This is a genomic window from Photobacterium sp. NCIMB 13483 (assembly GCF_003025475.1).
In the GTDB taxonomy this organism is placed as follows: domain Bacteria; phylum Pseudomonadota; class Gammaproteobacteria; order Enterobacterales; family Vibrionaceae; genus Photobacterium; species Photobacterium piscicola.
This window is the reverse complement of record NZ_PYLV01000017.1, coordinates 1-93,506: the sequence shown is the minus strand read 5'-3', so window position 1 is coordinate 93,506 and position 93,506 is coordinate 1. Positions and strand designations below refer to the sequence as shown.

Below are 93,506 nucleotides of genomic sequence, written 5' to 3'. Positions count from 1 at the left end.
TATATATTGCAGCATTACAACACTAAGCGGGGCCATAGTTATAACAACTATTTACCGCCAGTGGTGATGGAAACAGCCGCTTAATTTAAACACCTATAAAGGTGTACAGTTTTACTTGACCACTTCAATCTTCAAATGCCAATTCCATGCTTCTTCTGTTGAGAGTAGATAAGTGATACTCCAAAACTGAACGATCTAACCTTCCAACTTCTTTTATCACCGAATCAGAAAAACGTTCTGGCCTTCTAGATTTAAGGAATAATTTGGGTGACATTTTAGATTCTGTTTTTTCAGTCATATAACATCCATTTTTTCATGATACCTTTACGTATGCTGAGCCAGTGATCTCAACGAATCTATCATAGTACTATCATGCCATATGAGCGCCAATGCATTAATTTCCAGTTTTTTGATGTTAACTCTCACAACAGTCTTTTAATTAGGGTATACCCCAGCGAAACCAATCTACATTACCCCTCAACCCGCATTGTAGTATTTAAGAAACCATCTATAACAAACCAATCAACGTAACCAACTTAAATTGAACCAAGAGGTGATAACAATGCCCATCACTTACACGAAGCTATGTCTAACAAAAGTACTTTAAAACGTCATAATTATGTCATTTTATTTTCATTTAATTACAAGAAGATAAGTTAACTTATTTAATGGATATGTAATTACTCATGAAAAATCACATTGCGCTTATTAGTCTGCTACTTAGTTGTTCATCAGCGTTTGCTGACTCAAACTTTTCAAAAGTTGATACTTATACAATTAAAGCCGATCAAGATTATTTGTCAGCAACGCCCGCGAGAAATAACAATGGAACAATTAATGCCATCATTGAAATTCCTACTGGAAGCAATGAAAAATGGGAAGTGAGTAAAGTTGATGGCTCAGTGATTAATTGGGAGTTTAAAAATGGCCAACCACGGATTGTGCATTATCTTGGTTACCCAAGTAACTATGGCACGATTCCTAATACAGCATTACCTAAATCTTTAGGTGGCGATGGTGATCCTTTAGATGTGTTAGTGCTTGGCTCGGCAATGGTGCAAGGAAGTGTCGCACAAGTTCGCTTAATTGGTGGTCTTAAAATGCTAGATGGCGGTGAACAAGATGATAAATTAATTGCGGTTCCTGTAACTGAGCAATCACCATTTAAGAATGTTCATTCTATAAAGCAATTACAGCAGCAATATCCTGGCGTGTTAACAATCATTGATACATGGTTTTCTAACTACAAAGGTGCTGGTGCAAAGGTTGATATTCAAGGTGTACTATCTAAGCAACAGGCATTAGATGTGCTTGATAAAGCCGTTAAATATTATAAAGAAATTTAGAATAGAAAAGATGATTTTTTGATTTAAAAACGATTGTCAGCGCAGCCTTATCTTAACTATTTTGGCTGACTGTCATATTGTGATTATAGAGTGTGGAGCTTGTATTATTTATTGGTGAATTTAAATGAAGAAATGATTCCCATTTGTGATGGGAATCATTTTTTATTATGGGGCTAATTAAGAGTATTGAATAACCGCCATGATTAACACAACCACCATACTGCTTAACATCGGAACACTGGTACGCTTAATAACATCAATCGGTGTTAGGCCAGCCATGCCTGAAACGGTAATAATGACCCCAGCAACTGGTGACATTGTTCTGCCAATGCCCGCTGCAAATAAAATAGGCAGTAATGGAAGTAGGGGATTAACACCAAAGTTAGTTGCAATTTGAGGTACGATAGGAATAAAAGCCATTACAGGGGCATTGCCTGAACCAGTAATAAATGCGGTTAATAAAATAAAGCCAGAAAAGACAATAACAATACCGCTTGGACCAAGATCAAATGATTTTGCGGTATCAATTAGTGTGTTGATGGCGCCAATATTAGTTAAACCCGCAGAGAAATATTCAGCCGCAATCATTAACGTTAATACGCTCGCAAATATCATTCCGGTGCCTTTTAGCCACGCTTCAAAATTATCAAAGGCACGTTGAATTGAACGAAATCTTATTGCTTCTATTACGATACAAATACTGATTGTTGACATCATCGCAATTGGAATTGTCATGGTAATAGATTGCATTACCATACTTGAGAATCCAAATAAAAAGATAAAAGGCAAGACGGGAAGCAATGCGTAAAATTTAGGTACTATATCATTGTCATCATGTTGTTTTTCTAGCGTTTCTAAATATTTACCTCTATCTTCTGATGGGTTATAACCGTCAATACGATCACAATGACGTTGCCATACAATGTTAACCAAAGGAATTAAAATAAGTAGCATAGCTTGAAATATGGTTTGATGGTTTACCACAAAATCCATGATTTCAACATTGATTGTATTGGCACCAATAACCGCATTAATTTGCCCTGGGCCATATTCCCATGCTGTTGGAATAACGATAGTAGCAACGGCTGTTTTCGCACTAATACCCGCATTACGTAATACTGGGTAAAGTGTGCCCATTAAGAGTAATGATAACGATGTTGCACCAGTAATAAATACGTACATTAGAGATACAAATATTAAAACGAGTATCAACAGGATATAAGGATTTTTTACCGCCATAACTGGGCGAGATGTGGCTTTCACCAATGCCTGAGATGCGCCAATGTGGTTTAGATAGGTTGAAACACCAGCAATAGAGACAAGTGTTAGACCGACACTGCCTAAACGGGTATTGGTGATTTCTGTAAAACGTTGCCAGAGGTCAAAAAATAGTGCGCCTTGCGTCTTCCCATCGGCAAGTACAGGTGCAATTCCTGATATGGATGCGTAAGCCAGCAACAATAAGCCTGCGGTAATTAATGTTGCTTGGGGATTGAATTTTTTTAACATTGAGTAGGCGACAAGCCCAACTATACATAGTGTAAAAATATATTCCATGTTGTTCTCATTGATAAAGACAGATGGAATAATTATTTATTAATTGAAGTAAAAAAACGCTGATGATTATCTTATAAATAACTAACAAAAATTACTTTAATAATAAGTTAGATCTTAATCGCATTGTTGTGTTTTAAATGTTATTTGATTGTTTATCAGTAATCATTAATAGTTGTTATTATGTTAACCGTTTGAAATAAAAAGATGCCGTGAATATCAATTTATTATGTTATATCTATTTTGAGACTTATATTGATGATGATGAAATCGAGATAATTAAAAACATAGCTTCATTATTTATAGAATATGTGATTACACGATGAAAATAAAAGAGACGCGTTACCTTTGCCGCCATATTATTGATATATATAGCAGGAATATGTCATCTCTTTTATGTGTTTTTTAGCGCATCACAAATAATTCTTCGTGGTAATTTTTCTCAATATCAAAGGAGCGTGCACCGAGCTCTTTTTTTAATGTTTTTGAAAAGATTTCTGGCCCGCAAAAGTAAAAATCATAATCATTTACGTTATCGCATTGAGTTGCGATGTCGTCGATATTTAATCGCGGTGAATGGAGGGTATCTATTACGTTTAACCTTACGCCAGCTTGCTGTGTCAGAGAGTACAACTCATCAGCTAAGTTATTATCAATACCTCGACAACAATAAAATAAATCTATTTGAGGATTGTTCGTTTTTCCTTTAAGTGTTTCTAAGGTAGCGAAAAAAGCAGCGATACCAACACCACCAGTAATCCATATTTGTGGCTTGCTAAGGTCGAAATTAACACGGCCATAGGGACCTTCAACCATTACTGCATCACCTATTTTTACCCGTTCGTACAATCCCGTAGTGAAGTCCCCCAAGGCTTTAATTAAAAAACGTATTTCAGGGTCGGTAGTGCCTGAAACAATGGTAAATGGATGTGGATCTTCATTACCAAACCGTAAATATGCAAACTGTCCTGCTGTATGTCCTTGCCAAGCACTCTTTGGTTTTAATATTAATTCCATTGTTTCAGCTTGTGGAAAATAACGCGTCGAGACAATAACAGCAGCGTGGCGGTTACTGCGTCCGACAAAACCCAATAAACTATATATTGCCGCAATAGAGCCAATAAAAGCAAAGCCGAATGTGAGGTAATAAATAGGTTCTCCCCAATAAGCATGCTTGAGTAGTAATACTGAGTGAACAACGATAAGTAAATAGGCAACTGACATTAGGCGGTGTGATAATTTAAAGGGTTTATATTTTACCGTGGCCCATAGCGAGATCATCAGTAAGGCCAATAGTAAATAAAATCCCCACTCCCCAATATTTTCAGCAAAGCCATGTAAATTATTGACCCACGCATTCCAACTAAACTCAGTTGCCGCTGGTTTTGAATTATGCTGACGAACCGGTCTTGTTAATACGCCAGACATTACCAGCCATTTAGGAACTTGGCACCATAACCAGTGTGAGATACCGAGTGCGATGCTACTGATACCCAACCATTTGTGTACTCGATAAGCTTTATCCATGCCATTAAGCCAGTTCTCAACCATAGATAAACGCATGGCTAATATCATAGTGATGGACATTAATATCAAAGATAAAATGCCGGAGTATTGAATAATGGAAGATCGCCATTCAAAGAGATTGGTTGAAGTAAAGAAGTGCGGTTCCATCGCAAACCAAAAGGCTGATATTGTGGCAATCATTGCCCAGATAAAATTGCGAGTTGTTGTCATGACTTTGTGCCTATATAAACGATAGCTTTATGTTACCTATTGCGATGTAAAGCGACGTCAATATACGTATATCTATGCAAAGTTTGATTGTTTTTATTTTACTTATTTTAAAGGAGCCATTATGACGCCTTTAAAATAGTATTATGGTCATTGATATTAATAAATAGATTACTCTTTGATAACCCCTCCGTTAATAACATGCTTTATTTGGAATGATTAGCTGTTTCCTGATTACGTCGCTGAATTTCATCTTGGAAACGTGTGATTGTAAAATCAATAAATGCACGTAACCGTCGAGGCATTAAATCGCGTTCTGGATAAATAAAACTGATGGGAATAGGAACTTGTGAGGCATAAAGGCAGGGTAAAATATGGACCAATTTTCCTTCAGTAATAAGATTACGGCACAAAAATTCTGGAATGTAGGTAATTCCAAAACCATCTAAACAGAGATCTAACGCGGCGCTTAATGTATTGACCTTAAAACGATAAGGTAGTCCTTCTAATACATTTTTATTCCCCGTACGAACACTACTGATCATTTTAATTTGTTGATGAGGCGCTTTTAGATCGGCCAAACTTTGGGGTAAGCCGTACTGTTCTATGTATTGAGGGCTTGCTACTAATACTCGTGTTGAATGATGGAACGTTCTGACGATCAGCGATGAATCTTCAATTTCGCCAACTTGTATCATAACGTCAAAGCCTTCTTTAATAAGGTCAACTTTACGGTTTGATAATTCAAGATGTATTTTTAAGTTAGGATGTAAAGCCATAAATGCTTTTATACAATCGCCAAAAAAGCCTTTTCCTACCTCTACGGGCATGACCATTTTTAAGGTGCCGCAGACTAGGTCGTGACTCGCGGTGACTTCAAGTTCAGATTGTTCTAAGACGTCTAGAATCTGTGAACAAGAACGGTAAAAAGTATCTCCCTCAGCTGTTAACACTAATTGGCGTGTTGAGCGAGTTAATAATCTAATTCCTAAATAACGTTCTAATTCTGCAATTTTTCGGCTTACTGTTGATTTTGTTAATTCTAATTCAGTCGCCGCTAGCGTAAAACTTTGGCGTTCAACTACGCGTGCGAATATTGCGATCGTGTTTAAATCAAAGCCAATTTTATTGTTTTTTGTCTGCAACAGTCTTTTCCTTTGTAGTGTATATAACAACAATCGATTCCACTTTATACTTTATACCATAAAGTAATTTAGGACGAAAAATGAAAGCATTTTATATCACTCGCACCGCATCTTCTTTGGCGGCGGTGTTGCTATTATCGGCATGTAGTATGATTCCACCCTCTGAACCACAACATCATTCACTACTAACCGCCCAACAAGTTCATTTATATCAGCGTGATCTTAGCGACATAAAAACGGATTGGTGGACTCAATTTAATGATCCGCAATTAAACCAATTAATTACATTAGGGTTAACGAATAACTTAACCTTACAGCAAGCCCAACAGCGTATTGAATTAGCCACTCAGCAGGTTGCTTTAGCTCAAGCGGGTGATAAACCAAGCGTAAATCTCAATATTAGTGGTGGGGCAATAGGGGCAAATTTAGATTCTTTATCCCCTCATAATGCAGAATATTCAGCATTAGGAATGTTGCTGCCTTCTTTTTCTTACCAATTTGATTTTTGGGGTAAAAATAAGGCAATCATTGCTGCTGCAACCAATCAAAAATTATCATTAGAAGCGCAAGCGGTACAAGCGAAGTTACTGTTGTCTGCGGCTATTAGCAGCAGTTATTTTACTTTACAGAATAATTACCGCTTAGAGCAAAATCTTCAGCTGTTGTTGCGTGAAACGAATAAGCAAAAAGCCGTTATTAGCGATCAAATTAAACGTGGTCTCGCAAGCAAAGCTGAATTATTTCAACAGCAAGGCGATCTTGATAAGTTATCAGCACAGCTTTCAATGACGGTTACTCAACAGCAATTAGCAAAAAACCAATTAGCGTTATATTTAGCTAAAACGCCAGAGCAACTGGGAACGCTATTAACGCCAAATGCACACCCAATAAATCAATTGAATACCATGACGACGATTCCAATGAATTTATTGGGGCGTCGCGCGGATATTATTGCGAATAAATGGTTGGTTGAAGCGAATCAACAAGGAATAAAACAAGCTAAAGCAGCTTATTATCCTGATATGAATTTAATGGTCATGGGCGTTTTTCAAAAATTATCTTCGATGAACCCAGCCGATCTGTTTTTAAGTGGTGCAACCATTGCCACAACCTTACCGCTCTATGACGGTGGCGTACGTGATGCTAATTATGCGTCGGCAAATATTCATTATGATCAAGCAGTGACGGTTTATAACCAATCTGTTCTTACGGCTGTAAAACAAGCTTCTGATGCGATTGTTAATTTACAAGAAGCATTACAACAACAAGCGCTTACCGTGGCATCAACCACGCAATATCAGCAAGCCTATATGATTTTTAAGCATCGCTATCAACGTGGATTAGCCAGCTTTTCAGAAATGAATAATGCACAAATAAAATGGCATCAGCAGGTTATTCAAACCACGAATGCTGATAACGCCACGTTACAAAATCAATTACAACTTATTGTTGCCCTCGGTGGTGGTTATCACGCTTAACAATAAACTACCGTCACCTAGCACAATAAATAAGATGAGATTCAATATGACAAATCAACCGCTTAATTCTACTTCTAAAAAAAAGCGCAATACTATTATGAGTGTTTTTGTGCTTATTGCAGCCGCAGGCGCTGCGTATTTATTAATGCCGACTACCTCACAAAGTACAGATGATGCTTATGTTGCAGGCCAGCGAATAATGATCACGGCACAAGAGGCTGGCACGGTTAATGCCATCAACGTTGATGATACTCAACAAGTTAAGCAAGGTGCGCAGCTTGTCACCTTGAATCGTAATCCATTGTTATTAAAGCAACAACAAGCGGAAGCTAACCTTAAAAATACGGTTCGCGATGTACAAAGTAATTATTTGAAAATAGCGCAGTTAAAAGCACAAATAGCAGCAGAAAAAGTTATGTTAGCCCAAGCGAAGCAAGATTATAAGCGTCGAATTGGGGGCGATAAAGATGGCTCAGTATTAGCTGAAGTGTTATCGCATGCTAAAAATACGGTCATGATTAAAGAGCAAAACTTAATTGCATTAAATAAACAATTACAAGCGCTACAAACATTATTGCCGCAAGAAAACATTTTAGATAATCCTCAAGTTCAAATGGCGATTGCGCAATTACGTCATGTTTACCTTGATCAACAAAATGCCACTATCTATGCGCCTAAAGGCGGTATGGTTGTTAATCGTAGTGTGCAAGTGGGTCAACAAATTCAAGCAGGCCAAGCACTAATGACTATCGTGCCATTAGATAATGTTTGGGTTGAAGCTAATTTTAAAGAAACACAGTTACATAATATGCAGCCAGGACAACCCGTTACTATTAAGTCTGATCTTTATGGTGATAAATATACCTATAGCGGTGTTGTAGCGGGTATTGGCGCTGGCACGGGTAGTGCATTTTCAGCAATTCCTGCTCAAAATGCGACAGGTAACTGGATTAAAATTATTCAACGTGTACCTGTCCGTATCTACATTGATTCACAACAAATTAAACAACATCCATTACGTGTTGGTATGTCAATGACAGTGACCGTTGACACCAAAACGACAGTGACGAAACCGTTTGATTATGCTGTGTTTACCGCCAATGAAAGTGCACAGAAGACCACGAACGAACGCTTGGCTGTTGTTGATAAAAAAGTAGAGACATTTGTTAACCGCCTTATTAAAGCTTAGGTGATGTAATGAATGAATCTGTGCCACTAAAAGGCGTTAAACTGCTATTGATTACCTTAGCGACATCAATGGCAACCTTCATGATGATTTTAGATACATCAATTGCCAATGTCGCGATTCCAACTATTGCGGGTAATCTTGGTGTATCAACCGATCAAGGTATTTGGGTGATCACCGCGTTTGGTGCTGCAAATGCGATATCAATGCCAATGACGGGGTTTTTAAGTCGTCGTTTTGGTGAAGTAAAATTATTTATCTTTGCTACTATGGGGTTTGTTATTGCATCGATGCTATGTGGCATGTCGAGCAGTATTGAAATGTTGATTTTTTTCCGCGTGATTCAAGGGGCTATTTCTGGATCGATAGCACCGTTATCACAAAGTATTTTATTGCGAAATTTCCCCAGAGAAAAACACGGTTTAGCGATGTCGTTATGGTCAATGACGGTTGTTGTTGCGCCTATTATGGGGCCAATTTTAGGTGGTGTGCTAACTGATAATTACTCGTGGTCATGGATATTTTTCATTAATGCCCCCATCGGTATTATTGCGAGTGCGTTAGTGTTTTTTCTACTCAAAGGTAAAGAAACAAAAATCCAACGTGAAAGCGTCGATTATATGGGAATTGGGCTATTAGTAGTGGCGGCGGGTAGCCTACAAATGATGCTTGATTTAGGTAAAGATCATGACTGGTTCCAATCTAATTTAATTCTAGGATTAACATTTGTCGCTGTTCTCTCTTGGGGCTGTATGATCATTTGGGAATGGTATCATGATAACCCGGTGGTAAATTTTCGCTTCTTTACCCAACGAAATTTCACGATTGCGGTCATTGTGATGAGCTTAGGGTATATGGTTTACTTTGGCTCTACAGTATTGTTACCGCTGTGGTTACAAGGGGTGATGGGATATACCGCGTCATGGTCAGGTTATGCGACAGCACCCGTCGGTATTTTAGCGGTTGTGAGTGCGCCTATTATTGGTAAATTAGTTCAAAAAATAGATATTCGTTATATTTTAACTTATGCATTTTTGATTTTTTCTGTGGTTGGATTTTGGCGAAGCACTTATAATTTAGCGGCTTCATTTGATTATATTATGATGCCACAATTGATTCAGGGTGCGGCAACGTTGGCTTTTTTTGTGCCACTGCAAAATTTAATTGTAAATAGTGTTAAACCTGATCAAATAGCTAATGCGGTCGCGTTATCAACATTCTTCCGGACTTTATTTGGTAGTTTTTCATCATCAATTGTTACTACGATGTGGGATCAACGAATGGAATTTCACCATTCACGTATTGCAGAAGGATTTACGGTTGCTAATCATCAAGTCAGTCAGTTTATTCATTCAATGGGCAATAACCTTGATGCGGTGAATAATGTCATTACTCGGCAATCCTATATGATGTCAACGGTCGATTTATTTTGGTTGTCAGGGATCTTATGTTTATTACTGATTCCATTAGTATGGCTAGCAAAACCGGTGCGTCATTAATTATTTAGGGTAACCGTTATACGAAGATCCTATAAAAAAGAGTAATCATTTATTATGGTTACTCTTTTTATTGTTGGCGTTTATACATTTTATAATGATAAAAAACATCGCAATATAGATCTATTTTTGGTGATAAACCTCTAGTTGTGTTAAAAATAAACAGATTGAATAAAAATAGAACCAGAAAGAATATTTATACTGATAATCGGGTTTATTTGTGAATATATTGGCATTGATAACAATAATATTTTTAAAATTCAATTAATTAACAAAACATAATATAGATACAATTATTATTTTTAGTATTAAAATTTTGCTTATTACTAAATTTTAAAGCTATTTTATAGTGCGTTTTATAGAATATATGTTTGCATATCTTTTTTTGCTAGAATTATGAGCGTAATATTTTTTTACTCTCAAATATTTCAATGTGTAAATACCAATGAATATCAAAAAAATAGCAACAGTTAGTATTCTTAGCGCTCTAACATTACTTGTTACAGGTTGTTCACCATCAGCTGATTCATCGCATTCATTTACATTTGATATTGCGAATTCAACCATTAATCATAATCTTTCTTCAGGTTCTGGCATGGTTGTGAATAATGGTAAAATCATGGTTGTAGGTGATGATTCACCTTGGCTATTTAGTGTTAATAACGATTTTAAAATTAATAACAAAACATTGATTGAGCATTTTCCTGTTAATGAACAAAATCGTATTAATTACAAAATAAAGCCTGATTTTGAATCAATGACAATGGTTAATTACCTTAATAAGCCTTATTACTTAGTGATGGGTTCTGGTAGTAAAGCCGTGTTACGTGAGCAAGCTTATTTGATGCCTGTCAATGGCGGTGAAAATCAAAAACTGTCACTGTCTAACTTATATGCTCAACTGCATAAAGCAGCAAACTTTACTCAACAAGAAAAAATCAATATTGAAGGTATTGCGAGCACTGGTAATGAAATCTTTATCTTTAATAGAGGTAATGAGGGTAAAAATGCCATTTTCACAATGGATAAAAATGAATTAATGTCTTATTTAGAAGGTAAAACGCAAGCATTGCCTTCTTTAAAAGTATATCAAGTTCAATTGCCTAAAATTAATGGTGTACAGGCTTGCTTCTCTGGTGCCGATTATTGGAAAGATGCTGATAGCATGCTGTTTACTGCATCCGTTGAAGGTAATAATAATAGCAGCATCAGCGATGGCGCGATTCAGGGGAGCTTTGTTGGTGTATTACCATTGAAAGCCTTAGCAAATAAATCATCAATTGATTTAACTGGCTATACTAAAGAGCTGAAAAATAACGGTAAAGCGATTATTACAAAAGCGGAATCTATTGCGATTGAAACCCAAACAAATAAAAAAGCGAGTGGTTACATCGTGAGTGACAATGATAATGGCACCAGTCAATTCTTTACTTTTACTATTGATAAATAAGCCATTGATGGATTAAATAAAAAAGCAGTAATAGTTTATTATTACTGCTTTTTATTTAAGAGATTGTCTGATTAATTCGTTGATAGCGGAAGACATTTCACTGAGCCCCGATCAATAATAGTAGGCTCAAAAGCAGCACATATGCGGGTTGGATTAATTAATAATTTTGTTGCCATGGTTGCCATTTCTGCAATAGGAAAATGAAGGCTGGTTAATTTGGGTGAAACAAATGCTGCTCGTTCGCCACTGTCATAGCAAATTAATGAAATATCATCAGGAATGCGTAACCCATATTCAGATATCGCCAATAATGCCCCCAACGCCATTTCTTCGTTACAACAATAAATCGCACTTGGCCGTAGAGGCTGTTGAAGCAATTGATTGCACGCATCATAGCCACTAGGTAAATCATATTGACCGGAAATACAGGCGATAGGTGTTAGTTTTGCAGCCGCCATAGTATCGATAAATCCTTGATAGCGTAATCGACTGGAGGTGCGAGTTTGTGATCCACTAATGCAAGCAATATGACGATGACCATGTTGGATAAGAAATTGGGTAGCGAGTGTGCTAGCTAAGTGATGATCAAAGCTAATACAGCGAGCTTCTAGGCCCATTACGAGTCGATCTAATAAAATAAAAGCATGTGTTTGCGATAAATCGATAAGTTGCTGATCAGTCATACAACGCACATGTAATATTAAACCATCACAGCGCATGTTATATAATTTAGTGATCGCTTTGAGCTCATTGGCTGCGGTTCCTCCCCCTTGTGTGACAAGTAATTGTTTATGGCTTTTATCGGCTTCTGTTTGGACATTATTCATTAACATACCAAAGAAGCCACCAAGATAGGAGGTAGTGACTAAGCCTAAGGTTTGGCTTTGACTGGATGCTAACGCACGAGCGGCAGGGTTAGGGCTGTAGCCAAGATCGCTAATTGCTTGTTCTATTCGTTGGCGAGTAGCAAGTTTAACGTTACTGTCACCATTTACTACTCGCGATACTGTTGCGCGAGAAACGCCTGCGTGGGCTGCAACATTTTCTAATGTAACCATAAATTATCTCTTTTAAATAGGAATGACTCATAATAAGCCATTCCTATACATATCGTTAGTGAGAAAATTGAGGTAGGTATTGAGCATTAATGCGAAGTATGTCGTCTAAGATAGGTTGTGCTAATTGCGCATCGCCAATCAAAGGGTTGGTGACTAATGCTAATAATGCCGCTTTTTTATTGCCATGAACGGCGGCTTCAATAGTTAACCGTTCAAACGCTTTTATTTGTTGGGTTAATCCATGCATTGAATCAGGTAAATGTCCAAAGGCTAAGGGATGAGCGCCTTGGCTATCGATAATACAATCTGTTTCGATGGCGGCGTCATCAGGTAAGCCGATAATTGCACCATTATTGGTGGTATTTACCACTAATCGTGTGCCTAAGTTATTGTGGATAGCACAAACAAGTTCAATCGCAACTTCTGAATAAAATGAACCACCACGGAAGCTTAGTTGCTCTGGTTTATGATCAAGATTAGGATCTTGATATAACTCAAATAGCTCTTGTTCCACTTTCATGACTTGTTCGGCTCGTGTGCCTTCATTAGCTGCTTGTTTTATTTCATCTTGTAACATAGTTTGTGTTTGATAAAAATAACGATGGTAAGGGCATGGAATTGCTCCTAATGCGCGTAAAAACTCAGGCGACCAAGGTTCTTCTTTAATATTATTCATGGTAAGTGCAGCACCATCACAAAGCATTTCAATCACTTTGTTGGTGACATTCTCACCTTTTAATATGACTTCGTGTGCCCAGACCATATGGTTAAGACCCGCAAAACGCAGCTGTACATCGTTATAATCAGCGTTCAGCATGGTCGCAATCATATGGTGCATAGTGACGGGAACATTACACAGTCCAATAATTTTTGCATTGCTATAACGTGAGACTGCTTCGGTAACAATACCTGCTGGATTAGTAAAATTAATGATCCATGCATTTGGCGCGAGTAGTTCCACTTTTTTAGCAATATCAAGCATAACCGGAATAGTACGTAAGGCTTTAGCAAAGCCGCCGACGCCTGTAGTCTCTTGTCCTAGTAATCCATATTTCAGCCCTAACCGTTCGTCAGCGGCACGTGCAGGTAGTTGACCGACTCTAAATTGGGTTAGAACATAATCAGCACCTTTGATGGCTTCATCTGGGGAAAAATGCACGCTGACGGTAACATCTGAGAGCCCATTATGATCTAACATTCGACGTGTTAATGCGGAAATGATCTCTACTTTATTGTGGCCTTTTTCAACATCAACTAATGCGATCTCATGCAATGGGATTTGTTGCCAACGTTGAATAATACCTTCAATAAGTTCAGGTGAATAACTGCTGCCGCCACCAATAATGGCAATTTTTGCTGTGTTCATGTTGTTATTCCTTATCTTATAAAGCAGAAGTACGACGGTACAATTCAATAAAATCTTGTGCTAAATCTTGAATCACCATGGCATTCATTAAATGATCCTGAGCATGGACGACGATTAAGGTCACTTTTAATTTGCCTTCGCCTTCATCAAGACCAATTAAATTTGTTTGAATTTTATGGGCTTGATTAATGGCTGCTTTGGCTTCATCGATGAAATGTTGTGCTTGTTCAAAATCATTTTTTCTTGCGGCTTGAATGGCCATTAATGATGCACTTCGAGCACTGCCTGCTGTGACCAATAATTCCATAATAGTTTGTTCGATATCCATGATATTTCCTTTAATAACAATGTAATACTTAGGCATTAGCCATAGCAGGCGTCGTGTCGATTTCTTGTTCAACTAATTGTTTTTCATATGCTTTGAAGAATGGATACCAAATAACGGTATCAATCACCATCAGTACAATAACTAAGATAAATGCGCGGTAATCCCAAGCAGTTGAAATCATTGCGCCAATAGGAGCAGGCGTTGTCCATGGTGCCATTGCAATCATTTTTTGAACGAGATTTAAATGCAGAGCAAAATAAGCCAAAGTTGCATTGATCATCGGAACAATAATTAATGGGAAGAAAAGTAATGGGTTCATTACTACTGGGGAACCAAAAATTAGCGGTTCATTGATATTAAAGATGGCAGGGATAACACTAAGTTTACCAATGGTACGTAAATGAATGGAGCGGCTACGAAGATAAAGAAATGCTAAGACTAATGTTGAACCAGACCCGCCAACACAAATATAAAATGACCAATAAGGGGCGGTTAATATTTGCGTGGTATCCATGCCTTTTGACATTAAAGCAGCGTTAGTGGCAAGGTTTGCCATAAATATAGGGTTAAGAAGGCCGGTTACAATATTGTCACCGTGAATCCCTGCAAACCATAATAAGTTAGCAATTAATAAAGCGATTAAGATTGCGGGTAGGGTGTCACCGAGGGCGACTAACGGTTGGAACAGTTGCATGATTGCCGCTGGAAGTAATAACCCATATTGGCTTTGTAAGAATAAGCTAATAGGGTACACCGTGATCATAATACCAATAACGGGATACAATAATTCAAATGAACGTGCAATCGCTGGTGGTACTTGCTCTGGCATTTTGATAGTGATGTTGTATTTTTTTAATAAATGAATTAACTCAACAGACCATAATGCACAAATTATTGCGGTAAATACCCCTTCACCACCAAGAAAGTCCATCGACATTTTATTTTGAATTTGTGGTGCGGCAGCCAATAAGAAAGCGGTTAATGATAACATCGCTGCGGTTAGGCCATCTAATTTATATGATTTAGCTAAACTATATGCGGTCCCTAAACTGACAAAAATGCCCATGAGCCCCATTGTCATAAAATAGGGCATAGTAATTATGTCCCAATTACTTTTTGCGAAATGGAGCCACCATTGACCAAAAGATGATTGAGTATCAGCATCAAAAGGTGGGTTAGCAACAATTAACATAATGCTGCCAATAATTAAAAAAGGCATGGCTGAAATAAAACCATCACGAATGGCTATAATATGACGTTGACCGCCAATTTTAGCTGCAATGGGTGCTATTTTATTTTCAACGATGTTCATCATCGAAACATAAAGGCCCATAGTGAACTCCTTTCAATAATAAATCCTACAAGCACGGTATAAGCCGTGCTGTATTGATACTAAAATAATAAAAATAAAGAAGAGGTATAAATTAACCAATTAAAGCTAAGGCTGTATCTAATACTTTATCGCCCCGCATGGTGCCGTAATCCATCATATTAATAACAGCAACGGGTGTATTTAATGGTGTTGCAAGTTCTGTAATTCGAGCCAGTTCATATTTAACTTGAGGGCCAAGTAATACCACATCATATTGTGGTAAATGATCTTCAATATCAGCAATCGAAATAGCATTAATCATCGTTGCTAATGAACGTTCTTCTGCAGCTTGTTGCATTTTCTTAACTAACATGCTGGTTGACATACCTGCTGCACAACAAAGTAAAATCTTTTTCATTTCAATGCCTTTTGTGATTTGATTGGTTGTGAGAGCGCTCTCATTTGCGATTACAATAAGGTTTATAAGGAATACGTTTTGTGATTAAAATCACCATTTTATAAATAAATACCTTTTGGGTATTTATTTGTGTGATAAAGGTTTAATTTTGATGTTGGTGAATTTTAAATAAGATAGCTTATATTTAATCTATTAATTAACGGTGGTAAAAAGCATGAGATTAGATAACTCATTGGCCTTGAATGAGTATTTGTGAGCGTCAGGGAATAATATGTATTATCAAAACACATATTATTTAGGATTTTAAATAGTCATATTTTTGATACACCTCTAATTTTATAGTGAATGCATGTTGAAAGTGACATTAGTGTATTTTTTTTACTTATAACTATTGGTCACTAAAGTTAATATTATTATAAATTTAACTATGGTGATGAGTATGATGACATCTAAAATATCAACGTCGCAGTTAGCAAAAGCAAAGGGGTTGGTTGCTAAGAATTTATTTAGTGAGTTAGCTGAAGCTGGTTATATTATTCGTGATAATAAAGAATGGTTGTTAACAGATATTGGTAAAGCCGCACAAGGGGAATATAAACAATCATCTCAGTTTGGACAGTATATCGTTTGGCCTGAAGCATTAGAAATTATTACTACGCCATTGTTTGATGGGAAAAAACTATCAGCAACTCAAATAAGTACCCATTTTAAATTATCATCACAGAAGATAAACCAAATACTTGATGAATTAGGCTGGATCAATAAAGCGGTAAAAGGTTGGAAAGTCAGTCAATCTGGCTCTCGATTAGGTGGTGTTCAAAAAGAAGACTCACGTACGGGTATCCCCTATGTAATATGGGATGAAACAGTACTAAAAAATAGCAGTTTACTGCATTCTGTTAATGAAATTACAGGCATAAATGCAGAGGTTAAAAGTACCGATAATTCCGTATCTAACTTTAGACAAAAATTTGAAGCGAAACACCGTGCCGCTGATGGTCATTATGTTCGCTCTAAAGCTGAAATGCTGATTGATAATTGGCTATATATGGCGGGTATAGTACATGCCTATGAGCGAAAATTACCGATTGAAGAAGATTTATATTGTGATTTTTATCTTCCAACTGGCAAGGTATATATCGAATTTTGGGGATTAGAAGATGATCCTAAATATGCTAGTCGTAAGAAAATAAAACAAAATCTGTATACAAAGTATGGATTCAATCTCATTGAATTAAATGATAATGATGTGCAAAACCTTGATGATGTGTTACCTCGAATGCTATTAAAATTTGATATAAAAGCTTATTAAAGGAAAGAGTAAAAGAGAATAACCGTTATAATATTAATTGTTATCGTTTTACTCAATAGCTGATTAATCACTTAATTTCGTTAGGTGATTAATCAGATATTTATTGTCTATCTAAGCGAAGGTTTGGCTAAGAAATAAAAACACACTAATGATAGTTGGTATTGCTGTGTACTTACCTACTTGTTTTAGTGTTAATTTTGTTAGCCTTGGTGCAAGGATATTAACTAATATACTGATATTACAAAAAATGAAAACACCATAGGTTTTTATATCAATTTCGTGGTCTTTGAGTAATTTTATTTGAGCAAGAATTAGAATGACATTAAATGTAATACTCAGTACTCGAGCAATTTGAAATTGGGGAGTATTAAATTCATTTTGTAAGTTATTTTCACTTGCTTTGATGAGGTCATTGTCTTGTTGACTCATAAAGGTTAATTCCTGCTGTAAAGGGGATCACAGCTGCTCTACCCATCAATAATAATAGACGTTGGTAGAGTAGCGATATCTCAAATCGATAATATTATGATCGCACAGCAACGTAGGTTGTGCAATTTTTCACGTAGTGAACTTAACTTGCATTAACTGAGGTTAATCTTGGCCTCGTTGTTCTTTTTTTCGAGCCAACTTTTCTGTACGTCGAAGTGTTTTATGGTAGCTACTTTCAGCACCAATATGTTGCTCACCGCGTGCTATTGCTAAAGCGATCTGTTTTTCTCGTTCTCTAAATCGTGCCAGTTGTTGCAAAGAGTGGTGGCCATGGCATTTAGGACAGCTTACACCTTGTTCATATAAATTCGATTGTTTGTCTGCGACGGTAATAGGCAATCGACACGCGTTACAAATATCATAATCAGCTTGTTCTAATTGATGATTTACAGCGACGCGGCCATCAAATACATAGCAGTCACCTTGCCATAAGCTATCTTGTGGTGAAACTTCTTCAAGGTATTTTAAAATGCCACCTTCAAGGTGATAAACGTCCTCAAAGCCCTGTTGTTTCATATATGCAGTGGATTTTTCACAACGGATCCCCCCAGTACAAAACATCGCGACTTTTTTATGTTTAGTCGGATCCATGTTTTTTTTAACATAATCAGGAAATTCTCTGAATGTGTTGGTATTGGGGTTAACTGCGCCTTTAAATGTTCCGATTTTAACTTCATAATCATTACGAGTATCTACAACCAATACGTTAGGATCGGCAATAAGATCATTCCATGCACTGGGTTTTACGTAAGTGCCTACAACATGGCGAGGATCAATCCCTTCAATGCCTAGCGTTACGATCTCTTTTTTGATCTTTACTTTAGAACGATTAAACGGCTGAGAATTCGAAAGTGACTCTTTATAAACAATACCTGCGAGGGAGGCATCAGCATTTAACCATGCTAATAATGTATCAATGCCTTTACGATCAGCGGCAACAGTACCGTTAATGCCTTCACTTGCCAGTAATAAGGTGCCTCGAATGTGATGCTTTTCCATCAGATCCTGCATGGGTTGACGCAATGTAAGATAATGCTTTAGATCGACAAATTTATACAGAGCACAAATAACATACTGACTCATGATATTTCCTTGTTTTTATTGGGCGTAATAATCGATAACGTTTATGAAAAACAGTATACCCGACTAAATTGGTCAGGTATATATGAGCCGCGATTTTATAATACGTAACAGGGATAACGTCAGCCAAGAAAGGGGGATTATTGATGGGTTGCCAGTGCTAATTAGGACTGCTGTGGTAGCATTTTCAAAAATAAATTATGTTTGCTAAAATAAGCGTGTTTATTTATAGCATTGTCAGCGTAGTCATTAGCTGTTAGTGTCGCAGCCCTTATGCATGTGTTATAGCGTGCAACCTTATATTAAACAGCATATCGACACCTCTTTTTACGGTGAGATGGGTATGTTGACGTTTACAGGACATCATTTTGAGTCAGACGGCATTTTCTACCTTAAATCTTCATTCTGATCTATTGAGTAACTTAGACTCTTTAGGTTATGAAGCAATGACACCTATTCAAGCTCAGAGTCTTCCACTTATTATTGATGGCAAGGATGTCATTGCTCAAGGTAAAACAGGATCAGGTAAAACCGCAGCGTTTGGCTTAGGATTATTAAATAACCTTAATGTAAAACGTTTCCGTGTACAGACGTTAGTATTATGTCCAACACGTGAACTTGCCGATCAAGTGGCTAAAGAGATTCGTCGTTTAGCGCGTGCTATTCATAACATTAAAGTGCTGACTTTATGTGGTGGTATGCCATTTGGACCTCAAATTGGTTCATTAGAACACGGTGCGCACATTATTGTGGGTACGCCTGGTCGTATTGAAGAGCATGTTCAAAAAGGTTTCTTATGCCTTGATGAGCTAAACACGTTAGTGCTTGATGAAGCTGACCGTATGCTAGAAATGGGTTTTCAAGACTCATTAGACGTGATTATTGATGCTGCTCCAAGTGATCGCCAAACATTGTTATTCAGTGCAACTTACCCAGATCAAATTGCTTCTATTGCAAAGCGCATCATGAAAAACCCAGTGCAAGTAAAAGTAGAATCTAGCCATGACGATAGCAGTATCTCACAGCACTTTTACAAAGTAAGTGGTAATGAAGCGCGTTTAGATGCTGTGCGTTTATTATTGAATCAGCATCGTCCAGAATCATGTGTGATCTTCTGTAACACCAAACGTGAAGCACAAGAGATGTCTGATGACTTAGAAGACTTTGGCTTCAGTTCTATTGCATTGCACGGTGACTTAGAACAACGTGAGCGTGATCGTACTTTAGTTCTGTTCTCTAATAAAAGTAAATCAATCCTAGTGGCGACTGACGTTGCAGCTCGTGGCTTAGATATTGATAATCTTGATATGGTAATTAACTACCATTTAGCACGTGATACAGAAGTGCACGTTCACCGTATTGGCCGTACTGGTCGTGCGGGTAGTAAAGGTATTGCATGTTCATTATTTAGCGATAAAGAGCATTACAAAGTTAAATTACTTGAAGATTACCTTGATCGTGACATTGAAGGCGAAGCTTTACCTGCCGGTAATTTATTAGATCAACCGACTTTCCGTCCTGAAATGATCACGTTAATGATCGATGGCGGTAAGAAGCAAAAAGTACGTCCGGGTGATATTTTAGGCGCATTAACGGGTGATAAAGGTATTGCGGGCGCAGCTGTGGGTAAGATCAATGTATTTGATCACTGTGCTTATGTTGCAGTTAAACGTGAGGTCGCTCGTGAGGCTTTACAAAAATTAGAAAAAGGTCGTATTAAAGGTCGTAACTTCCGTTCACGTCAACTACGTTAACTGACATACCAGCCCTTATAACCATTATAATTATGCCGATGTTGTGCTTTGTAAATAAAGCCACCATCGGCTTTTTTGTTATTGTAAAACAGAATAATCATAATGGTTGCTAGTTTATTGTGTCTGTATTGTGATTTAATTGTAGCGTATGTGCATACATTGTCTCTAAATTAGCATTCTCAAGCTAATGATTTAAGGGGATGACATCGTGCTGCTATTTGTGTTGTATTTTTTAAAGAGTATCCATTTATGCATCAAGAAATGATTGGATTGACGATTGCAGGCCTTGGGGTACTAGGGCTTGGATGTCAATGGCTTGCATGGCGTATGAAATTACCCGCGATTTTATTATTGCTTATTGCTGGTTTATTAATTGGCCCTGTGACAGGCATATTTAACCCTAATATTCTGTTTGGTGATTTACTGTTTCCACTGATTTCATTAGCCGTGGCCGTAATTTTGTTTGAGGGGAGCCTAACCTTAAACTTTGCTGAAATAAAAACGGTGCGAAAAAACGTAAAAAGTATTGTTACTATTGGTGCGATTATTACATGGGTTATTACCAGTATTGTAACGCACTATTTATTAGATTTCAGTTGGTCATTGGCGTTCTTGTTTGGCTCTATGACTGTTGTAACGGGGCCAACAGTGATAGTGCCTTTATTACGGACAGTAAGACCACAAGCTAAACTTGCCAATATTTTACGTTGGGAAGGAATATTGATTGACCCTATTGGGGCGATCTTTGTGGTGATCGTATACGAGTTTATTGTTTCTAGTAGCCAAATGCACAGCCTTGAAGTCTTTGGTTTAATGCTGTTGGTTGGACTCGTCATTGGTGCTGTAGCGGGGTGGTTTATCGCTTATGTGCTGCGTAATCATCTTTTACCAGAATATTTACAACCGTTTGCTGTATTGGCCGTTGTGTTGGGCGTGTTTGCTGGCGCGAATGTGCTTGAATCTGAAGCTGGATTATTAGCTGTTACCGTTATGGGTATGTGGCTTGCTAATGCAAAAGATGTTGATATTCGTCATATTCTTCACTTTAAAGAAAACCTGACTATTTTATTAATCTCAGGGTTATTTTTAATTCTAGCATCCCGTATTCAATTGGCTGATTTCCATGCATTAGGTTGGGGAGCTATTACGTTATTTGTGGTGATTCAATTAGTTGCAAGACCTGCATCTATTTTTATTTCGACAATGTTTAGTCAGTTAGCATTTAAAGAAAAATTATTTTTAGCTTGGGTTGCACCTAGAGGTATTGTTGCCGCAGCAATTTCAGCTTTATTTGCATTGAAATTAATCGATGATGGTGTTGCTGGAGCTCAACTGTTAGTACCACTGACTTTCATGGTGATTATCGGCACGGTGGTACTACAAAGTTTAACTGCTCGTCCTATTGCTCGTTTATTAGGGGTTGCTGAACCATCACCAAAGGGCTTCTTAATTGTTGGCGCTAATGATGTTGCGCGAGAAATTGGATTAGCGCTTAAAAAATACGACTGTCGAGTGGTGATGACGGATTCTAACTGGGATTATATTCGCGCAGCTCGAATGGCCGGTTTAGAAACCTATTATGGTAATGCGGTCTCTAGTCATGCTGATGAATATTTGGATTTAATTGGGGTGGGCCATTTGTTAGCACTTACTCCAGATAAACACTTTAATGCAGTTGCCGCCAGCCATTATGAAACATATTTTGGACAACGTAATATTTTTCGTTTAAATGGTCGTCGGCATAATAGTGGCCTAGAGAAGCACTCTGCGACTCAAGCTCACAGCGGATCGGTTCTATTTGGCGATGATATCAGTTATAAAAAATTGGCGAGTTTAATTAACCAAGGTGGAGAAATTAAACACACTAAATTAAGTGATAACTTTACACTGGAAGATTATTTTCAGCAGTATAAAGGTTCATCACTTATTCCATTGTTTGCGATTGATTTAAAGCAAAATATTGTTCCGTTTACCGTCACTTCAACGCAAGAAGCAAAAGCGGGATGGACGATTGTCGCTTTAGTTAAAGAGTCGGCATAGCAGTTATTTTTTACGATAAAATAAAAAAAGCACCGAAATGGTGCTTTTTTATTGTTTGTAATTAACTACTTAATGTTTAATTTTTCCATTTGTTGTTGCAGCTTATCTAATTGCTGCATTTTCGCTTTTAATCCAAGTGACTCAGCGTTGATGGCAGCAGGATTCATTTGGGTACTTACCTGCATTGGGTAATTAGGCAGGGTCTCAAAGAATTGGCCTAATACGTCTTGCATGGGTACGAATAACCACATGTTGTCAGCCATCCAACGTAGATACATTCCAGATTCATGAGGCGCTTTTTCAAATGGGTCTGCACGTAGATGGATAATCTGAGGCCAGTTTGGTGATTGACGAACGGCATTTGAGATATTGCCATCCATTACGGCGAAATTCAGTTTCCAATCTTTCCAGCGCACTGCATTTAACTCACCATTAGCCGTGAAATAAAGCAGTGATTCACGTGGTCCTTTATCTACTTTGCCTTCAAATAGTGGTTTGAAATCGTAACCATCAATATGAACTTTAAATTCTTTGCCATTGGCTTTATAGCCTTTAGCCAGTTTTTCTTTTACATCTGGAACACCAGCAGCATCAAGTAAGGTTGGAAGCCAATCTTGGTGTGCCATCATTTCATTAATTTTAGTTCCAGGTTTGATTGTGCCCGGCCAACGTACTAACTGAGGCACACGCATACCGCCTTCCCATGTTGTGCCTTTTTCGCCATAAAATGGTGTAGCACCGCCATCAGGCCACGTTACTGTTTCAGCGCCATTATCGGTGGAATAAATAACGATAGTATTATCAGTAATGCCGAGCTCATCAAGTTTATCCAATAAAATACCCACTTGATCATCATGTTCCATCATGCCATCTGCATAAATGCTGACACCTGATGCGCCACGGTATTTTTCTTGCAATCGTGTCCAAACGTGCATACGTGTAGTGTTATGCCAGATAAAGAATGGTTTATTAGCTTTAACGGCTTTTTCCATAAAGGCCAAAGAAGAACTTAGGAATTCTTCATCGGCATGCTCCATACGTTTACGTGTCATTGGTCCGGTATCTTCGATTTTACCGTCAGCATAGGATTTGATTACACCACGAGGGCCATAGTTTTTATGAAATTCTGGATCTTTAGGGTAGTAATAGGTCTCAGGTTCTTCCTCGGCATTTAAGTGATAAAGATTACCAAAAAATTCGTCAAAGCCATGGTTGGTTGGTAAATGTTTATCTTGATCGCCTAAATGGTTTTTACCAAATTGTGCCGTCATATAACCCTGATCTTTTAATAGATCAGCGATAGTTGGTGCCCAATCAGGAATGCCATGCTCCGATCCAGGCATACCGATAGTTAACAAACCGGTACGGAAAGGTTCTTGACCTGTAATAAAGGCGGCACGTCCAGCGGTACAAGATTGTTGTCCATAGTGATCGGTAAACAGTGCCCCTTCATTAGCTATTCTGTCAATATTGGGGGTTTTATATCCCATCATGCCTTGGTTATAAGCACTGATATTCCAATAACCGACATCATCACCAAAAATGGCAAGTATATTCGGTTGAGATGCAGCCATTGCTGATCCTGACGCGGCAAGTAGTCCAATACTAAGTGCAATTTTATTAAGGTGATTCGCCATGCATAAGTCCCATTAGTTGCGATTAATTTTAGGTACTCTAAGTGAGTAATAAAAATGCGTCGCTTTATAGGCGTTATAACCAAAAGTTATTATTTCTATTAACATATTGATTTTTATTAGTTTTATGTGTTTTTACGATGAGCGTGATATTGCTGAAAAGTGAGAGCTTTATCTCATGTTTTGGTGATATAAGTTTATTTTTAATAAGTACTTAGGATATTGCTAATCTATTTTGTTGATATTAATAAGATTGTCAGTAATGGCGTTATTTGTTGCATTTTTTCGCTGTTAAATGTGAGCAGTGTGTTAATTTATGTTAGCTAAAATGTACTCTCTGAGCTATACATTTAAAGGTGTTTTTTACTCGTGTATACAGGAGTTTATATGACAGTTAGAAAGGGAACTCAACGCCGATTAAGTATTTTAGCGGCCGTTTTGATGGGCGCTTCTGGCTATTCTGTTGCAGCAGAAAAGCCAAATATATTAGTTATTTGGGGCGATGATATTGGGCAATCTAATATTAGTGCTTATACTTTTGGTCTGATGGGATATAAAACGCCTAATATTGATAGTATTGCCAAAGAAGGAATGATGTTTACCGATTATTATGGTGAGCAATCGTGTACCGCTGGACGTTCTACATTTATTACTGGGCAAGGGGTGCTTCGTACTGGATTAAGTAAAGTCGGATTACCTGGCGCTGATATTGGTTTACAAGCCGAAGATGCAACCATTGCTGAAGTACTTAAACCTCAAGGTTACATGACGGGGCAATTTGGTAAAAATCACCTCGGTGATAAAGATGAAATGCTACCTACAAACCATGGTTTTGACGAATTTTTTGGTAATCTTTATCACTTAAATGCCGAGGAAGAACCTGAAAATATTGATTACCCTAAAGATCCAGAATTTCGCAAAAAATTTGGCCCTCGTGGTGTCATCCATTCTTATGCTGACGGTAAGATCGAAGATACCGGCCCATTAACCCGTAAGCGTATGGAAACGGTTGATGATGAAACGGCGGCTGCCGCGATTGATTTCATGGGACGGGCAGTGAAAGCGGATAAACCTTTCTTTGTGTGGTGGAATGCAACTCGTATGCACTTTAGAACCCACGTGAAGCCTGAGCTTCAAGGTTCAACCGGTATCAGTAATTATGCTGATGGTATGGTTGAGCACGATAACCATGTTGGTGAATTATTAAAAGCGGTAGATAAGCTAGGCATTAAAGATAATACCATTGTCTTTTATTCAACTGATAATGGCCCTCATATGAACTCATGGCCAGATGCGGGTACAACACCGTTCCGTAGTGAGAAAAATACCAACTGGGAAGGCGCATACCGTGTTCCTGCAATGGTTCGTTGGCCGGGTAAGATTCAGCCTGGTGTTGTATCCAATGAAATTATGCACCACATGGATTGGCTACCAACATTTGCAGCCGCAGCAGGTAATGACAAGATTAAAGAAGAGCTAAAAGATGGCACTAAACTCGGTAATAAGAGTTTTAAAAACCATCTTGATGGTTATAACTTCTTACCTTATTTAACAGGAAAAGAAGACAAAGGACGTCGTGATGAAATCTTCTACTTTACCGATGATGGTGATTTAGCGGCGCTGCGTTATAACAAATGGAAAGCCGTGTTCATGGAGCAACGCGCGAAAGGTACTCTTCAAATCTGGGCTGAACCTTTTGTGACCTTACGTGTGCCTAAACTATTTAATTTACGTATGGACCCATATGAAGTGGCTGATGTGACGTCAAATACTTACTATGATTGGTTATTAGATCACGCGTATATGTTTGTTCCGGCACAAGCGTATGTAGGCAAATATCTAGAAACCTTTAAAGAGTTTCCACCACGTCAAAAAGCGGCAAGTTTTAGTTTGGATCAAGTAATGGAAAAACTTCAACAACCGCATAATAAGTAATTAAGCATTGACTAATATTTGGGCTCTTCGGGGCCCATTTTCATTCTAGAATAAGCCGCTTTTATTCACATAAAGACTAATGTAAATGGAAAATTCATCCGATATAAGCTATATCTGAAGTATCGCTATAATATATTTTAAATACAAAGGGTTAGTTAATATCAATACAAGGATGTATATGATTGATAAAACAGTATTCGCTATTTTTTGCCAAGTATGGATAAGTCTAATGATGTTGACATCAACGGCTTTTGCTGCGGATTTTGTAGGTAGTGATCAGTGTATTGATTGTCATAACGATCAAGTTAAGGCATGGCAAGGGTCTGATCATGACATGGCGATGAAACACGCTGATAAAAACAGTGTGTTGGGTGATTTTAATGATGTAACGTTTACATTTAAAGGCAAAGTGAATCGTTTTTTTACTAAAGGCGATCAATATTGGGTCAATATTGAAGGGCCTGATAACCAGTTTCATGATTATAAAATTAGTTATACTTTTGGCTTTGAACCACTACAGCAATATATGGTGGAATTTGACGATGGACGTATTCAATTGATTCCATTTGCTTGGGATGCTAGAGCGCAAGAGCAAGGAGGACAGCGTTGGTATCATCTTTATCCTGAAATGGAAAATACAGACGCGTTTTATTGGACTAACACTGGCCAGAATTGGAACTTCATGTGTGCAGATTGTCATTCTACCGATGTTAAGAAAAATTATGATGCTAAAACGAATACTTATAACACCCAATGGTTTGAAATAAACGTTGGTTGTGAAGCTTGTCATGGGCCTGCCAGTGATCATATTTCATGGGCTAAAAGTGAGCAAAAAAACACTATGGCTCATTATGGTTTTGAACGTGATTTAAGTAAGTCTGTCAAAGAATGGGTGTTTAAAGAAGGGCATTCAACTTTGCAGCCCAAAGAAATTCAACTTACAGATCAAATAACGGTGTGTGCGCAATGTCATAGTCGTCGAGTGCAATTAAATGAAGACCAAGCCCACGTTAAAGGTTCACTGCTAGACAGTTATTTGCCGAGCTTAATTACGTCTGAGTTATACCATAATGATGGTCAGATTTATGATGAAGATTATGTTTATGGTTCTTTCATGCAGTCAAAAATGGCTGAAAAAGGGGTAACTTGTACCAACTGTCACAATCCGCATTCAACCAAATTAGAGATTCCTGAGCAGGCCGTCTGTAGTCAATGCCATATAGCATCTGAATATACGCCCGAAAAACATACTTTTCATAAAGCAAACACGGAAGCGTCACAATGTACCACTTGCCATATGCCTGAAACGACGTATATGGGAGTGGACGCACGGCGTGATCATAGTTGGCAAATTCCCCGTCCTGATTTAAGTAAAAATATTGGTACCCCCAATGTCTGTACTCAATGTCATCAACAACAAGATGATGCTTGGGCAGATAAACACGTTGGTCAATGGTTCCCTGATTCACCTTATCGAAATCAACAACATTTTGCGGTCGCATTTTATGCCGCAGATATTAATTATCGAGGCGCAGGTGATGCACTGTCTTACACCGCTCAAGATATAAAACAAGCGGGGATCATTCGTGGTTCAGCATTACAGCGCTTAGGTGCTTTTCCAAGTAAGAATACGGTCGTAGCTTTGGGGCGGGCGATAAAACATGACGATCCATTAATACGTTTAGGCGCAATTCAAGGCTCCGCTGGATATTCAGCTTACGATCGGTGGCAGATATTATCGCCGTTATTAACCGATAAGGTACTTGGCGTGCGAACGGAAGCGGCAGGAGCATTAGCGGCATATTGGCCAGAGTGGAACCCATTACAGCGAGAACAGTTATCTCCAGCATTAGATGAGTACATTGAAATTCAATTATTTAATGCCGACAGAGGCTTTGGAATGACGAACTTAGGCAATGTTTATCGTGCTCAGGGAGAATTTAAAAAGGCAGAACAGGCATATTTAAAGGCAATAAAAGTTGAGCCTTATTTTGTTAATAGCTATGTCAATCTTGCTGATTTATATCGAGCGCAAGGCAATGAAGTTAAAGGTATTGAATTAATGCAACAAGGGATCACCGCGCAACCTAAATCTGGGGTATTACGCTATAGCACAGGTCTTGCATTACTACGCCTAAACGACAAAGCACAAGCATCCACTTATTTTGAACAAGCGACAGCCGTTGATCCTCAAAATGCGCAATATTGGTATGTTTATGGTCTTTCTCTAGAACAGAGTAATACCAATCAAGCAGCAACTGCATTAGCAACAGCGTTCAGTTTAAGTGCAAATCCGCAACATTTATTTGCCCAGTGTGATCTGTTGTTAAAAGCGAAATCATCACAAGCAAAAGTCTGTATTACTCAGTTGGAACAATACGCCCTTAAAAATGTCATTGATGCACTCAAAAAACGGCTTTATTGATGAGGTCTATAACCAATAGTTATGGCGGATTTGATTAAGATAATACGTAGTCAATCATCAGGTAAGTGGGCATAAGGAGAAAACATGAATCAAACTCAACAGGCTATTACAACGCTTATCTCTCAAGTCGAGGCATCGGTGATTGGTCAATCCGATGTGGTTCGTGCACTTGTTATTGGGTTATTAACGCAGGGACACGTTTTACTTGAAGGATTACCCGGCACGGCAAAAACACGCTCAGTTAAGTCATTGGCGGATAATTTGCAGACCTCATTTGGACGAATTCAATTTACACCTGATTTACTGCCTTCCGATGTAACAGGAACTGAAGTCTATCAAGAATTAAATGGTAAACCGCAATTGCATTTTCAAGCAGGACCTATTTTTAATAGTATTGTGCTTGCTGATGAAATTAACCGCGCACCCGCAAAAGTTCAAGCGGCGTTATTGGAAGCGATGGCAGAAAGAACAATAACCGTCGGTGATAAAACGCACGTATTACCAGAACTTTTTATGGTGTTAGCAACGCAAAACCCCGTAGAACAAGAAGGAACGTATCCACTACCCGAAGCGCAAATGGATCGATTTATAATGAAGGTCAGCGTTGATTACCCTGATGATGACGCTGAACTTGAGATTATTCGTCTTGTGCGCGGTGAAGAAACCGATCCTAAGTTAACCGCTGAGATTACAAAAAATCATACTAATACCAATATTCAATTAGATCCCTCCATTGTGATGCAAGCACGAGCTGAGCTTGCGCTGGTGGAAATATCTGAAATTAGCGAACGTTATATTGTGGCGTTAGTGATGGCAACGCGCAAACCTGAACGTTATTTAGCATCGTCACTTTCTCGTTGGATAGAGGTGGGAGCAAGTCCTCGCGCTTCAATTGCATTAGACAAATGTGCCCGTGCTTATGCATGGCTACAAGCGAGAGATTATGTTGAACCTGATGATATTCGAGCAATGGCGCACGCGGTATTAGGACATCGGATTACGTTGAGCTATGACGCATTAGCTGATGGTGTGACTCAACAACAAGTGATAGATGAATTGTTGGATTATGTTGTTATTGGGTAGGGCTTTTTATGAGTAAAAAAAGCACAGATAGCCGTATTCATTGTGAATATAGCCAACTAATTAAATTACAATCTCAAGCGGGATTTTTCAGTTTATTACCCAATTTAAAAGCAGGTACAGCGTTGTCGGGTCGCCATTCGTCTATTTTTCGAGGACGGGGGTTAAATTTTGAAGAGTTACGACATTACCAATTAGGGGATGACATTCGTAATCTTGATTGGAAGGTGACGCTGCGAACGGGAAAACCCCATGTTCGCTCATATACCGAAGAGAAAGATCGTAATTTTATTATTTGTGTCGATCAACGCAGTAGTATGTTCTTTTCATCCATTGATACCATGAAATCTGTGGTTGCCGCAGAATTAGCGGCATTGACCGCATGGCGTATTCTTAAAGACAGCGATCGCGTTGGTTTTATTATTAATACCCCTCATCAAATACATTGGTTAAAGCCAAAGCGATCTCAAGCTGATCTGCTGCATCGATTACAGCTATTGTCTGATGTGAATCAATCGCTTGATGTCAGCAGTAATGATAACTATGAGGTTGGATTTACTCAATTTGTTACGTTATTAGGTCGTTTGAAACTCAAAGAAGCCACCATCATTATTTTAAGTGATTGGCATGGAGCCACGGTTGATGAAATTACCCATCTGAAACATCTACAAAAACATAATGATGTATTAGGGGTATTAATTTCTGATCCTTTTGAATCTCAGTTTCCACCGCAATACAGCCATTGGGTGGTGGGGGATGGATCGTATCAACTTAATTTAAGTGATGCTAAGCGGTTTGACTTAGCCAATAAAGGCTTAGGTAAACATCAAGATTTAAAGAAAGAGCAATTAATTCAACTGATGGCGACAAAAGGGCTGCCATTGATTGAAGCAGATACGTCGGGTCATCATCTTGAACAATTTAAACGTGCAATTGGAGGCCGATAATGAGCATTCATGCGCCACCTAGTAATTACATGTTAAGAAATATGAGTGAGGTGACAATACCTGATCATGTGAGCTGGTTTCCTCAAACTATTGGCTGGAAAATTGTTGCGGCTATTTTGATTGTTGTTGCTTTATATTATGTTATTCAATCGATTAGGTTGTGGTGGAATAACCGTTACCGCCGAGAAGCAATGGCTCTGATGAGCGTCATGCAAGCCTCAATAAATAGCACCAGTATGCCATTATCATTGCCTTTAGATGTATTTGAAGTGATGAAGGCGGTATTAGTTTATCTTAATCCTCAAAAAGCCAATGCCTTTGGTGAAAAATTCCTTACTGATTTAGATGATTATCGCTCACCACAAAATGCAGTCTTTAATGATGCACTTGGCCAGAAGTGGATGCGATCTTTGGTGCAAAAACAGTGTCTATTATCCAAGCAAGAATTATCAGCACTAATGACATTATGCCAGCAATGGTTAGTCGAACATGGTGAACTTCATTTAAAGAAAAATGGAGGCCAAAATGTTGTTTAGTCAATTGGAGTTAGTGAATCCATATTGGTTATGGCTATTACCATTACCGATTATTATTTATTGGTTTATTCCCGCTTATCGCACCCGTCAATCAGCGATAAAAGTGCCTTTTTTTGATGTGCTAGTCCAAGCGTTAGATGAAGTACCGTCTGAGGGGGCAGGTCAGTTAAGAGCCAGTTATTGGCAAAAAGCCTTGCTTATTATTTCATGGTGCTTATTAATTTTTGCATTAACTAAGCCGACTATTTTAGGGCCACCACAAACACGAGAAAGTCTAGGGCGAGATGTGATGGTGGTTGTAGACTTATCCGGTTCAATGGCTGAGCGAGATTTTGTCTCAAAAACAGCATCTGATAATGGCGGTATTCAAAAAATATCGCGCTTAGATGCAGCGAAAGAAGTATTAGCTGATTTTGCAACAACGCGTCAAGGAGATCGCTTAGGGCTGATTTTATTTGGTGACGCAGCATTTGTACAAACACCGTTTACAGCCGATCAAAAAGCATGGTTAGCACTCTTAAATCAAACTGATGTGGCAATGGCTGGTCAAAGTACCCATTTGGGTGATGCAATCGGGCTCGCGATTAAAGTGTTTGAACAAAGTGCATCTGCTGAACTTTCTACTTCAACTGACTCCCAACACCAAAATGAGAAACCCCGAGAGAAAGTCGCGATTGTATTAACTGATGGTAATGATACTGGTAGCTATGTTGAGCCGATTGATGCCGCTAAAGTTGCTGCGGCTAAAAATGTTCGTATTCATATGATTGCGATGGGGGATCCTACAACAGTTGGTGAGAAAGCATTAGATATGGATGTGATCAATCGGGTTGCGGAAGTATCTGGAGGGCAAGCATTTCAAGCCATTAATCGAAATGAGTTAGAACAAGCTTATGCGGCAATTGGTAAATTAGAGCCACAGTTATATGAAAGCACCACATATCGACCTAAAAAGTCGGTTCATCAATATCCAATTATGTTAATTGTGGTGATGTATCTGTTTGGATTTGGGGTTGCAACGATGAGGCGACAGTTGACACCATCGTTAAATAAAACCACGCTACACTCAGGAGAAAAACATGTTTAATTCCCTGATGTGGCAACAAATTGTCGATAATTTTCATTTTATTCGCCCATGGTGGTTATTGCTCTTGGTTCCTTTGTCCATTGTGATTTATTTACGCTGGAAACAAGATTCAAACAATGAATGGCAGCAACAACTACCGCAACATTTGCGTCAAGTTTTAACCATTGGTGATAGTGGTTGGAAAAAACAATTACCGCTGAAGTTGTTAAGTGTATCCATGCTGGTGGCCATTATTGTGTGTGCGGGTCCAACATGGGAACGTGAAGCTTCACCTTTTGGGGAAGATAAAGCCGCTTTATTGATTGTGCTTGATAACAGTGAATCTATGTTACAAAAAGATCTTGCCCCTAATCGCTTAGAACGTGCGAAACAAAAGATTCGAGATTTAATTGCATTACGTCAGGGGGGGAAAACTGGATTAGTCGTTTTTGCAGGTTCAGCGCATTTAGCGATGCCATTAACCAAAGATGATGCTGTTTTTGCGCCTTTTTTAGCGGCGATTCAGCCTGATATTATGCCAGTAAAAGGCAAGAGCGCCGAAACAGCGCTAGCGTTAATTGAACCGCAACTAAGTACTGAAAATGTAGGTACGGTATTGCTCATTACTGACGCCGTTAATTCGGTAACAATTGAAGCGTTTAAAGATTATTTTGCCGTCAGTCCTCATCAATTATTGGTGTTAGCGGCGGGCAATAAAGACCGCGTCAGTAATGAACCTCTTGATTTGGCATCACTTAAGTCCCTCGCAAAAAACACGCAAGGGAGCGTAGTGGAAGTGACCATTGATGATAGTGATATCAAGGCACTTAACCGTAATATTGAACGCCATATGCAGTTAAATAATGAATCTGCAATGCCATGGAAAGACATGGGGTATTTTTTGCTGTTTCCCGTGATGTTATTGATGTTGTTATGGTTTAGAAAAGGGTGGTTAGTCAAGTGGTGTTTAGTAGCCGCTATTGTGTTTCCAAGTTTTTATTCAACGATCACTTATGCGGAAACCGTAAGCCTAAAAGCGGTTACAAATGAGCCGATAGCCGATGTGACGATGTGGGATAAAACAGTACATTGGTGGATGAATATTTGGTTGACGCCGGATCAACAAGGGCAATGGTATTTTAATCAATTTGATTATTTAACCGCAGCAAAGCGTTATCAAGATCCTCTTAAAAAAGGCATCGCTTATTATTATGCGGGTGAATATAAATTATCTCACAGTACTTTTTTACAAGTAAAAACACCCCAAAGTCTTTTTAATGCTGCGAATGCCCTCGCAAGGCAAAGAGAATATGTTGCTGCGCGTGATCTTTATCAGTTATTGCTTGATAGCGGTGAACTTGAAACGGAATTAAAAGCACAGGTCGAGAACAATTTAGCCATTATGCAAGGCATCGTTGATGAAGTAAATCGTATCAGTGAAAGCCAAAAAGGCAGCACTGATGGTCCTGAAGAGTCGTTTGAATTAGGTGATGATAAGCCTAAAACAGGGGATGGCGCTGATGAAAAAGTGGATGCTGCAATGATGGCAAAAGAGACGCTTAATGCGAACGAAATATTAGGTAGTCAAGCACTGGCTGATAAATGGTTACGTCGCGTAGAAGCTGATCCTAAGTATTTTTTACGTGCTAAATTTCAATTGCAGCTTCGTTCGCAATCAGTGGATATAAAAGATGTGCCTAATGAGGAGATTAAATAATGCCCCCCTATAATGCTCCCCATTATTTTCAGCGCTACGTTGTCTATATTTTGGTTATGCTTACATTGCTGTCGATAAGTGTTAATGCACAAGCAAGCACAGCCAATATGCTTGATAAATCAGATCAAGTGACAATAAAAACATGGTTAAGTGATACAGAGAATATTCACAAAACAAAAGACAGTAAGACGCCAACCTATGCCGTTAATCAACAGATTATTCTCTATATCGAAGTGATTACACCGCGATGGTTTACTGGTGGAACGCGAATCGCACCGATTGAAATACCCAATGTGGTGGCTAAACAGCGCAATCAATTAGCGATGAATTTTACCGAAAAAAAAGAGGGGATTACCTGGACCCATCAACGTTGGGAAATAACATTATATCCTCAAGTTGAGGGACATTTTGTGGTGCCCTCAACGGCTGTAACGGTACAAGTGTCACGTCCTAATTCAACCAATGCCACAGGGGTTTTATATACCGAACCACAGGCGTTCTCTGCTATTATTCCATCAGGATTATTAAGTGATCAATCGGTATGGGTTTCAGGGCGAGATTTCTCGGTTGAGCAGCAATGGAGTCAATCTAACCCTGAATTAAAAGCAGGAGATGCGATCACGCGTACCTTGATTGTAAAAGGGTCAAATACCTTAGCAATGCTGATTCCAAAACTGATTCAACCAATAGCGACTGCGGATTATCAAATATATCCTCAACCCAATCAATTAAGTGATTCACAAACCCGTGGTGATTATTTTTCTGAACGAAAAGAATCGACTGTTTATGTACTTCAAAATGGGGGGCAAGTAAGCTTTCCTGCTACTCATTTAACGTGGTGGGATACTGAGACTCAAACTTTAAAAACTATTAAGTTTGAAGGGCAATCTTTTCATGTATCTCATACAGTCAATTCATGGTTGCATCAATATTGGCATTGGTTGGTCACATTAGTAACAGCTATTGTGGCGATAGTGATGATAGCGTTTAAAACTGTCGCCTATTATAAAACACACCCGTTACCGGCTTGGTTTATCTATGCAAAAGCAATAAAGCATCAACGGTGGGGCCAAGTGAGAGTGTTACTTTACCGTGCATTAAGACGTCATAACGATCAGTTACAATTAAAGCAATACTGTGACACTGTCGATTGGCAACAAGATGCAACTCAGTTTCAATCGAACGGTATTACAAAAAAGTTATCACTGTTTTTATGGCAACAGATTACTCAATCAGGGCGAGGTTTGAATGCTATCCGTGCGAAGTGTAAGCCCAAGCCTGTTTTTCCTCATTTGAACAAACAACGTACAAAATATAAGAAAAATAAAGAGCATTAACACAGAAATGAGATGGAGCTGTTGTCTCTTCTTGGCTGCGTTATACAGTAATATTAATTAGATTAGTAATATCAATCCTTATGAAAAGTACAGAGCTTAACCTTATACCTATTTTTGTGGCTATTTATGAAGAGAAGAATCTATCTAAAGCCGCATCACGAATGAATGTTAGCCAACCCGCGGTCAGTAAAGCACTTAAAAGGTTACGTGAAATTTATAATGATCCTTTATTTCATCGTAATACCACAGGCGTAGAACCGACAGTCTTTGCTACCGATATTTACCCTGCAATGTCGACTGCATTAAAAAATTTCACATCGACTTTGTCTGCATCGAGAGAATTTGATCCTAAAATATCGAATCGTATTTTCTCTATCGCGGTTGTGTCGACCGTGAGTTATTCATTAATACCTAAGTTAATGCAACAAATTCGGTTATGTGCGCCTAATATTGCGTTAGAAGTTCATCCTCAATTTACTGAAGATCTTGAATCTGATTTACGCTTACAGCGCTATGACTTAGTCATTGATTTAGCCCTTCGTGGACGTACAGTTTTAAAGTCTGAAGTTATTTATACCGAAAGGTTACGGGTTGTTTGTCGTGAAAATCATCCTCGTATTGGTGATTCTATTTCATTAGCTGAATTTTTAAGTGAAGAGCATGTTGCAGCCTCACGGTGGCATAGTCGTAGTAGTTTGTTGAATGCGGATGATATTGGTGAACTTGAGGCAAGAAATATTGTTATAAGAGCGGCTGGTGCATTTGAAATGATGCCTATTATTGGCTCAACAGATATGATTGGTATGTTGCCACAATCTGCGATTGATGATTTAGGTGCGTATTATAAATTGAAAGCGCTTGATTTACCGTTTGATGGTCAACAACATGATTTATGTACGATTTGGCATCCAAGTCGTACTGCTGATAGTGGTCATCGATGGTTAAGACAACAAATAAAAAAAGCAGCATTAACTGAATAATGCTGCTGTGTTATTTATCATTATTTTTTTACGTCTTTTACTAAGCGCAGCCCTATATCTGACATGATAATAGATTGGCTAGCAAAATCACGCCGGTAGTTTTGAGATTCTTTAGCGTCATAAGAAAAACTACTACCACGGACTGATTTATGGGCTAACCCACTGGCTTCTTGACGCGAATTTGTTGGGTTAGTTTGTGGAGAATAACGATAAAAATTATCATCATAAGCATCACTTACAAATTCTCCGACATTGCCTGTCATGTCGTATAACCCTAGTTCATTGGGCTGTTTCATTCCAACTTGATGAGCCTTATTTTTTGCATTTATTGAATACCACGCTACATCTTCAATATTATTAGATCCACTGTAAATATAACCTCGGCTTAATTGACCCCCTCGCGCGGCATATTCCCATTCAGCTTCCGTTGGTAATCGGTATGTTTCACCTGTGATTTGGTTGAGTTTTTTAATGAAATAATTAGCTTGTTGCCAACTTAAATTGTTCACCGGAATATTGGGGGATTGGAAATAGCTTAAAGACGACCCCATGATCGATTCAAATAATTGTTGGGTGACTTCAAACTTAGCAATATAGAAATCATTGAGAGTAATAGCATGCGTCGGCTTTTCTGATTTTTTAGCTTGGTTTGAATCTGATCCCATTAAAAAGCTACCGCCACTGACATAAACCATATTGTGATCTATCGCTTGAGCAATTGGGTGCGGTGGCGCTTCAGCACAACCTATTAGCTGTGAGCTTAGTAACATTGTCATTAATGATATTTTGATAGTGGGCAAAAAAGAAGTGCTAAACATGATGTTCTCAACAGTAATGATTGACCATTTATCATACAGTGAAAGAACTTTCTAAATTGGAATAATACATATAACTAATTTGTATGTTCTTTTTGTTTATTATGATGTTAGAACTTGTTTTGTTATTTAAATTGATAAAAATATTAGACGAGTTTGTATTATTAAATTTGTTATAAAATAGGAATTAGAATGATTATTACTCAAGGTCCTCAGTACAAAGGTAAAGCCTCGAAGCGATTACATGTTATGGCCAAACCCATTGGGGCTGTGTGTAATATTGATTGTACTTACTGTTATTATCTGAGCAAAGAAGACTTACTTGACTACAAAAAAGGGTGTTCTCCACAAATGGATGATGCCACGCTAGAAACCTATATTCAGCAATATATTGAAGGTCAAAACACCCCTGAAATTATTTTTTCATGGCAAGGTGGTGAGCCGACATTGCTAGGTTTGGATTATTTTAAAAAGATTGTGGTATTACAGCAAAAATATCAACCTGAAGGCGTTATTATTTCCAATGACCTTCAAACCAATGGCACATTATTAACCCCACAATGGTGTGAGTTTTTGGTGGAAAATAATTTCTTGGTCGGACTGAGTATTGATGGTCCTGAGTTATTACATAATGCGTATCGTACCAATAAAGCTGGTCGTGGCACATTTAAGCAAGTGATGAAAGCGGTAGATTTATTGCATCAATATGGTGTGAAATTTGCCACATTAACGTGTGTTAATAATCTCACGAGCCGCAACCCTCTTGACGTGTACCGTTTCTTACGCGATGTGGTTAAATCACCTCAAATGCAGTTTATTCCAATTGTTGAACAAAAAAGTTTTCGAACTGTTGCGCCTCAAACGGAACAGACTAGTGCTCAATTGTGTCAAGGTGATAAACGTTTAATACCCGGTAATAAGCAATCAATAATGGAACCTTGGTGCGTGTCAGATCAAGCATGGGGTGATTTTTTAATTGCTGTGTTTGATGAATGGACGAAGAACGATGTAGGTAAAGTGTTTGTTCAATATTTTGAGGCCAGTGTGGAGACATGGATGGGGAGAAAAAACCCATTGTGTACGCTAGGTGAAATTTGTGGCAAAGGTTTGGCAATGGAACACAATGGTGATGTGTTCTCTTGTGATCACTACGTTTATCCTGAATATAAAATTGGCAATATTCACCATCAGAAATTAGATGAATTGGCTTATAGCCGTAAGCAACAACAATTTGGGTTTGCAAAAGCGAAAACGCTGACAACACAGTGCCAACAGTGTGAGTATAAGTTTGCTTGTCATGGTGAGTGTCCTAAAAATCGATTCATAAAGACCAAAGACGGTGAGCCGGGGTTAAATTATTTATGTGCGGGTTGGCAAAAATTCTTTGCTCATGCAGATAAATCAATTGCTTATATATTGAATATGTTAGGACATTCGGTGCAGCAAGGTAAATACAGTGATGCCAAGCGATTACAAGCACAACGTGCGGCTGTTTATCATACTAAATTTTAATATTTTTCTCTGCTTAATAGCGGTAGATCAAGACGGTTATAGTATGGAGTGTTATCAGTGACTAATACGATAAAAAAATATGCAGTGATAGGATTAATGGGAGTGTTGAGCTTTTCTATTCCGTCCTATGCTGCCATCGATGCGACAGCTGCAAATCAAGTTCAGAATATGCCAATAGAACAACAACTTGCATATATTGCTCAAAATAAAAATGAAACGATTGAAAAACGCGCTGAAGCACTGCGCCAATTAGCTCAATATCCTAATCAAAACAGTTTAGTTGCTGTTGCTCGTGCTTTGAAAGAACCGAGCCCTGTTCTTCGTCAAGCCGCAATTACAGGGGCAAACTTATATAAATTTGAACATCGGTGGCGTCTGCTTGCACCACTTTTAAATGATCCAGAGTTAAGTGTTCGTCGGGCTGCTACGGTAAATTTGTTACGTAATTACTCGGCGATGAGTACCGATCAGAAACATAAAATGGAAGCGCCATATCAGAATCTTGTCGCGTATTTGCAGCATCAACCGGAGCAGCAGTTGTTAATGGCTGATGCCTATCGTTGGCATGGTGACTGGAAAAAAGCAGACGTTATTTATCAACAATTAGTCATACGTGACCCGCAAAATAGCCAAATTTGGCTGAATTTATCTGATAATTATCGTGCTCAAGATCAAGATGAAGAGGCTTTGGTTGTTTTAAATAAAGCCACTAAGCAATTATCAAAAGATGCGAGTCTATATTATGCAAAAGCATTGACTCAAGTGCGTTTAAAGCAAAAAAAATCAGCGGCTGAATCAATGACAATAGCCACTTCGTTGGCGAATAATAATAGCTATTATTGGTATCTTAATGGTGTGTTACATCAAGATATTGATGTAACTGTAGCGATCGCATCATTTGAAAAAGCCTATTTGATTTCTGGTGCACCAGAACAACTGTATGCTTTGTGTGATATTTATATTAGACATGGTAATGAAAAAGCGAATGCATGTATCGTGGAGCTAGCAAAAGTAGCACCGAAGTCAGTAATTGAAGAACTAAACAAACGTCGTAATTTATGATGTTGATATCAATGAAATTTACTAAATAGATAGACATCATTATGTTTTTATCTTAAAGCCGAGTATTAGTAAAATACTCGGCTTTTATTTTTTATATAGCATGTATTTCAATAAAAACGGTCACAGAGATAACTAATATATAAAATAAACGTAATAGTTGTACGTTGGTGATCATTTTTGCCAGTGATGAACTTCACATTTTCATTAAAAAAATGATTGTTTAACTGTTACGTTATTTACTAAAAATGGTTACAAAAGTTACATAAAGTGCTTTTGGGGGGTGTTATTATTTTTTTGGATAGAGGATCGCATTCATCTTCTTTATTGAACTGATTTTTTGTATCAGCATCACATGATTTTCAGGATAAATAATAGCCTCACGCTTATTTTATAAGCTTATTAATAATTGAATTTTTTATTCCTTTTAGGTCTTATTTTTATAGTGTGATATTCCTTCCTATATAAGCTCTTTTTTTAATAAAAAGTGTTACAAAATGTTTCTGTCATTTTTTTGTGCTCTATTTTAGTAAAATAATAAACGTGATTTACCTCAATTTTAGTTGTTTTTTTTACCTTTATTATCCACCGCAATTGCAGAGTACGGGTTGTATTCTGCCCATAAAAAAATAGCTGTACGAATAATTATAAGATGCAGCTCATCATTAAATCTCGGGGGATTTTAAATGATTAAACAATCGACGGTAGCAAAAAAAACCTTATTAGCAGCGGCTGTGAGTTCGTTAATGTTTACTGCTGGGTGTAATACTGATGATAATGTAAATTCAATCAGTGAAGAGAAAGACAAACCACAGATAGCATTGAAATTTAAGAATATTCTTGATCGAACTGGGACACCTCAACATTTAGCTGAAGTGGGTGTCGGTGGTCATATGGCGTATACACCACTGCATGATGACGGTGCATGGCATGGGCATTTATTACCGGATTTAAAAGCACACCCTGAAAATAAAGGTGGCTTTGGTGCGACAGCTATTACTGAAGAATATAATACCTCTGTCGCCGAATACTTTGATAAGTTATCAATATTAAAAGCAGGTCAGCCAGTAGATTTTAGCGCGGAGGCTCATAGTATTCCGGGCGCATTAATTCAAACAATGACAGCCGACGGTATTAAAGTTGAAATGAAGTTACAGTTTGTATCTTCACGCTCATCGATTGTTGAAACGATTATTACTAATACGACGGGTGAAAATTTAGAACTCGTGTGGGACGGTAAACTGGTTGACGGTTATTATGCCAAAGATGGTAAACCTGATCCTAAATACAAGTCTACGGTTGCTGAACAATTACCTAATTTGACCCGTGTAATGACATCGAATGATAGCGGTGACATTGATATTGCTTTTGGTAAAGAACGTGATTCATGGATGGTGCGTACCAGTGGATCTTCTGCGTTTAATATTCAGCGTAACATCACCGCAGACACCCATATTAATGGTTTAGAGTACCAATCAGTGGCTAATATTGGTGCTGTTGCTAATAAAACTATTTATACCGTATTTAGTCATACGCTGACCGCAGCAGAATGGCAAAAAGAACAGCCAATTGTTAAAGATATTTTGTCTAACCCAGTCCATTACATTAACGCAAGCACTACCCGTTGGGAAAACTATCTAACTAATGGTCTTGTTAATAAAAATGCGACCTCAGAACAAGAGCGCGTTGCTGTTAAAGCGATAGAAACCTTAACGGGGAACTGGCGTAGCCCTGCTGGTTTTGTTAGCTACGATACGGTGACACCATCAGTAACTGCACGTTGGTTCTCTGGTAACTTAACATGGCCGTGGGATACCTGGAAACAAGCGTATGCGATGGCACATTTTAATCCTGATTTAGCGATGAATAACATTCGTACCGTGTTTGAGCATCAAGTAAAAGCCGACGATATATTGCGTCCTTATGATAAAGGTTATTTGCTCGATGTGGTTGGTATGAACATGTCTAAAGAGCGCGGCGATGCGCTTGGTTTAACCGAAATGAATGACTCACAATCATGGAATGAACGTAATACTAAACCATCATTAGCGTCATGGGCGGTGTGGGAAGTTTATACAACCTTAAAAGATAAATATAACCGTGCTGATGATGCTCAAGCATGGTTAGAAGAAATGTATCCGAAATTGGTTGATTACCATAATTGGTGGTTAACAGCACGTGACACCAATAATAACGGTATTCCTGAGTATGGTGCTGCGGTTGATCCTGCACATACAACCGAAGATGGTCAGTTAATCTATGAATATAAAACGGCGGCTGATCCTGATAACTGGATTCAAGCTAAAGGCATTACTGAATATAATAAATTATTAGAATCATTTAATTATATTGATATCCATAGCCCAGCACAAACCGCTGCGTCATGGGAATCAGGACGAGATGATGCGGCAGTATTTGGTTTTATTGATACTATTGCTGATGCTCAAGGTCTAACTGACTTTAGTGAAATTGCACTTATTGATCAGCTTGGTCGTTATGCTCATAAACAACATGGGTTTGATAATACTTATGCTGTGAATGGTGAACAAGTAACGTATGCCAATACGAATGAAGATAATACGGCTAAATTAAACCAAGCGAAGAAAGATTGGCAGGTTAAGTTTAGTGAAAACCGTGATGATAGTGGTCAATTAGTGGGTTATTCACTAATGCAAGAATCTGTTGACCAAGCATCATACTGGTACAGCGATAATAAATTCTTAGCACAAATTGCGACTGCATTAGGTCGTAATGATGCAGCGGCTGATTTTACTGCAAAAGCAGTGGAAACGAAAAACTACATTAATCAATGTATGTTTGATAGCACCACTGGTTTTTACTATGACATTAATATAAATCCTACTGAAGCTGCGCAATTAAATAATGGTTGTGCGGGTAATCCGATTGTTGCGCGTGGTATGGGGGCGGAAGGTTGGTCACCACTGTTTAATGGTGCGGCTGATGATATGACTGCCGCTGCTGTTGTGAAAAACATGATGGATACCACGAAATTTAATACTAAAGTGCCATTAGGTACAGCAGCAAAAGATAACCCAGCGTATGGTGCAGATATTTATTGGCGTGGCCGTGTGTGGGTTGATCAATTCTATTTTGGTGTTAAAGGCATGACGAACTATGGTTATACCGCACAAGCGAATGAGATGGTTAATAAGCTATTTAAAAATGCAGAAGGTCTAACGCTTGATCGTCCAATTCAAGAAAACTACAACCCAGAAACGGGAGCCGTACAAGGTGCGAATAATTTCTCTTGGAGCTCAGCGCACTTATATATGCTTTACAATGATTTTCTAAAATAGAGCAACTAAGCTTTACTGAATACAAGCTTTATTGAGTAGAAGCAGGGTACTTTTCCCCTTGTACCCCTTTAAATTACGCCAATACATGTTAGTGTATTGGCGTTTTTTATATAGATGATTTCATCATGACCAATAGCGGAATTTGGCGGATATTAATCGATTAAATCTTGTGCTTTCAAATATGCGAGGATCATTAATGTTGCACTTGAACTAATGTCGGTATTATTAGTATTGATCCATCGAATTTCTTCAATTTCAGAGGCTGGTAATAGATCGCCGTTATATTCAGCATAGTAGCAAGTCATGTTAACCATTATACCTTGTGCTTTACCGTGGGCTTGCGCTTGGAAGCTATTGGCATAACATAGCGATTCTGGCACGAGATCAACCGATAGCTCTTCTTGTATCTCTCGTATTAATGCTTGAGCATCCGTTTCACCAGGATCACGTTTTCCGCCAGGAATATAATAGAGTGCTTTTCCATATGAACGTACAGCCAGTAATTTTCGTTGGTCAATATGAAGCCAAGCAAGTTTATCAATAGGTTGAGGTGTATTCACAGTATTCTCCTTTACTGCTTTTAGTGTAACAGTTTTCATAAATATAAAAAAATGAGCTACTATTATATCAATCTATGTTTTCATTAATGCTTCAAACCATATTGTTTAGATGCATGTCTATTAGTTATCTTTATAGGCATAATCATCGCTCTTAAATGGAACAATGATAGCCACGGTTGGCTTTATGCTTACCAGCGGTTTTTCACTACAAATGTGCTGGTAGTTTATGTGATCGTTATGAAATATTAGGAATACTCCATAATGAAATTTCGTTTAACCAGCATCAAATATATATTACTCGTTGCTGTCTTTTTTGCTGCGATACAAAACATTGCTTTATGGAAACATTTAAGTGAATTATTTCTAAAAAGCAGCACTAATGATGTGGTTTTTATTGCGACCATTCCACTGTTTATTATTGCAGCATTAAACATTATTTTTAATCTATTATTATGGCCATGGATACAACGACCATTACTCGTAATAATGATTTTCTTTTCAAGCTTAGCGACATATGCCATGTACAACTATGGGGCGTATTTTGACTATGGCATGATTGTTAATGTATTTGAAACAAACTCAGCCGAAGCGAACAGTTATTTTTCTATGGCTGGTTTTGCATGGATTGTTGTTATTGCTCTTTTTCCTATAATTATATTATGTCGAATTAAGGTTATTTATCGTTCTGTAGTAAAAGAATTAATTGCTCGTAGTTTAAGTATTATTATTTCGTTATTAGTTATTGTTGTTATTGCCGCTGGTTATTATAAAGATTACGCGTCATTAGTACGCAACCACTCTGAAATTAAAGCGCTGATTAATCCAACCAATTATATTTCAGCCACTTTCCGTTACACTAAATACCAGCTCATTGAAGCTAAAATGCCATTTACTCAGATTGGATTAGATGCTCAAAATACCCATCAAGGTGATAAACATAATGTTGTTGTAATGGTCGTTGGGGAGGCTTCTCGTTCAATGAATTATTCATTAAATGGGTATGCTAGAGAGACTAACCCAGGTTTATCTCAACGTAATGTTATTAGTTTTTTAAATGTAAAATCGTGTGGTACGGCAACTGCAGTATCATTACCTTGTATGTTTTCTGTGATGAATAAAGCCAATTACGATGCTATCACTGCACGTCATCAAGATACCGCCATGGATATTTTACAACGTGCAGGTATTGATGTGTCTTGGAAAGACAATGATAGTGGTTGTAAAGGGGTGTGCGATAGGGTGAAGCATGTTGTTATTAATGCAGATGTTGATCCTAAGCTTTGCCATGATGGTACTTGTTATGATGCGGTTTTACTTAAAAATTTGCAGGCACAAATTGATGATGCCAAACAAGATACATTTATTGTTTTGCATATTATTGGTAGTCATGGCCCAACATATGATGACCGTTATCCACCTGAATTTAAAATATTTAAACCAACGTGTAATACCAGTAATTTGCAAGAGTGTAGTCGTCAGCAAGTGACAAATACCTACGATAATACGATTTTATATACCGATCATATTTTAAGCAGTGTAATTGATATACTTAAACAAGATGACAGTAAAGCCAATACTGCCATGATTTATATGGCAGATCATGGTGAATCATTAGGTGAAGATGGGGTCTATTTACATGGGTTGCCGTATTCCATTGCGCCAAAAGAACAAACGACGGTGCCATTAATTTTATGGTTGTCACCTGCTTATCAACACAGTCAGCATATAAATCGTCAATGTTTACAACGTGAAGCAACGGCTGGTGGTTTTTCACAGGATAACTTGTTCCATTCATTATTGGGGATGATGGATGTTAAAACAAAAGTTTACGATGCTAAATTAGATATATTTGCTCAGTGTCGGCAATAGGGCTTTTTGACGAAATAATAAGTAAAAAGTGCAGTAAGACTATTTTTGCTTTTATTTCATTGCTCAAAGGGTATTATTTACCGCAAGTGAGTTATTTACTTATAATAAAAAATAAAGAGAGTTAACGATGAAACCTGGTGCTACGGGCTTAAAACGTATCATTGATGCGACGGGATATTCGATACAAGGTTTAAAGGCGGCATGGATTAATGAAGCGGCTTTTCGACAAGAAAGTATTTTATTAGTTGTGATGACTGTTATTTCATTTTTTATGCCAGTAACAAAAATTGAACGATTAATGATGATTAGCTCGTTATTTATTGTTGTTATTGCTGAATTGATTAACTCAGCGATTGAAGCCGTAGTGGATCGTATTGGGCCTGAACGTCATGAATTAAGTGGTCGAGCAAAAGATATTGGCTCGGCTGCGGTCTTTGTTGCGTTAGTGCTGGTGGCTATTATTTGGGGCAGTATTTTGTTTTTATAGCCACTCTTAATCGAGTTATAAATTAACGCCAGTATTTTTAATCATCAAAATACTGGCATTTTTTTATGTTATTACGTAGCTACCCTATTACGTGACTATCATATTGCATGATTTATTGTTTCTGTGTCGCCCAAAGATGCAATAAGTCCGTGGCAATAGTTGCGGCTGCTAATGCTGTAATATCGGCATGATCGTATGCAGGTGATACTTCAACCACATCCATACCAATCAAATTAATGCCTTGTAAACTACGAATGATTTTTAGCGCTTTATCTGATGTTATTCCACCGCAAACAGGCGTACCTGTACCTGGTGCGTAAGCCGGATCTAAGCAATCAATATCGAACGTTAAGTAAACTGGCATATTACCAACGGTTACTTTTATCTCTTCAACAATCTGCGCCACACTCCAATCGTTGGCGGTGTCGGCTGAGATAACATTAAAACCTAGTTTGTCACTGTGTTCGGTACGAATACCAATTTGCACCGAATGTGTAGGATCAATTAATCCTTCGTTAGGTGCATGATAGAACATCGTGCCATGATCAAATTTACTGCCTTGATCGTAAGTATCGGTATGGGCATCAAAGTGAATTAATGCCATTTTGCCAAAGTGTTTAGCATGAGCACGCAATAACGGCAGAGTAATGAAATGATCACCACCAAAAGTAAGCAGTGTTTTCCCTTGTTCTAATAAGCCGCTTGCGTGAGCTTCTAAGCGCTCACACATTTGACCAGCATCACCACAATCAAATACTAAATCACCACAATCGGCAATTTTAATTGATTTTAAAAGGCTAAAATTCCACGGCCAACGTTTACCTTCCCATGCGAGGTTGGTTGAAATTTGACGTATTGCACCCGGTCCCATACGACTACCAGAACGACCCGTGGTTGCCATATCAAACGGTACACCAGTAATAATAACGTCAGCATCAGAGGACATTGGCGAAAAATCTAATGGTTGACGTAAAAAGCCAAAAGCGTTGGCGTATAAAGAATAATCTGGGTAATTAGCGAGTGTTGCCATGGTTTTCTCCAACAACAATATAGGGCGGAAGGCCCACTAAAAGCCCTATTACTACCTTTATAGTAATAGGGTGTTCTAAAATAGGGCGACTAAGTTTTTAGTCTTAAATAGCGCGAACATCTTCTAGATAGGTATATCCTTCAAGCCCATCGGCCAGTTCTTTAAGAATTGCTTCACGTTCATTTTCAGCAAGATGTTGCTCTGCCATTAGCTGATATTGACGTAAGAATTCATTAGCATCTAAGTGTACATAACGTAATACATCACCGACATTATCGCCACGATCTATTTTCTCAATATTATAGTGACCATCTGCAGTACAACGCACAACAGCAGTATCGGTGTCCCCAAATAAATTATGCATATCGCCTAAAATTTCTTGATATGCGCCAACCATAAAGAAACCGATACGGTAAGGCTGTTCATCACTCCATGTTGGTACGGGTAGGGTGCTTTCTATGCCTTGGTTTTCAACATATTGATCAATTGTGCCATCGGAATCACAGGTGATATCAAGAATAATGGCACGGCGTTCAGGGGCTTTATTCAAATTACTTAATGGCAAAATAGGGAATACTTGCTCAATGCCCCATGCATCTGGTAATGATTGAAATAGAGAAAAGTTTACAAAAAACTTATCTGCTAAACGTTCATGTAATTCATCCAACAGTGGTCGATGAGCACGGTTTTGGGTTGACAGTGTTTGAGCTAATTCATGACATAAACGTAAACTGACTTGTTCAGCCCATGCTCTATCAATAAAACTGATCATGCCAACGGCAAAGAGAGAGTGAACTTCAGCTAAATCACTTTGGTTATCATGATAAAGCTCAACCAATGAACGGTGATCGGTATGTTCGGTTAGCTCTTTCCAAGAACGCCACATATTATGCAAAATATGCGGAGCATCCTCAGCGGGGGGATTGATCGATTCTACTTTGTAACTTTCAATACCCACTACATCGGTAATTAAAACCGCATGATGAGCGGTTAGATTACGGCCTGATTCGGAAATAATACGCGGCATAGGCATATTGTATTCTTTACAAATATCACCTAAAACATAGACTACATTGTTTGCATATTCATTGATGCTGTAGTTCATTGAACAGCTACTTTGACTACGTGTTCCTTCATAATCAACCGCTAAACCGCCACCCACATCAACGGTAGAAATGCCAGCACCTAATTTTTTAAGTTCAGCATAAACACGACCAGCTTCGCCAACACCATTGCGTACATCACGGATATTGGCGATTTGTGAGCCTAAATGAAAGTGCAATAGCTGCAAGCAATTAAGCATGTCACGTTGACGTAGAGCGTCAACAACAGTTAATACTTGTGATGCAGATAAACCAAATTTAGATTTTTCACCACCGCTAGCTTGCCATTTGCCTTTACCTTGAGAGGCAAGACGAGCACGAATACCTAAGCGAGGTGTTACACCAAGCTCAGCTGCTTCTTGTAAGATGATGTTTAGTTCAGAGAGCTTTTCTAGCACGATATAAACTTCGTGACCTAGCTTTTCACCGATTAAAGCTAATCGAATGTATTCTCTATCTTTGTAGCCATTACACACGATCACCGAACTTGCTTCTTGTGCCATGGCAAGCACAGCCATAAGCTCTGGCTTACTGCCCGCTTCTAAACCTAATTGACGTTGTTGTTTGGCATATTGGCTTTTTAAAATCTCGCTAACCACTTCTTGCTGTTGGTTAACTTTGATTGGATAAACCGCAAGGTAATCACCTTGATAGCCATAATTTTCAATGGCTTGATTAAAAACACCGCAGAGGCTGTCAACGCGATGATGAAGAATGTCGGGAAAACGAACTAACACTGGCAATGACGCGCCTGCCGCAATTAATTCATCAGCAAGTTGTGATAGCCCAATAGTATTGGTTGGGTTATTAACATCGGGACGGGCGATAACAGAACCGTCTTGCGCTATATCAAAGTAACCTTGACCCCAGTAAGGTGTATTGTAAACATTACGGGCATTATTAATTGTCCAATCACTCATTGTTTAATCTCTTCCTGAGCGAAAATACGCCAGCCATAAAGTACAGATGATAAACATCCCTGCGTGGCTGCAGTAAATATCGAAATAGTGTGATGCCTGACGCGATAATGGTCAGAATAAAAGTATGTTGTTATTGAAATCTAATGACGCCACAAAGAGCGTATAGCATTTTCAATTACAAGCTTCTGGGACTACCTGAGCTGGAATCATCATTGCAAGTCATGAACAAGCGGGATGTTCTTCTTGATTGATTAGGTTTGGCGTTAGTTATTGCGTTATCGCATACTTTATTGAGGCTAAAAAAAGCCCTCGAGTATAATGCTGCGAGAGTTTTCATTGTCATTACCCTTAAAGGTAGTGCTGTTACAACAAGCACAGTATGACAGGGAATAAGAATGCCCGATGCAATCTCAGTCTACACCTCAAACCAATGATGGGTGCGTTGCGATTAGACAATTGAATCGTTTTTAGCGCAAACAAAAAAGATTTATCGTTATCATGAAAGATGATTATTGCGATTAAATACCCATATTGGGAAAGGCCGCTTGAGATATAAATAGCGTATTAAATAACGGTTATGGTTAATTTATTAACAATTTGTCGATGTAAATTATTGATGTAATGACAAGCCGTTTTTATTAAAAAGTAACAGAAATAAATAGTATATAATTGTAAGCATTAGTTATAAATAATGCATTTAACATGTTTGTTATATTTATACCTATAAAATTATTAATAATAGAATCGAGTGGATTCTGAGAAAGGAGTATGCAGTGGCTGGCGCAAGTTTATTAACATTACTTGATGATATCGCAACCGTTCTTGATGACGTTGCATTAATGACTAAAGTGGCTGCACGTAAAACCGCTGGCGTATTAGGTGATGATTTGGCGCTCAATGCCCAACAAGTATCTGGTGTCCGCGCTGAGCGAGAGTTACCTGTGGTTTGGGGCGTTGCTAAAGGCTCATTTAAAAATAAATTAATATTAGTCCCTGCGGCATTATTAATTAGCGTTATTGCACCATGGTTAATTATGCCAATGTTATTACTTGGCGGTTTATTTCTATGTTTTGAAGGCGTAGAAAAAATTGCAGAGAAATTATTTTCTCATGGTGATGAAGAAACACAACAAGCGCAAGAACAAGTAGTAACCGAAGAGATTGATTTGGTCGCTTATGAACAAGACAAAATAAAAGGTGCAATAAGAACTGATTTTGTTTTGTCGGCTGAAATTATTGTGATTGCACTTGGAACTGTACAAAATCACCCGTTTTTAACCCAAGCTATAGTGGTGAGTTTAATTGCGTTTGTAATGACTGCGGGTGTTTATGGTGTAGTTGCTGGCATTGTAAAGCTGGATGACGCAGGACTGTATCTGGTTAATCACAGCAAAGGCGCAGGCTTACAGCGTAGCTTTGGTTCGCTATTAGTGAATGTTGCACCTTACCTTATGAAAACATTAGCGATTGTTGGTACTATTGCGATGTTTTTAGTGGGAGGGGGGATTGTGGTTCATAGCATTCCACAAATACACACAGTGGTAGAACATGTAGCACAATTGGCTGTTTTTCCTGGTTCTCATAGTATTATGACACCGTTATTGAATGGCGTTGTGGGTGTGATTGCGGGTACTATCGTGGTGATTGTTGTCACTATCGTGAATAAGATCCGTGGAAAATCAACTCATTAATTTATAGCAGTTAAAAACCTAAACCCTATAAAATAAAAATGCCAGTGATGATAAGTCACTGGCATTTTTTGTTTGTTATTAGTTTAGATTATTACCATGTGTATTTAATACCCATACGGTAACGAGTTTGACGATTGTCTGTTACTCGACTTTGGCTAACATTACCCACTTCTACGAATGGACGCCACATTGTGCCTTCTACTGTTTTGTAGGTGTACATTAAACGGAAATTATGTAGGTAGTTGGTGTCTTTATTATCAAATTGTGGTTGAGCTGCGCTTTCCATTTCTTTCCAAATTTGAAATTCATATTGGAAATCCCAATTATTGGTGTTGTAGCCTAACCATAGATCAACTTCTTGAATTTTTGATACGTAAGACTCACCCGCCGCATTATTCATGCTGTAGTCCCACAATTTCCACTTATAACGACCCTGAACACGAATACCGTTATCAAAGCGGTAGTTTAAACGTGCGTAAGGAACATAGACCAGACCATCAGGTGTGAAATCAAGTGAAAGACCACCAATACCAACGATATTATCACTGAGTTTTTTGTAGTAAAACGCTGAAAACTCAGAGCCATTCATTGTCATGCCGTCAAACATGGTATTTTGCTGGTCATTGTTATAACGCGCGTCTAATTCAAAACCAATATTCTTACCCGTATCTAAAAATGCTTTAATACGATCGCCATGACGGTTGGTACCATCACGGTACTCATGACGATACTCAATCGTTGTTTTGTAATCATTGGCATAACTAAAACTGGTTGCGGAAAAAAGGGTAGTCGCAAGGATTACTTTAGTGATGGTATTCATAGATTGTCCTTAATTAGTATGAGTTTTGTTGCGCTTTCTCTGTTCAATAGAGAAAGCGTAAAAAATAATAAAAAGTGGTATTACGCGTTGTTATGACTACGGTTATAAATAAGCATTCGCAGTGTGTGCTGGTACCGTTGTTGGTCGCCATGGATCGCCAGTGTGCTCAAGCCATGGCATTAATTCTTCAGTAATTAATTTGTCGATAAGCATTGGATTGGTGGCCGCAATATTCTCCATTTGGTATGGATCTATTTGATTGTCATGCAGCACATAGGTTAATGGCTTACCAATTTTTCTATCAATCATTAAGGTATAACGTTGCGAGCGAATACCACGGCGTCCGTATGATTGACCGCCATAAGGCATGAAAGTATAAAATTGAGAGCTTGGCTTACTATCACCTTCAACGCCCCGTAATGTATTGGCGAAGTTAGTCCCTTCTACGGTATCTGGAATCAGATCTTCCATGCCCATTAAACCAAGCATGGTTGGGTAAATATCTGGAGCTGAAAATAACAGATCATTTTGTTGTGGATTAAGCTTGCCAGGCCAACGGAAGATCATTGGAATGCGCATTGCTTCGTCATAATGAACATTTTTAGTCGGTTGACCATTTGAGCCCATACAACAGCCGTGATCAGAGAAGAACACCACTAAGGTATCTTCGGTAAGATTGAGGCGATCTAACTCGTCAATAATGCGTCCGAATTGCTCATCAACCCCATTGACCATTGCCATATATTCTTTGAAAAACTGTGGGCCATAACCTTCTTGGTAAGCGCTATCCCATTTAACATTTGGACGAGTATTTAATTGCTGAGATGTTTTTCCATTAAAGCGATCTAAATATTTTTGTGGAACTTGATCATAAGGCGAGTGTGGTGGATTCATCGAAACCACAAGCGTAAACGGTTGATCTTGTTCACGGTATTGACCATTTTCATTACGTAGATATTTAATTGCGATATCAGCTTCGTGTTCAGGGCTCCACTGGTTGATTCGTAGAGGTTTATCGCGGGTCGTATCATTGGTCCAATACATTGGTGTCATGTGTTTATCATAGGTGCCATAGGCATACCAGAAATCAAAACCATGGCGACGATCTGGAGCTGTCCAATCATTCCAATAACGTCCTTCAGCAGGGTTATTGTAGCTAGGGATAAACGGAGCTTGTGGCGCATCTAAGTGCCATTTACCAATATAACCCATGCTATAGCCTTGTCTTTTAAGCACATCAGACCATGTAAGGGTATTTTTCTTCAGTTCGATACCAAAATCTTTACCGCCAAATTGGCCTTCAACACCGGTGTGGCTATTACCTTGAATACCATTGCGATAAGGGTATTGTCCTGTCATTAACATGCCACGAAATGGCGTACAGAGTGGAAAATTAGAGACTGCTTGACGTAATACTGCACTTTGACGCGCAAATTTATCAATGTTGGGGGTCATTGATGGATCTTGCTGCATAAAACCTAATGCTTGAGCTCGAAACTCATCAGGAAAAATAATGACTAAATTGGGCTTTTTTAATGACTTCTTCGAGCTTAACGTTGGTGCAGTTGCAGCTTGGGTATAGCCGGCTGATAAGGTTGCAGCAACAGCGCCACTGGCTGCCATACCTTTCAGTAATCCTCTACGTGAGATAGACATCAACGAATCCTTATTAATAGTAAATATAAACGATTGGATTATGTATTTTTGATTTGCTTCGTATCGTAAGCTAACGAAAGCTTAGTGACTGTGTAATCGATCACATAAAAAGCAAGTGAAAGTAAAATAATGTAATTACTTGTTTTATTGCAGTAAATATTATGGAGTTTCAGCTCTATTTTATAAATTGAAAGGATGAATGGTTGGTTTATTGACTTTCGTTCTATATGATAGAAACACTTACGCAAGTATGCATAAGTTCCAATGAAAGATAACGAAAGAATGTGAAAGAGATCAAAAGTTTTGTCTTAGTGCATTGTGGCTTTATTTTTTAGGTGTAAGCTTATTTCGAAATCAAGTGAAAGTAATTTTGGTTGATTTCACAAGGAGACAAAAGTGAAAAGTGCAATTGAAAGGCGAATGGAAATCGTCAACGTGGTGAATCTAGAAGGAAAAGCCCGTGTCGAGGATCTCGCTGAAAAATTTAATGTATCCAGTGTCACTATTCGCAGTGATCTGAGCTTCTTGGAAAAGAATGGTTATGTTGTACGCTCTCATGGTGCAGCAATTCCTAACTCAGGTGTGATTGCTGAATTAACTATTCATGAAAAGCGTCGGCATAATGCGGGAGTTAAATCTCTCCTTGGCCAAGCTGCTGCCAAGCTTATTCATCATGGTGACACTGTGATTTTAGATTCAGGGACAACAACGCGTGAAATCGCAGCCAGCTTAAAAAGCATGGAAAATGTTGTTGTCATGACTAATGGTCTGGATGTGGCTATGGAGTTGGCTTCAGCACCCGGTGTTGAAGTGTTAATGTCAGGTGGCGTACTTCGTAAAGAAGCGTTATCTTTTTCGGGCTCACTAGCAGAAGCCGGCCTTAAGAACTTTCGTTTTGATAAAGTTTTTCTAGGGGTCGATGGCTTTGACTTGCGAGCTGGTATCACTACGCACAGTGAACAAGAGGCAAGCCTCAATCGTTTAATGTGTGAAATTTCTGAACAAGTGATTGCGGTAGCTGATTCAACCAAATTTGGTAAACGTAGCTGTCACATGATTCGTGAATTTGGAAATATTGATATCTTAGTAACAGATGCAGATATTCCTGAAGATTATTTAGCTGGTCTTCGTGAAATGAAAGTAGAAGTTATTATTGTCGAAAAAGAGCACTGACTGACTTAACTCCATGATCACATCACAGATGATGATTGTGGAGTTAATGAATGAACACGCTACAAACTCTCGTTCAACGTCATAAAGCAGGCGGCAACAATGGTATTTATGCTGTTTGCTCTGCACACCCGCTGGTTATTGAAGCGGCATTTTCTCAAGCGTTGGACGACAATTCAGTTTTATTAATCGAAGCGACGTCAAATCAAGTTGATCAATTTGGTGGTTACACCGGAATGACACCCATTGATTTTCGTCACTTTGTATTAGCTATGGCTGAACAATTCAATTTTCCTACCGAAAATCTTATCTTAGGTGGCGATCATTTAGGCCCTAATCGCTGGCAACACCTTACTGCAACTGATGCGATGGTGAATGCCGATGATTTAATTGCTGCTTATGTTGCTGCTGGTTTTAAGAAAATCCACCTTGATTGCAGCATGTCTTGTGCTGATGATCCGATGCCTCTTTCTGATGATATCGTTGCTGAACGTGCCGCTCGTTTGGGGGCTATAGCTGAAAAAACAGCGATAGCATCTTTTGGCTATAGTGATTTAGTGTATGTCATTGGTACTGAAGTTCCTGTACCTGGTGGCGCAGCTGAAACATTAAATACTGTTGAAGTTACCTCTCCGCAAGCCGCAATGAAAACAATCGAAACTCATCAACGTGCATTTACTGAGGCTGGTATTGCCGATTGTTGGGCGCGTGTGGTTGGTTTAGTGGTGCAACCTGGGGTTGAATTTGATCATACTGGTGTTATTGATTATTGCCCAGAGAAAGCGAATCAATTAAGTGGCGTGGTTGATAATTTTCCCCATATGGTATTTGAAGCGCACTCGACAGACTATCAAACTCATGCCGCTTATCGTCAATTAGTACAAGACCACTTTGCGATTTTAAAAGTGGGCCCAGCTTTAACTTTTGCTATGCGTGAAGCGTTATTTAATTTATGTGAAATAGAAGCTGAAATTATTCCTAAGGCGCATTGCTCAAATTTAAGAGAATGCATTGAAGCACAAATGTGTGAAGCGCCACAGCATTGGCAAAAATACTATCATGGTAACGAATCAGAGCAACGCTTCTCACGTTGCTTTAGCTTTAGTGATCGCATGCGTTATTACTGGCCTGATAGTGTGATTAATCAAGCCCAAGCAACCTTATTTAGAAATTTATCTCGAGTTGATATTCCGTTACCCCTTCTTAGTCAATATATGCCACAGCAATTTCAACATCTGCGTGAAGGCTTAATCTCATCAGATCTTAAAGCGTTGGTATTAGACACTATTCGTCAAGTTTTACGTGCTTACTCTCAAGCATGTACTGAAAAATTAATCGCAGAGGTTTAAACACATGGAACAATATTTAGGTTATTCAGTCGCTGAATTAGAACGTTTATCTGGTTATTGGACAGCGAAAGAAATCAATCAACAACCCGCTTGTTGGGCGCAAACAGCTGCAATTACGCGTGAGTGTGAACCACAAATTAAGCACTTTATGGACCATGTCTATAGTTACCCAAATCTGCGCATCGTTTTAACGGGAGCGGGTACGTCTGCCTTTGCCGGACGTTCATTAGCGTTAGGGTTGACTCAGCGTTTACAACGTCGTGTTGAAGCGATGTCAACCACTGATATTGTTTCTAATCCTAAGCAGTGTTTTGCCGAAAATATTCCTACGTTATTGGTGTCGTTTGCCCGCTCTGGCAATAGCCCTGAAAGTGTGGCTGCGGTTGAACTTGCCAATCAAACATTAACCGAATGTTTTCATTTAGTACTGACCTGTAATGCTGATGGAAAGTTATACAAGTGTTGCGACAATGATAAGCAATCACTTGCACTTCTGATGCCAGCCGAGACCAATGATCAATCTTTTGCCATGACATCAAGTTTTTCATCAATGATGCTGGCTGCTTTTTCGATTTTAATGTATGGCAACGATTACACGAAAGAAATCGAAAGCATTTGTAAGTGTTCTGTGGGTTTGATCAAAGATTTGAATAGCCAAATAAAGGATACTGCTGATCAGAAACTAGAGCGGGTTATTTATTTAGGCAGTGGTGGTTTACAAGGTTTAGCTCAAGAGTCGGCATTGAAACTTCTTGAGTTAACCGCTGGCAAAGTTGTTGCTACATACGATTCGCCATTAGGGTTCCGCCACGGACCAAAATCGATTGTTAATCAGAACACGATGATTGTGGTGTTCATTAGTAACGATTCATATACCCGTAAATATGACCTTGATCTGTTAGCTGAAATTTGCCGCGATAATATTGCAGCGCAAGTGGTAGCGATTACAGCACAAGCGGATGAGATTGAAACACGTGCTGATGTTATTCGCGTTTCTAGCATGGAAGCCGCAACGGACATCGAATTACTTTTCCCTTATATGCTATATGCGCAAATGTATGCTTTTCATCGTGCGCTAGCGTTAGGAAATACACCTGATAACCCATGTCCTACTGGTGAAGTAAACCGTGTAGTACAAGGAGTTACTATTCACGATTTATCTAATTAATTTAAATAATTACGAAAGGTAGAACAGTCATGACAACGCCAAATATTGTATGGACACGAATTGATGAACGTTTGTTACATGGTCAAATTCGTATTACTTGGGGTAAACATTCAGGCGCTAATCTTATTTTAGTGGCTAATGACGATGCAGCAGATGGTCCTAACGCGGCTTTTATGCAAGCAGGTATGAAAGCGTCAGCAGGGGGGGAATACGCAGTGCGTTTCTTCTCAATCCAAAAAACAATTGATGTCATCGGTAAGGCTTCTCCTCAACAAAAGATTTTTATTTTATGTAATAACCCAACTGACGTTGCTCGGTTAGTTGAAGGTGGTGTGCCCATTGCCCATTGTAATGTCGGTAATATGCACTACCACGAAGGTAAGCGTCAGATTCATAAGACAGTTTCCGTTGATGATAAAGATATTAATGCTTTTGAACGCATGGTTGCAAAAGGGGTAACTTGTACCATTCAAAATACGCCTGATCAGAAACCAATCAATGTACTTGAACTGGCTACCAGCGCTGCTTAAATCGCGATAGTCAAACGCCAAACGTGTAAAAAGGAATAAATCATGTTTTTAGAAGCTGCGTTAGTAGCGGTGTGGGCATTTTTCTGCGGTATCGATAAATACGATGTTGCATTGAATATTCACCGTCCGCTTATTACAGGTCCAGTTGTGGGCTTGATTATGGGTGACATGCAAATTGGTTTGATTGCAGGTGCGACGTTAGAACTTGCTTGGTTAGGTCTAGTGCCTAATGCGGGTGCTCAGCCACCCGATGTAACAATGGGTACGATTGCTGCGGTTGCGTTTGCAGTGATGACGGGTCAATCAGCAGAAGTGGCAATGGGCGTAGGTATGCCGATTGCAGTAATGATGCAGATGTTGGTTATCGGTTTCTTTGCAATGACATCATTCACAATGGGTAAAGCTGATAGCTTTGCAGAGCGTGGTGATTCTGCTGGTATTGATAAGCTTCTGATTACAACGATCTCATTACGTGCATTGTTGTATGCCTTCGTCGCTTTTATCACAGTTTACTTTGGTGAACATGCAGCAACTTGGATTGATGAAAATGCACCAAAAGCATTATTAGAAGGCTTAGGTATTGGTGCCAAGATGGTTCCTGCGATTGGTTTTGCGATGTTGTTGAAAATCATGTGGTCAAAAGAAGTGGCAGGGGTGTTCTTTATTGGCTTCGTTATGACAACTTACTTAAAACTACCCATTATGGCGGTTGCAATAATCGGTGCTTCAATTGCAGCACTGTACTACTTCTTTAGCGGTTCAAACAACGGCGGCTCTAACAACCAAGCAGAGGAATTTGAAGATGGCATCTGATATCACAGCGGGAACACTTCGCGATAAAAACACGCAAGAACATATCAATTTGGTTGATGATATCGATGCATATGAAGATACCACGCCACAAAAAGTGATCACCAAGAAAGACCTGTGGATGTGTGCAATCCGTGGTTTATTCATGGAAGGCAACTTCAACTTTGAACGTATGCAAGCGGGTGGTTTTGCTTACTCAATTATTCCTGCACTGAAGAAAATCCATGGTGATAATAAAGCGGATTTGGCGAAAGCATTAAAGAACCATCTGCAGTTTTTCAATGCGTCACCTAAGCTGTTTACCTTCTTATTAGGTACAGCAATTGCGATGGAAGAGAACAAAGAAAAACCATCAACCGTTAACGTAATGAAAGTGGCGGGAATGGGACCAACAGGTGGTATTGGTGATGCTATCGACCACATGACATTGATGCCATTAACGCTTGCATTAGGTGCGTCAATTGCAATGGAAGGGTCTATTGCTGGTCCATTTGTGTTCTTCTTCTTATACCAAATTGTTCACTTTGCGGTTTACTTTGGCTTGATGTTCATGGGTTACAAAGCGGGTACTGCCGCGATGGTTAACATGAGCGATTCAACCGAGAAATTGGCAAAAGCCGCCAATATTATGGGTATCTTTGTTATTGGTGCGCTTTCCGCGACCTTTATCAAGGTGCAGACCACCCTCAGCCTCGAACTGGGAGGGAAGGTGGTGGATTTACAGACCGCATTATTTGACAAAGTGATGCCGAATATTCTGCCACTGATGCTGGTGTTCTTCATGCTTAAAATGGTGAAAGGTACAGGATTCTGGGCTAAGCCTCCAGTGTTGATTTTCAGCACACTAGCGGCAGGTGTAATAGGCCATCTAATCGGTATTTTGTAGTTAATAAATTGTTTTGTATTGATATTTGTCATTATCAATAGTCTCAAGGGGGGCATCGTTCCCCCCTTATATTCAAGGAAAGAATCATGATTGGTATCGTTGTTTCAGGGCATATTAACTTTGCATCAGGTATGGAGTCGGCTGTTCGTGCTATCGCGGGTGAGCAAGAACAAATGACATATGTAGATTTTGTTGAAACCATGTCTACCGATGAGCTAGAACAGGCTTTACGCCAAGCGGCTGCGGATGTGGATAGCGGTGATGGAGTGTTGTTTTTAACTGATATTCCTGGTGGTTCTCCTGCCAATCGCGCCCTAGCTATTGTGATGGACACCCCTAATGTTGAACTTATTGGTGGTGCGAATTTACCGATGATCGCCAATGCTGCCTTTGAGCGTGATGATGCTGATCTAACCGATCTTGTTGATACCTTACTTGATATTGGTATGTCATGCATGAAAGACATGCGTCGTGAGCTTAATAATATGATGACGCAATCAGCTGAACTTGAATGTGAAGACGGACTGTAATTATGCGTTTTGCACTTCATCCACAGCGTATATTCACCCCCACAGGGATCCGTTATAACCACTATGTTGTAGTGAATAGCGGTAAGGTTGAATGCGTTACTGATAGCCGACCTTTTGATTGTGAAGTGATTGAATTAGAAGATCAAACATTAGTCCCTGGTTTTATCGATATTCATATTCATGGCCGTGCAGGCGCTGATGTTATGGATGCAACACCACAAGCTTTACAAACCATAGCTCAAGCATTACCTGCTACAGGCGTAGTGGCATGGGTTGGAACAACCGTTACCGCACCGTGGCAGAATATTGTTTCGGCTTTACAGGTGGTGCGTAATTACTGTGAGCAGCCACAACAAGGTGCCACGTTATTAGGTAGCTTTCTTGAAGGACCTTATTTTACTGCAACTCACCGTGGTTCACACCCAACTCAATACTTAACCGCGCCAACCATTGTGGCGTTAGCAGAATTAAAAGAAGTGGCTGCAGATTCATTATTACGCGTTGCGTTAGCACCAGAGTATGACGGCGCTAATGAAGCGATTCAATGGTTAACCGATAACGGCATTAAAACTTCGATAGCACATACCAATGCCAATTTTGAACAAGTAACCCAAGCGCACCAACATGGAGCGGATTGTGGTGTGCATTTATTTAACGGTATGAGTGGCTTACATCATCGAGAACCCGGTTGTGCAGGGGCGGTGCTTTATCACGATATGTTAGTTGAACTGATTGCTGATGGTATTCATGTTCACCCGGTGATGATGCAACTTGCTTATCGTATCAAAGGCTATCAAGGCATGGCATTAATTACTGACTGTATGCGTGCTGGTGGCCTTGATGATGGCAAGTACCAACTTGGCGCGCAGATGGTTAACGTGACCAATGGTGAAGCGCGTACTGATGATGGCTCTTTGGCAGGAAGCACGTGTAGTTTAGATCAAGCCATTCGCAATATGGTTATGTTAGCCAATGTTCCGGAGTGGGAAGCGATTCAGATGGCAACCGCTGTGCCTGCAAAATATTTAGGCATTGATCATCAATTAGGTGCGATAGCAACAGGCTACAACGCCAGCTTTGCCGTACTTAATACGCAATTTGAAATTCAAGCAACGTTAATTGACGGTGAGTGGTATTACCCAGCATCGCATCAATAGCAATAATTCGTCAGTATTTATGCCGTATTTTGATGGTATGGATACTGAATAATGTAATGATTTAAGAGGTTTTTCATGGAAATTCGTCAACCGATTCATAGTCAGCATGCCAAGCAATTAGATACTGCGGGTATTCGTGAGCAATTCTTAATTGAAAATATGTTTCAAGCCGGTGAAATTAATCTTACTTATAGCCATATCGATCGCATTATTGTGGGTGCGGCCGTGCCGACGACTGCGGCTATTGTGTTTGAAGGTGGTAAAGAGATTGGTGTTGATTACTTTTTACAACGTCGTGAATTAGGTGTGATTAATATCGGTGCGCCAGGATTAGTGATTGTTGATGGTGAGACTTTTGAAATTGGCTCACGCGAAGCTATTTATGTTGGCATGGGCGCACAAGATATTCGTTTTGAAAGTGTCGTTGCCGATAAACCTGCACGTTTCTATTTAAATTGTGCGCCTGCTCATCACAGCTATCCAACCCGTAAAATTACCCGTGAAGATGCATCTCCAGAGCAAATTGGTAGCCAAGAAAACTGTAATGTTCGCACGATTTATAAGTATTTACACCCTTCTGTGTTACCAACCTGCCAACTATTAATGGGCATGACTGAGCTGGCTGCTGGCAGCTTGTGGAATACCATGCCATGTCATACCCATGAGCGTCGTATGGAAGTGTATTTGTACTTCGATATGAGCCAAGACAATATCGTGTTCCATTACATGGGTGAGCCTCAAGAAACGCGTCATATTGTGGTGCGTAATGAGCAAGCAGTGATCAGTCCAAGTTGGTCAATTCACTCTGGTGTGGGTACGGCGTCTTATACCTTTATTTGGGGCATGGTAGGTGAGAACCAAACCTTCCACGATATGGATCATGTCGCGATGAGCGATCTTAAATAAGCCTTAGTTTTTCACCGTAACGCGTTAATTTATTTAGCAAGTAGTGCTGGCTAGCGTTGGCGCTACTTTACAAGGATAGAACTCGATGAATATGTTTGATTTAAGCGGTAAAGTTGCGATTGTGACTGGTTGTAATACAGGTCTTGGTCAAGGTATGGCATTAGGACTTGCAAAAGCAGGGGCTGATATTGTGGGTATTGGTCATCAAGCAGCGCCTGAAACTCAAGCACAAATTGAAGCATTAGGACGTAAATTCCATTACATCACCGCCAACCTTATGCAGCAAGATAAGCTTGAAAGCATTGTTGCAGAAGCGGTAGAAGTGATGGGTCATGTTGATATTCTTATTAACAATGCTGGTATTATTCGTCGTCAAGATCTGCTTCAATTTTCTGAAAGTGATTGGGATGATGTGATTAACATTAACCAAAAGACCCTGTTCTTCTTATCCCAAGCGGTTGCTAAACGTTTTGTTGAGCAAGGCAATGGCGGCAAGATCATCAATATCGCTTCAATGTTATCTTTCCAAGGGGGTATTCGCGTACCGTCATACACCGCAAGTAAATCTGCAGTTATGGGTCTAACCCGAGCATTAGCCACTGAACTTGCTGAATACAATATTAATGTTAATGCAATTGCTCCTGGTTATATGGCAACAGATAACACCGAAGCACTTCGTGCCGATGCAGATCGCAACGCGGCAATTTTAGAGCGTATTCCTGCTAATCGTTGGGGATTACCGTCTGATCTTGAAGGACCTGCAGTCTTTTTAGCATCAAGTGCGAGTGATTACATTAATGGTTACACCATCGCGGTAGATGGTGGTTGGTTAGCACGCTAAGGAGAGCAGTTCATGGCAGCATTAGGTTCAAAAGAAACGATTTTAACGGCAATGAAGCGTGTTTATCGTTACCAAGCACAACACCAGACTCGCAGTGTGATTCGTCGCAGCGGTAAAACCCGTTTTATTAAAGATACGGATTGGGAACGTGGCGTATTTTGGTCATGTGTCTCCGCAGCGTGGCTAGCAACGGATGATAATGAATACCTTGATGGGGTAATGAATTATACTCTCCATACCGGTTTTCGTCCTGGGCCTAATGATCGTTTTGCTGATGATCATATTTGCTGCCAAGCCTACCTTGATGTTTATCCATTAATTGATCAAATTGAAGCGTTAGAGCCAACCATTAAAGCGTTAGATCTTATGGTTGAGAGCCCACAAGCGGGTCGTAAAGATTGGTGGTGGTGTGATTCATTATTTATGGCACCGCCCGCATTTGCTGCATTAACCCAACGCACAGGTGATCCTAAGTATCTTGATTACATGAATACTGCATTTTGGGATTCAGTTGAGCATCTACTCGATCCTGAAACAGGGCTATTCTACCGTGATTATCGTTATATTCCTGATGGTAATAGTGGTGAATTACGTGAAGCTAACGGTAATAAAGTATTCTGGAGCCGTGGCATTGGCTGGGTATTAGCCGCAGTGCCACGCTTATTAGCCCGTATGCCTGACGATTACCCACAGCGTGAAAAGTATTTGGCGCTATTTACCTCACTGGCTGCTGAAGTGATTAAATATCAACAAGCGGATGGTTTTTGGCGTACAAGTTTACTCGATCCTGAAAATTTCCCTGCCCCAGAAAGCAGTGCTACAGCGCTGTTCTGTTACGGCTTAGCATGGGGTATTAAGCAAGGTCACCTTGACGCTGATATCTACATGCCAGTGGTTGAGACTTCATGGACGGCTTTACAAACCTGTATTCACGATAACGGCATGATGGGTTGGGTACAATTACCTGCGTTTAACCCACGTGATGTCGCCTTTGAACATAATATTGACTACGGTGCTGGGGCGTTTTTATTAGCTGCCACCGCTGTTGCTGATTTAGTGTCATAAATAAAAAAATAACGTCAATGTAAGTTGGTGAAAGCTAGGTAACGTCAAGCCGATTTGCTCGTCAGGTCGGCTTTTTTATGCTTCATTGCGGATTAGTTGAAAAACGATAAATAAGGATATTGTAATGAATAAGTTAGTCATCATAGCTGCTGCTGTGACTGCGAGTATGACAAGCTACCATGTGGTTGCTGAAACAGTGACTCCAACAGTTGAACCTGTTGCTGCGGTATATAACATTAATTATACCAAGGTTGCCCCTGTTATTGATGGTATCGCTCATGATAATGAATGGAAATCAGCCCAAGCGTTAACTGATTTTACCTTTCCTTGGCGTGATACACCAGCACCTGCAACGGAATTTAAGGCGGTGTGGAATGCAGATTCACTCTATTTTCAATACACAGTTACAGATGCAAATGTCGCTATTGGGACTGATCCTGAGCGAGCAATTTTAGATTCTGATCGGGTTGAAATTTTCTTAGCGAAAGATGCTAACTTATCCCGTTATTACACCATGGAAATTGATCCTAAAGCGCGCGTGTTTAGTGCAGAAGCAAGCTATGATATGACCAATAAAAAACGTGCATCGTTAGACAGTCATTGGACATGGAAAGGTCTAGAAATCAAAGCAAGTTTAACCGATAGCGGTTATGTTGTGGAAGGTAAATTACCATTGCAAACATTGACTGATTTAGCGCTATGGCAGGATAAACAACAAACGCAATTATTGTGTGCTTTAATGCGGGCAGAGTTCACTCAACAAGCCGATGGCAAGTTGGATATGGGCTGGATGACATGGATCGATCCCAAAACACCTAAACCTAACTTTCACAACCCGCAAACATTTGGTCATTGTCAGTTAGTGAAATAATAGCTATTAATTTATTATAGGTTATTAAAAAATAAGGTTTATGCCGATATTTATATCATATGGCATAAGCCTTTTTTGATTCTAGGTATCTTTTTGTTTTTTTATCGCGATGTTTTCGAGGAGAATATAATGCAAATATTGGGATAAACACTAAAGTCTGTGAGATAATACTTGGCTAAGGTATAAATCTACCATCATCTGCGGCTAGGTTTATTCTCTCCGAGATATTTTTATTGCATTCCCAATCGAGTTAGTGGACTTAATGATACGTATTAATGAAGTTAAATTACCGTTAGATCATAGTGAAGTAGCTTTACATGATTTTGTCATCAACAAGTTATCGATAAATAAAGACCAACTAGTTGATATTCATGTCTTTAAACGTGGTTATGATGCCCGTAAAAAAAATGATATTTATCTGATTTACACTGTAGATATCACTTTAAAAGACGTTGATGAAGAGCAATTACTAACGACGTTTGCTAACGATCACCAAGTGAAAGCATCACCAGATACAAGCTATAAATATGTGACTCAAGCGCCTGAAAATATCACCGAGCGCCCAATTGTTATTGGTATGGGGCCATGTGGCTTATTTACTGGACTTATTTTGGCGCAGATGGGATTTAAGCCTATTATTCTAGAGCGCGGAAAATCAGTACACGAACGTGCAAAAGATACTTTCCGTTTTTGGCGTACGCGTGAACTCAACACTGAATCAAATGTACAGTTTGGTGAAGGTGGCGCAGGTACATTCTCTGACGGTAAATTATACAGTCAAGTCAAAGATCCTCGTTTTCTGGGTCTTAAAGTAAAGCAAGAATTTGTTGCAGCGGGCGCACCGGCTGAAATTATTTATCTAAGTAAGCCACATATTGGTACCTACAAATTGGTAACAATGGTTGAGAAGATGCGTCGTAAAATTATTGAACTTGGCGGTGAGATTCGTTTTGAAACTCGCGTTGAAGAAATAAATATTGAAGATAATCAAGTTACTGGCGTTACTTTATCAACTGGTGAAGTAATTCCATCTAAGCACGTTGCATTAGCGATTGGCCACAGTGCGCGTGATACCTTCAAGATGTTACATGACAAAGGTGTCCACCTTGAAGCGCAATCATTTTCAGTTGGTTTCCGTATTGAGCATAAACAAGAAACTATTGATGCTGCACGTTTCGGTAAAAATGCAGGTCATCCTTTATTAGGTGCTGCGGATTATAAATTGGTTCACCACTGTAAAAATGGCCGTTCAGTTTATAGTTTCTGTATGTGTCCTGGTGGCGTTGTGGTTGCAGCAACCTCTGAGCTTGAGTCAGTAGTAACCAACGGTATGAGCCAATACTCACGTAGTGAGCGTAATGCTAACAGTGCGATTGTTGTCGGTATTTCACCTGAAGACTTTGCTAATGATCCAATGCAAGGTATTGCTTTGCAGCGTAAGCTAGAGCGTAATGCTTATGTTCTTGGTGGCAGTAGCTATGATGCGCCAGCACAATGTGTGGGTGATTTCTTAGCGGGTAAAACAGTTAGCCAAATGGGTGATGTTGAACCGTCTTACAAGCCAAATGTTAAGTTCACTGATCTAAGCAGCAGTTTGCCTGATTATGCTATCGAAGCGATTCGTGAAGCATTGCCTGCGTTCAATAAAAAGATCAAAGGTTTCTCACATGCTGATAGCATGTTAACCGGTGTTGAAACGCGTACATCTTCTCCTGTACAAATTAAACGTGGAAAAGATTTCCAAAGCATTAATACTAAAGGTTTATATCCTGGTGGTGAAGGTGCAGGTTATGCGGGTGGTATTTTATCTGCAGGCATCGACGGTATTAAAGTTGCCGAAGCTATTGCGCTTGATATGTTAAATGCATAATTAGTTAAATCAAAGGGTGTAATAACAGTAAATCAGCATAATGTTATTGCACCTTTTATTATTTTTATTGATGATCTCTTGGTCGCTACTCTCTTAACCTCTTTTTTCTGCTTGTTGTTGTCTTATTTTTTTCTTTATTAAATAAAATAACGTCAAAATATTGCATTAATATAATGCGAACGATTAAGTTTTTTAATCCCTTGTTTTAAAGAAAAAAATAGTATTCTCCTGTCTTTTTTACTGATCATTGGTATCAAAGTCCAATAATATTGGGTTAGCTTTTTATTTTTATTATGTGATTTGTATCACTAAACTGAAGTTGCTAGCTATGCTGAAATATTTGGTTACAATAGCGATCAGCAAGGGTAAATAGCCTCTTTGATTAATAGAGTGCTAAGGGTTTACTGATAGTCATAATATGGAAATATAGTCGGATATATAGAGTAAATGTTAAATGAAAGGCGGTTCTTTTTATCATTAATGCCATATTTGTTATTGTTTATTGCTGGCACTGTTGATGCGGTTGGTTTTTTACATCTAAAGGATGGCGTGTTTGCTTCTTTTATGAGTGGTAATTCGACTCATATGGGAATGATGCTGAGTTATCATGATTGCCCTCAAGCAGCCATTTATATTGCAATCTTGGGTATTTTTATTATCGGCTCCATGTCTGGCGAATTAATTGCCTTATCTGGGCGTCGATTCTACCGAGGTGTGGTGATGGCTTCCGTTTCGGTTGTGCTGATATTTGCCATTATCATGGAGTCTTATCTGCCTTTTTTAGCGATTAATTTTATTCTGTGTTATGGCATGGGGATGCAAAATATCGCATTACGATTAACGATAGAAAAATCAATTCCTCTTACGTATGCGACTGGATATTTAGTTAATATTGGTCGTCTATTGGCACTGGCAATTGTTGGGCAAGGTGATCGTAAACGGTTGATGCAATACCTGTGTTTATGGGGTTCTTTGATTTCAGGTGCAATGAATGGCGGGTTTATAATGCAAACAATTCCCCAATATTCATTATTTCCAGCATTGGCATTAACCTCCTTTATTGCTGTCACTTTGTTTTATATTGAATATACCCATCGCTCAACCCCAATTGATACTGAACTGTAATATTGGCCTTAATTCACACTGTAAATGATGAAAAGCCAGCAATTATTTGCTGGCTTCTTTATATGAGCAAAAATAACTAAGCCACTAAAATGGCATCACGCATTTTACATATAACATCTTGTTTTTGTTCGGTTGTTAATGTGCGTAATGGAAGGCGTGGGTTACCTGCATCAATATCATGTAGCATCATTGCTGTTTTACCCGCAGCAACACCGCCGTATTCAACTAAGACACGAATAAGTGCAATCACATTGTCCATTTTATTGATCACCGTCTGATGATCACCTTGAGCAAAAGCATTAATCATGTCGTGATAAAGAGGCGCTGCATAATTGTAAGTACTGCCAACAGCACTAATTGCTCCCACCGCTAATGCGCCAGGGAAATGCTCATCAACACCCCACGGTACATCAAACTTACTATCACAAACACGTAAACAACGTTGGTATTCATATAAATTGGTGCTGTTAAATTTAACCCCATATAGATTTGGAATCACTTTATCAGCAGCAATTAAGAATTGTTCCATATCAACCGTTACGCCACTCATTTCTGAATGATAGTAGTAGAATCCTTTCGATGGAGCAGCCTCTGCTACAGCTTTACAGTAATTAACTAAATCGGTAACGTTATTGGGTTTAAAGAAACATGGGCCGATAGCTGAAGTTGCATAGATGTCTAATTGATCGGCATGACGAGTTAACTCTAGTGTATCGGCAATACTTAACGCGCCAGTATGAATGATCAGTTTTAGTTGACCTGCACTTGCCTGTACCCACCGTTCTGCAACTGCTTTACGCTCTGCCACAGAGCAATGAATACCTTCGCCCGTCGTACCTAATACATAAGCACCCACAATATTGGTATCAATAAGATGCTTAGCAATAGCATCAATGGCGACATAGTCAATTTCACCGTTAGCTAGAAATGGCGTATGAGGGGCTGCAATTAAACCTGTTAGCTTTTCCATGTCTCAGATCCTTGTTGTGAAGTTTTACTTCTAAAATAAAAATATTATGGAGTTGCTTTATCATACGAAGTGATATTTAGGTTGGCAATAAAAAAGAAACGACTTTTAGGGCTTTTAATAGAAACTGTGATCTATTGCTATTAATTGATTTTTTAAATTTATAAAATATCTTTTTGTCGTTATTTTGGATCGAAATGATGATTGGATTTGATTTTGGAGTAAAACTTCATAATGATAATACGATAAAGATCGCCACCTAAGCTGAAGAATGGCAAGGATAACGTATGAATGCAGTAACAGATGCAATTCAAGTGGGTAAAATTTTAGATACGTTAGGTAGTCTACGTGATAGCTTGACACCATCGGCACGTCGAATCGCTGATTATGTTTTAGCACAACCTCAACCTGTGACTGAACTTTCAATTGCAGAACTCGCTCAGCAAGCTAACGTTGGCGAAGCCAGTATTATTCGTTTTTGTCGGGCACTCCATTTTAAAGGTTTTCAAGATCTTAAGATGAAGTTAGCGATTGAGGTTGCAACACCTCATGATACTGAGAAGCACATGCTTGATACCGAATTAACCGCAGATGATGATGCTGAACATATCGGTCGAAAGTTACAACAGACGATCAATAATGTCTTAGGTGAAACATTAAATTTATTAGATTTTTCTGAATTAGAAGCGGTGGCTCGTGCTTTACAGCAACAAAAACGGATTTATTTTTTTGGCGTGGGGTCCTCTGGCATTACTGCAGAAGATGCGAAAAATAAACTTATGCGGATTGGATTTGATGTCGATGCGTTAACCAATAATCATTTTATGTATATGAAAGCTGCATTATTAAACAGTGATGATGTTGCGATTGGTATTAGTCATTCCGGAACGTCAAAAGAAACCATTAAAGCGTTAGCATTGGCCAAAGAGTGTGGCGCAATTACTGTGGCGCTGACGCATAATCCATTATCTCCGTTGGCTGAATTGTCTGATTATGTATTAATTAATGGTAATCGTCAGGGGCAACTGCAAGGGGATTCTATTGGTACTAAAATAACGCAACTGTTTGTATTAGATATGCTTTATACATTGCTGGTTCGTGACAATCCTCAACATACACGGCAGCAGAAGTATAAAACAACCCAAGCGCTAGATTAAAACTTTACCAGAAATACTATTAAGGCCACATTCAAATGTGGCCTTTTTTTATGGGGGTAAAGCAGCCTTACTGGTTATTCATTAAACATTAATCACAACGAATTGATTATTTTTAACTGTGATTTACATCGTGATTTTGAGGTTATTTTAGGCAAAGAGTGTGCAATATATCTCTATTTAAAAAGTTCATTATTGCGTCACTCCAATGATATCGACATTATGGAGTCAAACTTCATAACGTTGATATTTTTGGAGCTAACGATCATGGTTAAGCGTTCACAAACACTTCTTGCACATATAAATAATGGTTTTATCTCTTCTTGCCAGCCTGTTGATGATAGCCCTATGGATCAGCCTCAGATTGTATCGGCAATGGCGCAATCATCGGTTTTAGGGGGTGCTGCGGGTTTACGTATTGAAGGTATTGCAAATTTACAAGCAACACGTCCACATGTGGCTGTACCTATTATTGGTATTATTAAACGAGATCTGAATAACTCAGCAGTAAGAATTACACCTTTTGTACAAGATGTTGCTGATCTTGCTGCAGCTGGTGCTGACATTATTGCGATTGATGGTACGCAACGCCAACGTCCAGAAACAGTTGAAAATTTAATTAATGCTATTCATCAACATGGATGTTTAGCAATGGCTGATTGTGCAACGTTGGCTGATGGGGATATATGCCATCAATTAGGTGCCGACATTATTGGTTCAACATTATCAGGTTATACCGAAGGTGAGGTGCCTGCTGAACCTGATTTAGAATTAGTGATGGCTTTACATCAACGTGGTTATTTTGTTATGGCTGAAGGGCGTTATAACTCACCAGTATTAGCAGCTAAAGCAATGACTGCGGGAGCGAACTGCGTCACTGTTGGCTCTGCAATTACGCGTATTGAACATATCTGCGAATGGTTTAAACAAGCGGTAAATACTGCTGCAACCGCAGATCAATTACGTGTTAAGGATATTGCATGAGTGTGTGTTTAGCGGTTGATATTGGTGGCACAAAAATAGCTGCGGCACTAGTGGATTGTGCAACTAACCAGATTATAGATCGTCATCAAATAGCTACGCCTCAGTCACAACAGCCCGCGGTGTTTTCAGCAGCCTTAGTCTCTTTATTAACCCCGTTTATCGCGGATGCTGATTTTGTTGCTATTGCTTCTACGGGAATTATTAATAACGGTATTTTGACAGCATTAAATCCCGCTAATTTAGGCGGTTTAAATCGATTTGAATTAGTTGATGATATTCAGCGTATTACAAAATTACCGACATATGCAATGAATGATGCCCAAGCCGCGGCATGGTATGAATTTATTTCGCTAACGCCTAATAACAATACTCACAACATGTTGTTTATTACTATTTCTACCGGTATCGGTGGTGGATTAGTGTTGAATCAACAATTACAAACGGGTGCTCGGGGTATTAGTGGTCATATTGGACATACGGTTGTTGATGCTAATGGCCCTGTGTGTGGCTGTGGTCGACAAGGATGTATTGAAAAAGTGGCTTCAGGTACCGCGATTGGTGAGCTTGGTAGTGCCTTATTTAAGCGTCCATGTAATGGACAACAGGTCTATCAACTGGCACTTGACGGTAATGAAGATGCAATAAGTATTATTCATTCTTCAGCCGCTGCAGTAGCAGAATTAATTGCCAACCTAACAATTAGCTTAGATCTCGATGCGGTGGTTATTGGCGGCAGTGTGGGTCTTGCACCTCATTATTGTGAATATATTCAACAATATCTAAATGAAAAACCAGAACTTTATCGACCTCATATCATTCCCGCTCAGGCAGGTGGTGATGCAGGTTTGTTAGGTGCAGCTCATTGGTTTGCACGACAAGAAAATCATATATAGAAATTAATTATCTTCTCTCAACCCCTAAATGGTGAGGCTTATATGGAAATTCAAGCATTTGGTACGATCAATTACATCGTATTGTTCGCGTATTTAATTGGTGTCATGTTGGTTGGTGTTTATTTTGCTCGCCGTCAGAAATCAGCAGATGATTATTTTAAAGCTGGAGGCCGAATACCAGGTTGGGCGGCGGGAATCAGTGTATTTGCAACCACATTAAGTTCAATTACTTTTATGTCTATTCCGGCAAAAGCTTATACTTCTGATTGGACTTTTCTTGTTGGACAATACCTCGCAATTCTTATTCTGCCGTTAGTGTTTTATTTCTATATTCCCTTTTTTAGAAAACTTAATTTAACTTCTGTATATGAATATTTAGAGCGTCGTTTTGATATTAAGATGCGCTTGTTTGCCAGTATGTCATTCATGTTATTCCATATCGGACGTATTGCGATTATTACCTATTTAACCGCTCTTGCATTAATGCCATTCGTACATATTGATCCTCTGACGATTGTATTTTTAATCGGTGTGTTATGTATTGTTTATACCTTCCTTGGTGGTATTGAAGGGGTTATTTGGACGGATGTTATTCAAGGTATTATGTTGTCAGTGGCAGCTGTATTGATCTTTGTGACAATTTGTTTTCAAGTAGATGGTGGCGTTAATGAAGTCTTCCGTTTAAGTGCGGAACAAGATAAATACTTCCCAAGCTCAAGTTTTGAGTGGAGTTGGACTGACAGTACCTTACCTGTATTAATGATTGGTTTCCTGTTTGCTAACTTGCAGCAATTTACGGCGAGCCAAGATGTAGTACAACGTTATATTGTGACTGACTCTATTGAAGAAACGAAAAAGACTTTGATTACTAATGCTAAGTTAGTTGCTTGTGTGCCTATTTTCTTCTTTGCTATTGGTTCTGCGTTATATGCTTTTTACAGTCAAAACCCACAATTGATACCTGAGAATTTTAATACGGGTGGTATTTTACCGTTCTACGTAATTTCTCAAATGCCAGCGGGTATTGCAGGGTTAATTATTGCGGCTATTTTTGCAGCTTCTCAATCAAGTATTTCAAGTAGTCTAAATAGTATTTCTGCTTGTTTCACTATGGATATCTATAACCGTTTTGGTGAAGAAAAGAATATGCAGCAAAGCTTTAATACTGCGCGAGTGGTGACTGTTGTTGCTGGTATTTTAGGTGTTGCTGCTTCTGTTTATTTAATCAAGAGTAACGAAAGTCAGTTATGGGATGCATTTAATAGCTTAATCGGTTTAATGGGCGGTCCTATGACTGGTCTGTTTATGTTGGGCATCTTTGTTCGCCGCGCTAATGCGGGGAGTGCATTATGTGGTGTGATTGCTGCGGTTGTTGCTGTGTTAATTGTACGTGGCTTTACTGACCTGAACTTCTTCTTCTATGGTGTGATTGGTACTTTAATGGTGGTCATCGTGGGCTTTATCACGGCCCCATTATTTAAAAGTAAGTCAGCTGAAGAACTGAATATAGTGACTGAATAATAAACTTAAAACAAAGCGGAGAAGCGGATGCTTTTCCGCTTTTTATTTATAAAAGGATAAGAAAATGATTTTTGGTGAAATTAAACAGCCGTTACATGCATTGCCTGCGGCTTTTCAACAAGCGATAAATTTTATAAATACACAAGATCTAGCACAGTTAGAGAATGGCCGCTATGAGATAGATGGTGATCGTATTTTTGCTAATGTGATGAGTTTTGAAACTCAAGCTGCGGCAGCTAAACAAGGAGAGGTTCATCAACAATATATTGATTTTCAATACTTAATCAGTGGTGAAGAACGTATAGATGTGTCACTCAATTTAACTGACTGCATTCCTGCAACTGATTATGATAATGACAATGATTTTGCGTTAGTTGAAACCATGCCAAATACCAGTTCTTTATTATTAAAGCCGGGTATGTTTTTAGCCATTTTTCCACAGCAACCACATAAACCAGGGTGCGTTATTACGACCCCAATGATGATTAAAAAAGTGGTGATTAAAATTCATCAACAATGTTTGTGTGAGTAGCTACTTGATGTGATTGTATTGATGATTAGCATTGATGGGAGATGTTATGAAAAAATCATGTACTCGATTCGCAATGGTGTGTGCTTTATTGTCTTTATCTACTAGCGTTACTGCACAACAATTGTGGCCGGATTTACCGCAACCGATCAAAAATGGCATTAGTGCGCAAGCTGATAATATTGTTTATGTTGGCCTAGGCACTGCTGGTCAGTCATTTTATATGATGGACACAGCAAGTCGTCAGCCTCAGTGGCAAAAATTAGCTGATTTTATTGGCCCGATAACCGATCAAGCAACGGCGGCGGCGGTTAATGGAAAAATTTATATTTTTTCAGGCTCGGGTAAAGCTGCGGTAACCGATAAATCTCCCATTATTTTTGATAGCGTCTATGTTTACGATATTCAAAATAACACTTGGAGTAAGCAAAATACACAAACACCAGTGGGTCTGTTAGGAGCGGCGGCTTATCCTCTTAATCAAACCGAAATTGCTATTTTTGGTGGTTATAATAAGCCGCAATTTGATCAATATTTGAGTGCTATTACTGCCATTGATAAACAGGCCGAACCCCAAAAATGGCAACAAACTGTCACTGATTTTATGGATCGCGCACCTGAATCTTATCATTGGAATCAAGCTATTCAGATTTACCATACCGATAGCAATACTTGGTCGACAAAAGGCAACAGTCCGTATTTAGCAAATTGTGGAGCAGCATTGGTTGGGGATAAAGATCGCATTACTCTAATCAGTGGTGAGATTAAACCCGGTTTACGCACACCAATAGTGAAAACAGTGACCATTAAAGGGGATGACGTTAATTGGCAATCATTAGCACCTTTACCTGATGCTGCTAATGGTCAATTACAAGAAGGTGTTGCTGGCGCTTATGCAGGAACAAATCAAGGTTCATTAATTGTTGCTGGTGGCGCTAATTTTGTTGGTGCAAGAGCAAAAGCTGATCAAGGTGATTGGTTTGCTCATGATGGTTTAAGTAAACATTGGAGTGAGGATATTTATACTTACCGTGGTGGTAAATGGGCGTTAGCGTCCACGAAATTGCCACAAGGGTTAGCCTATGGTGCATCTTTTTCTACTCCAGCAGGGGTCCTGATGGTGGGGGGAGAAAATGGCACGGGCAAACCACAAGCAAAAGTGTATCTGTTACGTTATGAGCAATCGAAGGTGAGTATTATTGATTGATTCGATTTTAACCTTAATCTCAAGCTACTGTTTTATTAAGTAGCTTGAGGTATAACATAAGACGTGATCATACTCGCTGAATTAAAGGTCAATAATTGCCACCAAGTGCATATGTTCATACACTGTTATTATTGCGTTATTGATGATGGAGAATGGCATGTATACCCCAATCCCTTACAATATGATCAGTGGTGTTATTTTTGATTTAGATAACACACTTGTAAGTTCAGCATTAGATTTTGATTGGTTACGCCAACAATTATGCTGTGCAGCAGATATCGATCTATTGCAATATATTGCTGATATTCCCGATGTAACTCACCGTAAGCAGCTCGAAGATAAAGTCATCGAACATGAAATTATAGATGCTCGTCAGTCATCTATTATGCCCGGCTGTCACGCTTTACTGTCTTATCTTCGTCAGCAAAATATACCTACCGCAGTGGTCACACGTAACTGTATTCAAGCGGCAAAACTGAAGATAGAGCACCATCAATTGCAATTTGATCGTATTGTTTCACGTGAAGATTTTCCACCAAAACCCGCACCAGATGCCTTACTTGATATTACTCAACAGTGTCAACTTGCACCACAAAATATACTCTATGTTGGTGATTATATTTATGATTTACAAGCTGCTTTTCGCGCAAATATGCCATCATGTTTAGTGACTAATGGTGACGATTTGCCTTTTACTGATCAGGCATCAATAGTGGTTCAACGGCTAGATTCCTTGACGGAGATTTTACGTGAGCAAGCATGTATGTTACAGCGTGAGCATGTTAGGGTAGTAACGAATGTTCAGTCAGGAAATTAATGATGACGAATCCAGTGAATCCCAAAGCGTTACTTCATAGCAAATGGACGAAAGTGGTTGTAGATAATAAAGAAAAACATTTTGAGATAGTTACAGTATTATTTAATGAAAATCAGCAAGTAGAAAAATGTGTTATTCAAGCTGTAATGACAAATAAACTGTATGATATTGATTGGCATGATTTAAAAAATGACCAAACTTGGATTATCGGTTGGAATTAGGCGTGCTCTTGCTCTAAAGCCAACAGTGTTTGTTTTTTATCTAATCCGCCAGCATAGCCAGTTAATGTACCGTTTTTACCAATAACGCGGTGGCATGGAATGACAATGGATAACGGGTTTTTACTGTTTGCCATTCCAACAGCTTGGCATGCTTTAATATTACCAATTGAGATAGCGAGTTGCTGGTAACTCCAGCACACACCATATGGGATTGTGCATAACGATTGCCACACACGTTGCTGAAAATCAGTGCCTTTAGGTGCCAATGGTAAATCAAATTGTTGGCGAGTCCCTGTGAAATACTGTTGTAATTGCTGTTCACATTCAACTAATAATGGGTGTTGTGGCATATAGGTTGCTGTTTCAGGTTGCGGTGTTTGATCTTGATAGAGGATAGCTGTTAACGCATGGTCAGTAGCGTACAGTGTTAAGCATCCAATGGGGGAATCCATCGTATTGAAGTAAGTGCACATAATAAAAACCTTCGCGCTACACTAAATAATCAGTATAGCGCGTTTTAGAGTGGATAAAAAAGAGCTTACGACTGGTGGTGTTTTAAATATTCAAGAGCACCAATAATGGCCGCTACTTGGGCCATATTACACTCTTGATCTGTAACACGAGGGCTATCTGGATAAACTTCAGTCGTTGAAGTATACAAAGCGTCAGTTACGCTAGCACATAAACCTAATGCTTTTAGTGGGTAATTAATCACACCTTCTTGGGTAATTGGCTCTCCAATAATATTACCATCATTGTCAGCGGGGGCAATGTGAGTAACATGGCGCACTGAATCAATAATGGCTTTTTGAAAGTCATGTTGTGGGTTTTCAGTATCGCCGACGCCATAAAAACCGTCAGGTACAATATCGGCGATATATTCTTTACCATCACGTGCGGCAAGCGCTGGTCTAAATTCACTTTCATCACTATCAGTGGTTTCATGCAAATCAAGGTGAGCGAGAAAATGTGTATGCTGAGCTTGAACGAGCTTCATTAATGCGGCAGATTCTTCTGCTGGGCTATTTGCATAAAATGAGCGGTTTGGATCGACTGCATTAGGATTCCAACGATTGATCGTTTCATATCCCCATGGGCTTACACAAGGCACGACCATAATATTAAAATCAGTACTGTATTGTTGTGCTTTTTGTGCCAAGAACGTTAATGCACCATGAACACCACTAGTTTCATAACCATGAATCCCCCCCGTGATTAAGATCGTTGGTTTTGCGTTATCCCAATGGCGAGTCTTAATGACAAATAGTGGATATTTTTCAGGTGAGTAAGACAGTGCACCATATTGCTCAACATCGAATTTTTCACTTAAAGTATGAATGTGGGAAACAACTTGCTCAAGGTAACTACGTTTAATGGTGGTTTGTGCTAACCATGCAGCTTTTTCTGTGGCGCTCCATTTTATTCCCGGAGTACCAATTGCGTATCCAAATGAATTGTCCATTGTGTTACCTATATCATTATTATTGAGGTGTCTGTTTTTAGAGGGTAAACAGCTGGCTATATTTAAGCAAATTTTATCTAATTATCATTTCAAAAAAATAGAAATGCTTATAATTATACTGAATTAAAACTAATACTATTAATCGAGAAGAAAGTAAAATTAGGTTGCATTTATCTGCTGGTACTCACTATTGTCATACAAATCAAACAGCCTATAGTAATGATGTTCACAAAATTATTACTAAGGATAAGACGATGAGTACTACAATCTTGAATGAAGTTCAAATTGAAGATGCTAAACAACATCTCACTCGTCCTCTAGCCACACCTACAGATCTATGTGTAGACGCGACTAAAGAGATCAGTGGCGCATTAACTGCAATTTTAGCTGATGTGTTTGCGATTTATATGAAAACCAAAAACTTTCATTGGCATATGAGTGGTGCGCATTTCCGCGATTACCATTTAATGTTAGATGAGCAAAGTACTCAGTTATTTGCAATGACTGATGATATTGCTGAACGTGCACGTAAAATTGGTGGTCGTACTATTCGTTCAATTGGTGAAATTGCTCGTATGCAGCGCATTTTAGATAACGATGCTGACTATGTTGAGCCCGCAGATATGCTTGCTGAGTTGTGTGAAGATAATAAACAATTAGCCGCTGAACTTCGTGCCGCACATATTTTATGTGATGAACGTAATGATTTTTCTTCAGTGAGTATGATTGATAATTGGATTGATGAAACAGAGCGTCGTGTCTGGTTCCTTTATGAATCATACCGTCATTGATATAAAAATTAATCAATTTGTTACTAGATAAAAAAAGGATAGGTTTAATAACCTATCCTTTTTTATTATATATGGTTTGAGCGTCATAAAAATGACGATACTTTAATAGACTAACTTGATAACTTATAAATCAATATTAATTTGAAATCTGTTTTTTTTTGAATAAAGATCTCTTTACCGTTGTGAAAATAGTTTATTTATTGTCTGTTTAGCAAAAAAAATTATCGAATGTAAACCTTGTTGTTGTTTTTATGTTGTCTTTATTTAATTTAAATAAGTATTCATATTTTTGGTTTTAATTCATTGTTGTGTATATGATGCGGAAGTATAAAATACGCAATACTAGGTATATCTATTTTGTGTAAATAGTAATTTTAACTCGCTATTCTTATTTTTTGTTAATGACCATTCCATTAGTAATGGTTTAGCAGGAAATAGAATTTTAGATTTGAAATAATATAAAAATTATAACGAGAACGTTAAAGGAGTTAATCATGTCAATGGAACTTTCGCGAAGGAGTTTTATTAAACATGGTATCATTGCTGGTATCTGCGTTTATACAGTCCCCGCTTTAGCCCGATTTAATCTTAATTTAGATGGGAGTAATAGTTTAGTTGCTCCTGAATTAGCATCATCTTGGAAATCTGATTTTAAAGTACGTTTTCGAAGTGATGCTATTGCTAAAGTGACGGGTGAAAAAGTGTATGGACGTGATTTACGATCAACCGATATTGACGGTTGGCCAAGTGAGCAGTCATGGGCTTTTTATATTCGTGCCGATCGTGCTGATCGTATTTATCAAGGTGTTGATTTAAGTCTGTTATCAGCAAATGCTCGACCTAGTAATATTGTTACAGCAGCAACATTAACTAAAGATAAAATTGAATTGCCACAATTTTATGGCACAAATATGTTAGTGGCTGAAGGAGCTATGCCTGATTATATTGGTCAGGCTGTTATGTTACTTATTTTTGATGATTTTCTTACTTATCATCGCGCTAAAAATATATTGCAGTTTAATAGTGAAATTATTAAATATGGTAAGCAACAGCCTTTAGTCGCAACAGAGAAAGATCCGTGGGGAGTCTGGCGTATTACTCGTGAGCAAGGTAATACGGCAGGTGTATTGCCTGATAAATACAGCGCATTAAAAAATGGTGTTAATTTCCCTAATTATGTTGATCATAAACCATTTTGGCCACAACCCAATCATCTCGGTACAGCATTAGAGCAACAAATGGCGGTTGCTGACGATATTAAAGCAAGCTTAAAAGATGATAATAATTTTGTGTTAGATCGTAATTATCAAACTCAATTTATTGATCCGATGTTCTTAGAGCCAGAATGCTTTAATGGGTGGTTTGATCCTAAAACTCAGACCATGCACACCATTCCGTCTTCGCAATCTCCAGCTAACTTATTTGGCTTTGCAACCAAGATGCTTAACAATGGTCCTCTTGCAGGTAAAGTGAAGAACTTGGTTGTGCATTCCCCGTTTATTGGTGGTGGCTTTGGTGGTAAAGATCACTCTATCTTGCCTTATTACGGTTTATTAGCTGCGATGTACAGTAAACATCCTGTACGTATGGCAAACGATCGCTTCCAACAGTTTCAATCAGGTTTAAAACGTCATCCTTTTAAGATGCACAACCAATTAGCGATTGATAAAACAACCGGTAAATTCCAAGGGATTGTGAGTTACATGGATCTTGATGGCGGTGGCCGTGAAAACTTCAGCTCTGTTGTTGCTGAAGTCGGCGCGAGTGCATTGCAGTCAATTTATTATTTCCCTAAAAATGATATTACCGCTGTTGCCAATGTGTCTGAAAACCCCGCATCAGGTTCTATGCGTGGTTTTGGTACGTTACAGACAATGTCAGCCATGGAAATGATGGTTAATGAAGCAGCACAATTGCTCAATATTGATCCGATTGATTTAAGACTTCGTAATACGATTCAAACGGGCCAATTGAATACCCAAGGTGCGGTACCAACCAGCACTGAACATTATGCTGAAATATTAAAACAAGCACAGCAGCATGAAATGTGGACCCAGCGTGAACAACGCCGTAAAACCTATGAAGCGAAATATCCAAATAAACGCTTTGGTACGGGTTTTGCCATTTGTACTAAAGATTATGGTGCGGGTGATGATGCACCTTCAACTTATATTGAAATGGATAAAAACGGTCGTTTAGTGATGGGTATTTCTGCGGTGGAAATCGGTACTGGCGCACAAACATCACAAGCAGCTGTTTTAGCTGATTATTTTGGCCGTCCTGCTGATACTATCAACCTTGCTGAAGTGCATGGTTGGGATCCGTTACAGATGATCAATACTCAATCACCATTTACGATGAGTCAAGCCTACCAAGATAAAATGCAACAAAATCCACGTTGGACACCAACGATTCCTTATGCATCGTCTGCATCAACGTCGGCTTATTTCCAATCTAAAGCAACAGAAAATGCAGCGAAAGTAATTTTTGAATACGGATTATGGCCTGCGGCAAAAGCTATTTGGGCTAAGTTGTATTACAGCGGTGATCTGGCTGCGATAGATTTTGGTGCAATGGAAGATGCTGTTTGGGTTGATGGTAAGTTAAGTGCTAAAGGGATGGAGCCATTACCTCTTGATATGTTAGCACGGCATGTTCATCAGCAAGGTTTAGTGGCCGGTGCAATGGTGCATACATTTAACCGTTGGGGCTGGGTGGATGCAGATTTCACTGTTGAAGGACAGACAAAAACGTATCAATTAGATGCAATGGCAGTGAAATATGGCCATGGTGCTAATGCGAATAAGAAAAAATTAATGGCCAGTGATGGCTGGCATTTATTAGACCGTAGCAATGTTAACTATCCAGCGACTGTTTTAAATAATGCAATGGTGGTGTATTACGCCCCTTGTGCAGTCTTGGTCGAATTAGCGGTTGAAGAAGGCTCAGGTAAAGTTGAAATTGTTGCCACTCAAACTTGGCTTGATGCAGGTAAAGTGATCGTTAAAGAGTTGGTTGAAGGTCAAATTGAAGGCGGTTTGGTGATGGGGATTGGGCATGTATTGCACGAATACTTACCACCAGGTGAAGAAGGTCCAGGTAATGGTACTTGGAACCTCAATCGTTATCAGGTGCCATTAGCGACAGATGTGGGTGTATGGCAAATGAATCATACTATTTTGCCGCCATTTAATAACTCTGATCAGCGCAAAGGTATTGCTGAAGTGGTGATGATTCCAATTGTCGCGGCTGTTACTGAAGCACTTTATCAAATTACTAATAAACGTTTTTACCACTTACCTGTAACCGCAAATGATATTAAGGAAGCACTCGCATGATCACTGTAACAATGACTATTAACGGTAATGTTGTCGGTCCAGTTGATGTTGACGAATCAGTAAAAATGATTGATTTTCTTCATGAATATCAAGGGTTAACTGGTACTAAGTTTGGTTGTGGTATTGGTGTTTGTCACGCCTGCTCTATCATTGTGGATGATGCCGATGGTGGCTCGCATACGGAACGTACTTGTATCAATGGTGTTGGTAATTTTAACGGCAAAAAACTGCGTACCGTCGAAGGTCACGCAAAACGTAATTTAATGGGGCAGATCACAGCATTAAGCCCAGTACAGCAAACATTTGTGGATCATTTTTCTTTTCAATGTGGTTGGTGTACTTCTGGTTTTGTTAATGAATCAACCGTATTAGTTGAGCAATTAGCCAAGCAACCTGTCGATAAAGAACAGGTTGAAGATGTGATTGAAAACGCATTAAAAAAACATATTTGCCGTTGTTCTGGTTACCGTAAATACTATGTTGGTTTGCGAGATTTAGTACTGTCACAGCCGGGGTTAGTCAAATGAAACCGAGTTTAAAAATCAGTGCCATTTGTGGTTTATTATTAAGTAGCGGCGCAGTGTATGCACAAGCCGAATCAACGGATACACAAGCGCCATTATCCGAAAACATGGCACAATTGATCGCGCAAGGTAAATACTTAGCGGCTGCGGGTGATTGCAGTGGTTGTCATACTATTGATAGTGGTCAAGTTTATGGTGGTGGGCGTGCATTTGACACACCTTTTGGCACCTTATATTCAACTAATATTAGTAGTGATAAACAGCACGGTATTGGTAATTATAGTTATCAGCAATTTGTTGATGCGGTGCGTAATGGTGTTGCACCTAAAGGTAATTTATACCCTGCGATGCCTTATACGTCGTATCACCGCATTAACGATCACGATATGCACGCGTTATATGCGTATTTCATGCAAACCAAACCTGCGACTCAACCGAATAGAGAAAATGGGATTGGGTTCCCGTTCAATATTCGTATGGGATTAAAAGTCTGGAATCTTATCGCGTTTGATAAACCGACCTTTACACCTACCGCGGATAAAACGCCATTATGGAATCGTGGTAAATATCTAGTGCAAGGATTAGGCCACTGTGGTGAGTGTCATACTCCGCGTAATTTTATGATGGCAACGGAGCAACAACACGCACTAGAAGGTGCGGTAGTTAATAATCTTAATGCGCCTAATATTACCTCAAAAAATCTTGCTCAAGAACATTGGACATTTAATAATTTAGCCCAGTTCTTAAAAACAGGACAATCACCGAAAGGCACTGCGTTTAATGATATGTTCATTGTTGAGAAACATAGTCTAACTCAACTGGACGATCATGATATTACTGCAATAACCAGTTATTTATTGAATCAAACACAACCACCACAATCGGCTGTGGCACAACCTAAGTTAACGTCACTTGTTACATCACAATTTGATACTAAACTACCAGGATACCGTATTTATATGGATAAGTGTTCTGGTTGCCATGGTCAAAATGGTCAGGGGACACCAAATGTGGCCCCTGCGTTAGAAAATAATGCGACTATTGCAAACAGTAATATTTTCAATACGGTAGCTGTGTTAAATAATGGTATTGAGCGACAAAGTTACAGTCAGAATCAAACTTATTATGCTATGCCTGGATATAAAAATAGCTTAAATGACCAACAAATGGCTGATTTGATAACGTATCTGCATAAACGTTTTTCTTCACAAGTAACAACGACCACCGCAAAGCAAGTCGCGGCAGTTAAAAAGCAATTAGCTAACGATTAAGCTTAAGATTAGCCTGCATTATTGCAGGCTAACTTCGGTATTGTTGTTATAGTAAACAAAGTGATAGACGACTTATGAATGCCTTAGATAAACACGTATTATTAGATTGTCAGACATGGCTACACCAAGGGAAATCAGTGTGGTTATGTACTATTTTATCCACTTATGGATCGGCTCCTCGTCCTGTTGGCGCTTTATTTGCTACTGATGGTGACATTCGCTCAGGATCGGTATCCGGCGGGTGTATTGAAGATGCTTTTATGAAGTTAATTCAACAACATGAGCTAGATAAACCACTACAAGTGTTTGATTATGGTACCCATTTAGCCACGAATGGTAGCCAATATGAACTGCCGTGTGGTGGTCACATCTCTTTATTAATTGAACATTTATACCCTGATGATTGTTATTTAGTCGATAGTTGGTTAACGGCAGCGGAACAAACGCCTGCTTTTATTCGTGCTATTAATATTGAGACTGAGCAACGTAATATTGTCAGTGGTACAGATACTACGCTATATCCTTCCCCCTGGTTAACGGTGCATTACCAACAACATTGGCAATTACTATTATTGGGCATAAGCCAAGTCAGTGAAGAGGTTGCACGGTTAGCCGTGAGAGCGGGATTTACTGTAAGATTGTGTGATATTCGTGAAAATTACAGTCAAAGTTGGCGTTGGACAGCGGCAGAAGGGGGCATTGATGTTGAATGGTGCTCTGCGGATGCTTTTGTTGAGCGTTATACCAATGTTTATACCGCAGTGTTAGCACTTGCCCATGATCCTCGTGTTGATGACATGGGATTGATGGGAGCATTAGAGTCCAATGCGTTTTATATTGGTGCATTAGGTTCACATGTGAACAGTGCTCGTCGTCGTGAACGATTAATGCGAATTGGTGAATATACTCAGGCTGAATTAGCACGATTACATGCGCCAATTGGGATTGCTATTGGTAGTAAGACCCCGTTTGAAATTGCCATTGCCGTGATCGCAGAAGTTATCGCAGTAAAAAACGGCATTGACTGTGATTCATGGCATTATCACCATGGTTGATTGTGTTATACCTGCTGCGGGGCTGTCATCACGAATGGGGACATGGAAACCTATACTACCTTATCGTGACAGTACACTACTTAATATTGCCATTGAACACGCCTTGGTCTTTTGTTCAAGAGTAATAGTCGTTGCCGGTTATCGCGCTGATGAATTGGTGCAGCAATACCAACATCAGCCACATATTCTTGTGGTGGTGAATCCTGATTATCAACAAGGTATGTTAAGCTCTATTCAAAAGGGTATTGCAGCGGTAACCAGTTCATGGTTTTTTATTACTCATGCCGATATGCCTTGTATCAATCCGCAGGTATTTTCGTTGTTATCGCAAATGCGTCATGAGCGAGTGGTCTTTCCTGGTAATAAGCAACAAACAGGGCATCCCGTTTTAATTGATGCTGCGTTAATTCCTCAAATTTTAGCTTTACCGACGACGGCGAAAATGAAACAAGTATTACAAACAGGTGAAGAGCAATATTTACAGTTAGATGCATCAAGTGGTATTTATCATGATATTGATACACCTGAAAAATATCAGCAATTACTTCGAACATGCAAATAAACAGTAAGTTACAAAATAAATACCATAAAAAAGAGAAGCTAATAATGCTTCTCTTTTTGTTTGTACTTTATTTATAGACATCTTTTAATGATAATGATGTATTAGCTGGTCATGCCCCATTTTAAATCATCATCAAGCTCTTCAATCGCATCGTAAAGATAAGACTCAACTTGCTCTTCTACTAAGCCATCAGGTTCTTCAAAAAACGCAATGTGGAAAATAGCATCACCTTCGTTCACGAGTGGTAGTGTTTGTTGACCAATGACAATGCCACCTTGTGGTGCAATCACTGTTATTTGATTACTACCAGCAGGATCGCTGATCGTCGCAATAACTTGGTTTTTATCTACTTTTTCACCTAATGCAACGTGTGAGCGTAGTAAGCCATCAGAATCAGCACGTACCCAACGTGTCGCCTTTGGCACCATTGGCTCTACTATTTTTTTACTGCGGCTCGTACGTAACATTTCTAAGTGCTGCATTACTTTTAATACACCTTGTACACCTGAACCAACGGCATGGGCATCAAGGCGAAGTGCTTCACCTGCTTCAAAGGTGATCACGGGAATATTAAATTCTTCGGCTGCGGCACGTAATGAGCCTTCACGAAGGCTGGCGTCAACCACTACCGGAGAGCCAAATGCCATTGCCATTGCTTTTGCTTGTGGGTTATCAAGATTTGCACGAATTTGTGGTAAGTTTGTACGATAAATAGCGGCGGTATGCAAATCAACCACATGAGTAGCTCGGCGTACAACTTGATTAAAGTATTGATACGCCATACGGCCTGCGATGGAACCGCGTTCTGCGCCTGGAAAACAACGGTTTAAATCTCGGCGATCTGGAAGATAACGTGATTTATGAATAAAGCCAAACACGTTAACGACAGGTACCGCAATAATAGTGCCGTGTAGTTTTGATAAATCTATTTTTTCAATAACTTGACGTACAACTTCAATACCGTTGAGCTCATCACCATGAATAGCAGCATTGATCAGTAATACTGGGCCTGGATGTTTTCCATGCAGAATATCAACAGAGACTGATAATGGGGAGTGAGTATATAGGCGAGCAATTTCAAGTTCGCAATTGGCATGGCTTCCCGGTTCAACCATAAGATCTGCAAATTCAAACGGGATATTTTTTGTGGCCATAGATACGTCCTGTATATGGGCTATTGAGAGATAACGATTAATTAATGTTTTCGTATTGGCACTGCGTTATAAAAGTCTGAGAATAATCATTAAATCCATTTTAAAACAGGAACAATATCACGTTTAATTGAATTTTAAGTAACATAAATGTATCAGAGTGTATCTAAGGTGAAAGGGATCTGTTGTAGTGATGTTTAATAAAGGCATTGCTGTGGGTCAACAATGCCTTTTATAGGGTAATTACGAATCTTTTGGTTCGTTGCTAGCGACTTGAATCTCACTCTCTTTCGGTGGCAATGGCTGCTGCATTAAACGGTTGTATTGCACCACATCAAGCTCAAAGGCTTTCTTTTGTTGATGTGAAACCGATGCGGCTAGTGGAATCTTCGCTGTTAATGGATTAACAGGTTTGCCACGTACTAACAATTCATAGTGAATATGAGGGCCAGTAACACGTCCAGTTCTACCAGATAATGCGATTTTTTGACCGCGTTTTACACGTTGACCGACTTTGACCAAGATGCGGCTATTATGCAGATAACGGGTACTGTAATTAGCACTGTGTTTGATTACCACATAACGACCAGCGTAAGGGTGATTTGTCACGCGAGTTACGACACCATCACTGGTCGCTAATACCGGTGTTCCTGTTGGGGCTGCAAAATCGACCCCGTTATGAGGTTGAATACGTCCTGTTACTGGGTGGCGACGATAAGGGTTAAACTGTGAACTAATACGGAACCGTTTCGTTGTTGGATAGCGTAAAAATGCGCGCTGTAAGCTTTCACCATTTTGATCATAGAAATTACCATCACTGCTTAAATAAGCTGAATATTGGTGTTTTTTGGTGTAAATACGAATTGCCTGAAGTTCCGTATCACCACTTGCTTGATCATTGACATATTTGGCCTTACTTACAACTTCAAAACGATCACCTGCTTTTACGTCTTGTGTAAAATTCAACTTATCTTTAAAGATAGCAATGATTTCACTGATCTCACTGTTACTTAGACCCGCTTTTCTCGCTGAAAGGCTAAAACTTCCACTAATATCACCATTGATGACTTTTTCACGCCATACTCCGGGTAAGGTCACTTCTTTAACATCAAAGTCGTTATTTTTATCTCGTGTATAGTCAATCGTATGCGCGACATTAAATTGCAGTTGGAGTTTATTTAATCGATGATCTGTGTCTGTTACCCAAAATCGTAAAATATCATTGGGACGTAGGTTATCAATCTGTAAGCTATTTAAATCTGCAGCCATGATGTTTTTGACATCTGATTGTGGCAAATTTAAACGAGAAAAAATTTCACTCAGTGTATCGCCTTGTTTTACTTCATATTCATAAGTAGGTGGCAATATAATGTTTTTGATCACTGCGGCTGGTTTTAGAGTATTTAATACAACTTGAGGATTAGTAATTAAAGGCAGTTGTATTTCATTATGGCGTGTTGATGATGTGGTGTTAATTGATAATACGGCAGCAGTAGTGATAATTGATAGCCCAAAAAGGCTAATAAGGCGATAGTTTACAAAATTAGTTAGTACTGTCGTTTTAAACGTAAACATAATACTCGTCAGTTCTTTTATTTTTAATAAGTGCCTGGCACTTGGCTTATTTGGCGAATAGGTATCAAAACATAGCTTTTCTGAACCCTAAATGAATTAATGCTGTAGGCGCTATTTTTTTACTTAATTTCTCAACAATTACAGCTAGAAAGCATATAAATGATGAGTATAAGGTATTTTACTTGTCAAAGATGCAGAAAAGGCAATTTCGCCCAGTTGATTGATGCAATATTAAGCTGGGCGAATAGAGTATTTAGAGAAAAAGACAATATTTCATTATCTTAATGATTATTTATATTAACTATGGCTTTGATAGTGACTGGTGTATTTTTTCTTAGGACGCAGTATAACTTCTCGTTGTTCTAAATGCGGATCTCTATGGGAATTGATCTGTAAGTAGTTATTAGTATTGATTGAACTTACTACGTCGGTTTGAATTTTTTCTGCAGCCGTTAGTTGATGAGTATGATCTATATACTCAATCATATGTTGAGTCGTTAACGGGGGTTGTGTGGCGGTGGTTGGCATTGATGCTAATGCTGAGAATGAATGCAGTGCTAGCGATAATGCTAACGTTATTATTAATCGTTTCATGAAAAACCTCATGTTATTCAGAACGGGTATTTAAACCTATGGCACCTGAATTGAGGGTGAGTCATTGATTCATTTATCATTCATGGCTTCAACATAACGGTTGGCCTGATTTCGGTATAGAATAGATACTCTGTGATTATTAAAGTGAAGTTGTTATGACAGATTTAGCGCAAGAAATCAGCTTTATGCAGCGTGCATTAGCATTATCACATCAAGCATTGCCAGCTTGTCGTCCTAACCCACCTGTTGGGTGTGTGTTAGTGCGAGATGGGGAAATTGTGAGTGAAGGTTTTACGCAATCACCGGGGTGTCATCATGCAGAAGCGATGGCATTAGCAAATTATGCATCGCCACTTAACGATGTGACCGCTTATGTGACTTTGGAACCTTGTTCGTTTGTTGGTCGTACACCATCTTGTGCACATACTTTGGTTGAAAAAGGGATAAAGCGAGTCGTAGTTGCTACCCTTGATCCTGATCCACGAAATAGTGGTAAAGGTATTGATGTGTTAAAACAGGCAGGAATTGACGTAAGTGTTGGTTTGTGTGAGCAAGAGGTTTTTGACTTTATATCGCCGTATTTATTAAATAAAATATAAAATAAATTTTTATTTAAAAAACATTGGTATTAAAATAAAAAACAAAAGCCGATTTAAATGGATAATAAAACTATTACCACTATTAAATCGGCTTTTAAAATATCACGAATAAAAACGTAAACTTAAATAATTAATTATTTAGTTGAAGTTTTGTGATGTTCACGAGATGATTCTTTATGATCATGCTCTTTAGTTTTGTGATGACGGTGTTCGTCATGTTCATGACGGTCGCCATGAGTTTGTTCTGGGTGTTTATGACCTACAGGATCGCCACCATGTTGAGTGTGTGGGTGGCTTTTTTCATGGTCACGTACTTCATGGTGGTCACGGTCATGTTTGTGTTCTACTTCTTCACCGTAACGACGTTCCATCTTCACATGTTCAGCTTCAGCTGTATGTTGATGACCTTTTTGAGAACCTTGATGTTCTTGGCTATTATGACTCATATTCTTAATCCTTCAATAAACAGCGTTAATAATAAGTTTGTGTCTGTCTATGGGGTTTAATTTACGCTTATTTTAAATTTGAACAATATACTTTTTTATAATCAAATATTTTATTTTTGATAATTGCTGAATATTTAAAATGGGTATAAGAAGCAAAAATCATTATGTAGATATTTAATTAAACATAGAGTTTTATTATTATATTAGTATATAAAAATGGAAACATAGCTATTAATAATAATTACTTTTTTGTGGAGTAAACAAAGCAGTTATTTGTTTTTAAAAGGTATTAACATTAAGTAATAGCTATTTATTATGATTAGTGAGCTTTATAGTCAAATATTCTATCCACCCGATGAATAGGGTGAAGTAAATGTTAAATAGTCACCTATAAAATGAATGTAAAAAGTAGCACCGAGTGCTACTACTAAAGGCTCGTAATCATAGTGATAAAGAACTCAATTCTAAAAATATCATGCTTAAGAAATGAATGTCGGGTTAATTTTTGATAGTTTTTATCATACAGTAAGTAGCCTTTTGTCTTTCAACAAGGTGAAATTTATTGTGGATATCAGTTGAAATTATTTTTTGGGGAGTGGATTCCGTTTAAATAACGAGAAAATAATGACTGTTTGCGGATGATTATTAAGCAATACTTATGAAGTAACACTTAGGTGATAAAAAACAGATAAAAAAATGGCCTAACATTTGTTAGACCATTTTTAGATTCGTTATTTAAGAACAACAAATACGGTTCTTATTAATTATTAACTTATGCTAGTAATTCTTTAGCATTGTTAACGATGTTTTCAACAGTAAAGCCGAACATTTTGAATAACTCTTCAGCAGGCGCTGATTCACCAAATGTTGTCATACCGATGATGCGACCGTTAAGGCCTACATACTTGTACCAGAAGTCAGCAATACCTGCTTCAATAGCGATACGAGCAGTAACATCTGCAGGTAATACGCTTTCACGGTAAGCAGCATCTTGCTTATCAAATAAGTCAGTAGCAGGCATAGAAACTAGACGTACTTGACGACCAGCGGCTGTTAGCTCTGCGTATGCTTCTGCTGCGATACCCACTTCAGAACCTGTTGCAATTAAGATTAGCTCTGGCTTACCAGCACAATCTTTAAGGATGTAACCACCCTTAACGATGTTAGCTACTTGCTCTGCAGTACGATCTTGTTGAGTTAGGTTTTGACGAGAGAAGATTAAAGATGTTGGACCATCTTTACGTTCAATCGCGTATTTCCAAGAAACAGCAGATTCAACTTGGTCACATGGGCGCCATGTGCTCATGTTTGGTGTTAGACGTAGAGATGATACTTGCTCAACTGGTTGGTGAGTTGGACCATCTTCGCCTAGACCGATTGAATCGTGTGTGTACACTTGAATGTTCTGAACTTTCATCAGAGCAGCCATGCGTAGTGCGTTACGTGCGTATTCCATGAACATTAGGAATGTTGCGCCGTAAGGAACGAAACCACCGTGTAGTGCCATACCGTTGATGATTGCAGTCATACCAAATTCACGAACACCGTAGTGAATGTAGTTGCCTGAAGCATCTGTTGGTGTGATTGACTTAGAACCAGACCACATGGTTAGGTTTGAAGGTGCTAGGTCAGCAGAACCGCCCATGAATTCAGGTAATAGTTTACCAAATGCTTCAAGTGCGTTTTGAGAGGCTTTACGTGATGCAATGTTAGCTGGGTTTGCTTGTAGATCAGCAATAACTTTGCTTGTTTCAGCTTCCCAGTTAGCAGGTAGACCACCGTTCATACGACGAGTAAACTCAGACGCTAGCTCAGGGAATGCTGATGTATATGCTGCAAACTTCTCGTTCCAAGATGCTTGCTTCGCTTTACCTGCTTCTTTTGCATCCCACTCAGCATAGATGTCTGCCGGAATTTCAAAAGGACCGTGGTTCCAACCAAGGAATTCACGTGCTGCTTTGATTTCTTCAGCGCCTAGTGGAGCACCGTGACAGTCGTGAGAACCTGCCTTGTTTGGTGAACCAAAACCGATGATTGTCTTACAACAGATCAAAGTAGGTTTAGCTGTTTCAGCTTTTGCTTCTTCAATAGCGGCATTGATTGCTGCTGCATCGTGGCCATCAACGCTACGAATTACGTGCCAGCCGTAAGCTTCAAAGCGCATAGCTGTATCGTCAGCGAACCAACCTTCAACTTCACCATCGATAGAGATGCCGTTGTCATCCCAGAAAGCAACTAGCTTACCAAGACCTAGCGTACCTGCTAGAGAACATGCTTCGTGAGAGATACCTTCCATCATACAACCGTCGCCCATGAAAGCGTAAGTGTTGTGGTTTACGATATCATGACCTTCACGGTTGAATTGTGCAGCCATTGCTTTTTCAGCAAGCGCCATACCAACAGCGTTAGTAATACCTTGGCCTAGAGGACCTGTGGTTGTTTCAACACCTGGTGCGTAACCGTATTCTGGGTGACCTGGTGTTTTTGAATGCAGTTGACGGAAGTTTTTAAGATCGTCAATTGATAGGTCATAACCTGTTAGGTGAAGTAGAGAGTAAATAAGCATAGAGCCGTGGCCGTTTGATAATACAAAACGGTCGCGATCTGCCCATTTAGGGTCTTGTGGGTTATGGTCCATATGACCACGCCAAAGAACTTCTGCGATATCAGCCATACCCATAGGTGCGCCTGGGTGACCTGAATTTGCTTGTTGTACGCCGTCCATGCTTAGAGCACGAATAGCGTTAGCTAACATTTTATGTTCCATAGTGTTTCCACCAAAATATTAAGTAAATTTAAATTAAGAAAGCGGCTCTAAGAGCCGCTTTTTGAAATAGTGCTTAGCGATTAAAGACGATCTGCGATCATTGTCTCTAGTTTGCCTTGGTCTACTGCGAAGTTACGAATACCTTCAGCTAGTTTCTCAACTGCCATTGCTTCTTGGTTGTGATCCCATAGGAATTCAGCGTGAGTCATAGCAGCAGGACGTGCTTTTAGCTCTGTTGCTGGAAGTAGTTTCTGCTCAACAACACCAGTTGCATCTTCAAGTTCTTGAAGAAGTTGTGGGCTGATAGTTAGACGGTCACAACCTGCTAGCTCTAGAATCTCACCAATGCTACGGAAGCTTGCGCCCATAACTACTGTATTGTAACCGTGTTCTTTGTAGTAGTTGTAGATATTAGTTACAGAGATAACGCCTGGATCTTCTTGCGCTTCAAAACTACGGCCTTCTTTCGCTTTATACCAATCCATAATACGACCAACGAATGGTGAAATTAGGAATACGCCAGCTTCAGCACATGCACGTGCTTGAGCGAAAGAGAATAGAAGTGTTAGGTTACAGTTGATGCCTTCTTTTTCAAGAATCTCAGCTGCACGAATACCTTCCCAAGTAGACGCTAGTTTAATCAAAATACGATCGTTGCTGATGCCAGCATCGTTGTAAAGTTTGATTAGGTGACGTGCTTTAATTACGCTGCCTTCAGTATCGAAAGAAAGACGTGCGTCAACTTCAGTTGAGATACGACCAGGAACAACGTTTAAGATTTCTTTACCAATGTTTACTGCAAGCATGTCGCAAGTATCTTGGATTTGCTGTGCTTTATCATTGCTTTGTGCTTTTGCATAAGCAATAGATTGGTCAATTAAAGGAGCGTACTCAGCAATTTGTGCCGCTTTTAAGATCAATGATGGATTTGTTGTAGCATCTTCAGGCTGGTATTTGCTGATATCTTTGATATCACCAGTGTCAGCAACAACAGTAGTTAGTGCGCGTAGTTGTTCTAATTTTGTGCTCATATCTATCGACCTTATGTATAGGGCTTATGTCATGATGGCATTAGTTATAGCCTTAAATGGCACCATGTTCAAAAGAATTAATACTTACTCTAAGTACATTAATGATGACTATTAACCCACAGAGTGAGCATATGGAATGCACTGGAGCATTTGATGGATTGATAATTGTCTTTTTTGGCTTTTTTGTCAATTTAAAATGGGAATAAATCATATTCAGATCGCAATAAAAGCAGTTTCAAATTTTATTTAGGCTTTTGTTATGAACTATATGTGCTTTTTTACTTTTCATGAGTCGAACATTTGATCTGGTTATTGATCATTTGCGCGCGATAGTAATGATGTATAAGTTAATTGTTTATTAAATAAGGCGGAATAAATGTTACATAATAGCAATCAAAAAAAATATGACTAACTGCATTTAAAGTCTTTTTTCACCATCCTCTACCGTGAATTTTTGAAAAGGACGATAGATGGGGTAATACGTTTTAAACCTTATTCACTTAATAATGGGTTGGTATTGGCTTTACTAATGTAGGGGGAGTTAAGTGACAATAGCGAAGGTAGGCTAAATAGCAGATATAAAAAATGCCGACCTTAGCCTAATGCATGTGAATTAAGATAATTTACGCTTCCTTGAAGGCCTAGTCGCATAGCGACTAGGCCTTTTCTTTACTGCCCTTGGATAACTTCTTTCCTGCCTTTCTGGTAGTACAAAGCTTTCTGCCAT

The 93,506-nt window shown here is 38.9% G+C and carries 79 protein-coding genes; 52 read left to right on the top strand and 27 right to left on the bottom strand.

Annotation, left to right across the window (positions count from 1 at the left end; all coding sequences use genetic code 11):
- Nucleotides 1-124: 124 nt before the first annotated feature.
- Nucleotides 125-298, bottom strand: coding sequence for a hypothetical protein (locus tag C9I86_RS20085; RefSeq protein ID WP_158258948.1), 174 nt, complete (start codon nt 296-298; stop codon nt 125-127).
- A gap of 388 nt (nt 299-686) precedes the next feature.
- Between C9I86_RS20085 and C9I86_RS13790 the strand changes: the two genes are divergently transcribed.
- Nucleotides 687-1,346, top strand: coding sequence for an inorganic diphosphatase (locus C9I86_RS13790; RefSeq protein WP_107276681.1), 660 nt, complete (start codon nt 687-689; stop codon nt 1,344-1,346).
- 177 nt (nt 1,347-1,523) lie between these two features.
- On the opposite strand, the gene dcuC is transcribed toward C9I86_RS13790, so the two are convergent.
- From dcuC to C9I86_RS13775, 3 genes are all read right to left on the bottom strand, one after another.
- Entirely contained in the window at nt 1,524-2,903 is a 1,380-nt protein-coding gene (gene dcuC / locus C9I86_RS13785; RefSeq protein WP_080156446.1) for a C4-dicarboxylate transporter DcuC, read from the bottom strand.
- Between the two features lie 402 nt (nt 2,904-3,305).
- The gene (locus C9I86_RS13780) at nt 3,306-4,637 is read right to left on the bottom strand and encodes a ferric reductase-like transmembrane domain-containing protein (protein ID WP_107276680.1); all 1,332 of its coding nucleotides are present in this window, start codon (nt 4,635-4,637) and stop codon (nt 3,306-3,308) included.
- Between the two features lie 203 nt (nt 4,638-4,840).
- On the bottom strand, nt 4,841-5,779 hold the full coding sequence (locus C9I86_RS13775) for a LysR family transcriptional regulator (RefSeq protein ID WP_107276679.1): 939 nt from the start codon (nt 5,777-5,779) through the stop codon (nt 4,841-4,843).
- A gap of 80 nt (nt 5,780-5,859) precedes the next feature.
- Between C9I86_RS13775 and C9I86_RS13770 the strand changes: the two genes are divergently transcribed.
- The 4 genes from C9I86_RS13770 (at nt 5,860) to C9I86_RS13755 (ending at nt 11,389) form a co-directional block, all read left to right on the top strand.
- The gene (locus tag C9I86_RS13770; RefSeq protein ID WP_107276678.1) at nt 5,860-7,257 is read left to right on the top strand and encodes an efflux transporter outer membrane subunit; all 1,398 of its coding nucleotides are present in this window, start codon (nt 5,860-5,862) and stop codon (nt 7,255-7,257) included.
- Nucleotides 7,258-7,303: 46 nt separating this feature from the next.
- Entirely contained in the window at nt 7,304-8,446 is a 1,143-nt protein-coding gene (locus C9I86_RS13765) for an HlyD family efflux transporter periplasmic adaptor subunit (RefSeq protein ID WP_107276677.1), read from the top strand.
- 8 nt (nt 8,447-8,454) lie between these two features.
- Complete coding sequence (locus tag C9I86_RS13760) at nt 8,455-9,942, top strand: DHA2 family efflux MFS transporter permease subunit (RefSeq protein WP_080156441.1); 1,488 nt, start codon at nt 8,455-8,457, stop codon at nt 9,940-9,942.
- A 442-nt stretch (nt 9,943-10,384) separates the two neighbouring features.
- Entirely contained in the window at nt 10,385-11,389 is a 1,005-nt protein-coding gene (locus tag C9I86_RS13755; RefSeq protein ID WP_080156440.1) for a hypothetical protein, read from the top strand.
- A 71-nt stretch (nt 11,390-11,460) separates the two neighbouring features.
- Here the strand turns inward: C9I86_RS13755 and C9I86_RS13750 are convergent, their stop codons facing one another.
- From C9I86_RS13750 to C9I86_RS13730, 5 genes are all read right to left on the bottom strand, one after another.
- Nucleotides 11,461-12,447 carry a LacI family DNA-binding transcriptional regulator gene (locus C9I86_RS13750; RefSeq protein WP_107276676.1) on the bottom strand — a complete coding sequence of 329 codons (987 nt, stop codon included), beginning with the start codon at nt 12,445-12,447 and terminating at the stop codon, nt 11,461-11,463.
- A gap of 55 nt (nt 12,448-12,502) precedes the next feature.
- Nucleotides 12,503-13,813 carry a 6-phospho-beta-glucosidase gene (locus tag C9I86_RS13745; protein WP_107276675.1) on the bottom strand — a complete coding sequence of 437 codons (1,311 nt, stop codon included), beginning with the start codon at nt 13,811-13,813 and terminating at the stop codon, nt 12,503-12,505.
- Between the two features lie 16 nt (nt 13,814-13,829).
- Entirely contained in the window at nt 13,830-14,141 is a 312-nt protein-coding gene (locus tag C9I86_RS13740; protein WP_080156437.1) for a PTS lactose/cellobiose transporter subunit IIA, read from the bottom strand.
- Between the two features lie 28 nt (nt 14,142-14,169).
- Nucleotides 14,170-15,474, bottom strand: coding sequence for a PTS sugar transporter subunit IIC (locus tag C9I86_RS13735; RefSeq protein ID WP_107276674.1), 1,305 nt, complete (start codon nt 15,472-15,474; stop codon nt 14,170-14,172).
- Between the two features lie 91 nt (nt 15,475-15,565).
- The gene (locus tag C9I86_RS13730) at nt 15,566-15,871 is read right to left on the bottom strand and encodes a PTS sugar transporter subunit IIB (RefSeq protein ID WP_080156435.1); all 306 of its coding nucleotides are present in this window, start codon (nt 15,869-15,871) and stop codon (nt 15,566-15,568) included.
- A gap of 442 nt (nt 15,872-16,313) precedes the next feature.
- Here C9I86_RS13730 and C9I86_RS13725 point away from each other — a divergent pair, with 442 nt between their 5' ends.
- Entirely contained in the window at nt 16,314-17,183 is an 870-nt protein-coding gene (locus tag C9I86_RS13725; protein ID WP_107276683.1) for a glycerol kinase, read from the top strand.
- A gap of 111 nt (nt 17,184-17,294) precedes the next feature.
- Here C9I86_RS13725 and C9I86_RS13720 read toward each other — a convergent pair whose 3' ends face one another.
- On the bottom strand, nt 17,295-17,612 hold the full coding sequence (locus tag C9I86_RS13720) for a fumarate hydratase (RefSeq protein WP_080156433.1): 318 nt from the start codon (nt 17,610-17,612) through the stop codon (nt 17,295-17,297).
- Nucleotides 17,613-17,774: 162 nt separating this feature from the next.
- Nucleotides 17,775-18,755, bottom strand: a complete 981-nt coding sequence (locus C9I86_RS13715) for a rhodanese-related sulfurtransferase (RefSeq protein WP_107276673.1) — start codon at nt 18,753-18,755, stop codon at nt 17,775-17,777.
- A gap of 365 nt (nt 18,756-19,120) precedes the next feature.
- Here C9I86_RS13715 and dbpA point away from each other — a divergent pair, with 365 nt between their 5' ends.
- Nucleotides 19,121-20,506: an ATP-dependent RNA helicase DbpA gene (gene dbpA, locus C9I86_RS13710; RefSeq protein WP_080156431.1), complete on the top strand. Its 1,386-nt coding sequence runs from the start codon at nt 19,121-19,123 to the stop codon at nt 20,504-20,506.
- A gap of 249 nt (nt 20,507-20,755) precedes the next feature.
- Nucleotides 20,756-22,546 carry a sodium:proton antiporter gene (locus C9I86_RS13705; RefSeq protein WP_107276672.1) on the top strand — a complete coding sequence of 597 codons (1,791 nt, stop codon included), beginning with the start codon at nt 20,756-20,758 and terminating at the stop codon, nt 22,544-22,546.
- Nucleotides 22,547-22,611: 65 nt separating this feature from the next.
- Here the strand turns inward: C9I86_RS13705 and C9I86_RS13700 are convergent, their stop codons facing one another.
- Nucleotides 22,612-24,183, bottom strand: coding sequence for an arylsulfatase (locus C9I86_RS13700; protein WP_080156429.1), 1,572 nt, complete (start codon nt 24,181-24,183; stop codon nt 22,612-22,614).
- A gap of 384 nt (nt 24,184-24,567) precedes the next feature.
- Between C9I86_RS13700 and C9I86_RS13695 the strand changes: the two genes are divergently transcribed.
- The 9 genes from C9I86_RS13695 to C9I86_RS13655 all read left to right on the top strand — a co-directional run bounded on the left by C9I86_RS13695 (nt 24,568) and on the right by C9I86_RS13655 (nt 36,203).
- Entirely contained in the window at nt 24,568-26,115 is a 1,548-nt protein-coding gene (locus C9I86_RS13695) for an arylsulfatase (RefSeq protein ID WP_080156428.1), read from the top strand.
- 229 nt (nt 26,116-26,344) lie between these two features.
- Nucleotides 26,345-28,540 (top strand): tetratricopeptide repeat protein, encoded by a 2,196-nt coding sequence (locus C9I86_RS13690; RefSeq protein WP_199190795.1) that lies wholly within the window; start codon nt 26,345-26,347, stop codon nt 28,538-28,540.
- 84 nt (nt 28,541-28,624) lie between these two features.
- The gene (locus C9I86_RS13685; RefSeq protein WP_080156426.1) at nt 28,625-29,623 is read left to right on the top strand and encodes a MoxR family ATPase; all 999 of its coding nucleotides are present in this window, start codon (nt 28,625-28,627) and stop codon (nt 29,621-29,623) included.
- An 8-nt stretch (nt 29,624-29,631) separates the two neighbouring features.
- The gene (locus tag C9I86_RS13680) at nt 29,632-30,567 is read left to right on the top strand and encodes a DUF58 domain-containing protein (protein WP_107276670.1); all 936 of its coding nucleotides are present in this window, start codon (nt 29,632-29,634) and stop codon (nt 30,565-30,567) included.
- Nucleotides 30,567-31,103 carry a DUF4381 domain-containing protein gene (locus tag C9I86_RS13675; RefSeq protein WP_107276669.1) on the top strand — a complete coding sequence of 179 codons (537 nt, stop codon included), beginning with the start codon at nt 30,567-30,569 and terminating at the stop codon, nt 31,101-31,103. The genes C9I86_RS13680 and C9I86_RS13675 overlap by 1 nt, the downstream gene beginning before the upstream one ends.
- Nucleotides 31,093-32,190, top strand: a complete 1,098-nt coding sequence (locus C9I86_RS13670; protein ID WP_107276668.1) for a VWA domain-containing protein — start codon at nt 31,093-31,095, stop codon at nt 32,188-32,190. The genes C9I86_RS13675 and C9I86_RS13670 overlap by 11 nt, the downstream gene beginning before the upstream one ends.
- Nucleotides 32,183-33,886 carry a VWA domain-containing protein gene (locus C9I86_RS13665; protein WP_080156422.1) on the top strand — a complete coding sequence of 568 codons (1,704 nt, stop codon included), beginning with the start codon at nt 32,183-32,185 and terminating at the stop codon, nt 33,884-33,886. The genes C9I86_RS13670 and C9I86_RS13665 overlap by 8 nt, the downstream gene beginning before the upstream one ends.
- A complete protein-coding gene (locus C9I86_RS13660) occupies nt 33,886-35,223 on the top strand; it encodes a BatD family protein (RefSeq protein WP_107276667.1) in 1,338 nt (445 codons plus the stop codon). The genes C9I86_RS13665 and C9I86_RS13660 overlap by 1 nt, the downstream gene beginning before the upstream one ends.
- A gap of 80 nt (nt 35,224-35,303) precedes the next feature.
- The gene (locus tag C9I86_RS13655) at nt 35,304-36,203 is read left to right on the top strand and encodes a LysR family transcriptional regulator (RefSeq protein ID WP_080156420.1); all 900 of its coding nucleotides are present in this window, start codon (nt 35,304-35,306) and stop codon (nt 36,201-36,203) included.
- A gap of 20 nt (nt 36,204-36,223) precedes the next feature.
- On the opposite strand, the gene C9I86_RS13650 is transcribed toward C9I86_RS13655, so the two are convergent.
- Entirely contained in the window at nt 36,224-37,021 is a 798-nt protein-coding gene (locus C9I86_RS13650; protein ID WP_107276665.1) for an SUMF1/EgtB/PvdO family nonheme iron enzyme, read from the bottom strand.
- 189 nt (nt 37,022-37,210) lie between these two features.
- Between C9I86_RS13650 and C9I86_RS13645 the strand changes: the two genes are divergently transcribed.
- The 3 genes from C9I86_RS13645 to ygjK all read left to right on the top strand — a co-directional run bounded on the left by C9I86_RS13645 (nt 37,211) and on the right by ygjK (nt 42,906).
- On the top strand, nt 37,211-38,530 hold the full coding sequence (locus C9I86_RS13645) for an anaerobic sulfatase maturase (protein WP_107276664.1): 1,320 nt from the start codon (nt 37,211-37,213) through the stop codon (nt 38,528-38,530).
- 57 nt (nt 38,531-38,587) lie between these two features.
- A complete protein-coding gene (locus C9I86_RS13640; RefSeq protein WP_241956897.1) occupies nt 38,588-39,592 on the top strand; it encodes a tetratricopeptide repeat protein in 1,005 nt (334 codons plus the stop codon).
- 683 nt (nt 39,593-40,275) lie between these two features.
- Nucleotides 40,276-42,906, top strand: a complete 2,631-nt coding sequence (ygjK, locus tag C9I86_RS13635; protein WP_107276663.1) for an alpha-glucosidase — start codon at nt 40,276-40,278, stop codon at nt 42,904-42,906.
- Between the two features lie 152 nt (nt 42,907-43,058).
- Here the strand turns inward: ygjK and C9I86_RS13630 are convergent, their stop codons facing one another.
- Nucleotides 43,059-43,466 (bottom strand): NUDIX domain-containing protein, encoded by a 408-nt coding sequence (locus C9I86_RS13630; protein ID WP_235865809.1) that lies wholly within the window; start codon nt 43,464-43,466, stop codon nt 43,059-43,061.
- A 261-nt stretch (nt 43,467-43,727) separates the two neighbouring features.
- Here C9I86_RS13630 and eptA point away from each other — a divergent pair, with 261 nt between their 5' ends.
- Together eptA and C9I86_RS13620 are read left to right on the top strand one after the other, a co-directional pair.
- A complete protein-coding gene (eptA, locus tag C9I86_RS13625; protein ID WP_107276662.1) occupies nt 43,728-45,335 on the top strand; it encodes a phosphoethanolamine transferase EptA in 1,608 nt (535 codons plus the stop codon).
- A gap of 127 nt (nt 45,336-45,462) precedes the next feature.
- Nucleotides 45,463-45,822 (top strand): diacylglycerol kinase, encoded by a 360-nt coding sequence (locus tag C9I86_RS13620; RefSeq protein ID WP_080156414.1) that lies wholly within the window; start codon nt 45,463-45,465, stop codon nt 45,820-45,822.
- Nucleotides 45,823-45,934: 112 nt separating this feature from the next.
- Here C9I86_RS13620 and speB read toward each other — a convergent pair whose 3' ends face one another.
- Together speB and speA are read right to left on the bottom strand one after the other, a co-directional pair.
- The gene (gene speB, locus C9I86_RS13615; RefSeq protein ID WP_080156413.1) at nt 45,935-46,852 is read right to left on the bottom strand and encodes an agmatinase; all 918 of its coding nucleotides are present in this window, start codon (nt 46,850-46,852) and stop codon (nt 45,935-45,937) included.
- Nucleotides 46,853-46,955: 103 nt separating this feature from the next.
- A complete protein-coding gene (gene speA / locus C9I86_RS13610) occupies nt 46,956-48,875 on the bottom strand; it encodes a biosynthetic arginine decarboxylase (protein WP_107276661.1) in 1,920 nt (639 codons plus the stop codon).
- A gap of 773 nt (nt 48,876-49,648) precedes the next feature.
- Between speA and C9I86_RS13605 the strand changes: the two genes are divergently transcribed.
- Nucleotides 49,649-50,566: a DUF808 domain-containing protein gene (locus tag C9I86_RS13605; RefSeq protein ID WP_107276660.1), complete on the top strand. Its 918-nt coding sequence runs from the start codon at nt 49,649-49,651 to the stop codon at nt 50,564-50,566.
- Between the two features lie 91 nt (nt 50,567-50,657).
- Here C9I86_RS13605 and C9I86_RS13600 read toward each other — a convergent pair whose 3' ends face one another.
- Nucleotides 50,658-51,386 carry an oligogalacturonate-specific porin KdgM family protein gene (locus C9I86_RS13600; RefSeq protein ID WP_080156410.1) on the bottom strand — a complete coding sequence of 243 codons (729 nt, stop codon included), beginning with the start codon at nt 51,384-51,386 and terminating at the stop codon, nt 50,658-50,660.
- 102 nt (nt 51,387-51,488) lie between these two features.
- On the bottom strand, nt 51,489-53,042 hold the full coding sequence (locus tag C9I86_RS13595) for a sulfatase (RefSeq protein ID WP_107276659.1): 1,554 nt from the start codon (nt 53,040-53,042) through the stop codon (nt 51,489-51,491).
- 396 nt (nt 53,043-53,438) lie between these two features.
- Here C9I86_RS13595 and agaR point away from each other — a divergent pair, with 396 nt between their 5' ends.
- The 14 genes from agaR to C9I86_RS13525 all read left to right on the top strand — a co-directional run bounded on the left by agaR (nt 53,439) and on the right by C9I86_RS13525 (nt 67,320).
- Complete coding sequence (gene agaR / locus C9I86_RS13590) at nt 53,439-54,215, top strand: transcriptional repressor AgaR (protein WP_080156408.1); 777 nt, start codon at nt 53,439-53,441, stop codon at nt 54,213-54,215.
- Nucleotides 54,216-54,265: 50 nt separating this feature from the next.
- The gene (gene kbaZ / locus C9I86_RS13585; RefSeq protein WP_107276658.1) at nt 54,266-55,561 is read left to right on the top strand and encodes a tagatose-bisphosphate aldolase subunit KbaZ; all 1,296 of its coding nucleotides are present in this window, start codon (nt 54,266-54,268) and stop codon (nt 55,559-55,561) included.
- A 4-nt stretch (nt 55,562-55,565) separates the two neighbouring features.
- Nucleotides 55,566-56,729 carry an SIS domain-containing protein gene (locus C9I86_RS13580; RefSeq protein ID WP_107276657.1) on the top strand — a complete coding sequence of 388 codons (1,164 nt, stop codon included), beginning with the start codon at nt 55,566-55,568 and terminating at the stop codon, nt 56,727-56,729.
- Between the two features lie 29 nt (nt 56,730-56,758).
- Nucleotides 56,759-57,259: a PTS N-acetylgalactosamine transporter subunit IIB gene (gene agaV / locus C9I86_RS13575; RefSeq protein WP_080156405.1), complete on the top strand. Its 501-nt coding sequence runs from the start codon at nt 56,759-56,761 to the stop codon at nt 57,257-57,259.
- A gap of 42 nt (nt 57,260-57,301) precedes the next feature.
- Nucleotides 57,302-58,072 carry a PTS N-acetylgalactosamine transporter subunit IIC gene (agaW, locus tag C9I86_RS13570; protein ID WP_080156404.1) on the top strand — a complete coding sequence of 257 codons (771 nt, stop codon included), beginning with the start codon at nt 57,302-57,304 and terminating at the stop codon, nt 58,070-58,072.
- The gene (locus tag C9I86_RS13565) at nt 58,062-58,955 is read left to right on the top strand and encodes a PTS system mannose/fructose/sorbose family transporter subunit IID (RefSeq protein WP_107276656.1); all 894 of its coding nucleotides are present in this window, start codon (nt 58,062-58,064) and stop codon (nt 58,953-58,955) included. Before agaW ends, C9I86_RS13565 begins: the two co-directional genes overlap by 11 nt.
- Nucleotides 58,956-59,041: 86 nt before the next feature.
- Entirely contained in the window at nt 59,042-59,485 is a 444-nt protein-coding gene (gene agaF, locus C9I86_RS13560; RefSeq protein ID WP_080156402.1) for a PTS galactosamine/N-acetylgalactosamine transporter subunit IIA, read from the top strand.
- A 2-nt stretch (nt 59,486-59,487) separates the two neighbouring features.
- Nucleotides 59,488-60,642, top strand: coding sequence for an N-acetylglucosamine-6-phosphate deacetylase (gene nagA, locus C9I86_RS13555; protein ID WP_107276655.1), 1,155 nt, complete (start codon nt 59,488-59,490; stop codon nt 60,640-60,642).
- A 75-nt stretch (nt 60,643-60,717) separates the two neighbouring features.
- Nucleotides 60,718-61,548, top strand: a complete 831-nt coding sequence (gene kduI / locus C9I86_RS13550; protein WP_107276654.1) for a 5-dehydro-4-deoxy-D-glucuronate isomerase — start codon at nt 60,718-60,720, stop codon at nt 61,546-61,548.
- An 85-nt stretch (nt 61,549-61,633) separates the two neighbouring features.
- On the top strand, nt 61,634-62,389 hold the full coding sequence (gene kduD, locus C9I86_RS13545) for a 2-dehydro-3-deoxy-D-gluconate 5-dehydrogenase KduD (protein ID WP_080156399.1): 756 nt from the start codon (nt 61,634-61,636) through the stop codon (nt 62,387-62,389).
- Between the two features lie 12 nt (nt 62,390-62,401).
- Nucleotides 62,402-63,454 (top strand): glycoside hydrolase family 105 protein, encoded by a 1,053-nt coding sequence (locus C9I86_RS13540; protein ID WP_107276653.1) that lies wholly within the window; start codon nt 62,402-62,404, stop codon nt 63,452-63,454.
- Between the two features lie 124 nt (nt 63,455-63,578).
- Nucleotides 63,579-64,325 (top strand): carbohydrate-binding family 9-like protein, encoded by a 747-nt coding sequence (locus C9I86_RS13535; protein WP_107276652.1) that lies wholly within the window; start codon nt 63,579-63,581, stop codon nt 64,323-64,325.
- A gap of 262 nt (nt 64,326-64,587) precedes the next feature.
- On the top strand, nt 64,588-66,195 hold the full coding sequence (locus tag C9I86_RS13530; RefSeq protein WP_080156396.1) for an NAD(P)/FAD-dependent oxidoreductase: 1,608 nt from the start codon (nt 64,588-64,590) through the stop codon (nt 66,193-66,195).
- Nucleotides 66,196-66,642: 447 nt separating this feature from the next.
- On the top strand, nt 66,643-67,320 hold the full coding sequence (locus C9I86_RS13525) for a YoaK family protein (protein ID WP_080156395.1): 678 nt from the start codon (nt 66,643-66,645) through the stop codon (nt 67,318-67,320).
- A gap of 76 nt (nt 67,321-67,396) precedes the next feature.
- Here C9I86_RS13525 and C9I86_RS13520 read toward each other — a convergent pair whose 3' ends face one another.
- Nucleotides 67,397-68,290, bottom strand: coding sequence for a dihydrodipicolinate synthase family protein (locus C9I86_RS13520; protein ID WP_107276651.1), 894 nt, complete (start codon nt 68,288-68,290; stop codon nt 67,397-67,399).
- Nucleotides 68,291-68,574: 284 nt separating this feature from the next.
- On the opposite strand from C9I86_RS13520, the gene C9I86_RS13515 reads away from it, so the two are divergent.
- From C9I86_RS13515 to C9I86_RS13480, 8 genes are all read left to right on the top strand, one after another.
- Nucleotides 68,575-69,444, top strand: a complete 870-nt coding sequence (locus C9I86_RS13515; protein ID WP_080156393.1) for a MurR/RpiR family transcriptional regulator — start codon at nt 68,575-68,577, stop codon at nt 69,442-69,444.
- 264 nt (nt 69,445-69,708) lie between these two features.
- On the top strand, nt 69,709-70,425 hold the full coding sequence (locus tag C9I86_RS13510; protein ID WP_107276650.1) for an N-acetylmannosamine-6-phosphate 2-epimerase: 717 nt from the start codon (nt 69,709-69,711) through the stop codon (nt 70,423-70,425).
- Nucleotides 70,422-71,318, top strand: coding sequence for an N-acetylmannosamine kinase (locus C9I86_RS13505; protein WP_107276649.1), 897 nt, complete (start codon nt 70,422-70,424; stop codon nt 71,316-71,318). Before C9I86_RS13510 ends, C9I86_RS13505 begins: the two co-directional genes overlap by 4 nt.
- 42 nt (nt 71,319-71,360) lie before the next feature.
- On the top strand, nt 71,361-72,839 hold the full coding sequence (locus C9I86_RS13500) for a sodium:solute symporter (RefSeq protein WP_107276648.1): 1,479 nt from the start codon (nt 71,361-71,363) through the stop codon (nt 72,837-72,839).
- 64 nt (nt 72,840-72,903) lie between these two features.
- On the top strand, nt 72,904-73,371 hold the full coding sequence (gene nanQ, locus C9I86_RS13495; protein WP_107276647.1) for an N-acetylneuraminate anomerase: 468 nt from the start codon (nt 72,904-72,906) through the stop codon (nt 73,369-73,371).
- A 46-nt stretch (nt 73,372-73,417) separates the two neighbouring features.
- A complete protein-coding gene (locus C9I86_RS13490) occupies nt 73,418-74,575 on the top strand; it encodes an N-acetylneuraminate epimerase (RefSeq protein ID WP_107276646.1) in 1,158 nt (385 codons plus the stop codon).
- Between the two features lie 157 nt (nt 74,576-74,732).
- Nucleotides 74,733-75,392, top strand: a complete 660-nt coding sequence (locus C9I86_RS13485) for an HAD family hydrolase (RefSeq protein ID WP_107276645.1) — start codon at nt 74,733-74,735, stop codon at nt 75,390-75,392.
- On the top strand, nt 75,392-75,613 hold the full coding sequence (locus C9I86_RS13480) for a TIGR02450 family Trp-rich protein (RefSeq protein ID WP_235865806.1): 222 nt from the start codon (nt 75,392-75,394) through the stop codon (nt 75,611-75,613). Before C9I86_RS13485 ends, C9I86_RS13480 begins: the two co-directional genes overlap by 1 nt.
- On the opposite strand, the gene C9I86_RS13475 is transcribed toward C9I86_RS13480, so the two are convergent.
- Complete coding sequence (locus C9I86_RS13475; RefSeq protein WP_080156385.1) at nt 75,610-76,086, bottom strand: methylated-DNA--[protein]-cysteine S-methyltransferase; 477 nt, start codon at nt 76,084-76,086, stop codon at nt 75,610-75,612. The two genes, C9I86_RS13480 and C9I86_RS13475, sit on opposite strands and share 4 nt — an antisense overlap.
- Nucleotides 76,087-76,151: 65 nt before the next feature.
- Nucleotides 76,152-77,075, bottom strand: coding sequence for a M14 family metallocarboxypeptidase (locus tag C9I86_RS13470; RefSeq protein ID WP_107276644.1), 924 nt, complete (start codon nt 77,073-77,075; stop codon nt 76,152-76,154).
- A gap of 254 nt (nt 77,076-77,329) precedes the next feature.
- Here C9I86_RS13470 and C9I86_RS13465 point away from each other — a divergent pair, with 254 nt between their 5' ends.
- The 6 genes from C9I86_RS13465 to C9I86_RS13440 all read left to right on the top strand — a co-directional run bounded on the left by C9I86_RS13465 (nt 77,330) and on the right by C9I86_RS13440 (nt 84,616).
- Complete coding sequence (locus tag C9I86_RS13465) at nt 77,330-77,866, top strand: Dps family protein (RefSeq protein WP_080156383.1); 537 nt, start codon at nt 77,330-77,332, stop codon at nt 77,864-77,866.
- A gap of 494 nt (nt 77,867-78,360) precedes the next feature.
- Nucleotides 78,361-81,204, top strand: a complete 2,844-nt coding sequence (locus C9I86_RS13460; RefSeq protein WP_199190793.1) for a xanthine dehydrogenase family protein molybdopterin-binding subunit — start codon at nt 78,361-78,363, stop codon at nt 81,202-81,204.
- On the top strand, nt 81,201-81,731 hold the full coding sequence (locus tag C9I86_RS13455; RefSeq protein ID WP_107276642.1) for a (2Fe-2S)-binding protein: 531 nt from the start codon (nt 81,201-81,203) through the stop codon (nt 81,729-81,731). The genes C9I86_RS13460 and C9I86_RS13455 overlap by 4 nt, the downstream gene beginning before the upstream one ends.
- Nucleotides 81,728-82,999: a cytochrome c gene (locus C9I86_RS13450; protein ID WP_080156380.1), complete on the top strand. Its 1,272-nt coding sequence runs from the start codon at nt 81,728-81,730 to the stop codon at nt 82,997-82,999. The genes C9I86_RS13455 and C9I86_RS13450 overlap by 4 nt, the downstream gene beginning before the upstream one ends.
- Before the next feature lie 74 nt (nt 83,000-83,073).
- Nucleotides 83,074-84,054, top strand: a complete 981-nt coding sequence (locus C9I86_RS13445; RefSeq protein WP_107276641.1) for an XdhC family protein — start codon at nt 83,074-83,076, stop codon at nt 84,052-84,054.
- Nucleotides 84,047-84,616 carry an NTP transferase domain-containing protein gene (locus C9I86_RS13440; RefSeq protein ID WP_107276640.1) on the top strand — a complete coding sequence of 190 codons (570 nt, stop codon included), beginning with the start codon at nt 84,047-84,049 and terminating at the stop codon, nt 84,614-84,616. The genes C9I86_RS13445 and C9I86_RS13440 overlap by 8 nt, the downstream gene beginning before the upstream one ends.
- Before the next feature lie 101 nt (nt 84,617-84,717).
- On the opposite strand, the gene C9I86_RS13435 is transcribed toward C9I86_RS13440, so the two are convergent.
- The 3 genes from C9I86_RS13435 to C9I86_RS13425 all read right to left on the bottom strand — a co-directional run bounded on the left by C9I86_RS13435 (nt 84,718) and on the right by C9I86_RS13425 (nt 87,936).
- The gene (locus C9I86_RS13435; RefSeq protein WP_080156377.1) at nt 84,718-85,770 is read right to left on the bottom strand and encodes a succinylglutamate desuccinylase/aspartoacylase family protein; all 1,053 of its coding nucleotides are present in this window, start codon (nt 85,768-85,770) and stop codon (nt 84,718-84,720) included.
- A 240-nt stretch (nt 85,771-86,010) separates the two neighbouring features.
- Nucleotides 86,011-87,342 carry a peptidoglycan DD-metalloendopeptidase family protein gene (locus C9I86_RS13430; protein ID WP_080156376.1) on the bottom strand — a complete coding sequence of 444 codons (1,332 nt, stop codon included), beginning with the start codon at nt 87,340-87,342 and terminating at the stop codon, nt 86,011-86,013.
- 297 nt (nt 87,343-87,639) lie between these two features.
- Nucleotides 87,640-87,936: a hypothetical protein gene (locus tag C9I86_RS13425; protein WP_107276639.1), complete on the bottom strand. Its 297-nt coding sequence runs from the start codon at nt 87,934-87,936 to the stop codon at nt 87,640-87,642.
- Between the two features lie 155 nt (nt 87,937-88,091).
- Here C9I86_RS13425 and C9I86_RS13420 point away from each other — a divergent pair, with 155 nt between their 5' ends.
- On the top strand, nt 88,092-88,535 hold the full coding sequence (locus C9I86_RS13420) for a bifunctional diaminohydroxyphosphoribosylaminopyrimidine deaminase/5-amino-6-(5-phosphoribosylamino)uracil reductase RibD (RefSeq protein WP_107276638.1): 444 nt from the start codon (nt 88,092-88,094) through the stop codon (nt 88,533-88,535).
- A 134-nt stretch (nt 88,536-88,669) separates the two neighbouring features.
- On the opposite strand, the gene C9I86_RS13415 is transcribed toward C9I86_RS13420, so the two are convergent.
- The 3 genes from C9I86_RS13415 to tal all read right to left on the bottom strand — a co-directional run bounded on the left by C9I86_RS13415 (nt 88,670) and on the right by tal (nt 92,779).
- Nucleotides 88,670-88,981: a cation diffusion facilitator family transporter gene (locus C9I86_RS13415; RefSeq protein ID WP_080156373.1), complete on the bottom strand. Its 312-nt coding sequence runs from the start codon at nt 88,979-88,981 to the stop codon at nt 88,670-88,672.
- A 772-nt stretch (nt 88,982-89,753) separates the two neighbouring features.
- Nucleotides 89,754-91,748, bottom strand: a complete 1,995-nt coding sequence (tkt, locus tag C9I86_RS13410; RefSeq protein ID WP_107276637.1) for a transketolase — start codon at nt 91,746-91,748, stop codon at nt 89,754-89,756.
- Between the two features lie 80 nt (nt 91,749-91,828).
- Complete coding sequence (gene tal / locus C9I86_RS13405; protein WP_080156371.1) at nt 91,829-92,779, bottom strand: transaldolase; 951 nt, start codon at nt 92,777-92,779, stop codon at nt 91,829-91,831.
- Nucleotides 92,780-93,506: the final 727 nt, after the last annotated feature.

Bases quoted from the DNA above. Each gene is read 5' to 3' on its own strand.
- tal (WP_080156371.1), bottom strand. From the start codon at position 92,779: ATGAGCACAAAATTAGAACAACTACGCGCACTAACTACTGTTGTTGCT.
- C9I86_RS13790 (WP_107276681.1), top strand. From the start codon at position 687: ATGAAAAATCACATTGCGCTTATTAGTCTGCTACTTAGTTGTTCATCA.
- C9I86_RS13770 (WP_107276678.1), top strand. From the start codon at position 5,860: ATGAAAGCATTTTATATCACTCGCACCGCATCTTCTTTGGCGGCGGTG.
- C9I86_RS13600 (WP_080156410.1), bottom strand. From the start codon at position 51,386: ATGAATACCATCACTAAAGTAATCCTTGCGACTACCCTTTTTTCCGCA.
- speA (WP_107276661.1), bottom strand. From the start codon at position 48,875: ATGAGTGATTGGACAATTAATAATGCCCGTAATGTTTACAATACACCT.
- kduI (WP_107276654.1), top strand. From the start codon at position 60,718: ATGGAAATTCGTCAACCGATTCATAGTCAGCATGCCAAGCAATTAGAT.
- C9I86_RS13450 (WP_080156380.1), top strand. From the start codon at position 81,728: ATGAAACCGAGTTTAAAAATCAGTGCCATTTGTGGTTTATTATTAAGT.
- C9I86_RS13780 (WP_107276680.1), bottom strand. From the start codon at position 4,637: ATGACAACAACTCGCAATTTTATCTGGGCAATGATTGCCACAATATCA.
- C9I86_RS13525 (WP_080156395.1), top strand. From the start codon at position 66,643: ATGTTAAATGAAAGGCGGTTCTTTTTATCATTAATGCCATATTTGTTA.
- agaF (WP_080156402.1), top strand. From the start codon at position 59,042: ATGATTGGTATCGTTGTTTCAGGGCATATTAACTTTGCATCAGGTATG.
- C9I86_RS13580 (WP_107276657.1), top strand. From the start codon at position 55,566: ATGGAACAATATTTAGGTTATTCAGTCGCTGAATTAGAACGTTTATCT.
- C9I86_RS13705 (WP_107276672.1), top strand. From the start codon at position 20,756: ATGCATCAAGAAATGATTGGATTGACGATTGCAGGCCTTGGGGTACTA.
- C9I86_RS13420 (WP_107276638.1), top strand. From the start codon at position 88,092: ATGACAGATTTAGCGCAAGAAATCAGCTTTATGCAGCGTGCATTAGCA.
- C9I86_RS13520 (WP_107276651.1), bottom strand. From the start codon at position 68,290: ATGGAAAAGCTAACAGGTTTAATTGCAGCCCCTCATACGCCATTTCTA.
- C9I86_RS13665 (WP_080156422.1), top strand. From the start codon at position 32,183: ATGTTTAATTCCCTGATGTGGCAACAAATTGTCGATAATTTTCATTTT.
- speB (WP_080156413.1), bottom strand. From the start codon at position 46,852: ATGGCAACACTCGCTAATTACCCAGATTATTCTTTATACGCCAACGCT.
- C9I86_RS13510 (WP_107276650.1), top strand. From the start codon at position 69,709: ATGGTTAAGCGTTCACAAACACTTCTTGCACATATAAATAATGGTTTT.
- C9I86_RS13620 (WP_080156414.1), top strand. From the start codon at position 45,463: ATGAAACCTGGTGCTACGGGCTTAAAACGTATCATTGATGCGACGGGA.
- C9I86_RS13675 (WP_107276669.1), top strand. From the start codon at position 30,567: ATGAGCATTCATGCGCCACCTAGTAATTACATGTTAAGAAATATGAGT.
- ygjK (WP_107276663.1), top strand. From the start codon at position 40,276: ATGATTAAACAATCGACGGTAGCAAAAAAAACCTTATTAGCAGCGGCT.
- C9I86_RS13505 (WP_107276649.1), top strand. From the start codon at position 70,422: ATGAGTGTGTGTTTAGCGGTTGATATTGGTGGCACAAAAATAGCTGCG.
- agaW (WP_080156404.1), top strand. From the start codon at position 57,302: ATGTTTTTAGAAGCTGCGTTAGTAGCGGTGTGGGCATTTTTCTGCGGT.
- C9I86_RS13490 (WP_107276646.1), top strand. From the start codon at position 73,418: ATGAAAAAATCATGTACTCGATTCGCAATGGTGTGTGCTTTATTGTCT.
- C9I86_RS13720 (WP_080156433.1), bottom strand. From the start codon at position 17,612: ATGAGTCAACAAGACAATGACCTCATCAAAGCAAGTGAAAATAACTTA.
- C9I86_RS13645 (WP_107276664.1), top strand. From the start codon at position 37,211: ATGATTATTACTCAAGGTCCTCAGTACAAAGGTAAAGCCTCGAAGCGA.
- C9I86_RS13730 (WP_080156435.1), bottom strand. From the start codon at position 15,871: ATGAAAAAGATTTTACTTTGTTGTGCAGCAGGTATGTCAACCAGCATG.
- C9I86_RS13470 (WP_107276644.1), bottom strand. From the start codon at position 77,075: ATGGACAATTCATTTGGATACGCAATTGGTACTCCGGGAATAAAATGG.
- C9I86_RS13515 (WP_080156393.1), top strand. From the start codon at position 68,575: ATGAATGCAGTAACAGATGCAATTCAAGTGGGTAAAATTTTAGATACG.
- C9I86_RS13655 (WP_080156420.1), top strand. From the start codon at position 35,304: ATGAAAAGTACAGAGCTTAACCTTATACCTATTTTTGTGGCTATTTAT.
- C9I86_RS13740 (WP_080156437.1), bottom strand. From the start codon at position 14,141: ATGGATATCGAACAAACTATTATGGAATTATTGGTCACAGCAGGCAGT.
- C9I86_RS13745 (WP_107276675.1), bottom strand. From the start codon at position 13,813: ATGAACACAGCAAAAATTGCCATTATTGGTGGCGGCAGCAGTTATTCA.
- C9I86_RS13460 (WP_199190793.1), top strand. From the start codon at position 78,361: ATGTCAATGGAACTTTCGCGAAGGAGTTTTATTAAACATGGTATCATT.
- C9I86_RS13765 (WP_107276677.1), top strand. From the start codon at position 7,304: ATGACAAATCAACCGCTTAATTCTACTTCTAAAAAAAAGCGCAATACT.
- dcuC (WP_080156446.1), bottom strand. From the start codon at position 2,903: ATGGAATATATTTTTACACTATGTATAGTTGGGCTTGTCGCCTACTCA.
- agaV (WP_080156405.1), top strand. From the start codon at position 56,759: ATGACAACGCCAAATATTGTATGGACACGAATTGATGAACGTTTGTTA.
- tkt (WP_107276637.1), bottom strand. From the start codon at position 91,748: ATGGAACATAAAATGTTAGCTAACGCTATTCGTGCTCTAAGCATGGAC.
- C9I86_RS13660 (WP_107276667.1), top strand. From the start codon at position 33,886: ATGCCCCCCTATAATGCTCCCCATTATTTTCAGCGCTACGTTGTCTAT.
- nanQ (WP_107276647.1), top strand. From the start codon at position 72,904: ATGATTTTTGGTGAAATTAAACAGCCGTTACATGCATTGCCTGCGGCT.
- eptA (WP_107276662.1), top strand. From the start codon at position 43,728: ATGAAATTTCGTTTAACCAGCATCAAATATATATTACTCGTTGCTGTC.
- C9I86_RS20085 (WP_158258948.1), bottom strand. From the start codon at position 298: ATGACTGAAAAAACAGAATCTAAAATGTCACCCAAATTATTCCTTAAA.
- C9I86_RS13750 (WP_107276676.1), bottom strand. From the start codon at position 12,447: ATGGTTACATTAGAAAATGTTGCAGCCCACGCAGGCGTTTCTCGCGCA.
- C9I86_RS13680 (WP_107276670.1), top strand. From the start codon at position 29,632: ATGAGTAAAAAAAGCACAGATAGCCGTATTCATTGTGAATATAGCCAA.
- C9I86_RS13760 (WP_080156441.1), top strand. From the start codon at position 8,455: ATGAATGAATCTGTGCCACTAAAAGGCGTTAAACTGCTATTGATTACC.
- C9I86_RS13735 (WP_107276674.1), bottom strand. From the start codon at position 15,474: ATGGGCCTTTATGTTTCGATGATGAACATCGTTGAAAATAAAATAGCA.
- C9I86_RS13650 (WP_107276665.1), bottom strand. From the start codon at position 37,021: ATGTTTAGCACTTCTTTTTTGCCCACTATCAAAATATCATTAATGACA.
- C9I86_RS13415 (WP_080156373.1), bottom strand. From the start codon at position 88,981: ATGAGTCATAATAGCCAAGAACATCAAGGTTCTCAAAAAGGTCATCAA.
- C9I86_RS13670 (WP_107276668.1), top strand. From the start codon at position 31,093: ATGTTGTTTAGTCAATTGGAGTTAGTGAATCCATATTGGTTATGGCTA.
- C9I86_RS13430 (WP_080156376.1), bottom strand. From the start codon at position 87,342: ATGTTTACGTTTAAAACGACAGTACTAACTAATTTTGTAAACTATCGC.
- C9I86_RS13535 (WP_107276652.1), top strand. From the start codon at position 63,579: ATGAATAAGTTAGTCATCATAGCTGCTGCTGTGACTGCGAGTATGACA.
- C9I86_RS13565 (WP_107276656.1), top strand. From the start codon at position 58,062: ATGGCATCTGATATCACAGCGGGAACACTTCGCGATAAAAACACGCAA.
- C9I86_RS13485 (WP_107276645.1), top strand. From the start codon at position 74,733: ATGTATACCCCAATCCCTTACAATATGATCAGTGGTGTTATTTTTGAT.
- C9I86_RS13455 (WP_107276642.1), top strand. From the start codon at position 81,201: ATGATCACTGTAACAATGACTATTAACGGTAATGTTGTCGGTCCAGTT.
- C9I86_RS13700 (WP_080156429.1), bottom strand. From the start codon at position 24,183: ATGGCGAATCACCTTAATAAAATTGCACTTAGTATTGGACTACTTGCC.
- C9I86_RS13690 (WP_199190795.1), top strand. From the start codon at position 26,345: ATGATGTTGACATCAACGGCTTTTGCTGCGGATTTTGTAGGTAGTGAT.
- C9I86_RS13465 (WP_080156383.1), top strand. From the start codon at position 77,330: ATGAGTACTACAATCTTGAATGAAGTTCAAATTGAAGATGCTAAACAA.
- C9I86_RS13595 (WP_107276659.1), bottom strand. From the start codon at position 53,042: ATGTCTATCTCACGTAGAGGATTACTGAAAGGTATGGCAGCCAGTGGC.
- C9I86_RS13755 (WP_080156440.1), top strand. From the start codon at position 10,385: ATGAATATCAAAAAAATAGCAACAGTTAGTATTCTTAGCGCTCTAACA.
- nagA (WP_107276655.1), top strand. From the start codon at position 59,488: ATGCGTTTTGCACTTCATCCACAGCGTATATTCACCCCCACAGGGATC.
- C9I86_RS13540 (WP_107276653.1), top strand. From the start codon at position 62,402: ATGGCAGCATTAGGTTCAAAAGAAACGATTTTAACGGCAATGAAGCGT.
- C9I86_RS13715 (WP_107276673.1), bottom strand. From the start codon at position 18,755: ATGAGTCAGTATGTTATTTGTGCTCTGTATAAATTTGTCGATCTAAAG.
- C9I86_RS13530 (WP_080156396.1), top strand. From the start codon at position 64,588: ATGATACGTATTAATGAAGTTAAATTACCGTTAGATCATAGTGAAGTA.
- C9I86_RS13695 (WP_080156428.1), top strand. From the start codon at position 24,568: ATGACAGTTAGAAAGGGAACTCAACGCCGATTAAGTATTTTAGCGGCC.
- kbaZ (WP_107276658.1), top strand. From the start codon at position 54,266: ATGAACACGCTACAAACTCTCGTTCAACGTCATAAAGCAGGCGGCAAC.
- C9I86_RS13475 (WP_080156385.1), bottom strand. From the start codon at position 76,086: ATGTGCACTTACTTCAATACGATGGATTCCCCCATTGGATGCTTAACA.
- C9I86_RS13435 (WP_080156377.1), bottom strand. From the start codon at position 85,770: ATGGCCACAAAAAATATCCCGTTTGAATTTGCAGATCTTATGGTTGAA.
- C9I86_RS13725 (WP_107276683.1), top strand. From the start codon at position 16,314: ATGACATCTAAAATATCAACGTCGCAGTTAGCAAAAGCAAAGGGGTTG.
- C9I86_RS13685 (WP_080156426.1), top strand. From the start codon at position 28,625: ATGAATCAAACTCAACAGGCTATTACAACGCTTATCTCTCAAGTCGAG.
- C9I86_RS13445 (WP_107276641.1), top strand. From the start codon at position 83,074: ATGAATGCCTTAGATAAACACGTATTATTAGATTGTCAGACATGGCTA.
- C9I86_RS13440 (WP_107276640.1), top strand. From the start codon at position 84,047: ATGGTTGATTGTGTTATACCTGCTGCGGGGCTGTCATCACGAATGGGG.
- kduD (WP_080156399.1), top strand. From the start codon at position 61,634: ATGAATATGTTTGATTTAAGCGGTAAAGTTGCGATTGTGACTGGTTGT.
- C9I86_RS13500 (WP_107276648.1), top strand. From the start codon at position 71,361: ATGGAAATTCAAGCATTTGGTACGATCAATTACATCGTATTGTTCGCG.
- C9I86_RS13480 (WP_235865806.1), top strand. From the start codon at position 75,392: ATGATGACGAATCCAGTGAATCCCAAAGCGTTACTTCATAGCAAATGG.
- C9I86_RS13425 (WP_107276639.1), bottom strand. From the start codon at position 87,936: ATGAAACGATTAATAATAACGTTAGCATTATCGCTAGCACTGCATTCA.